At 62.0% G+C, this 111,036-nt stretch carries 106 protein-coding genes and 1 pseudogene (2 of these 107 cut by a window edge); 63 read left to right on the top strand and 44 right to left on the bottom strand.

The annotated features are described in order from the left end of the window. From Q8L50_RS09610 to Q8L50_RS09630, 5 genes and pseudogenes are all read right to left on the bottom strand, one after another. Positions 1-1,107, bottom strand: a 1,107-nt coding sequence (locus tag Q8L50_RS09610) for an ABC transporter substrate-binding protein (RefSeq protein WP_305348447.1), incomplete at its 3' end; no start/stop codon positions are given. A 74-nt stretch (positions 1,108-1,181) separates the two neighbouring features. After that, positions 1,182-2,258: a branched-chain amino acid ABC transporter permease gene (locus Q8L50_RS09615; RefSeq protein ID WP_305348448.1), complete on the bottom strand. Its 1,077-nt coding sequence runs from the start codon at positions 2,256-2,258 to the stop codon at positions 1,182-1,184. A 155-nt stretch (positions 2,259-2,413) separates the two neighbouring features. Then, a pseudogene (locus Q8L50_RS09620) lies at positions 2,414-3,342 on the bottom strand (branched-chain amino acid ABC transporter permease). Positions 3,343-3,460: 118 nt separating this feature from the next. Then, positions 3,461-4,243 carry an ABC transporter ATP-binding protein gene (locus Q8L50_RS09625; protein ID WP_305348449.1) on the bottom strand — a complete coding sequence of 261 codons (783 nt, stop codon included), beginning with the start codon at positions 4,241-4,243 and terminating at the stop codon, positions 3,461-3,463. Further along, positions 4,240-6,186, bottom strand: a complete 1,947-nt coding sequence (locus Q8L50_RS09630) for a long-chain fatty acid--CoA ligase (RefSeq protein ID WP_305348450.1) — start codon at positions 6,184-6,186, stop codon at positions 4,240-4,242. Before Q8L50_RS09630 ends, Q8L50_RS09625 begins: the two co-directional genes overlap by 4 nt. Positions 6,187-6,348: 162 nt before the next feature. Here Q8L50_RS09630 and Q8L50_RS09635 point away from each other — a divergent pair, with 162 nt between their 5' ends. The 8 genes from Q8L50_RS09635 (at position 6,349) to htpG (ending at position 14,403) form a co-directional block, all read left to right on the top strand. Continuing rightward, the gene (locus tag Q8L50_RS09635; RefSeq protein ID WP_305348451.1) at positions 6,349-7,071 is read left to right on the top strand and encodes a Crp/Fnr family transcriptional regulator; all 723 of its coding nucleotides are present in this window, start codon (positions 6,349-6,351) and stop codon (positions 7,069-7,071) included. Positions 7,072-7,125: 54 nt separating this feature from the next. Continuing rightward, positions 7,126-7,986 (top strand): pseudouridine synthase, encoded by an 861-nt coding sequence (locus Q8L50_RS09640; RefSeq protein ID WP_305348452.1) that lies wholly within the window; start codon positions 7,126-7,128, stop codon positions 7,984-7,986. A gap of 130 nt (positions 7,987-8,116) precedes the next feature. Further along, positions 8,117-9,448, top strand: a complete 1,332-nt coding sequence (locus tag Q8L50_RS09645; protein ID WP_305348453.1) for a triacylglycerol lipase — start codon at positions 8,117-8,119, stop codon at positions 9,446-9,448. A 55-nt stretch (positions 9,449-9,503) separates the two neighbouring features. Continuing rightward, a complete protein-coding gene (locus Q8L50_RS09650; protein ID WP_305348454.1) occupies positions 9,504-9,914 on the top strand; it encodes a hypothetical protein in 411 nt (136 codons plus the stop codon). After that, positions 9,914-10,609: a response regulator transcription factor gene (locus Q8L50_RS09655; protein ID WP_305348455.1), complete on the top strand. Its 696-nt coding sequence runs from the start codon at positions 9,914-9,916 to the stop codon at positions 10,607-10,609. Before Q8L50_RS09650 ends, Q8L50_RS09655 begins: the two co-directional genes overlap by 1 nt. Positions 10,610-10,614: 5 nt before the next feature. After that, entirely contained in the window at positions 10,615-11,955 is a 1,341-nt protein-coding gene (locus tag Q8L50_RS09660; protein WP_305348456.1) for an ATP-binding protein, read from the top strand. 143 nt (positions 11,956-12,098) lie between these two features. Further along, positions 12,099-12,395 (top strand): DUF4148 domain-containing protein, encoded by a 297-nt coding sequence (locus tag Q8L50_RS09665; protein ID WP_305348457.1) that lies wholly within the window; start codon positions 12,099-12,101, stop codon positions 12,393-12,395. A gap of 121 nt (positions 12,396-12,516) precedes the next feature. Then, entirely contained in the window at positions 12,517-14,403 is a 1,887-nt protein-coding gene (gene htpG / locus Q8L50_RS09670) for a molecular chaperone HtpG (RefSeq protein WP_305348458.1), read from the top strand. Between the two features lie 90 nt (positions 14,404-14,493). Here the strand turns inward: htpG and Q8L50_RS09675 are convergent, their stop codons facing one another. Next, on the bottom strand, positions 14,494-15,462 hold the full coding sequence (locus Q8L50_RS09675) for a tripartite tricarboxylate transporter substrate binding protein (protein WP_305348459.1): 969 nt from the start codon (positions 15,460-15,462) through the stop codon (positions 14,494-14,496). A 183-nt stretch (positions 15,463-15,645) separates the two neighbouring features. Between Q8L50_RS09675 and Q8L50_RS09680 the strand changes: the two genes are divergently transcribed. Continuing rightward, complete coding sequence (locus Q8L50_RS09680; protein WP_305348460.1) at positions 15,646-16,524, top strand: fumarylacetoacetate hydrolase family protein; 879 nt, start codon at positions 15,646-15,648, stop codon at positions 16,522-16,524. Between the two features lie 19 nt (positions 16,525-16,543). Here Q8L50_RS09680 and Q8L50_RS09685 read toward each other — a convergent pair whose 3' ends face one another. Then, positions 16,544-17,389 carry a PA4780 family RIO1-like protein kinase gene (locus Q8L50_RS09685; RefSeq protein ID WP_305348461.1) on the bottom strand — a complete coding sequence of 282 codons (846 nt, stop codon included), beginning with the start codon at positions 17,387-17,389 and terminating at the stop codon, positions 16,544-16,546. Between the two features lie 294 nt (positions 17,390-17,683). Between Q8L50_RS09685 and Q8L50_RS09690 the strand changes: the two genes are divergently transcribed. Both Q8L50_RS09690 and Q8L50_RS09695 read left to right on the top strand, forming a co-directional pair. After that, positions 17,684-18,301 carry a hemolysin III family protein gene (locus Q8L50_RS09690; RefSeq protein WP_305348462.1) on the top strand — a complete coding sequence of 206 codons (618 nt, stop codon included), beginning with the start codon at positions 17,684-17,686 and terminating at the stop codon, positions 18,299-18,301. 191 nt (positions 18,302-18,492) lie between these two features. Continuing rightward, complete coding sequence (locus Q8L50_RS09695) at positions 18,493-19,788, top strand: acyl-CoA dehydrogenase family protein (protein WP_305348463.1); 1,296 nt, start codon at positions 18,493-18,495, stop codon at positions 19,786-19,788. 16 nt (positions 19,789-19,804) lie between these two features. Here the strand turns inward: Q8L50_RS09695 and Q8L50_RS09700 are convergent, their stop codons facing one another. The 5 genes from Q8L50_RS09700 to Q8L50_RS09720 all read right to left on the bottom strand — a co-directional run bounded on the left by Q8L50_RS09700 (position 19,805) and on the right by Q8L50_RS09720 (position 24,614). Continuing rightward, positions 19,805-21,175 carry an MATE family efflux transporter gene (locus Q8L50_RS09700; RefSeq protein WP_305348464.1) on the bottom strand — a complete coding sequence of 457 codons (1,371 nt, stop codon included), beginning with the start codon at positions 21,173-21,175 and terminating at the stop codon, positions 19,805-19,807. Between the two features lie 26 nt (positions 21,176-21,201). Beyond that, complete coding sequence (locus tag Q8L50_RS09705) at positions 21,202-22,251, bottom strand: serine/threonine protein kinase (RefSeq protein ID WP_305348465.1); 1,050 nt, start codon at positions 22,249-22,251, stop codon at positions 21,202-21,204. 237 nt (positions 22,252-22,488) lie between these two features. Beyond that, the gene (locus Q8L50_RS09710) at positions 22,489-23,580 is read right to left on the bottom strand and encodes a DUF2855 family protein (RefSeq protein WP_305348466.1); all 1,092 of its coding nucleotides are present in this window, start codon (positions 23,578-23,580) and stop codon (positions 22,489-22,491) included. A 103-nt stretch (positions 23,581-23,683) separates the two neighbouring features. Next, the gene (locus Q8L50_RS09715) at positions 23,684-24,103 is read right to left on the bottom strand and encodes an organic hydroperoxide resistance protein (RefSeq protein ID WP_305348467.1); all 420 of its coding nucleotides are present in this window, start codon (positions 24,101-24,103) and stop codon (positions 23,684-23,686) included. Positions 24,104-24,173: 70 nt separating this feature from the next. Next, positions 24,174-24,614 carry a MarR family winged helix-turn-helix transcriptional regulator gene (locus tag Q8L50_RS09720; RefSeq protein WP_305348468.1) on the bottom strand — a complete coding sequence of 147 codons (441 nt, stop codon included), beginning with the start codon at positions 24,612-24,614 and terminating at the stop codon, positions 24,174-24,176. Positions 24,615-24,718: 104 nt separating this feature from the next. On the opposite strand from Q8L50_RS09720, the gene Q8L50_RS09725 reads away from it, so the two are divergent. Both Q8L50_RS09725 and Q8L50_RS09730 read left to right on the top strand, forming a co-directional pair. Continuing rightward, a complete protein-coding gene (locus Q8L50_RS09725; protein WP_305348469.1) occupies positions 24,719-25,675 on the top strand; it encodes an SAM-dependent methyltransferase in 957 nt (318 codons plus the stop codon). Between the two features lie 149 nt (positions 25,676-25,824). Further along, the gene (locus Q8L50_RS09730; RefSeq protein ID WP_305348470.1) at positions 25,825-26,562 is read left to right on the top strand and encodes a hemerythrin domain-containing protein; all 738 of its coding nucleotides are present in this window, start codon (positions 25,825-25,827) and stop codon (positions 26,560-26,562) included. Positions 26,563-26,596: 34 nt separating this feature from the next. Here the strand turns inward: Q8L50_RS09730 and Q8L50_RS09735 are convergent, their stop codons facing one another. The 5 genes from Q8L50_RS09735 to Q8L50_RS09755 are packed head-to-tail and all read right to left on the bottom strand — an operon-like array spanning position 26,597 to position 31,158. Beyond that, positions 26,597-27,949 (bottom strand): GAF domain-containing protein, encoded by a 1,353-nt coding sequence (locus Q8L50_RS09735; RefSeq protein WP_305348471.1) that lies wholly within the window; start codon positions 27,947-27,949, stop codon positions 26,597-26,599. A gap of 3 nt (positions 27,950-27,952) precedes the next feature. After that, positions 27,953-28,495: a hypothetical protein gene (locus Q8L50_RS09740; RefSeq protein WP_305348472.1), complete on the bottom strand. Its 543-nt coding sequence runs from the start codon at positions 28,493-28,495 to the stop codon at positions 27,953-27,955. Between the two features lie 40 nt (positions 28,496-28,535). Further along, a complete protein-coding gene (locus tag Q8L50_RS09745) occupies positions 28,536-29,336 on the bottom strand; it encodes an ABC transporter permease (protein WP_305348473.1) in 801 nt (266 codons plus the stop codon). Next, on the bottom strand, positions 29,333-30,286 hold the full coding sequence (locus Q8L50_RS09750; RefSeq protein WP_305348474.1) for an ATP-binding cassette domain-containing protein: 954 nt from the start codon (positions 30,284-30,286) through the stop codon (positions 29,333-29,335). The genes Q8L50_RS09745 and Q8L50_RS09750 overlap by 4 nt, the downstream gene beginning before the upstream one ends. Before the next feature lie 53 nt (positions 30,287-30,339). Continuing rightward, complete coding sequence (locus tag Q8L50_RS09755; RefSeq protein WP_305348475.1) at positions 30,340-31,158, bottom strand: siderophore-interacting protein; 819 nt, start codon at positions 31,156-31,158, stop codon at positions 30,340-30,342. Between the two features lie 222 nt (positions 31,159-31,380). On the opposite strand from Q8L50_RS09755, the gene purT reads away from it, so the two are divergent. Then, a complete protein-coding gene (purT, locus tag Q8L50_RS09760) occupies positions 31,381-32,613 on the top strand; it encodes a formate-dependent phosphoribosylglycinamide formyltransferase (protein WP_305348476.1) in 1,233 nt (410 codons plus the stop codon). Positions 32,614-32,617: 4 nt separating this feature from the next. After that, the gene (locus Q8L50_RS09765) at positions 32,618-33,721 is read left to right on the top strand and encodes a mechanosensitive ion channel family protein (protein ID WP_305348477.1); all 1,104 of its coding nucleotides are present in this window, start codon (positions 32,618-32,620) and stop codon (positions 33,719-33,721) included. Between the two features lie 120 nt (positions 33,722-33,841). Here the strand turns inward: Q8L50_RS09765 and Q8L50_RS09770 are convergent, their stop codons facing one another. Further along, complete coding sequence (locus Q8L50_RS09770; protein ID WP_305348478.1) at positions 33,842-35,341, bottom strand: AMP nucleosidase; 1,500 nt, start codon at positions 35,339-35,341, stop codon at positions 33,842-33,844. Between the two features lie 105 nt (positions 35,342-35,446). Between Q8L50_RS09770 and phnC the strand changes: the two genes are divergently transcribed. The 4 genes from phnC (at position 35,447) to Q8L50_RS09790 (ending at position 38,697) form a co-directional block, all read left to right on the top strand. Beyond that, complete coding sequence (gene phnC / locus Q8L50_RS09775) at positions 35,447-36,304, top strand: phosphonate ABC transporter ATP-binding protein (RefSeq protein ID WP_305348479.1); 858 nt, start codon at positions 35,447-35,449, stop codon at positions 36,302-36,304. A 43-nt stretch (positions 36,305-36,347) separates the two neighbouring features. Next, positions 36,348-37,313, top strand: coding sequence for a phosphonate ABC transporter substrate-binding protein (gene phnD, locus Q8L50_RS09780; RefSeq protein WP_305348480.1), 966 nt, complete (start codon positions 36,348-36,350; stop codon positions 37,311-37,313). Positions 37,314-37,432: 119 nt separating this feature from the next. Continuing rightward, positions 37,433-38,131: a phosphonate ABC transporter, permease protein PhnE gene (gene phnE / locus Q8L50_RS09785; RefSeq protein WP_370869778.1), complete on the top strand. Its 699-nt coding sequence runs from the start codon at positions 37,433-37,435 to the stop codon at positions 38,129-38,131. A 2-nt stretch (positions 38,132-38,133) separates the two neighbouring features. Then, positions 38,134-38,697, top strand: coding sequence for a phosphonate degradation HD-domain oxygenase (locus Q8L50_RS09790; protein ID WP_305348481.1), 564 nt, complete (start codon positions 38,134-38,136; stop codon positions 38,695-38,697). Here Q8L50_RS09790 and phnN read toward each other — a convergent pair. The 3 genes from phnN to phnF are packed head-to-tail and all read right to left on the bottom strand — an operon-like array spanning position 38,687 to position 40,682. Then, positions 38,687-39,220 (bottom strand): phosphonate metabolism protein/1,5-bisphosphokinase (PRPP-forming) PhnN, encoded by a 534-nt coding sequence (gene phnN, locus Q8L50_RS09795; protein WP_305348482.1) that lies wholly within the window; start codon positions 39,218-39,220, stop codon positions 38,687-38,689. The two genes, Q8L50_RS09790 and phnN, sit on opposite strands and share 11 nt — an antisense overlap. After that, complete coding sequence (locus tag Q8L50_RS09800) at positions 39,217-39,912, bottom strand: DUF1045 domain-containing protein (protein ID WP_305348483.1); 696 nt, start codon at positions 39,910-39,912, stop codon at positions 39,217-39,219. Before Q8L50_RS09800 ends, phnN begins: the two co-directional genes overlap by 4 nt. Then, positions 39,909-40,682: a phosphonate metabolism transcriptional regulator PhnF gene (gene phnF, locus Q8L50_RS09805; RefSeq protein ID WP_305348484.1), complete on the bottom strand. Its 774-nt coding sequence runs from the start codon at positions 40,680-40,682 to the stop codon at positions 39,909-39,911. The genes Q8L50_RS09800 and phnF overlap by 4 nt, the downstream gene beginning before the upstream one ends. A gap of 96 nt (positions 40,683-40,778) precedes the next feature. Here phnF and phnG point away from each other — a divergent pair, with 96 nt between their 5' ends. The 8 genes from phnG to Q8L50_RS09845 all read left to right on the top strand — a co-directional run bounded on the left by phnG (position 40,779) and on the right by Q8L50_RS09845 (position 46,993). After that, the gene (phnG, locus tag Q8L50_RS09810) at positions 40,779-41,243 is read left to right on the top strand and encodes a phosphonate C-P lyase system protein PhnG (protein ID WP_305348485.1); all 465 of its coding nucleotides are present in this window, start codon (positions 40,779-40,781) and stop codon (positions 41,241-41,243) included. Beyond that, positions 41,240-41,839 carry a phosphonate C-P lyase system protein PhnH gene (gene phnH, locus Q8L50_RS09815; protein WP_305348486.1) on the top strand — a complete coding sequence of 200 codons (600 nt, stop codon included), beginning with the start codon at positions 41,240-41,242 and terminating at the stop codon, positions 41,837-41,839. Before phnG ends, phnH begins: the two co-directional genes overlap by 4 nt. 1 nt (position 41,840) lies before the next feature. Continuing rightward, a complete protein-coding gene (locus Q8L50_RS09820) occupies positions 41,841-43,010 on the top strand; it encodes a carbon-phosphorus lyase complex subunit PhnI (RefSeq protein WP_305348487.1) in 1,170 nt (389 codons plus the stop codon). After that, complete coding sequence (locus Q8L50_RS09825) at positions 43,010-43,930, top strand: alpha-D-ribose 1-methylphosphonate 5-phosphate C-P-lyase PhnJ (protein ID WP_305348488.1); 921 nt, start codon at positions 43,010-43,012, stop codon at positions 43,928-43,930. The genes Q8L50_RS09820 and Q8L50_RS09825 overlap by 1 nt, the downstream gene beginning before the upstream one ends. Before the next feature lie 44 nt (positions 43,931-43,974). After that, positions 43,975-44,739: a phosphonate C-P lyase system protein PhnK gene (gene phnK / locus Q8L50_RS09830; RefSeq protein WP_370869779.1), complete on the top strand. Its 765-nt coding sequence runs from the start codon at positions 43,975-43,977 to the stop codon at positions 44,737-44,739. 17 nt (positions 44,740-44,756) lie between these two features. Beyond that, positions 44,757-45,455 carry a phosphonate C-P lyase system protein PhnL gene (phnL, locus tag Q8L50_RS09835; protein WP_305348490.1) on the top strand — a complete coding sequence of 233 codons (699 nt, stop codon included), beginning with the start codon at positions 44,757-44,759 and terminating at the stop codon, positions 45,453-45,455. A 21-nt stretch (positions 45,456-45,476) separates the two neighbouring features. Further along, entirely contained in the window at positions 45,477-46,616 is a 1,140-nt protein-coding gene (locus tag Q8L50_RS09840; protein ID WP_305348491.1) for an alpha-D-ribose 1-methylphosphonate 5-triphosphate diphosphatase, read from the top strand. Positions 46,617-46,759: 143 nt separating this feature from the next. Further along, positions 46,760-46,993 carry a hypothetical protein gene (locus tag Q8L50_RS09845; protein ID WP_305348492.1) on the top strand — a complete coding sequence of 78 codons (234 nt, stop codon included), beginning with the start codon at positions 46,760-46,762 and terminating at the stop codon, positions 46,991-46,993. Here Q8L50_RS09845 and gorA read toward each other — a convergent pair. Next, positions 46,985-48,367, bottom strand: a complete 1,383-nt coding sequence (gene gorA, locus Q8L50_RS09850) for a glutathione-disulfide reductase (protein WP_305348493.1) — start codon at positions 48,365-48,367, stop codon at positions 46,985-46,987. The genes Q8L50_RS09845 and gorA overlap by 9 nt on opposite strands. A gap of 182 nt (positions 48,368-48,549) precedes the next feature. After that, positions 48,550-49,440 (bottom strand): LysR family transcriptional regulator, encoded by an 891-nt coding sequence (locus tag Q8L50_RS09855; protein ID WP_305348494.1) that lies wholly within the window; start codon positions 49,438-49,440, stop codon positions 48,550-48,552. Between the two features lie 127 nt (positions 49,441-49,567). On the opposite strand from Q8L50_RS09855, the gene Q8L50_RS09860 reads away from it, so the two are divergent. Then, a complete protein-coding gene (locus Q8L50_RS09860) occupies positions 49,568-50,236 on the top strand; it encodes a glutathione S-transferase family protein (protein ID WP_305348495.1) in 669 nt (222 codons plus the stop codon). Next, positions 50,233-51,189, top strand: coding sequence for a pyridoxamine 5'-phosphate oxidase family protein (locus Q8L50_RS09865; RefSeq protein WP_305348496.1), 957 nt, complete (start codon positions 50,233-50,235; stop codon positions 51,187-51,189). Before Q8L50_RS09860 ends, Q8L50_RS09865 begins: the two co-directional genes overlap by 4 nt. On the opposite strand, the gene Q8L50_RS09870 is transcribed toward Q8L50_RS09865, so the two are convergent. Further along, positions 51,186-52,019 carry a phosphatase PAP2 family protein gene (locus Q8L50_RS09870; protein WP_305348497.1) on the bottom strand — a complete coding sequence of 278 codons (834 nt, stop codon included), beginning with the start codon at positions 52,017-52,019 and terminating at the stop codon, positions 51,186-51,188. The genes Q8L50_RS09865 and Q8L50_RS09870 overlap by 4 nt on opposite strands. A 115-nt stretch (positions 52,020-52,134) precedes the next feature. On the opposite strand from Q8L50_RS09870, the gene dbpA reads away from it, so the two are divergent. The 3 genes from dbpA to Q8L50_RS09885 all read left to right on the top strand — a co-directional run bounded on the left by dbpA (position 52,135) and on the right by Q8L50_RS09885 (position 55,560). Beyond that, positions 52,135-53,604, top strand: a complete 1,470-nt coding sequence (gene dbpA, locus Q8L50_RS09875; protein WP_305348498.1) for an ATP-dependent RNA helicase DbpA — start codon at positions 52,135-52,137, stop codon at positions 53,602-53,604. Further along, positions 53,594-54,331: an SDR family NAD(P)-dependent oxidoreductase gene (locus tag Q8L50_RS09880; RefSeq protein ID WP_305348499.1), complete on the top strand. Its 738-nt coding sequence runs from the start codon at positions 53,594-53,596 to the stop codon at positions 54,329-54,331. Before dbpA ends, Q8L50_RS09880 begins: the two co-directional genes overlap by 11 nt. A 356-nt stretch (positions 54,332-54,687) precedes the next feature. After that, on the top strand, positions 54,688-55,560 hold the full coding sequence (locus Q8L50_RS09885; RefSeq protein WP_305348500.1) for a transglutaminase family protein: 873 nt from the start codon (positions 54,688-54,690) through the stop codon (positions 55,558-55,560). A 17-nt stretch (positions 55,561-55,577) separates the two neighbouring features. Here Q8L50_RS09885 and Q8L50_RS09890 read toward each other — a convergent pair whose 3' ends face one another. From Q8L50_RS09890 to Q8L50_RS09915, 6 genes are all read right to left on the bottom strand, one after another. Further along, on the bottom strand, positions 55,578-56,540 hold the full coding sequence (locus Q8L50_RS09890) for a branched-chain amino acid ABC transporter permease (protein ID WP_305348582.1): 963 nt from the start codon (positions 56,538-56,540) through the stop codon (positions 55,578-55,580). A gap of 41 nt (positions 56,541-56,581) precedes the next feature. Beyond that, positions 56,582-57,466, bottom strand: a complete 885-nt coding sequence (locus Q8L50_RS09895; protein WP_305348501.1) for a branched-chain amino acid ABC transporter permease — start codon at positions 57,464-57,466, stop codon at positions 56,582-56,584. 76 nt (positions 57,467-57,542) lie between these two features. Further along, the gene (locus tag Q8L50_RS09900) at positions 57,543-58,736 is read right to left on the bottom strand and encodes an ABC transporter substrate-binding protein (protein WP_305348502.1); all 1,194 of its coding nucleotides are present in this window, start codon (positions 58,734-58,736) and stop codon (positions 57,543-57,545) included. A gap of 63 nt (positions 58,737-58,799) precedes the next feature. Beyond that, positions 58,800-59,504 carry an ABC transporter ATP-binding protein gene (locus tag Q8L50_RS09905; RefSeq protein ID WP_305348503.1) on the bottom strand — a complete coding sequence of 235 codons (705 nt, stop codon included), beginning with the start codon at positions 59,502-59,504 and terminating at the stop codon, positions 58,800-58,802. Next, a complete protein-coding gene (locus Q8L50_RS09910) occupies positions 59,504-60,277 on the bottom strand; it encodes an ABC transporter ATP-binding protein (RefSeq protein ID WP_305348504.1) in 774 nt (257 codons plus the stop codon). Before Q8L50_RS09910 ends, Q8L50_RS09905 begins: the two co-directional genes overlap by 1 nt. 209 nt (positions 60,278-60,486) lie before the next feature. Beyond that, positions 60,487-61,251: an SDR family oxidoreductase gene (locus Q8L50_RS09915; RefSeq protein ID WP_305348505.1), complete on the bottom strand. Its 765-nt coding sequence runs from the start codon at positions 61,249-61,251 to the stop codon at positions 60,487-60,489. A gap of 302 nt (positions 61,252-61,553) precedes the next feature. Between Q8L50_RS09915 and Q8L50_RS09920 the strand changes: the two genes are divergently transcribed. Continuing rightward, positions 61,554-61,799, top strand: coding sequence for a DUF6139 family protein (locus Q8L50_RS09920; protein WP_305348506.1), 246 nt, complete (start codon positions 61,554-61,556; stop codon positions 61,797-61,799). Here Q8L50_RS09920 and Q8L50_RS09925 read toward each other — a convergent pair. Next, entirely contained in the window at positions 61,796-63,028 is a 1,233-nt protein-coding gene (locus tag Q8L50_RS09925) for a DEAD/DEAH box helicase (RefSeq protein WP_305348507.1), read from the bottom strand. The two genes, Q8L50_RS09920 and Q8L50_RS09925, sit on opposite strands and share 4 nt — an antisense overlap. A gap of 157 nt (positions 63,029-63,185) precedes the next feature. Between Q8L50_RS09925 and Q8L50_RS09930 the strand changes: the two genes are divergently transcribed. Both Q8L50_RS09930 and Q8L50_RS09935 read left to right on the top strand, forming a co-directional pair. Beyond that, the gene (locus Q8L50_RS09930; RefSeq protein WP_305348508.1) at positions 63,186-63,533 is read left to right on the top strand and encodes a DUF6172 family protein; all 348 of its coding nucleotides are present in this window, start codon (positions 63,186-63,188) and stop codon (positions 63,531-63,533) included. 169 nt (positions 63,534-63,702) lie between these two features. Next, positions 63,703-64,233, top strand: coding sequence for a DUF1236 domain-containing protein (locus Q8L50_RS09935; protein WP_305348509.1), 531 nt, complete (start codon positions 63,703-63,705; stop codon positions 64,231-64,233). 117 nt (positions 64,234-64,350) lie between these two features. Here the strand turns inward: Q8L50_RS09935 and Q8L50_RS09940 are convergent, their stop codons facing one another. Genes Q8L50_RS09940 through Q8L50_RS09955 form a run of 4 tightly spaced genes read right to left on the bottom strand, consistent with a single transcriptional unit; the run spans position 64,351 to position 67,681 of the window. Then, positions 64,351-64,965 carry a 3'-5' exonuclease gene (locus Q8L50_RS09940; protein ID WP_305348510.1) on the bottom strand — a complete coding sequence of 205 codons (615 nt, stop codon included), beginning with the start codon at positions 64,963-64,965 and terminating at the stop codon, positions 64,351-64,353. Positions 64,966-64,986: 21 nt separating this feature from the next. Next, a complete protein-coding gene (locus tag Q8L50_RS09945) occupies positions 64,987-66,183 on the bottom strand; it encodes an amidohydrolase family protein (protein WP_305348511.1) in 1,197 nt (398 codons plus the stop codon). A 13-nt stretch (positions 66,184-66,196) separates the two neighbouring features. After that, positions 66,197-66,886 (bottom strand): TetR/AcrR family transcriptional regulator, encoded by a 690-nt coding sequence (locus tag Q8L50_RS09950; RefSeq protein WP_305348512.1) that lies wholly within the window; start codon positions 66,884-66,886, stop codon positions 66,197-66,199. A gap of 21 nt (positions 66,887-66,907) precedes the next feature. Beyond that, a complete protein-coding gene (locus tag Q8L50_RS09955; RefSeq protein ID WP_305348513.1) occupies positions 66,908-67,681 on the bottom strand; it encodes a ferredoxin--NADP reductase in 774 nt (257 codons plus the stop codon). Positions 67,682-67,874: 193 nt separating this feature from the next. Here Q8L50_RS09955 and Q8L50_RS09960 point away from each other — a divergent pair, with 193 nt between their 5' ends. The 11 genes from Q8L50_RS09960 to Q8L50_RS10010 all read left to right on the top strand — a co-directional run bounded on the left by Q8L50_RS09960 (position 67,875) and on the right by Q8L50_RS10010 (position 81,467). Further along, the gene (locus tag Q8L50_RS09960) at positions 67,875-69,497 is read left to right on the top strand and encodes a 6-hydroxynicotinate reductase (RefSeq protein WP_305348514.1); all 1,623 of its coding nucleotides are present in this window, start codon (positions 67,875-67,877) and stop codon (positions 69,495-69,497) included. A gap of 10 nt (positions 69,498-69,507) precedes the next feature. After that, positions 69,508-70,416, top strand: coding sequence for a UPF0280 family protein (locus Q8L50_RS09965; RefSeq protein ID WP_305348515.1), 909 nt, complete (start codon positions 69,508-69,510; stop codon positions 70,414-70,416). A 22-nt stretch (positions 70,417-70,438) separates the two neighbouring features. Then, a complete protein-coding gene (locus tag Q8L50_RS09970) occupies positions 70,439-71,080 on the top strand; it encodes an amino acid synthesis family protein (protein ID WP_305348516.1) in 642 nt (213 codons plus the stop codon). Positions 71,081-71,117: 37 nt separating this feature from the next. Next, positions 71,118-71,702, top strand: a complete 585-nt coding sequence (locus Q8L50_RS09975) for an amino acid synthesis family protein (RefSeq protein ID WP_305348517.1) — start codon at positions 71,118-71,120, stop codon at positions 71,700-71,702. A 48-nt stretch (positions 71,703-71,750) separates the two neighbouring features. Further along, positions 71,751-72,962, top strand: a complete 1,212-nt coding sequence (locus Q8L50_RS09980; RefSeq protein WP_370869777.1) for an ABC transporter substrate-binding protein — start codon at positions 71,751-71,753, stop codon at positions 72,960-72,962. An 89-nt stretch (positions 72,963-73,051) separates the two neighbouring features. Further along, positions 73,052-74,950, top strand: coding sequence for an ABC transporter permease (locus Q8L50_RS09985; protein WP_305348518.1), 1,899 nt, complete (start codon positions 73,052-73,054; stop codon positions 74,948-74,950). Next, the gene (locus Q8L50_RS09990; protein ID WP_305348519.1) at positions 74,947-75,729 is read left to right on the top strand and encodes an ABC transporter ATP-binding protein; all 783 of its coding nucleotides are present in this window, start codon (positions 74,947-74,949) and stop codon (positions 75,727-75,729) included. The genes Q8L50_RS09985 and Q8L50_RS09990 overlap by 4 nt, the downstream gene beginning before the upstream one ends. Further along, positions 75,726-76,463, top strand: coding sequence for an ABC transporter ATP-binding protein (locus tag Q8L50_RS09995; protein ID WP_305348520.1), 738 nt, complete (start codon positions 75,726-75,728; stop codon positions 76,461-76,463). The genes Q8L50_RS09990 and Q8L50_RS09995 overlap by 4 nt, the downstream gene beginning before the upstream one ends. A 95-nt stretch (positions 76,464-76,558) precedes the next feature. Next, a complete protein-coding gene (gene pncA / locus Q8L50_RS10000; RefSeq protein WP_305348521.1) occupies positions 76,559-77,284 on the top strand; it encodes a bifunctional nicotinamidase/pyrazinamidase in 726 nt (241 codons plus the stop codon). 26 nt (positions 77,285-77,310) lie between these two features. After that, positions 77,311-77,808, top strand: coding sequence for a (2Fe-2S)-binding protein (locus Q8L50_RS10005; protein ID WP_305348522.1), 498 nt, complete (start codon positions 77,311-77,313; stop codon positions 77,806-77,808). After that, a complete protein-coding gene (locus Q8L50_RS10010; protein ID WP_305348523.1) occupies positions 77,805-81,467 on the top strand; it encodes a molybdopterin cofactor-binding domain-containing protein in 3,663 nt (1,220 codons plus the stop codon). Before Q8L50_RS10005 ends, Q8L50_RS10010 begins: the two co-directional genes overlap by 4 nt. Positions 81,468-81,485: 18 nt before the next feature. Here the strand turns inward: Q8L50_RS10010 and Q8L50_RS10015 are convergent, their stop codons facing one another. Then, positions 81,486-82,676 (bottom strand): acyl-CoA dehydrogenase, encoded by a 1,191-nt coding sequence (locus Q8L50_RS10015; RefSeq protein WP_305348524.1) that lies wholly within the window; start codon positions 82,674-82,676, stop codon positions 81,486-81,488. A gap of 166 nt (positions 82,677-82,842) precedes the next feature. On the opposite strand from Q8L50_RS10015, the gene Q8L50_RS10020 reads away from it, so the two are divergent. The 3 genes from Q8L50_RS10020 to Q8L50_RS10030 all read left to right on the top strand — a co-directional run bounded on the left by Q8L50_RS10020 (position 82,843) and on the right by Q8L50_RS10030 (position 85,222). Then, positions 82,843-83,754, top strand: a complete 912-nt coding sequence (locus Q8L50_RS10020) for a LysR substrate-binding domain-containing protein (RefSeq protein WP_305348525.1) — start codon at positions 82,843-82,845, stop codon at positions 83,752-83,754. Positions 83,755-83,903: 149 nt separating this feature from the next. Further along, positions 83,904-84,965, top strand: coding sequence for a DUF6352 family protein (locus Q8L50_RS10025; protein ID WP_305348526.1), 1,062 nt, complete (start codon positions 83,904-83,906; stop codon positions 84,963-84,965). A gap of 92 nt (positions 84,966-85,057) precedes the next feature. After that, positions 85,058-85,222 (top strand): hypothetical protein, encoded by a 165-nt coding sequence (locus Q8L50_RS10030; protein ID WP_305348527.1) that lies wholly within the window; start codon positions 85,058-85,060, stop codon positions 85,220-85,222. Between the two features lie 182 nt (positions 85,223-85,404). Here Q8L50_RS10030 and icmF read toward each other — a convergent pair whose 3' ends face one another. The 5 genes from icmF to Q8L50_RS10055 form a co-directional block, all read right to left on the bottom strand. Beyond that, entirely contained in the window at positions 85,405-88,698 is a 3,294-nt protein-coding gene (gene icmF, locus Q8L50_RS10035) for a fused isobutyryl-CoA mutase/GTPase IcmF (RefSeq protein WP_305348528.1), read from the bottom strand. Positions 88,699-88,718: 20 nt separating this feature from the next. Beyond that, positions 88,719-89,561, bottom strand: coding sequence for a PPK2 family polyphosphate kinase (locus Q8L50_RS10040; protein ID WP_305348529.1), 843 nt, complete (start codon positions 89,559-89,561; stop codon positions 88,719-88,721). 115 nt (positions 89,562-89,676) lie between these two features. Further along, positions 89,677-91,650 carry a TRAP transporter large permease subunit gene (locus Q8L50_RS10045; protein WP_305348530.1) on the bottom strand — a complete coding sequence of 658 codons (1,974 nt, stop codon included), beginning with the start codon at positions 91,648-91,650 and terminating at the stop codon, positions 89,677-89,679. Continuing rightward, the gene (locus Q8L50_RS10050) at positions 91,647-92,267 is read right to left on the bottom strand and encodes a TRAP transporter small permease subunit (protein WP_305348531.1); all 621 of its coding nucleotides are present in this window, start codon (positions 92,265-92,267) and stop codon (positions 91,647-91,649) included. Before Q8L50_RS10050 ends, Q8L50_RS10045 begins: the two co-directional genes overlap by 4 nt. Positions 92,268-92,349: 82 nt before the next feature. Continuing rightward, positions 92,350-93,471, bottom strand: a complete 1,122-nt coding sequence (locus Q8L50_RS10055; RefSeq protein WP_305348532.1) for a TRAP transporter substrate-binding protein — start codon at positions 93,469-93,471, stop codon at positions 92,350-92,352. A gap of 279 nt (positions 93,472-93,750) precedes the next feature. Here Q8L50_RS10055 and Q8L50_RS10060 point away from each other — a divergent pair, with 279 nt between their 5' ends. From Q8L50_RS10060 to cqsA, 3 genes are all read left to right on the top strand, one after another. Then, positions 93,751-94,230: a rhodanese-like domain-containing protein gene (locus Q8L50_RS10060; protein WP_305348533.1), complete on the top strand. Its 480-nt coding sequence runs from the start codon at positions 93,751-93,753 to the stop codon at positions 94,228-94,230. 160 nt (positions 94,231-94,390) lie between these two features. After that, positions 94,391-95,707: an acetylornithine deacetylase/succinyl-diaminopimelate desuccinylase family protein gene (locus Q8L50_RS10065; protein ID WP_305348534.1), complete on the top strand. Its 1,317-nt coding sequence runs from the start codon at positions 94,391-94,393 to the stop codon at positions 95,705-95,707. Between the two features lie 121 nt (positions 95,708-95,828). Then, positions 95,829-97,094 carry an alpha-hydroxyketone-type quorum-sensing autoinducer synthase gene (cqsA, locus tag Q8L50_RS10070; RefSeq protein WP_305348535.1) on the top strand — a complete coding sequence of 422 codons (1,266 nt, stop codon included), beginning with the start codon at positions 95,829-95,831 and terminating at the stop codon, positions 97,092-97,094. Here the strand turns inward: cqsA and Q8L50_RS10075 are convergent. Next, entirely contained in the window at positions 97,091-98,065 is a 975-nt protein-coding gene (locus Q8L50_RS10075) for a response regulator (RefSeq protein WP_305348536.1), read from the bottom strand. The genes cqsA and Q8L50_RS10075 overlap by 4 nt on opposite strands. 18 nt (positions 98,066-98,083) lie before the next feature. Then, positions 98,084-99,421 carry a sensor histidine kinase KdpD gene (locus Q8L50_RS10080; RefSeq protein WP_305348537.1) on the bottom strand — a complete coding sequence of 446 codons (1,338 nt, stop codon included), beginning with the start codon at positions 99,419-99,421 and terminating at the stop codon, positions 98,084-98,086. Positions 99,422-99,799: 378 nt separating this feature from the next. Between Q8L50_RS10080 and Q8L50_RS10085 the strand changes: the two genes are divergently transcribed. The 8 genes from Q8L50_RS10085 to Q8L50_RS10120 all read left to right on the top strand — a co-directional run bounded on the left by Q8L50_RS10085 (position 99,800) and on the right by Q8L50_RS10120 (position 109,778). Further along, the gene (locus Q8L50_RS10085) at positions 99,800-100,486 is read left to right on the top strand and encodes a helix-turn-helix transcriptional regulator (protein WP_305348538.1); all 687 of its coding nucleotides are present in this window, start codon (positions 99,800-99,802) and stop codon (positions 100,484-100,486) included. Between the two features lie 138 nt (positions 100,487-100,624). Beyond that, the gene (locus tag Q8L50_RS10090; protein ID WP_305348539.1) at positions 100,625-102,208 is read left to right on the top strand and encodes an ABC transporter substrate-binding protein; all 1,584 of its coding nucleotides are present in this window, start codon (positions 100,625-100,627) and stop codon (positions 102,206-102,208) included. 188 nt (positions 102,209-102,396) lie between these two features. Next, positions 102,397-103,350, top strand: a complete 954-nt coding sequence (locus Q8L50_RS10095; protein ID WP_305348540.1) for an ABC transporter permease — start codon at positions 102,397-102,399, stop codon at positions 103,348-103,350. Further along, the gene (locus Q8L50_RS10100; RefSeq protein WP_305348541.1) at positions 103,350-104,237 is read left to right on the top strand and encodes an ABC transporter permease; all 888 of its coding nucleotides are present in this window, start codon (positions 103,350-103,352) and stop codon (positions 104,235-104,237) included. The genes Q8L50_RS10095 and Q8L50_RS10100 overlap by 1 nt, the downstream gene beginning before the upstream one ends. Beyond that, positions 104,234-105,880, top strand: coding sequence for an ABC transporter ATP-binding protein (locus tag Q8L50_RS10105; protein ID WP_305348542.1), 1,647 nt, complete (start codon positions 104,234-104,236; stop codon positions 105,878-105,880). Before Q8L50_RS10100 ends, Q8L50_RS10105 begins: the two co-directional genes overlap by 4 nt. A 38-nt stretch (positions 105,881-105,918) precedes the next feature. Further along, positions 105,919-107,478 carry a M81 family metallopeptidase gene (locus tag Q8L50_RS10110; protein ID WP_305348543.1) on the top strand — a complete coding sequence of 520 codons (1,560 nt, stop codon included), beginning with the start codon at positions 105,919-105,921 and terminating at the stop codon, positions 107,476-107,478. Between the two features lie 12 nt (positions 107,479-107,490). After that, positions 107,491-108,936 (top strand): amidase, encoded by a 1,446-nt coding sequence (locus tag Q8L50_RS10115; RefSeq protein WP_305348544.1) that lies wholly within the window; start codon positions 107,491-107,493, stop codon positions 108,934-108,936. 68 nt (positions 108,937-109,004) lie between these two features. Further along, positions 109,005-109,778, top strand: coding sequence for a type III pantothenate kinase (locus Q8L50_RS10120; RefSeq protein ID WP_305348545.1), 774 nt, complete (start codon positions 109,005-109,007; stop codon positions 109,776-109,778). Here Q8L50_RS10120 and Q8L50_RS10125 read toward each other — a convergent pair. Next, entirely contained in the window at positions 109,775-110,131 is a 357-nt protein-coding gene (locus Q8L50_RS10125) for a hypothetical protein (protein WP_305348546.1), read from the bottom strand. The two genes, Q8L50_RS10120 and Q8L50_RS10125, sit on opposite strands and share 4 nt — an antisense overlap. Before the next feature lie 172 nt (positions 110,132-110,303). On the opposite strand from Q8L50_RS10125, the gene Q8L50_RS10130 reads away from it, so the two are divergent. Further along, positions 110,304-110,606 (top strand): YqjD family protein, encoded by a 303-nt coding sequence (locus Q8L50_RS10130; RefSeq protein WP_305348547.1) that lies wholly within the window; start codon positions 110,304-110,306, stop codon positions 110,604-110,606. An 8-nt stretch (positions 110,607-110,614) separates the two neighbouring features. Beyond that, positions 110,615-111,036, top strand: the 5' portion of a protein-coding gene (locus Q8L50_RS10135) for a phage holin family protein (RefSeq protein WP_305348548.1). The gene runs 4 nt beyond the window's last position; the window shows 422 of its 426 coding nt (coding positions 1-422); the start codon lies at positions 110,615-110,617; its stop codon lies beyond the right edge, outside the window. After that, positions 111,033-111,036, top strand: partial view of a hypothetical protein gene (locus tag Q8L50_RS10140; RefSeq protein ID WP_305348549.1) — the 5' end (the start) only. The gene runs 365 nt beyond the window's last position; the window shows 4 of its 369 coding nt (coding positions 1-4); it begins with the start codon at positions 111,033-111,035; its stop codon lies off the right edge, out of view. The genes Q8L50_RS10135 and Q8L50_RS10140 overlap by 8 nt, the downstream gene beginning before the upstream one ends.

The raw sequence follows: 111,036 nt of genomic DNA on the forward strand, positions 1-111,036 counted from the left end.
GCCCTTGAAGCCGAGTGCGTCCAGCTTGGCCTGGGTCAGGTTCAGGTTTTCATAACCCCAGCGGGCCTGCTCGCCGGTGACAACCTTGCCCTTGCCAAAGCGCTCTTGCGCTGCACGCACACCTTCGGTGGCCAGCAGGGCGCCCAGCACGCCGCGCATGTACAGCACGCTGCCCACTTCGTCCTTGGGACCGGTTCCCTGGCCTTTGGCATGCACTTTTTCCAGGATGTCCTTGACAACGGCCGACTGCGGCTCGGCGCCATGCTGCATCATCACGGCACTGTAGCCCTTGGCACCCTGACCGATGTCTTTCAGATCAGGCTCTGCGCCAGACCACCAGGTGCCGAACATTTTTTCACGCGGATAACCGACGGCCTGGGCTTCCTTGATGGCGGTGGGTGTCATCACGCCCCAGGTTTGCAGAATCACGTAGTCAGGCTGATCCCTTCGCACCTGCAGCCAGGTGGCTTTTTGTTCCACACCGGGCGCGGCAATCGGCAACAGTTGAAGCGTAAAGCCGTATTGCGCAGCGCGCTCCTGCAGGATGGGCAGCAGTTCCTTGCCGAACGGGCTGTCGTGGTAACCCACACCGATTTTTTTGCCCTTGAGTTTGTCCATGCCACCGGCCTGTTTGCCGATGTGCTGGAGCACCGTGTCGCCGGCAACCCAGTAGTGACCAATCAGCGGAAAGTTCCATTTGAAAATGCCGCCGTCAGCAGAGTCGCTGCGGCCATAGCCGGAGGTGATCATCGGAATCTTGTCGGCGGGAACTTTTTCGGTCAAAGCAAAGGTAATGCCTGTTGACAGTGGCTGGAACACTGTGGCGCCGCCATGCTTGCCCTTTAGCCGTTCGTAACACTCCACGCCGCGGTCCGTGGCGTAGGCGGTTTCGCATTCTTCAATCAGCGTTTTTACGCCATTGATGCCGCCGCGTGCATTGACCAGCTTCATGTAGTCGTTGTGTCCGTTGGCCCATGGCGTGGCGTTGGGAGCCACCGGGCCAGTGCGCCCCGTCAGGACCGGGAAAAACTGCTCCTTGGCTTGGGCAAATGCCCCAGTGCCAAGTGTGGCCAGCACGCTGGCCAGAACGAGGTTGCGAACTTTCATGCCTGTCTCCTTGAATTTGGCATCAGAAATGCCGTGGGTTAACGAACGAAAAAACCAAGCGCTGAGTGCGGTTGTCAATGCGGGAAAGGCCACAAGCGCATCTTTTGTTTGCCTACGCTCCACAGTTTGGCCAGACCGTGGGGTTCCACAATCAGGAACCAGATGATGAGTGCGCCGAAAATCATGATCTCTGCGTGCGCGACCGCAGCGGTTGAGATATCGATTCCCACCAGATTGCCCAGAGCAGGCAAAAACTGGTTCAGAAAAATCGGCAAAACAACAATAAAGGCCGCGCCAAAAAAGCTGCCCATGATCGAGCCCATGCCGCCAATGATGACCATGAACAGAAGCTGAAACGAGCGGTCGATCGAAAACGCCGCCGGCTCCCACGAGCCCAGATGCACAAAACCCCACAGGCCACCGGCCACGCCCACAATGAATGAGCTGACTGCAAAGGCACTGAGCTTGGCATACATCGGTCTGATTCCGATCACCGCTGCGGCAACGTCCATGTCGCGGATCGCCATCCATTCGCGGCCGACAGCGCCACGCACCAGGTTCTTGGCCATGAGCCCAAAGACAATCAGAAAGCCCAGGCAAAAGAGGTACTTGCTGGCAGGAGAGGTGATGGGCCAGCCCATCAGACTCAGATCAGACACCGCGACTGAGCCCGACGAGCTGTTGTTGGTAAACCAGCTGACACGCAGGAAAGCCCAGTCGCAGAAAAACTGTGCCGCCAGCGTGGTCACCGCCAGATACAAGCCCTTCACGCGCAGGCTGGGCACCCCGAAAAACAGGCCCAGCAAGGTGGCGAAGAAGCCCCCGAGCAGCAGGGCAGCAATCAGCGGCATGCCATCGATACGTACATAACAGTTGTAAGCCGCATAGGCACCCACCGCCATGAAAGCGCCGGAACCCAGGGATATCTGGCCGCAGTAGCCCACCAGAATATTGACCCCAAGCGCAGCCAGAGAGAGGATGACAAAAGGAATAAAAATGGCCCGCAGCAGGTACTCGTCGGCGAGGAGAGGGACGCCGACAACCGCGATGACAAAGAGAGCGAGGATTGCCCAGCGGTCCTGCCCGATCGGAAAGATCTGGCTGTCTGCGCGATAGCTGGTTTTGAACTGGCCGTTTTCTCTGTAGAACATTTATTTTTTCTCGTAGAGGGTGAGTTCAGAATCGGTCAATGATTTTTTAGCTTCGACATCGCTACGCTTAACTTTGCTTCGCAAAGTTAGTCTGCGCTGAAAGATCATCCCTGTCCTTTCGGACAGAGAATCAACCAGTTGATTCTTCGCGTATTTCATACGCGGTCGATGATCTTTTCACCAAACAAACCCTGGGGGCGGAACATCAAAAAGACCAGCGCCAGCACATAGGCGAACCAGATTTCGATGCCGCCACCGACGTAAGGGCCGAGGAAAACCTCTGACAGTTTTTCGCCCACCCCGATGATCAGTCCCCCGATGATGGCGCCGGGCACGGAGGTGAGACCTCCGAGAATCACTACCGGCAGTGCGCGCAGGGCCACGGTCGTCAGCGAGAACTGAACACCGAGCTTGCTGCCCCAGATCATGCCAGCCACCAGCGCCACCACACCGGCCACGCACCAGACAATGACCCAGATACGGTTCAGCGGTATGCCAATGCTCTGCGCCGCCTGTGGTCATCGGCCACCGCGCGCAAGGCACGGCCGGTAGAGGTCTTCTGGAAAAAAATACTGAGCAGCGTGACAAGCACAGCGGCGATCAGGGCAGCGTAGAGGTCTTCCTTGTTGATCAGCAGGCCGCCTTCAAACACCGAGTTGAAGGCAAAAACGGGCTCTTTGGGCATCCCGATGTCAATCTTGTAGATCGCGCTGCCAAACAGTGTTTGCCCCATGCCATCCAGAAAGTAGCCGATCCCCAGCGTGGCCATGAGCAAGGTGGTGCCTTCCTGGTTGACCAGATGCCGCAGTACCAGCCGCTCAATCAGCCAGGCGACGGCAAACATGACGACGACAGCGATCCCAAATGCAATCAGGTTGGCTGCAATTTTGTTTTCAACACCGGTCCATTGTGGAATCCATTCTGCGAAACGTGCCATGGTCAGCGCTGCAAACAACACCATCGCGCCTTGCGCAAAATTGAAAACGCCCGATGCTTTGAAAATCAGCACAAAGCCCAACGCCACCAGCGAATACAACATTCCGGCCATCAGGCCACCCAGAAGAGTCTCTAAAAAGAATGCCATCAATTGCTCCAATTTCCAGCGGCCGCCGCAGAACCGGCTTCGCCGGGCTGCAGGCGGCGTCCCCTGCAAGGGGAGAGGCGGCTACGCGGAGCGAGTCCGCAACAGGGGTGTGCCATATTCAGTGACTCGTTCCGAGGTAAGCCTTGATCACGTCCGGGTTGTTGCGGACTTCGTCCGGTGTGCCATCGCCGATTTTTTTGCCGTAGTCCAGCACCACGACGCGGTCCGAGATGTCCATCACCACTCCCATGTCGTGTTCGATCAGGACAACGGTGGTGCCAAACTCGTCGTTGACGTCGAGCACGAAGCGGCACATATCCTGTTTTTCCTCGACGTTCATGCCGGCCATCGGCTCGTCGAGCAGCAAGACCTGCGGTTCCATCGCCAGGGCGCGGCCAAGGTCCACCCGTTTTTGCAGTCCGTAGGGAAGCTGGCCCACCGCTGTTTTGCGGTAAGCCTGGATCTCCAGAAAATCGATGATCTTCTCCACCGCCTCGCGGTGCTGGAATTCTTCCTTCTGCGCTGGCCCTATGCGCAGCGCCTGAAGAAGCAGGTTGCTTTTGATCTTCAGATTGCGGCCCGACATGATGTTGTCGAGAACGCTCATGCCCTTGAACAAGGCCAGATTCTGGAAGGTGCGTGCAACCCCCATGACAGCCACCTGGTGGCTGTTCATGTGCTTGAAGGTCTGGCCGCGAAAGGTGATGCTGCCCTGCTGCGGCTGATAGACCCCGTTGATGCAATTGAGCATGGAGCTTTTGCCGGCGCCATTGGGGCCGATGATGGCGCGGATCTCGTGCTCCTTCACATTGAAGGATATGTCGGCCAGGGCCTTGACGCCGCCGAAACTCAGGCTGATGTTGTGTACGTCGAGGATGACGTCGCCGATCTTCTTGTTCATGCTGCTGCCTTCACCGGTGCAAAAGTCTGCGTGTCGGTTATCTTCAGCGTGGCGCTCACGCTGCCGCTGCGTCCGTCTTCAAACTTCACCACGGTTTCAATAAACTGTTCGGCTTTGCCGCTGTACAGCGCATCGACCAGCGGCTGGTATTTGTCGGCGATAAAGCCACGGCGCACCTTGTTGGTTCGGGTCAGCTCGCCGTCATCGGCGTCCAGTTCTTTGTGCAACACCAGGAAACGGCTGATCTGCGAGCCTGCCAGCAGCGTATCGACACTCAGGTCTGCATTGACTTTCTCCACGCACTCCTTGATGAGCTGGTAGACCTCGGGTTTTTGCGCCAGATCGGTGTACCCCGCATACGGCAGGTTGCGCCGCTCGGCCCAGTTGCCGACCGCATCAAAGTCGATGTTGAGCATGACGCAAACTTTTTCGCGCCCATCGCCATAGGCCACCACTTCCTTGATGTGCGGGAAGAACTTGAGTTTGTTTTCAACATATTTGGGCGCAAACATCGCGCCATCGTTGGTGCCACCCTTGATGCGCCCGACATCCTTGACGCGGTCGATGATCTTCAAATGGCCACTGGCGTCCAGAAAACCGGCGTCGCTGGTGTGGTACCAGCCGTCAGCGGTCAAGACTTCTGCGGTAGCCGCTGGATTCTTGTAGTAGGCCTTCAGTAGCCCGGCCGATTTGACGAGTATTTCGCCGTTGTCGGCTACCTTGATCTGCACACCCTTGATGGGCACCCCCACGGTATCGGCGCGGGCCTGGTTGTCGGGCTGCAGGCATACAAACACGGCGGTTTCGGTCGAGCCGTAAAGCTGCTTGAGGTTGACGCCAATCGAGCGGTAAAAGGTAAACAGGTCAGGGCCGATGGCTTCGCCAGCCGTGTAGGCCACACGCACGCGCGAAAATCCCAGGTTGTTGCGCAGCGGCCCATACACCAGCAGTTTGCCCAGCGCATAAAGCAGCCGGTCGCCCGCTGCCACCTGGCGGCCATCGATCAGGTCAGAGCCCACCCGTTGGGCGAGGCGCATGAAGAAGTGAAACATGTTGCGCTTGATCGCGCCCGCGTCTTCCATGCGGATCATCACGCTGGTCAGCAGGCCTTCAAACACACGCGGCGGTGCAAAGTAGTAGGTCGGGCCGACTTCCTTCAGGTCAATCGTGACGGTGCTGGCGTTTTCGGGGCAGTTCACCACATAGCCGCAGCACAGCCACTGCGCATAACTGAAGATGTTCTGGCCAATCCAGGCGGGCGGCAGGTAAGCCAGTACTTCCTCGTCGGCAGTCAGCTTGTCAAATTCAGCACCTGCCTGCGCGCGGTCCAGCAGGGTGTTGTGGGTGTGCACAACGCCTTTGGGGTTGCCGGTGGTGCCCGAGGTGAAAAACATGGCTGCCACATCGTCGGGTTGCGCCTTGTCGACCTCGGCCTTGAAAAACCCTGGCTGCTGGGCCGCGAAAGCCTGACCCTCTGCAATCAACGCATCCAGCGCGACCAGTCCCGGCTCCTGGTAGTTGCGCAGTCCACGCGGGTCGTCAAAAACAATGTGGGCCAGCTGCGGGCATTGCTCGCGAATTTCCAGCAGCTTGTCGACCTGCTCCTGGTCTTCGACCATCGCGAAGCGAACTTCGGCATTGGTGATGGGAAACACGCACTCGGCGCCCACGGCGTCCTGGTACAGGGGTACGGCAATCGCGCCCAGCGACTGGGCCGCCAGCATGGTGGCATACAGGCGTGGCCGGTTGGCGCCAATCACGACCATGTGTTCGCCGCGCTGCAAACCAGCCAGGTGCAGGCCGCAGGCGATGTGTTCCACCACCACCGCCAGCGCGCCCCAGCTGTGCGCTTGCCAGATGCCGTATTCCTTCTCGCGCATGGCCGGAGCGTTGGGGCGCTCGGCGGCGTGGCCAAGCAGCAAGCGGGGGAAAGTGGTCAACATTCGGTCTCTTGTCTCCATCGTGGGCCAGTGCTTGCAAGGTGCGGACACTGACTGGGATATGAAGTGGATCGTAGGCTTGCATTTGACGCTAGGTTGTCGTTTCGACGACAATTTAGGGGACACCCCTCCCCGGACTTTCCCGCATCTGCATGTTCATTTTTCATGGCCCCGACCCTCGACTCTCCCCTGCACAAGCGCCGCCGCGCACCCGATGCCGATGAACTGGCCGGCATTCCCTGGCTGGCTTTGCTGCTGCCTGCGGAGCGCGCGCAGGCGGAGGCGGGGCTGATTGTGGGCGACGCGCTGCCCGGCGACTACGTCTGCCGAATCGGCAGGCCAGTGACTTACTGGTTTGGTGTGGTGCAGGGGCTGCTCAAGATGAGCAGCGACAACGCCCAGGGCATGAGCATGACCTTTACCGGGGTACCGCCCGGCGGGTGGTTTGGCGAAGGGACTGCGCTCAAGCGCGAGCCCTACCGCTACAACATCCAGGCGCTGCGCAAAAGTGTGGTGGCCGGGCTGCCGGTGGATACCTTCCACTGGCTGCTGGATCACTCGATAGGTTTCAACCGTTTTGTGATGAACCAGCTCAATGAGCGGCTGGGCCAGTTTATTGCCGCGCGTGAGATTGACCGCATGACCAACCCGGATGTTCGTGTGGCGCGCAGCCTGGCGGCATTGTTCAACCCGGTGCTCTACCCGGGCGTCGGTGAGATCCTGCGTATCACCCAGCAAGAGCTTGCCTACCTGGTCGGCCTGTCGCGACAACGTGTCAACGAGGCGCTGGCCAGCCTGCAGGCGCAGGAGACCATCCGGATTGAGTATGGCGGCCTGCGTGTACTTGACCTGAGTGCGTTGCGCTCCAGTATTTTTCACGAGAAATAGGCCCCCAGCCCTTATCCTCTGTGCGTAGCCAGCTATAAAATTAATAGTAAATTCATGTCCCAACACCCCCCCGTCAAACCGCCCCAAAGCCCCGCCGCCACCACAACGAGTGGCGCCAGGCGTATCCGCGCTGCCGACCCCGGCACCCCGCCTTCCAGCGGCAGCACCATTCGCCTGAACAAGCGCATGGCCGAACTCGGTCTGTGCTCGCGCCGCGAGGCCGATGACTGGATCGCGCGCGGCTGGGTCCGCGTCGACGGCGCGCCCGCCGTCATGGGCCAGCCGGTGGCGGTCAACGCGCGCATCGAGGTGGCGCGCGAAGCAGAGCAACACCAGCGCCAGCAGGTGACGATTCTGATCAACAAGCCGGTCGGTTATGTCAGCGGGCAGGCTGAAGACGGCCATGAGCCGGCGGTGGTGCTGGTACAGCCGCAAAACCGCTGGCGCGAGTGCAACAGCCGCATGCGCTGGGGCCACGAGCAGTTGCGCGGGTTGGCACCAGCCGGGCGGCTGGACATCGATTCGATCGGTTTGCTGGTACTGACGCAGGATGGCCGCGTGGCGCGTCAGTTGATCGGCGAGGACTCGGACATCGAAAAGGAATACCTGGTCCGTGTCAGTTACGGCGCCGAGACGGTCAATGTGCAGGCCGCGTTTCCGCCGGACCAGTTGGCCCTGCTGTGCCATGGCCTGAGCCTGGATGGCGAGCCTCTGAGGCCAGCAAGGGTCGAATGGCAAAACCCGGAGCAACTGCGTTTTGTCTTGAAGGAAGGCAAAAAACGCCAGATTCGCCGCATGTGCGAGCAGGTCGGCCTGTTTGTCACCGGCCTCAAGCGGGTGCGCATCGGCATGGTCAACCTGGGCCATCTGCCGGTGGGCCAGTGGCGCTACCTTGCGCCGCACGAGCGCTTTTAAATCCGAATCTGCTCCTGATTCAGGAGCTGCTGGCGCACGTATCCATTGGGCTGCGGCCTGTTTTTAAGGTGCATCTGGCCTGATCAACCCTGTGCTGGACGCTCCCACCGCAGACCGCGACAATGGCGGCATGAGTTCACCCCCACCGCGCTGGCCCGGTTTTCCTCCGCTGTCGGATTTACGCAGCCACCTGCACCCGTCTGACCTGCAGGGCCTGGCGCAACTGGCTACGCGCGGCACGCTGGGCATCACTGGCCTGGCCGAAAAAGTGCAGGGCAATGTGTACAAAACCGTGGCGGCTCCGTTTGGCGCCGCCGGGCGGGCCTTTGTGGACAGGGCGGCAGGCGCATCGGGAGTCAAAAAGAACGGTATCACCGGCCTGGTGTACGGCAGCGTCAAGGGCATCACGCGACTGGCTGGCGGCGCGGTGGACAGCGTGTTTTCGCAGGTGGCGTCGCGTACCCCGGTCCCGGCTTCATCGCCCCAGCGCGAAGCCATGCTGGCGGTGCTGGGCGGCGTGCTGGGCGACCAGTTGCAAGACAGCAGCAACCCGCTGGCCATCACCATGAGCCTGCGGCATCAGGGCCAAAGCCTGCCGCTGGACAAAGCCGCACTGGCACAGCACCTGCCGCAGGCGACCGGCAAAATTCTGGTGCTGGTGCACGGCCTGTGCATGAACGACCTGCAGTGGCGCGGGGACGAAGCGTCGCCGGAGAGTGGCCACGACTACGCCGACCGGCTGGCGCGCGAGTTGGGGTACACCCCGGTTTACCTGCACTACAACACCGGCCTGCGCACATCGGTCAATGGCGGGCAGTTTGCGGCGCTGTTGGAGAGTCTGCTCAAGGCCTGGCCGGTACAGCCAGAGATGCTGAGCCTGCTGACCCACAGCATGGGCGGGCTGGTGGCCCGTGCGGCCTGCCACAGCGCGGCTGCGGGTGGCCAACAATGGCTGGGCCACCTCAAGCACCTGATTTTTCTGGGTACACCGCACCATGGGGCACCGCTTGAAAAGGTCGGCAACTGGGTTGATACCGTGCTGGGCAGCAACCCCATGACCAGGCCCTTTGCCAAAATTGGTCAGATCCGCAGCGCCGGCATCACTGATTTGCGTTACGGCCATGTGTTGCCGGAGCACGGGCAGGGTGGCGACCGCTTCGAGGCCGGGCCCGATACACGCCCGCTGCTGGCGCTGCCAGCGGGTGTGGCCTGTTTTGCGCTGGCGGCCACCCTGGCCGCAGCTTCGACCGATCTGTCCGGGCCGGCGCAGCTCAATGGCAAGCTGGCACAGACACTGGGCGACGGACTGGTGCCCCTGTCCAGCGCGCTGGGCCAACATGCCGAAGCGGGGCGTACCCTTGACTTTGCGCCAGATGCGCAGTGGATTGCCTTTGAAACCGGGCACATCGCGTTGCTGCACAGCCCGGCGGTTTATGCGCAAATCCGGCGTTGGCTCGCCTGATCGGTTCCCCCTTGCTAATTCAAGGCTAATTCAGCAGGCGGAAGATACAGCTTTGTTGCATCCCCTTACATACACCATGGACACCTTGCCTGAACGGGTCGCCCGCACCCTTCTGTTGGCCGTCGGACTGCTGTCGCTGATGACGCTCTGGGACACCACGCCTGCGGGCGGCGCCGCGCTGGTGCCGCTGCTGCATCAGCAGTTTCTCAGTGCCTTGATCGCCGCTGCACTGGTCAGTGCAGTGTTTGCGCGCGCCATCCGCCTGCCGGTGCTGGCGGCGGCTTTGCTCAGCAAGCTGGGGTTTGTTGCCATCTCGTTGCTGGCGCCGGGTTTTGCTGCCACGCCGCTGCTGGTCCTGGACCTGATCGGTATCGCGGCGCTGCTGTCTGCCGGCGTTCTGCTGCTACGTGCTGAGCGCCAGCAGGCACGTTGGGACGGACCGATGCGTACGCGCCTGGAGGCCTGATGCGGGTCCTGCTGGTCGAAGACGATGACATGATTGGCGCCAGCCTGAAGCAGGCGCTTGAGAGCAAGGGCTGGTCGGTGGACTGGGTGCGCGACGGTTTGCTGGCGCAAAGCGCGCTGGCCGATGGCGCGTATGCCTGTGTGTTGCTGGACCTGGGTTTGCCGAAACGCGACGGTGTCGAGGTGTTGCGCCAGGCGCGTGCACGCGGCGATGCCACACCGGTGCTGGTGCTCACCGCACGCGACGGGCTGGACGACCGCATCGCCGGCCTGGACCTGGGGGCTGACGACTACCTGCTCAAGCCCTATGAGTTTCGCGAGCTGCTGGCACGCATGCGCGCCGTCATACGGCGCCGCGATGGCAGCGCGCACTCGCTGATAGGTAACGCCATGGTGCAGCTGGACCTGACCACCCGCGAGGTGCTGGTCAACGGCGAGCAGTCGGCGCTGTCGGCGCGCGAGTATGCGCTGCTGCACGCGCTGCTGGAGCGGCCCGGCGCCATCCTGTCGCGCGACCAGCTTGAAAACCGCATTTATGGATGGGGCGAAGAAGTCATGAGCAACGCGGTGGATGTGTTGATTCACGGCATGCGCAAGAAGCTCGGGGCCGACACCATCCGCAACGTGCGTGGGCTCGGCTGGCGCATTGCGGCGGCCACCCCGGCTGTGGTCGAAAACATCGGTGGGCAAGTCTGATGCACATGTTTTCTGCCGGACCCATGTGTTCGCTGCGCCGCACGCTGCTGTGCTGGCTGATACCGCTTTTCCTGCTGGTGGGACTGGCCTCCGCGTGCGTCTCCTACTGGAGCTACAACAACATGGTCGGTACCTTCATGGACGAGCAGATGCAGCAGCTTGCAGACTCGGTCGTCATGCAGGAGGGCAATGTCGCTCCTGTGGTGCGGTCGCGCGAGAATGTTCATGAATGGGGGACTTATGTCATTCAGGTGTATGGCCCCAGCGGTAGCTTGCAGGGCAGCTCCTGGCCACAGCTGAGCGCCGGGCTACTGGCAGAAGCGGGGTTTCATGACCTGCAGGCTGATGGCAAACGCTGGCGTGTTTATGCCACGCCGCCGGGTGGGCCTTTCGGCCATCGGGTACAGGTGTTTCAGAGCGGCGAGTTTCGCAGCCACCTGGCGGTTGGGCGCGCGGGCGCGGCAATTGCGCCAGTGCTCATTTTGTTGCCGCTCGCCATCCTGATCCTCTGGGGCGTTGCTGCGGCGGTCTCGCGCGAGGTTCAGGCGATTGGGCGCAAGGCGGCGATGCAGGACGAGCACACCATCACTGAATTGCCGCTCACGCGTGTTCCCCACGAGATTGCGCCACTGGTGGTGTCTTTTAATAGCTTGCTGACGCGTTTACGCGACGCCTTTGCCACGCAGCGGCGTTTTGTGCAAGACGCGGCGCATGAGCTGCGCACACCCATCACTGCGGTGGCCCTGCAGCTGGAGAACGTGCGTTGCGATATGCCGCCCGGCGCCTGCCAGCAGAGTTTTGCGCAACTGGAGGCGGGTGTCAGCCGGGCGCAGCGCCTGGTGGACCAGTTGCTCAAGCTGTCGCGCCAGGAAGCAAAAATTCAGGAAGTGCCGGTTGCCATGGATGTACATGCCCAGCTGCATGAAAGCATCAGCGGATTGATCTCGCTGGCGGACCAGCGCGGCATTGACCTCGGTCTGGTGGCGGCGCCCGCAGCGCCCACCATGCTCACGCTGCGCTGCGTGGGTGCAGACCTGCGCAGTGTGCTGGACAACCTGATTGAAAACGCCTTGCGCTACACCCCCGAAGGCGGTGTGGTGGATGTGCGCCTTTCCGCTGAGGCTGGCCAGCCCGTGGTGGAGATCATGGACACCGGCCCCGGCATTCCGCCAGACCAGCTGGACCGCGTCTTTGACCGGTTCTTTCGGGTCCCTGGCAGTGATGTGCGTGGCAGCGGCCTGGGCCTGGCCATTGCGCAGGCTGCGGCGCAGCGTTGCGGCTTGCGCGTGACACTGCGCAACCGCGAAGACCGCAGCGGCCTGATTGCCCGCGTTGCGTTGGTTTGAAGCTTGCTCATTGCCAGCTAAGACTTCCCTCATGATCGCCTAATTGGCGCCACCTACAGTGAGATCACGGTTGATGTTGAAGCTCGAAAGAGCAGGACCCAACCGAACAACCGGTTCAACCACTCACTTAAAAGGTCATCATCATGAACAAGTCTTACGCACTCATCGCCATCGCTACTTTTGCCGCCATTGCCTCCACCGGTGTGCGCGCGGAAAGCCCAGCGCCGTCATCGCAATTTGCAATCCAGATCGAAGGCAACCGCACCCGCGCGGAAGTCGCCAGCGAAGCTGTGGCAGCGGTCAAAAACTACAACCATATCCCTTCGGGATCGAAAGTGATCGCTCCCCTGAAGTCGGATGTGACCACCGCCATCGTGCGCGCCCAGGCGGCACAGGCTCTGCGTCTGGGTCAGATCCCAAGCGGCGAACTCAGCCTGTAATCTCCGGCGGCCTTGGGCCGCTGCCATGAAGACGCGATAATCCGGTCTTGAAATGTACGACGACGCCCCTAACTCCAGGGGCGTCTGTCTTTTTCCACTCCCTTTTTCAAGAATCCGGATCATGAGCAAGCAAACCCTTTCCTTCCAGGCAGAAGTCGCCCAGCTGTTGAACCTTGTCACCCACTCGCTGTATTCCAACCCCGATATTTTTCTGCGCGAGCTGGTCTCCAATGCATCAGACGCCTGCGACAAACTGCGCTTTGAAGCGCTGAACAAGGCCGACCTGTATGAAGACGCACCCAACCTTGAGGTAAGGGTGAGCTTCGACAAGGCCGCCAAAACGCTGACCATCAGCGACACCGGCATTGGACTGTCGCAGCAGGAAGCCGTGGACAACCTCGGCACGATTGCCAAAAGCGGCACGCGCGACTTTGTAGCCAAGCTGTCGGGCGACCAGAAAAACGACGCGCAGTTGATTGGCCAGTTTGGTGTCGGCTTTTATTCAGGCTTTATCGTCGCTGACAAAATCACGGTGGAAAGCCGCCGCGCCGGGTTGCCCGCCACAGAGGGTGTGCGCTGGACCAGCGCCGGTACCGGCGAGTTCGAGGTCGAGTCGATGGACCGCGCCCAGCGTGGCTCCAGCGTCATCCTGCACCTCAAGGACGATGCTGCCGAGTACCTCAACACCTGGAAGCTCAAAAGCATCATCAGCAAATATTCTGACCACATTTCTCTGCCGATTCTGATGAAAAAGGAAGAGTGGAAGGAAGGCGAAAACGACCAGCCCGGCGAGATGGTGACCAGCGACGACTGGGAAACCGTGAACCAGGCAGCCGCCCTGTGGACCCGGGCCAAGAAAGACATCACGCAAGAGCAGTACGACGAGTTTTACAAGCAGATCAGCTACGACAGCCAGCCCCCGCTGGCCAGCACACACAACCGCGTGGAAGGGTCCACCGAGTACACGCAATTGCTGTTCATTCCGGCCAAGGCGCCCATGGACTTGTTCAACCGCGACAAGGCGGCGGGTATCAAGCTCTACGTCAAGCGCGTCTTCATCATGGACGACGCGCAGGCGCTGCTGCCGACCTACCTGCGTTTTGTCAAAGGGGTGGTGGACTCATCCGACCTGCCGCTCAATGTCTCGCGCGAGTTGCTGCAGGAGAGCCGCGCCGTCAAGGCCATTCGCGAAGGCTGCACCAAACGCGTCTTGTCCATGATCGAGGACATGGCCGCCAACGAGCCGGAAAAGTTTGCGGCCTTTTATGCCGAGTTCGGCGCGGTGCTCAAGGAAGGCCTGGGCGAAGACTTTGCCAACCGCGACCGGCTGGCCAAGCTGCTGCGGTTTGCCAGCTCGACCACCGACACCACCAGCGTGGGTTTTGCCGACTACAAGGCACGCATGAAAGAAGGCCAGGACGCGATTTATTACATCACCGCCGACACCCAGGCCGCTGGCAAAAACAGCCCGCAGCTAGAGATCTTCCGCAAGAAGGGCATTGAAGTTCTGCTCATGACCGACCGCGTCGACGAATGGGCGCTGAACTATCTGCACGAGTTCGACGGAACACCGCTGCAGTCGGTAGCCAAAGGCGCGGTGGATCTGGGCAAGCTGCAGGATGACGACGAAAAGAAGGCTGCGGAAGAGGCGCAGACCCAGTTCAAACCCATGCTGGACAGGCTCAAGGAGGCACTCAAGGACAAGGCCGCCGACGTACGCGCGACAACGCGCCTGGTCGATTCACCGGCTTGCCTGGTGGTGCAGGACGGCGACATGTCCACCCAGCTGGCGCGCATGCTCAAGCAGGCCGGCCAGGCCGCGCCTGAGGTCAAGCCGATTCTGGAGATCAATGCCCAGCACGCGCTGGTGAAAAAGCTCGAAGGCAGCGAACATTTCGACGACCTCGCCCACATCCTGTTCGACCAGGCTTTGCTGGCCGAGGGCGGTTTGCCGGATGATCCGGCTGCTTATGTGCGGCGCGTCAATGCGCTGCTTGAAAAAACCTGAGTCGGCTCAGGCTGTCACTGGCTCAAAGCCGCCGGCGCTGCGAAGCCCGGCGGCTTTTTGACTGGTGAGCAGCGCTGCGCGGAGCCAGGTTTATTCAACTTTGCCAATACGCTTGACCACCTCGGCCATGCGCCTGGCATCGGCCTGCACATATTTTTCAAAGTCCGGCGAGTCCTGGTACAACACCGGGCTGCCGGCGTTCAGGATCACCTCTTTGACCTTGCTGTCCTGCGCCGCAGCCTTGGCGGCAGCGCGCAGGCGCTGCGCAATCGGCTCTGGCGTGTCCTTCGGGATAAACAGGCCAGACCACTGCGCGTATTCGGCGTTGTAGCCTGCGTCTTTCAGGCTGGGCGCATCCGGCAGGGCGCCCAGCGGACTGTTGCCCCAATGAGCCAGAACCCGCAGCTTGCCCGCCTTGACGTGCTGCAGCACCGTGGCTGGGCCGGAAGATACCGCGTCAATTTGGCCGCCAAGCAGCGCCACCACGGCAGGGCCAGCGCCGGTAAACGGTACATGGGTCATTTTGATACCGGCGTTTTGCGACAGGATTTCCATCGGCACATGCATGGTGCCGTAGTTACCGGACGAACCGTAGTTGATCGCGCCGGGGCGCTTTTTGGCGTCTTCCACAAAATCTTTTGCAGTCTTCCATGGTGAATCAGCGCGCACGGCCAGTACCGTCGGGTCGGCGGTGAAGCGCGCGATGGCGCGCAGGTCGTTGTGCGCAAACATCGGCTGGCGGGCCAGCACCACGTCGGCTTCGGGGATCACGGTCAGTGATGACAGGGCCAGAAGCACCGTGTAGCCGTCAGGCTTTGACTTGGCCGCCATGCCCATGCCAATGCCGCCGCCAGCTCCGGCCTTGTTTTCAATCACGACCGGCTGGCCCAACTCGCGCGCCATCGCCTCGGCCACGGGGCGCGCCACCAGATCGGCCAGCCCGCCGGGAGGAAAGGGCACGATCATGGTGATGGAACGGGTGGGCCATGCATTTTGTGCGGCCACCCAGGTGGTGCCGGAAATAAGCATGGCTGCAAGCCATAGGGATCTGCGTTTCATGGTTGTCTCCGGAGTGTTGGCGGTGGTCTTCAAACAGAATATCGTCTGGTTTTATGGTTTGCATGCTAACATTTGCAGCGAAGCAAGGGCCTATCGAAATCCCTAGGAATGAGGCCCAGCCCCTTTCCGAGAACCTGGGCCGGCACCATTGCGTGCGCTCAAAAATAAAGAGAGACAAGTGTCATGAAAATAGTTGCATTCCGCCAAAATGGCCAGTCGTGCGCGGGTCTTGTATCGGCCGATCTTCAGCAAGTCCAGCCCTTTGATTTGCCGCAGGCGCAGGCTGAACTGGGCGCCTTGCCGCTGATTGAAATGTATGCGCGCGGCGAGCCCTTGCCAGCGCTGCAGGCAGCGGTTTCACTCAGCGACGTGCAGATCACTGCACCTCTGCCGCGGCCGCGGCGTAATATTTTCTGTGTCGGGAAAAACTATTTTGCACATGCCAAAGAGTTTGCTGGCAGCGGTTTTGACAGCAGTGCCAAATCGGGTGGCGACATACCGGCCGACCCGATCATTTTCACCAAGGTGCCGGAGTCGGTGGTGGGACCGGGCGCGGCGATAACAATGCCTGCGGCCCGCGTCTCCAGCGCGATTGATTACGAGGCTGAACTGGCGGTCATCATCGGGCGTGGTGGCAAAGGCATAGCCGCCGCAGACGCCATGGCCCATGTCTGGGGCTACACCATCGTCAATGACATCACGGCACGCGACTGGCAAAGCCGCCACCAGCAGTGGCACATGGGCAAATCGTTTGATACTTTTTGCCCGATGGGGCCGTGGCTGGTCAGCGCCGACGAGCTGGACGGAACCAAGACAAACGTGCGCTGTTATGTCAACGGTGAAGAGCGCCAGAACGCCTCAACCGCCGACCTGATTTTTGACATTCCCAAATTGATAGAGACCCTGTCGGCCGGCATCACCCTGTATCCGGGTGATGTGATTGCCACCGGCACGCCGGTGGGTGTCGGCATTGGCTTCAAGCCGCCCAGATACCTGCGCGCAGGTGATGTGGTGCGGGTTGAAATCGACGGCATTGGCAGCCTGGAAAACCCGGTGCGCTGAGCCGCAAGGCCAGAGCCTCTTACAGAGACTGCATACGCACGCGGCGCGCGGCTTCTTCAGCCCGCGCGTCACTGATCTCGCCCATCACCGCGCCCAGGTCCACCGGCCCGCGCTTGTGCGCAAACTGACCGGTCAGCACGTGATCGGGCCGCAGCACACCGCGCTGGTACAGGTCCCAGATTTCGTGGCCGTAGTCACTTTTCAGCAGGTCTGGTGCAAAGCGGCCAAAGAAGCCGCGCAGGTTGGCCACATCACGCAGCAACATGCGGCTGGCGTGGTTGTTGCCCGCTGCATCCACCGCCTGCGGCAGGTCGATGATGACCGGGCCGTCTTCGGCCAGCAACACATTGAATTCGGAAAGGTCCCCGTGCACCACACCGGCGCAAAGCATGCGCACCACCTCGCCCAGCAAGGTGGCGTGGTGGGCACGTGCGTCTTCGGGTGTGAATTCCACATCGTTCAGGCGGGGCGCTGCGTCGCCACTGGCATCGGTGACCAGTTCCATCAGCAGCACGCCGTCGCAGAAGTTGTGCGGCTTGGGCACACGCACGCCGGCAGCGGCGAGGCGGTACAAGGCATCGACCTCTGCGCTTTGCCAGGCCGCCTCTGCCGCCTCCCGGCCAAAACGGGTCCCCTTGGCCATGGCACGCGCCTGGCGCGTGTTTTTGACCTTGCGGTTTTCGGTGTAGTCCACCGCCTGCCGGAAGCTTCGCTGGTCGGCCTCTTTGTAGATCTTGGCGCAACGTGTCTCGTCCCCGCAGCGCACTACGTACACCATGGCTTCCTTGCCGCTCATCAACTGCCGCACCACGGTGTCGATCAGGCCTTCTTCGATCAGGGATAACAGGCGCTTGGGTGGTTTCATGCCCCCATTTTGCGCCTGACGGGCGAAGCGGCGGTTGTCAGCCGGCTTGTCTGGGCGGCCTCGCGTTCAGACCAACTGTTGACGGAGATCAGCGGTCATGGCCTTCGTTCGGCGTAAAGTCGCGCGATGTGATGGCTCCCCTCCGGGGGGCTGCCTGACTTGCGGGTGCATGACTTCCTCTCTTTACTTCCCTGACGTGTCGCAGACGCCGACGGCCGCACCCGACTTTGTCGGAAACTGGCGTGGCTGGCCTGGCCTGGGCCAGGTGGCATCCGCACTGGCGGACTGACGACGATGTACCACGGCGAACGGTTCAACAGCATCAGCCATCTCGTCGGCGCGGGGCTGGCGCTGGCGGGTTCGTCTGCATTGATTGTGTCCGCGGGTTTCGCCGGTGACCCCTGGAAAATTGTGAGCTTCAGCATCTACGGCGCCATGCTCGTGGCGCTGTACGTCTTTTCGACGCTCTATCACAGCGTACGCGGCCGAGCCAAAAACGTACTGCGCAAATTTGACCATTGTTCGATCTACCTGTTGATCGCGGGCAGCTATACGCCTTTCGCGCTGGTGTCGCTGCGTGGTGCCTGGGGCTGGTTGCTGCTGGGTGTGGTGTGGAGCCTGGCCTTGCTGGGTATCGTGCAGGAAATCTGGCTGGCCAAAGGCGCACGCGTGCTGTCCATGGTCATTTATGTGCTGATGGGCTGGCTGGCGCTGGTGGCAGTGGTGCCCTTGTGGACTGCCCTGACGCCAGCAGGTTTTGCCTGGCTGGCCGCAGGCGGCGCCTGTTACACCCTGGGCATTGGTTTTTACGCCACCGACCACAAGCTGCGCCACGGTCACGGCTTGTGGCACCTGTTTGTGCTGGGTGGCAGCATTTGCCACTTCATCACCGTGCTGCTCTACGTGGCCTGAATTGCTGGATCGCCGGGAAACGACTGCCCTCATTCCCCTCCTGTACTTGCACTGGTCCTCGGGGCCTTGATGGGACGTTTGCCGGCCTGCCCCGATAGGGGGTCCGGTGCCCGACGTGCGCTGGATGCCGCTGCAGTTTCGCCGTGTCGCCTGCGTTCTGACAGCACCCCGCCTCACTCGCACAATGCCTCATGGACTTCCATCACTCTCCCAAGGCGCAGGCCCTGTGCCAGCAACTCGAAGCCTTCATGCAGCAGTATCTGCTGCCTTACAACGCCGCCTGGCATCACTCGGTGCAGCAGGGCGTGTATCCGCCGCCCTTCCTCGAAGACCTCAAGGCCCTGGCGCGCGAAGAAGGTCTGTGGAACCTGTTCCTGCCCGGCCTGCGCGCGGACGAACCCGGCACCTGCCTGGGCAACCTCGACTACGCGCCGCTGGCAGAAATCATGGGCCGCCTGCCCTGGGTGGCGGAAGTATTCAACTGCAGCGCACCCGACACCGGCAATATGGAACTTCTGAATCGTTTTGCCACGCCCCGGCAGCACGCGCAGTGGCTGCTGCCGCTGATGGAAGGGCGTATACGCTCGGCTTTCGCGATGTCCGAGCCCGACGTGGCCTCGTCCGACCCCACCAACCTGCAGACCACGGTGCGGCGCGAAGGCGGGCAACTGGTGCTCAACGGCCGCAAATGGTTCATCACCGGGGCCGCGCATCCGCACTGCCGCCTGCTGATCGTGATGTGCCGCAACGACGAAGCGCAAGGCGAGGGCGAGCCGACCGGAGCGCACCACCGGCACAGCATGGTACTGGTACCCATGGACACCCCCGGCGTGCAGGTAGTGCGCAATATTGCGGTGCTGCACCACCACGCAGCCGAAGGGCATTGCGAGATCCTGCTGCGCGATGTGCGTGTGCCGGACGACCATGTGCTGGGCGGCTGGGGCGAAGGTTTTGCCATGGCCCAAGCGCGCCTCGGGCCGGGGCGGGTGCACCATTGCATGCGCAGCATCGGTCAGTGTGAGCTGGCACTGGCGCTGGCCAGCGAGCGCACACTCGAGCGCCAGGCCTTCGGCAAATACCTGTCGGACTTTTCCAATGTGCAGGAGTGGATTGCCGAGTCGCGCCTCGAGATCGACCAGGCGCGCCTTCTGGTGCTGCAGGCCGCCTGGGCGCTCGACCAGGGCACGGCCGAACCGGCGCAATTACGTGCGCAGGTGGCTGGCATCAAGGTGGTGGTGGCCCGCCTGCAGACGCGCGTGGTCGACCGCGCCATGCAGATTTTTGGTGCCATGGGCCTGTCGCCCGACACCCCGCTGGCCTATTTCTGGAGCTGGGGCCGCGCCCTGCAACTGATGGATGGACCCGACGAGGTACACCTGCGCACCGTGGCGCGGCACGAGTTGGCGCGGGCGCGCGCACGCAGGGGGGCGACAGCCGCCTACTTCACCACGCCCGAACAATTGCAGGCATCCCCGCGCATCCGCTGATGCTTGCAGCGCGAGCTCATACCATTTTGCGGATTGGCTTTTTCTTCCACACGCCATAAAAGTAGCTGGCCTGCAGCAGCAGCGCCACCGCGTAGGTGGCCGGGTAACTCATCCAGATGCCGCGCAGCCCGAAAGTCTGGCTGAAGGCCCAGCCCAGCGGAAACAGCAGCAAGCCCAGGCAGCTCAGGGAGATGAGGGTAGGCACGAGCACGGTCCCGCTGGCGCGCATGACCGACGTGAAGACGCTGGCCAGGCCGAAGATCAGGCTCGCCCACACCGTGATGTGCAGCAAACCTGCTGCCAGCTCGATCACGGCCGGAGCGGTGATGAACAGGCTGATGATGGGTCGCGCAGCCACCAGTACCGCCACGGCCAGACCGCCGGTGATAACGATGTTCATGCCCAGTCCGACGCGGGTGACGGCATCGACCTGCTGCAATTTCCCGGCGCCTATGGCCTGGGCCGCCAACACTGATGCGGCAATCGCGATGGAAATCGCAGGGAACTGCGCATAGGCCATGACCTGGCTGACGGCGCCCCAGGCCGCAGTGGCATGGGAGCCGTAGCCATTGACCAGACGCAGCAGCGCGAGGTCCGCGACAGATCCGGTGATGAAGAACAGGCCGGTGGGAAAACCCAGGCGAATGACGGGTTTGAGGAACTGGGGCTTCAGGCGCAGGTGCCGCCAGAAAGACCGGTCGGGCGCGAGTGCGCGCTCGCGCCGCCTCAAAAACCGGGCCAGCCAGAGCAGGGCCATGGCAGAAGACAGCAGCGTGGCCCAGGCACCCCCGGTAACCCCCAGCGCCGGCAGGCCGAGCCAGCCCTGTATCAAGGCCGGCGTCAGCACGAGAACAATGCTTGACGAAACCACCAGCGACAGCAGGGGCGTGACGGTGTCCCCTACCCCTCGCAACACCGCCGCAGCCAGCATGGAGACAAACAGCAGCGGCAGGGCGGCCATCATGACGGTGGCATAGGCCACGGCTTGCGCCAGCACATCCGCTGGTGTGCCCAGCAGACGCATGATGGGCTCGGCCAGCACCATGCCCAACAGGCCGACCACCACGCCGAGGAAAAATCCCGCAGCCAGCACGGCGCCAGCAATGGCCCTGACCTTCTCGGTCTCTTTGGCGCCCCAGGCCTGGCCGATGAGAACGGATGCCCCGGCGCCCAGGCCGATGACAAAGGAAATGAACAACATCAGCAAGGGGAAAAAACTTGCTACCGCCGCCAGCGCGCCCACGCCCAGCATCTGCCCGACATAGATGTTGTTGAGCGTGCCCGACAAGGCCTGCAGCATGTTGGTCAGCACGAGTGGCCCGAGGAAGACCGCAAAGGTCTTCCAGAGTGAGCGAACCGGCGCAGGTTCTGTTGTGGTCGCTGTCATCAACCTTGCCTGCCCCCGGTCCCGAATCAAGCGACCAGCGGCGCTGCCTGCATGGCTTCGGTCTGTTCTTCCAGCATGTCTACCTGGCCCTTCCAGTAGTCGCTGGAGCCGAACCACGGAAAGTTGATCGGAAAAATCGGGTCATGCCAGCGCTGGGCCAGCCAGGCGCTGTAGTGCACCAGGCGCAGGGTGCGCAGCGGCTCTATCAGGGCCAGCTCGCTCCGCGGAAACTCCCGAAATTCTTCATACCCGTCCACCAGCGCGCCCAGTTGTTGCAGGCATTGCGCACGCTCGCCAGACAGCAGCATCCACAGGTCCTGCACGGCGGGCCCACTGCGCGCGTCGTCCAGATCGACAAAATGCGGGCCTGCGCCTTCCAGTCCTTCGGGGGTCCACAAGATATTGCCGGGGTGGCAGTCGCCGTGCAGACGCAGGCTGCGGATTTCGCCCACACTTTCAAACACGGCCTGTGCCACGTTCATGGCTTCTTCAAAAGCCTTGAGCCAGCGCGATTCCATGTCCAGCGGCAGGTAGTTGCCGGCCAGCAGCACCTTTCGGCTGGCGTGGCCAAAGGTTTCCAGGTCCAGGGCGGGCCGGTGCTGAAAAGGCGCGCGGCTGCCGACGGTGTGGATACGCGCGAGGAAGCGGCCAATCCACTCGAGCACGCTGAAGTCCTCCAGCTCGGGCCTGCGCCCGCCCCGGCGCGGCGACACACTGAAGCTGAAGCCGTCAAAGTGGTGCAGGGTCTGGCCCTTGATGACCAGGGCGCCCACCACCGGTATTTCGGCTTCCATCAGCTCGGCGGCAAAGGCGTGTTCTTCGACAATCTGCAGGTCGCTCCAGCGGCCGGGCCGGTAAAACTTGACCACCACCATGTCGCCTGCCGCAGCACCGGTACCGGTGGGTGCCTCCAGATGCACCTGGTAGACGCGGTTTTCGTAGCTGGACAGGGCGGTCAGCCGGCCATCACCGAGCAGGCCGACGCTGGCCAGCGCATCGAGCACCACATCGGGCGTGAGCTTTTCGTAGGCGTGGCGCGCCTTGTGGGGCATGGCGCCTGTGGGTTGATCGGTCATGCCGCCATTGTCGTGCTTCCTGCCGGGGCCGCAGCTTTATGTATCAAATGTGCCTCTGGCCCTTATCGGCTGTGCGTAAGCAGCTATATAAAACATAGCAAATACGGTTGACGATGAAACGCCAGGTTTGGCCATGTCAGCTCCGCAATGCCGTTCGGGCTGAGCTTGTCGAAGCCTGCTTTCCTTGTCACAGCCCTTGGCCAAGCTCACGGCGAACGGTGGATGAAGCGTCAGCGCTCAAAGGCTCAGGATGTGCCCGGTACGCGGGTCGCCTTTGCCGGCCAGCACCTCCTGGTAAATCGCAGCGACCGCTTCGGCGCCCGTGTGCTGCTGCGTGAGCAGCCAGGGCGCAGGGTCTTGCGTGACCCGCTGGCTGAAGGCTTGCCAGGCCTGCACCAGGCGCTGGCCGAGTCCTGCGGGGCCCCAGTCGGCGCTGCGCTTCTTGATCTGCGCCGGCGCAAAAAACAAGGTGGCGCGCGGGCCGGGCAAGTCTTTGGCGCCGCCAAGCTCGCTCACATGGGTGCCACCAATCGAGCAACTGTATGCCAGGTTGGCAAAGCGGCTGTGGATGGCGTGGCGCAGCTTGGCGTTGCCGGCAAAGTCCACATAAATGCAGGCCCGGTCTGCGGCGATCTGATCGAGCTGGTCATAGGTCAGCACGCGGCTGTAGCAGCCCAGGCTTTCGCAGAAGGCGACATTGCCCGGCGAAGTCAGGCCAATCACTTCAAGGTCGGGGCGCTGCGCCAGCTGAAAGGCCGTGCCATAAGCAGTCTTGCTCGACGCGCTGGACAGCAACAGGGCCCCGTCAGAGGCGCCAAAGAAGTCGTTGTCGGCCAGAAAGTCGTCGATCAGGAAGGAGGTGACAAACAGCGGCCGCAGCAGCGCCTGGACGGCTTCGCTGGACGCTGTGTAGAAGGGGTCGGTGTTGCAGCGCAGGTAGTTGTTGTAAACCGGGTGCAGCTCGCTGCGGTGCGGCGCGCCGTCGCTAAAACCGTTGGTACTCAGCCGCACCGGGGTCAACACGGCCTCCGAGCCCATCGGGAAATAACCGTAGAGGCGCTCGCCCACCGCCACACCCGGCTGCAGCGACTGCACGACGCTGCCAAAGCCCCAGACCGGAATGGTGCCCCAGCCTTCTTCCCCGGTCGGGAAAAACTGCCAGTAGTTCATCGCATCGCCAAAAGCGGCGTAGGTGATGTTGTTGGAGGTCAGCGCAAAGGATTCAACACGCACGCGAATCTGGCCGTCGGCCAGTGGTGTGGCTTCGGCGGTTTGCAGGCGGGTGCTGGACAGCTGGTCCTTGCGGACAAGAAATGTGGAGGTGGTCATGCCCGCAACTTAAGCGAAAAAGCCCGCCGGCTCAAGACCGGCGGGCCGCTTTGGCGACAGGGCTTGTGCAAGCCCTGCAACACAGACTTCAGGGTCGGGTCGATCAGACCAGGGTGATGGTCACGTCGATGTTGCCGCGTGTGGCGTTCGAGTACGGGCAGACCTGATGGGCCGTGTCGATCAGGTCTTGCGCTGCGGCACGGTCCATGCCCGGAAGGCTGATGTCCAGGCGCACTGCGATACCGTAACCAGCCGGAATTTTGCCGAGATCCACACTGGCGTCAATGCTGACATCGTCTGGCAAGGTGATTTTTTTCATGCCGGCCACCGCCTTCATCGCGCCAATAAAACAGGCGGAGTAACCGGCGGCAAACAGCTGCTCAGGGTTGGTGCCGGTGCCGGCGGTGCCGGGCGAGCTCAGCGTCACGTCCAGGCGCCCGTCGTTGGTTTTGGATTTGCCGTCACGGCCGCCTGTGGTGTGGGCTTTGGCGGTGTAGAGAACTTTTTCGAGTTGCGTGGTCATGGGTTTCCTCTGGAGAAATACTTCGAAATTGAAGCGGGGTTGAAAAGTTTGAAAAGTCAGGAAGGAGAGATCAGGCCAGCAGCCGCCCGCGCAGGGCTTGCACCTGCTGCGTCAGCGTGATCAGCTCGGGGATGGAGCACTGGCTGGCGCTCAAAATGCAGCCCGGTATTTTTGCGACCTGGGCCTTGAGCTTGCGGCCGGCTGGTGTCAGGGTGATATGAACCCGGCGTTCGTCGGCGACATCGCGCAGGCGCGACACCAGACCAGATGATTCCAGCCGTTTGAGCAAAGGGGTCAGCGTGCCAGAGTCCAGGTACAGGCGTTCGCCAAGCTCCGACACCGTCAAGCCGTCTTTTTCCCATAGCACCAGCATGGCCAGGTACTGCGGATAGGTCAGCCCCAACTCGTCCAGCAGCGGCTTGTAGAGCCTGGTCATGGCCAGCGAGGTGGAGTACAGCGCAAAACAAAGCTGGTTGTCCAGTTGCAGCATGGCGTCGGTTTTGTTTGGCATGGCGTAATTGTAGCTCACAATTAAATTGTGTGCAATTTAATTAATGAACGGAGTGGGGCGACCGTGTGGCTGCCGCCGGTTGCGGCCTACTAAACTGGGGGGCCATGCCACACCCCAGCACCCCACACGGCAAACCTGCCCGCCAGGCACCGCCCGCCAAAGCCACCCAGGTGATTGAAGAGCTGCGGCCCGGGCAGTCGCTGGAGCTGCTCAAGGAACTGCACATCCTGACCCGCGAGGGCAAACTCAACCAGGACACGCGGCGCAAGCTCAAGCAGGTGTATCACCTGTACCAGTTCATTGCGCCGCTGCTGGAGGACGTGGCGGATCGGGCGCAGGGCTTCACGCTGGCCGATCACGGCGCCGGCAAGTCCTACCTCGGTTTTATTCTTTACGACCTGTTTTTTAACGTGGCCCATGCGGGGCAAAAAACCAGCGGCCACATCTACGGCATTGAAACCCGCGCCGAGCTGGTGGACAAGTCCCGCGCGCTGGCACAAAAGCTGGGCTTTGCGCAGATGAGTTTTCTCAACCTGTCGGTGCAACAAGCCACCACAGCGGCCGAACTGCCGGCCCGCATCGACATTGTCACCGCGCTGCATGCCTGCGACACCGCCACCGATGATGCGATTGCTTTTGGTCTTGCCAAACAGGCGCGCCACATGGTGCTGGTGCCGTGCTGCCAGGCCGAGGTGGCTGGTGTGCTGCGCAAAAACAAGGCGCTGAGCCTGAGCCGAAGTCCACTGGCCGAACTCTGGCGCCACCCCTTGCACACGCGTGAGTTTGGCAGCCAGATCACCAATGTGTTGCGTTGTCTGCAACTGGAAGCGCATGGCTACGACGTCACCGTGACAGAGCTGGTCGGGTGGGAGCATTCGATGAAAAACGAACTCATCATCGCCAGCCGACCGCAGTCGCCAAACCCCGCCAAGACCCGTCAGGCGCAGGCGCGACTGCAGGAGGTGCTGGCCGAGCTGAACCTGGGGGACTTGCTGGCGCGGTTTGCAGCGCCGCTTGTGGCCGTAGATCCGGGGGCGACGGGCCAGCTTGTTCCAGATTAAGGTCTTTTTAAGGTCTGCGTAAGCTATTTTTAGCGGTGCAGTCCGATGGTTTTTTCTAGACTTCCGGTACGGTTCTCTGACACTTTCGGCGCATCCAGCGCCCTGTCGATGACCTGTCCACAGGCCAGGCCTGAGAAAGAAAAAACATCATGAATATTGATCTACGTGAAGTCACCCAGATTGCAGCTGTCGAGCAGATGCGGCGCCTGGACATGTACTCGGGTATCCACAAGGCCTTGCGTGCGCTGATGGCTGATACTTTGCTGGCCGTAGGCCGCATGGATCCGGATGATGCGCTGGAGGTGGCCCAGGTCAGCCAGCGCGTGCATGAACTTCTGGACGGGTGCCTTTCACACCTTCACCATGAAAACACGTTTGTCCACGCTGCCATCGAGGCCAGGGCGCCTGGCGCCAGCGAGCAGATTGGACACCAACACGGTGACCATGAGCAAGGCATTGGCAAGCTGCGTACGCAGGTGTCCGCGCTGCTCAGCGCCAGCGCTGCCAGGCGCGCAGGTGAGGCGCTGGAGCTGTATCGGGCGCTGGCGCTCTTCATCGCCGAGAACTTCCAGCACATGCACACTGAGGAAACCGCGCACAACGCCGTGTTGTGGTCCCGCTATACCGACGCGGAGCTGGCAGACATTCACGGGGCTTTGGTCGCTTCGATTCCACCAGCCGAGATGATGTCCACCCTGCGCTGGCTGGTACCTTTCATGAATCCGGCGGAGCGCAGCGCCTTGCTGGCAGACATGCAGGCCCACGCGCCCGCCCCTGCTTTTGCGGCGGCGATGGAAGTGGTGCGTCCGCATCTGTCGGATGCAGAGTGGGGCAAGTTGACGCGCAGCCTGGGATTGGTGGCTGTTCCTGGCCTGGCGCGGGCCTGAGCCAAAGCCTTGCGGGCGGGCGCGCAGGCACGGGTCATGCAGGCATGTCGTGCAGCAGCAGCGGACGCTGTACCAGCAGCCGCAGGCGTCCACGCCCGGTTTTTTCGAGGCGGATGTCGGGCCCATGCTCGGCCAGTCGGCGTTGCAGCAAAAGCAGGCGCGCTTCCAGGTTGTCAGTCACGTCCGGCAGCCCCAAGGCGGGATCAAGCCGCAACTCGCGGTTTGAAAACTCTGTCCGACCGTGCTGCACGAAGTCGCTGACGAGCTTCCAGAAGATCGCGCCAGCCACGCCCTTGATCAAATAGGAATCGTTGCAGAACACGCTGCGATTGGTCCGGAAATGCCGCAGATGCAGTGGCGCGCCTTCAGGAGGTCCCGGTCGGGTGGTCGCCGCCGGTGTGTGGCTTGTTTCGACCGTTTCCGGGCTGCTCTGCAGCAGGTCAATCGCCGCACCCAGGTGACCTGCAAGCGTAACGAGCACGTCTTCATCTTCAAAACTGAAGGCCTGGTCGCTGGGACTCTCCGCAAACAGCACACCCAGCAGACGTCCCGCCGACACAATGGGTACCGCCACCTGGCTGTGTGGCGCGGCCAGACCTGGGTAGGGAATATCCGTGTTCAGCACCAGACCTGGCGTCTCGGCCTGCAGGCTGCTGCGAATGGCGCAGCTGTATAGATAGGCGCTGGTCATGTGCATGATGCGTACCGGAGTGCGTTCGCGAGCCGCCACCCCAATGACACCATCGCCGATCTCAATCTCCGACCCCACCCCGGAAACGGAGTAACCGCAACTGGCTACGGTAAACAGCCGCTGGCAGGCTTCGTCCAGCATCAATACCATGGCATGGCGGATGCCCAGAAAATCGTTCAGTGTCGCCAGCGTCGAGTTCAGCGCGTCATCCAGCCCGGTACAGCGAGCAAGGCTTTCACTGCCGCGGCGCAGCGCGGTCAGCAGCCCGGCACGCGCGGGTGGTGAAGGCAGCGCGTCGCCGGCGACACTCTCAATTTGCTGAACCTCGTAAATATCCGAACCGCGTAAAACGAATACCTCGCTCATGCCACTGTGCGAGGCAATGCCGGCCAGCTGGGCTTTCATGCCCTCAAATACAGCGCCGGCGGTTTCGGTACGCAGATAGCGGATGTGCATGCGAAAAAATGCGGCGGTGGCCGGATGCAGGACCAGCACGGTGGCGTGGGGGTTGGCCAGAATGTTCTGCCGCGTCTTGTTGAAGAACTGGAAAGACAGGGCAACGTGCCGCTCGTCGACATAAAACACCTGCGAAATGTAGGCCACATTGGGCGTGCCGTCTGCAGCGCAGGTGGCCATCACGGACGGTATGGCACCCTCCAGGCAGGCGCGAATTTCGGACAGCGAAGTGGCGCCCATGGCTCAGCCCCCTGGAGACTGCTCTTGCGCGAGGTTCGGCGCGGCTTGCAGAAGCGGTGCGCCTGCCCGCGGTCCGGGTGTCTGATCGAATGCCTCTGCCGGTTCGAAGCTGATCGCGACCACGTCGTCGAGGTGATGCGACAGCATGGCCTGGACCAGGACTGCATCAAACCCGACCTGCGCAATTTCCCGTTCCATGGAGGTCAGATAACGCGCCAGCACGGTTGCGTCTTCTGGTACGGCATTGCGGATGCGCGCGTTGCGGGCCTTGAGTTGCAACGTGCGATGCGAGGTCGGTTCGGAGAAAACCACAGCCAGGCGCGACGTGCTTGCAATGTCCTGAAGCAGGGTACGCGATTGCCGGCGTGACAGGTAAACCGTGACCGAACTGCCGTCTGGCGTGATCGAGCTGCCAACGGCGCGCATGATGCTGGGCCGCATGGCCAGGCTACAGGCACTGACGATCACGGACACGCCCTTGTCGATCAGGGCGATCAGATCGGCTGACAGCAGCGCTGGCGTCGGGTTGGCGGTCAGGTCGCTCATGCGGCAACAGTATAAAAGTGTCGTGGTAGGGGTGGTGGGTCTAAGTGCGAAAGCGCTTTCGCGTCAGGGCCAGCGCCACCCAGAACCCGGCCACGGTGTAGCCCAGCAGCACCAGGCCGTGCCGCCAGGGGGCAGACGGCCACTGGTCCATGAACAGCGGCCGGATGATCTCCACCGCATTGGTCAGCGGCAGCCAGTCGGAGATGATGCGCACCAGGTCCGGCAGCTGCTCGCGCGGAAAGAAGATGCCGCTGAGAAACATCATCGGGGTCAGCACCAGCGTGAAGTAGTAGGTGAAGAAGTCGTAGCCCTTGGCCAGCGCGTTGAAAATCAGCGCGATGCACGAAAACATCATGCCCACCAGCAGCAAGATGGGCCAGGCCAGCAGCAGCTTGGGGCTGTGGCTGATGCCCAGGGCCAGCATCACGCCCAATATCGCGGTGACGGTGAACAGCGCCTTGAAAGCGGCCCACAACATTTCAGCCAGCAGCACGCTGTCCAGGCTGACCGGGGCGTTCATGATGCCGTCCCAGGTTTTTTGGACATGCATGCGCGAGAAGGCCGAGTACAGCGCCTCAAAACTCGCCGCGTTCATGGCGCTCATGCAGATAGATCCGCTGGCCAGAAAGAGGATGTAAGGCACGGGGGTGCCGCCCACGGTGATCTGACCCACCAGCGCGCCCATGCCATAACCAAAAGCCACCAGCCACATCAGCGGCTCGGCAATGTTGCCCACCAGGCTGGGGATGGCGAGCTTGCGCCAGACCAGCAGGTTGCGCATGAACACCGGCCACCAGCGTAGCGACAAATCGGGTACCCGCCAGATCGACTGATTCATCATGCGTCCTCCCTGATCTGCCGGCCGGTCAGTTTGAGAAACAGGTCTTCCAGGTTGGCTGGCCGGTGCAGGGTGCGCAGGCTGACATGGTCTGCCAGGCGGTCCAGCAAGGGGCGTGCGTCCTGGGTATAGAAAAACACGGTTTCTCCGCTGACTTCCACCCTCCCCGCTAGCGCGCGCAGGTCGGCATGGCCCGGGGATTGCGCCAGCGCCAGCGCGCCGTTGCCATAGACCTCGACCACGTCGGGCTCCAGGTGTTGCGCGATCAGCGCGCGCGGCTTGCCTTCGGCGATTTTTTTGCCGTGGTCCAACACCAGCAGGCGGGAACACAGGCGTTCGGCCTCGTCCATGAAATGAGTTGTCAGCAAGATGGATTTACCCTGTTGCAGCAGCAATTGCAGGCGTTCCCACATCAGGTGGCGTGCTTGCGGGTCGAGTCCGGTGGTCGGTTCGTCCAGCAGCAGCAAACGGGGGTCGTTGACCAGCGCGCGGGCCAGGCTCAGGCGCCGCTTCATGCCGCCCGACAGCTCACCGGGCTTGCTGGCCGCCTTGTGGGTCAACGAGGCAAACTCCAGCAGGCCGGGGACACGCGCACGAACCTGCGCCGCGGTCATGCCGAAGTAGCGGCCATAAACCTGCAGGTTTTCAGCGCAGCTGAAGTCCGGGTCCAGGGTGTCGAACTGGCTCACCACGCCAAGGCGGGCCTTGATGGCCAAGGCATCCTGGGGCATGCGCAAGGCGGGTCCGGTGCCGCTGAGGGCGTAATGGATGTCACCCGCGTCCGGCGCGGTCAAGCCCAGGCACATACGAAGCGTGGTGGTTTTGCCGGCACCGTTCGGTCCAATCACGCCCAGGCATTCGCCGGGAGCGATCTCGAAGGACAGGTCATTCACCACCACGGCGCTGCCATAGTGTTTGGTCAGGCCCCGGATCTGTAGAAGGCAATCGCTCATGCGGCTATTGTTGCCCATCTGCCTACATGCCGATGGGCGCTCGGGACAGGAGCTCAGCCGTCGTCGCCGTAGTCGTGATCCGGATGGTTGATCACGTCGAGTTTCCAGTAGCCCCGACCCACAATCTGGCTGCGGTTTACGCCCAGCACTTCCACCAGCTGCAGGCGAAGACGGCGCATGGCTGCTGCTTCGCAGGCCAGGTAAATGCGCGTATCAGGCCCCACCGGCGCCAGCGCGTGCAAGGCGGCAGCCAGGGGCTGGCCTGCGAGCCGGTGGTCTGTGCCGCGTACCAGCCAGCTGACGTCAAGCTGGGCGGCGCTGTGTAGCGGACGCTCCTCGGCAGCGCTGATCACTTCCAGCAACACCTGGGCGCGGGCGGATGCAGGCAGGGCGGCCAGAATGGTTTCGACCGCCGGCAGCGCGCTGTCGTCGGCCAGCAGCAGGTGATGGCTAGAGCCGGCGTCTGGTGCATAACCGGGACCGGGACCCATCAGATACAGCACCTGGCCGACGCGCGCCTGGGTGGCCCAGGTCGAAGCCGGGCCTTCGCCGTGCAGCACAAAATCAACATCGACCTCCAGCGCCTCGGGGCGCACGGCCAGAGGCGTGTAGGTGCGCATGGACACCGCGCGCGGACCGTCGGGCAAGGGCCGCGTTGGCTCGGTTTGCCCGGGTTCGGGGAAGATCAGCTTGATGTAGCTGGCCGGCCCCACGGGCGGAAAACCTTCCAGCTCCGCGCCGGTGAGGGTGATGCGCCGCATCGCGGGGCTCAGTATTTCAACGCGGCTGACTTCCACCCGGCGCGGTGGGCGGCGTTTGCGCGCAGGCGCTTCCGGGCTGGAGGCGGCTGAAGGGGAGGAGGTATTTTCCAAAAAAACTTTCCGGATTGTCATTGCGTTAATGAGAACCATTTTCATCTGAATTGATGGGCTTTGGGTAGATAGGGTTAAATGGATGTAGAAGGGTGATGCAAAGCGGCAGTTCTTTCCCGTGAAGTAAAGTCTCAGTGACGCGGCCGGTGATCCGGTTTGCTGGCGTCGACAGCCGGCTCCCTCCAATTCTCAACTCCCAACTCCCTCATCTCTGCACAAGCCATGACCACCTTCGGTACACCCCTGTCTTCCCATGCCACCAAAGTGATGCTGCTCGGCTCCGGCGAGCTTGGCAAAGAAGTTCTGATTGCGCTGCAGCGCCTGGGCGTGGAAACCACCGCCACCGACCGCTACGACAACGCACCGGGGCAGCAGGTGGCACACCATGCGCGCACCATCACCATGAGTGACCCGGCCCAGCTCAAGGCGCTGATCGAGCAAGACAGGCCGCATCTGGTGGTGCCGGAAATCGAGGCAATTGCCACATCCATGCTGGAAGAGCTTGAAGCCGCCGGTGTGGTGCGTGTGGTGCCCACGGCACGCGCCGCGCGCCTGACCATGGACCGCGAAGGCATTCGCCGCCTGGCCGCTGAAACCCTGGGCTTGCCGACCAGTCCCTATGTGTTTTGCGATTCGCTGGCCGAGCTACAGGCGGCGATTGACTCGAAGATCGGCTACCCCTGTGTGATCAAACCCGTGATGAGTTCTTCCGGCAAGGGCCAGAGCAAGATCACGGGCCCGGCTGACGTGAAAAACGCCTGGGACCACGCGATGGCCGGTGGCCGCGTCAGCCACGGCCGCGTCATCGTCGAAGGATTCATCGATTTTGACTACGAAATCACGCAGCTGACGGTACGCGCCATCGGGGCCAGTGGGCAGATTGAAACCCATTTTTGCGAACCCATCGGGCATGTGCAGGTCAGCGGCGATTATGTGGAAAGCTGGCAACCCCAGCCCATGGCTACGGCCGCGCTGCAAAAAAGCCGCGACATCTGCCAGGCGGTCACCGATAACCTGGGTATCGGCCATGACGGCATGCCCGGTGGCCTGGGCCTGTTCGGGGTGGAACTGTTTGTCAAGGGCGACGAGGTCTGGTTCAGCGAGGTCAGCCCGCGTCCGCATGACACCGGCATGGTGACGATGTGTACGCAGTGGCAAAACGAATTTGAGCTGCATGCGCGGGCCATCCTGGGCTTGCCAGTCAATACCGCGCTGAAAAGCCCGGGTGCCAGTGCCGTGATTTATGGCGGGCTGGACGCGCAGGGCCTTGTGTTTGACGGTGTCGCCGACGCACTGCGCGTGCCCAACACCGACATCCGCCTGTTCGGCAAGCCAGAGAGTTTTGTCAAACGCCGCATGGGTGTGGCGCTGGCGTTTGATGACGATGTGGCTATCGCGCGCGGCAATGCCAAGCGGGCGGCGTCGCTGGTCAAGCCCCGGCTGCCTGGGGCCTGAAGCGATGAAATATCCACAGTTGCCTTATTTGCTGAACTGGGCCGACGATTCGTCCTTGCGTCTGTTGCTGGTGGCGGCGATTGCTGTGGCACTGGCCTTGCTGCTGCACGCCCTCGGCGCAGCGCTGCTGCGGCGCATGACCCGTTCGATGCCGGTTGCAGCCTGTGTGGTGTTACATGCCCGGGCCCCAAGCCAGTTGTTGTTGCCCCTCATTGCGCTGCAGGCGGTGTGGCAGGGCGCGCCAGACGACCTGGCGCTGATCGGCGGTGTGCGCCACGCCAACGGCCTGCTGTTGCTGGCGGTACTCACCTGGCTGGGCATACGTGCCGTGCGCGGATTGGCCCAGGGCTTCACGGCCCTTCACCCGCTCGACGTGAAAGACAACCTGCACGCACGCAGCATCCATACCCAGACCCGTGTGTTGTCCCGCAGTGCCATGTTTGTCATGCTGCTGGCCGGTGTGGCCTTGATGCTCATGACCTTTCCGGGTGCGCGCCAGTTTGGCGCCAGCCTGCTGGCCTCGGCCGGGGTGGTGGGGCTGGTAGTGGGTATTGCTGCGCGGCCGATTTTCAGCAACTTGATTGCCGGGCTGCAGATTGCGCTGGCGCAGCCGATCCGGCTCGACGACGTGCTGATTGTGCAGGGGGAATGGGGCCGGGTCGAGGAGATCACCGGGACCTATGTGGTACTGAAAATCTGGGACGAACGCCGCCTCATCATCCCTTTGCAATGGTTTATCGAGAACCCTTTTCAGAACTGGACGCGCAAAAGTGCAGAAATCATCGGCACGGTGCTTATCTGGGTGGACTACCGCATGCCGCTGGAGCCGCTGCGTCAGGCGGCGCAGAAGGCGTGTGAGGCAGCACCCGAGTGGGACAAGCGCCTGTGCCTGCTACAGGTGGTGGAAGCTGGCGAGCGCAGCATGCAGTTGCGCGTGCTGGTGACATCGGGCAATGCCAGCCTGAGCTGGGACCTGCGCTGCAAGGTGCGCGAGGCGCTGGTGGATTTCATGCAGCGCGAGTATCCGCAGTATTTGCCTTTGACACGGGCCGAGCTCAGTGGGCCTGCCCACCCGGGACTGCCACCGGCCCAGGGGCCTGTTAACTAAAAATGCTGGATTGCCGCGCAAAATATGCGTAAGCAGCTCTTAAAATCAGAGCAAATAAAGACCTCAGGAAGACGTAACCGGGTCGGTGTCTGTAGCCCGCGGCGGCGGGGCGGGCTGCCGTTACTGAAATGCCACTTCTGAAAAACTGCGCAGCTTGCGGCTGTGCAACTGCGTGAGCCCTTGTTCGCGCAGCAACTCAATGGCACGCATGCCGATGCGCAAATGCTGATCCACCCGTTCGCGGTAAAAGTGATTCGCCATGCCGGGCAGCTTGATCTCGCCGTGCAGCGGCTTGTCGCTGACACACAGCAGGGTGCCGTAGGGCACGCGAAATCGAAAGCCGTTGGCAGCGATGGTGGCGCTTTCCATATCCAGCGCAACAGCCCGGCTCTGGCTGAAGCGGCGCTGCGGCTGATTGCCGGGCAGCAGTTCCCAGTTGCGGTTGTCGGTAGAAGCCACGGTGCCGGTACGCATGATGCGCTTGAGCTCGGGCCCCTGCAGGTGGGTGACATCTTCAACCGCCTGCTCCAGCGCCTTCTGGATTTCGGCTAGCGCCGGTATCGGCACCCACAGCGGCAGCTCTTCGTCCAGCACATGGTCCTCGCGCACATAACCATGCGCCAGCACATAGTCGCCGAGCTGCTGGCTGTTGCGCAGGCCGGCGCAGTGGCCCAGCATGATCCAGGCGTGCGGGCGCAACACGGCAATGTGGTCGGTGATGTTTTTGGCATTGGCCGGGCCCACGCCTATGTTGACCATGCTGATGCCGCTGCGGTCGGCCCGCATCAGGTGGTAGGCCGGCATTTGCGGCAGGCGCGGCGGCGCCATGCCCAGCTCGTCACCCGGCTGAGGTGCCAGCCCTTTGCGGCGCGTGACCACATTACCGGGTTCTATGAAGGCGACGTAGTCACTGGCCGGGTCGGCCATGGTTGCATGCCCCAGGCGCACAAACTCGTCAATATAGAACTGATAGTTGGTGAAGAGCACAAAGTTCTGAAACCCCTCAGGCGAGGTACCGGTGTAGTGACGCAGGCGTTGCAATGAATAGTCCACCCGGGCGGCGGTAAACAGCGACAGCGGTTGTGGCTCACCGGGCCTGGGCTCATAGGTCCCGTTGGCAATGCCGTCGTCCATGGCCGCCAGATCGGGCAGGTCAAACACGTCCCGCATCAGCATGCGCCTGTCCTGGCTCAGGTTGCCTTCAATGTGGTCGTGCTCGGCAAACGAAAAATGTACCGGGATCGGTTGTGTGCTGGTACCCACTTCCAGCTCAACCGAATGGTTTTGCAGCAGCAGCCGGAACTGCTCCAGGTAGTAGTTGTCGTACAGGTCGGGCCGGGTCAAGGTGGTTTCAAAGCGCCCGGGCCCCGCCACAAAACCATAACTGAGCTGGGCGATATCGGGTGTCTCCAGAATCGCCCGGGCGACGGTTTCGGTTTGCACCCGGACAAAGGGGTAACAGGCGCGCACATGGCCGGGCAGGGTTTCGCCGGCCACATAACGTTGCATCGCACTGCGCAGGTGCGCAATTTGCTGGTCATAAATCAGCCTGACCTGCGCCAGCGCGGCGACAGGGTCGGTGTAGCGGGTGGGGGCGATAAAAGCGGGCAAGTAGGGCATGGGCTTATTGTGCCCCTCGCCGCCAAAGCCGAAAAACATCGGCCCTTGACACGAAACCGACACATTGCCGCCCTAGATTCAACTCCGACCCACATTGGAGAGACCATGGACGCAGCCATCCGAATCAATATGCTGAGCAAGACTTTTGGCAATGGCCGCAAGGCCTTGCAACAGATCGACCTGACGATTGCGCCAGGCGAAATGGTGGCCTTGATAGGCGCTTCCGGCTCAGGAAAATCGACCCTGTTGCGGCACATGGCCGGCTTGATGGCAGCTGACGCATCGGATGAAGGTTCTATCGTGATTCACGGTCGGACGGTACAGCGTCAGGGAAAGATTGCCTCCAACATCCGCTCGGTGCGCTCCGGCATCGGGTTCGTCTTCCAGCAGTTCAACCTGGTGGGCCGCCTGCCGGTCATCATCAATGTGCTGGCCGGTACCCTGCATGCGGTGCCGATGTGGCGCAGCCTGCTGCGCTGGTTCACAGCCGAGGAAAAAGCCCGGGGCATAGAGGCGCTGCGCCGTGTCGGTATTGCCGAGTGTTTTGCCCAGCGGGCGTCCACCCTGTCGGGCGGCCAGCAACAGCGTGCAGCGATTGCGCGTGCGATGGTGCAGGGCGCAAAAGTCGTGCTGGCCGATGAACCTATTGCCTCGCTGGACCCCGAGTCATCGCGCAAGGTGATGGACATCCTGGCGCGGGTGAACCGCGAAGACGGCTGCACTGTGGTGGTGTCGCTGCACCAGGTCAATGTGGCCATGAAGTACTGCGCCCGCACGGTGGCATTGCACCAGGGCCGGGTGGTGTACGACGGCCCATCGGTCGGATTGACGCCGGCCGTGCTGCGCGATCTGTACGGCGCCGAAGCCGACGACATCCTGTCTTTGGGCGACCACATCTCCAGTCTGGAAGACAAGGTCAAGCCGGTGCCCCACCTGGCCTGGCCGACGCCTATGGCGGCCTGATCTTTAGCGCTTTTTTTTTTCAACCCACTCAAGGAATTTCACCATGCTCAAAAAGCTGATTGTCGGACTGGCTGCCACCGCACTTGTTGCCCTGTCGTCGGCTCATGCCCAGGACCTGAAGGAAATCAATTTCGGCATCATTTCGACCGAATCGTCACAAAACCTCAAAACCGACTGGGCGCCATTGCTGGAAGACATGGCGAAAAAGACAGGCTACAAGGTCAACGCTTTCTTTGCGCCTGACTACGCCGGCATCATTGAAGGCATGCGATTTGGCAAGGTACACCTGGCCTGGTACGGCAACAAGTCGGCCATGGAAGCGGTAGACCGCGCGGGCGGCGAAGTGTTCGCCCAGATGGTCAATGCGGACGGAACGCAAGGCTATTACTCGCACCTGATCGTCCACAAGGACAGCCCTTACAAAACGCTGGACGACGTTCTGAAGAACGCCAAGACCCTGTCGTTCGGCAATGGCGATCCCAACTCCACCTCCGGCTTCCTGGTGCCGAGCTACTATGTTTTTGCGCAGAACAAGATTGATGCCAAAACAGCTTTCAGGGTGTCCCGTGGCGCCAACCATGAAAGCAATGCCCTGGCCGTCGCCAACAAGCAGGTGGACGTGGCTACCAACAACAGTGAAAACCTCGACAAGATCAAGGACCGCCTGCCTGAGAAATTCAATGACATCCGCATTGTCTGGACTTCCCCGCTGATTCCTCTCGATCCGCTCGTGCTCCGCAAGGACCTGCCCGAGGCTGCCAAGCAGAAGCTCAAGACCTTTTTCTATACCTACGGCCAGGGTGGCCAGCAGGAAAAAGATGTGTTGATGAAGATCTCCAAGCTGTCCGCTTTCAAGCCTTCCACCAACGCCCAACTGATCCCCATCCGTCAGCTGGAGCTATTCAAGGAGCGCAACAAGTTCGAAGCCGACGCTGCCCTGCCCGCTGGCGAGAAGCAGGCCAAGGTGGCCGAGATCGACCGCAAGCTCGCAGAGCTGTCCAAAAACTGAGCTGAACCGTGAACTCGCCCACTCCCTTGTCCCTGCAAGCGCCGCCTGTGCTGCCGCAGGTTCCCAAAGCCAGCCTGCTGGGGTTGATCGCATGGGGTGTGCTGATCGGGCTGCTGGCCATGTCCTGGCAGGGCGCCGACATGCGTCCGCTTGATCTGCTGCGTGATTCGGGCAACATGGCCGAATACGCGGCGAGTTTTTTTCCGCCCAACTTCAAGGAGTGGCGCAACTACCTGACGGAGATGATCATCACGGTGCAAATTGCGCTGTGGGGAACTGCACTGGCAGTGGTCTGCGCTGTCCCGCTGGCGCTGCTGTCGTCGGCCAACATCGCACCGCTCTGGGTTCGCCAGCCGGTGCGCCGGTTGATGGACGCAGCCCGCGCCATCAACGAGATGGTGTTTGCGATGCTGTTTATCGTCGCGGTCGGGCTGGGCCCGTTCGCTGGCGTGCTGGCCTTGTGGATTCACACCACCGGCATTCTGGCCAAGCTGTTTTCCGAAGCGGTGGAGTCCATCGATCCGCAGCCGGTGGAAGGCATACGCGCCACCGGTGCCAATGCGCTGGAAGAAATCCTGTATGGTGTCATTCCGCAGGTCTTGCCACTGTGGATCTCTTACACCCTGTACCGTTTTGAGTCCAATGTGCGCTCGGCCTCGGTGGTGGGCATGGTGGGCGCAGGCGGCATCGGTGTGGTGCTGTGGGAAATCATTCGCGGCTTTCAGTACGCCGAAACCTGTGCGGTCATGATCATCATCGTGGTGACAGTCAGTGTGATTGATGTGATCTCGGCGCGTATCCGCAAGGCGCTGGTCTAGTTGTGGCGCTGACCGTAGACGACATCATCGGCTTGCTCCAGGTGCAGGGCGCGGCGCAGTACGGCCGCGAGGCAGTCAGCCAGCATCAACATGCACTGCAATGTGCGCACCTGGCCGAGCGCGCGGGCGCAGCGCCCGAACTGGTGGCCGCAGCGCTGCTGCATGACCTGGGGCATCTGCTGGCCATACGCGCCCCTGTGGCCGCTTCGCCCTCGGGTACCGATGACCTGCACCAGTACGTGGCCCTTCCCTTTTTGCGTGGTGTGTTTCCCGATGCGGTGCTTGAGCCCATCCGTATGCATGTGGATGCCAAGCGTTACCTCTGCTGCGTGGATGCCGGCTATTGGGCAAGCCTCTCGCCCGCCTCGCAGCGCAGCCTGGTTTTGCAGGGCGGGCCTTTTTCGGCTGAAGAGGCAGCGGCGTTTTTGATGCATCCTTTTGCCCTTGACGCAGTGGCTCTCAGGCGCTGGGACGATAGCGCCAAAAACCCGGCTGCCACGCCACCCGATCTGGCGCATTACGGCGCTGTGCTTGAAGCTGCCCGATCTGGCGCTATCACTTGCTGAGGTAGTCCGCCAGGCAGCGCCCGGCGTCCGTCAGCGCGCCATCATTGACGATGACCATGTCTGCCTGCAGGCCAGAGAAAGAACCGTTGCGCGCCAGTCTGTCGGCAACCGCGCTGCTGCTGTCGCGTCCGCGTTGAATGAGCCGGCTTGCCACTTGCTGCGGATTGGCCGTGACCTCAACCACCCGAAGACCGGGCGCTGGCGCCAGGCCGAGCACATGCTCGCGTGAGCCATTGACCACCACCCGACAACCGGCGAGCACATCGCGCTCATAGCGGCGCGCAATCCCGTAGGAATAGCCGTGTGCCTGCCAGTGCCAGCTCAGGCCCCCGCTTGCCAGCAGATCCAGAAAAACGGCTTCGCTCACCGCATCATGGTCGGAGCCGGCTTGCGCCGCGCGCGTGACCATGCGGCGCGCAAAAACGATGTCCGGTCTGGAAGACAGGAGTTGGCGTGCAGCCTCTAAGACGCTGTCTTTGCCGGCCCCGGAAGGGCCGCAAACAAAGACCCAGGCTCCGCTCATGTCCGCAGACGCACATCCAGCGTGCGTACAAACGGAGCCCCGGGGTTTCTTTCCACAAACAGGCAGAGCCGGTCCAGCGTCAAGGGCGATGCCTGGTTCAGACGGGTGATCGCTGGCGTGACCGCCTCCAGCACACGCTGCGCCAGTGGCGGGTTGGTGGGGCCGGTCAATGTCAGGTGCAGGCGAAACCGTTCCATGACGTGCGGGTAGCCGTAGCGGCGCAGCAATTCGGTCTCGCGCGGGTCCAGGGTGGCCGGCTGGCGCCTGGCCAGGTCTGCCGCCGTCAGCGGAGCGCGCAGATCGTCCAGCCCGCTCACGCAGCTTGCTGCCAGTGCCTGCAGGCCGTCCGGCACCGTGTCCGGCACCAGCGCCATGAAGTTGCCCAGGCTGGCAACACGCAGCGTGCCAAGCTGCACCGGGGCAAGTGTCTGGGCCAGTCTGCCAAGACGGGCGACCAGTGTGGACTCGTCGTTTCCGCTAGAGAGGTGAAAGGGTGCTTTCAACGTGGCGTGAAAGCCGTAACGCCGCGGTTCTGCGGTGATGGTGGCCAGCTCCATCGGGCCTATGCCTTCCAGCGATGGCTGTGGCAGTGCGCAGTTGTCGTGTTCGTCGCGGCCCAGCCAGTTTGCGCCAAAAGCCCACCAGGGCGAGTGCCGGTCCGGCGCGAAGTAGATGGCGTAACGGGCGCTCATGCGGGCCCTCCGGCGTCGTGACTGGCGTTGACCACCAGCTGAATGCGGTCACCACAAAAGACGGTTTCCCCGTATTTGATGGGCTCACCCGCCATGTCCACATCAAGGCATTCCACACACAGCACAGGCCGCGTGGCCGGCTGCTTCAAAAGCCGCGCGGTTTCGTCTGAAGGCATCTGGGTGGTGATGCGGCTTTCTGCGCGCACATAATCTTCCACACCAAAATGCCGCAGGATGTCGGTGGTGCAGGTGCCGCCATGCAGCATCGCCAGCAGCCCGTCAAAGCGTGCGGCCGGGTAGTAGGCCGTCGCCAGTCCTACCGGCTGGTCGTTGGCTTCATCGAGCATCTCCACCATCAGCACGCTGGCACCCCGGTCCAGCCGCAGCTCATGGGCTGCGCGCTCGGGCGCCGGCATGGCACGCGCGGTGAGCAGCTGCTTGCTGGGCAGCAGGCCCTGGCGCTGCAGGTTTTCAGTGAAACGGGTGCGACGCGACAACACGTAGTCCAGCAACTCGTGCTGCACAAAGGTGCCGCGCCCGGGCTCGATCCGCACCAGGCCATCGACCTGCAGTGCGGCAACCGCCTGTCGCAGGGTGTGGCGGTTCACGCCAAAACGCGCCGACAGTTCGTTTTCACTCGGCAGGCGCCCGGTCGTGTTGAAGGCTCGGTCGCGTATTTCAGTGCTCAGGGTGTCAGCAATCTGCTTCCACACAGCCACACCGCTGCGCCGTCCCGGCGCACTGGAAAGAGGGCGTTCGCTTGTCATCATTTGGTCATGTTGTCCGGTTGAACTAGGGGCTTGTTGCAGCTCTTGTGGCTGTTTGTGGTGACAACGCCAACTCTAGTGACTGATTTAGACATCTGTATGACAAAAGAGACCTTCACCCCCGATACGGCCACTCGCAGACGGTGGCTGGCTGTGCTCGCGCGCGCCAGCCGGCCGGAGCTGGAGGCTGCCTGCCTGCTGCTCGGTGATTTGCCGGCACCCGACCCTGTGCGCCCGGCGGAGCCAGGCATGGTCATGCTGCGCGGGCGTATTGGCGGAACCGGCGATGTATTCAACCTCGGTGAGGCCAGCGTGACGCGCTGTGCGCTGCGCATGGGCACAGGTGCGCTGGGTGTGGGTTATACCCTTGGGCGGGATCGCCGCAAGGCCGAGCTGATTGCGATTATTGATGCCTTGCTGCAGGACCCGGTGCGTCACGCCGACATCGTGCGTGAGCTGGTCGAGCCGCTGTCCCGGCAGCAGGCAGTACAGCGCGACGACACCAGCCGCGCGGCAGCCGCATCCAAAGTTGAATTTTTTACCTTTGTCCGGGGTGAAGCATGACGCCACACCAGCATCTTTGCGCCGGTTTTGCAGACCCGGTGCATGACGGACAGGCGGCTTTTCGCAGTGCACTCGATGCGCTGGCGCGACCAGGCCGGCGTTTTGCCGTGGGCCAGCCTGTCGCGGGCCTGGCACTTGGCCCGGCCATGGCCCACCTGTTGCTCGCGCTGACCGATGACGACACACCGGTCTGGTGGCAGCATTCTGATGCCGCAACGTCTGGCTGGTTGCGCTTTCATACCGGCGCTCCCCTTGCGCCTGCACCTGAGGAGGCGGCATTTGCTGTGCTCACCGCTCCTGGCGCCATGCCTGCGATCGATGCTTTTGCCGCTGGTTCGGTGGCATCGCCTGAGCGTTCGGCGACCTTGCTGCTGGAGGTGGCCTCGTTCGACAACGGGCCGGCCGTAGAGTGGCGCGGCCCCGGCATCCAGGAAAAGCAGACCGTGCGTGTGGACGGATTGCCGGACAACTTCTGGGCGCAGTGGCAAGCCAATCACGCGGCGTTTCCTCAAGGTGTGGACATTCTTTTTACCTGCGGCGGTGAAGCGCTGGGCTTGCCGCGCACAACGCGGGTGCGCCGCGTGGAGGGCATTTGACATGTATGTGGCTGTAAAAGGCGGCACCGCCGCCATCGAAAACTCCTGGCAGCTGCTGGCGGCGCAGCGCCGCGGAGATACGGCGCTGCCGGAATTGTCGGTCGCGCAGATCCAGTCACAGCTCTCGCTCGCAGTGGATCGGGTGATGACAGAGGGTTCGCTTTACGATCCTGAACTCGCTGCGCTGGCAATCAAGCAGGCCAGCGGTGATCTGATCGAGGCGATTTTTCTGCTGCGTGCTTACCGCACCACCTTGCCCCGATTTGGCTACAGCCAGCCGCTGGACACAGCGCGCATGCAACTGTCACGCCGCGTATCGGCCACTTTCAAGGAGGTGCCGGGCGGCCAGGTGCTGGGTGCCACCTACGACTACACGCAGCGCCTGCTGGATTTCGCGCTGCTGGCCGAGGGTGGCAGCGATGCGCCGCAACCCGCAGCACCTGTTGCGGCACAGCCCCTGCCAGACAGCATGCCGCGTATCCATGAGTTGATGGCGCGCGAGGGTTTGATGGAAACGCCGCAAGCCCTGGCCGAGGGTGAACCCGGCGACATCACGCGTGAGCCTCTGATGTTCCCCGCAGACCGGCCCGTGCGTCTCCAGGCGCTGGCCCGTGGCGACGAGGGCTGGTTGCTGGCTTTGGGTTACTCCACGCAGCGTGGTTATGCCAACACACATCCGTTCGCCGGTGAAATCCGGCGCGGCACGGTGTCGGTGGACATCGTGGCGGATGAACTGGGCTTTGAGATTGACATCGGCGAGGTGGAGCTCACCGAGTGCCAGATGATCAACCAGTTTGCCGGCAATCGGGAGGTGCCGCCGCAGTTTACCCAGGGCTACGGGCTGGCTTTTGGCGGCGCCGAGCGCAAAAGCATGGCGATGGCGCTGGTGGATCGCGCGCTGCGTGCGCGCGAGCTCGGTGAGGTGGCGGTGGCGCCGGCGCAGGACGAAGAATTTGTTCTGTCGCATGCCGACAGTCTGGAGGCCTCGGGTTTTGTCCAGCATTTGAAGCTGCCGCATTATGTGGACTTCCAGTCCGAACTGGAGCTGGTGCGCAAGTTGCGTGCCGCCCATGCACAGGAATTGGAGATCGGGCAGGCGGGGCAGCCCGGGAAAAACAGCAGCGCCGACGCCGCCCAATCCGCTGCGGCGGTGATACAAAAGGCCGCTTGATGGACGCCAATTACAACTTCGGTTTCCTCGACGAGCGAACCAAAAAAATGATACGCCGCGCCATGCTCAAGGCCGTGGCCATACCCGGCTACCAGGTTCCGTTTGGCTCGCGTGAGATGCCGTTTGCCTATGGCTGGGGGACTGGCGGTGTGCAGGTGACCGCCAGCATCATAGGCCGCAAGGATGTGCTCAAGGTGATTGACCAGGGCGCCGACGACACCACCAACGCGGTGAATATCCGGCGCTTCTTTGCGCGCACCACGGGTGTCCAGACCACCGAAAGAACGGCAGAAGCAAGCATCATCCAGACCCGCCATCGCATTCCCGAAGCGGCCTTGACTGAAGCACAGACCCTTGTGTACCAGGTGCCCATGCCGGAACCCCTGTTCCGGCTGGAGCCGCGCCGAGCAGAGACCATCACCATGCACGCACTGGCCGAATACGGCCTGATGAATGTCAAACTCTACGAGGATATTGCGCAACTGGGAGCGATCTCCAAGACCTACGATTACCCGGTACTGGTCAATGAGCGCTACCTGACATCGCCCTCACCGATACCGAAATTCGACAATCCGAAAATGCACATGAACCCGGCCTTGCAGCTCTTTGGTGCCGGGCGCGAGAAACGCATTTACGCAATACCGCCTTACACCGCGGTGCGCAGCCTTGATTTTGAGGACCACCCGTTTGAGGTGCAGCGCTGGGAGCACGCCTGCGCCCTGTGCGGGGCCCACAACAGCTTCCTCGATGAAATGATTGTGGATGACGCAGGCAGCCGGCTGTTTGTCTGTTCAGACAGTGACTTTTGCAGTGAGCGCAGGGAAGCTGGACACGTCGGTACCCAGCAAGCGGTCCACATGCCCAATACGCTTGTACCGACGCCAGCCAAGGCCACCGCTGTAGCGAAAGGCGCGGCATGAAAGACGATCTGTTGCTGTCGGTGCGGGGTGTTGGCAAACAGTTCATGCAGGGCAACCGGCTGCGCTGGGCCTGTCGCGATGTGAGTTTTGACCTCTATCCTGGCGAGGTGCTCGCCGTGGTGGGCGAGTCGGGTTCCGGCAAATCGACGCTGCTGCGCTTGCTGGCCGCCCGCTTGGGCTGCGACGCGGGCTCGGTCATGTACGACGTGCGGGGCGAAGCCGGCGAGGTACAGGGTGCGGACGGTCTGGTCGATCTGGCCCGGCTCTCGCAGGCCCGTTTGCGCTGGCTGGCACGCACCGACTGGGGTTTTGTCGAGCAGCATGCGCGCGATGGCCTGCGCATGAATGTCTCTGGCGGCGCCAACATCGGCGAGCGCCGGATGGCGCTGGGCGCACGCCACTACGGCAAGCTACGCAGCGAGGCGCTGGGCTGGATGGAGCGGGTAGAGTTGGATACCGACCGCATTGACGACCTGCCGGGCAGCTACTCGGGCGGCATGCAGCAACGCCTGCAAATTGCACGCAACCTGGTGACACACCCGCGCCTGGTCTTCATGGACGAACCCACCACTGGTCTGGATGTATCGGTCCAGGCGCGTTTGCTGGACCTGGTACGCGAGCTGGTGGACCAGCTGCATCTGGCGGCGGTGATTGTCACGCACGACCTGGCGGTGGCGCGGCTGCTGGCGCACCGCATGCTCGTCATGAAAGACGGCTATGTGGTCGAACAGGGCCTGACCGATCGCGTGCTGGACGATCCGCAACACCCTTACACCCAGTTGCTGGTGTCGTCTGTCCTCACTCCTTGACCGCTACCACCCATGCCATGACCGCAGTTCTTGAAACCACCGAGCTTTCCAAAACCTTCACCCTGCATGCGCGCGGTGGCCTGGCGTTGCCGGTGTTCTCCGGCATCAGCCTTAGCCTGCTTCCGGGCGAATGCCTGGCCCTCACCGGGCACTCTGGCAGCGGCAAAAGCTCATTGTTGCGCTGCCTGTACGGCAACTACAGCGCCAGCAGCGGCGATGTACGCATCCGCCATGACGACCAGTGGGTCAGCCTTTCGGCTGCAGCTCCACGCGAAGTACTCGAAGTGCGGCGTCGGACCCTCGGTTATGTGTCGCAGTTTTTGCGCGTGATTCCCCGGGTATCGACGCTGGACATAGTGGCCGAGCCGCTGCGTCGCCTCGGTATGGCAGCCGACGAGGCACGCAGCCAGGCCGCACATTGGCTGGCGCGCCTGAACCTGCACGAGCGGCTGTGGCACCTGCCACCAGCCACTTTTTCCGGCGGCGAGCAGCAACGCGTGAACATCGCGCATGGCCTGATTGCAGGGCATCCGGTGTTGCTACTTGATGAGCCCACGGCTTCGCTGGATGCCGACAACCGGCGCGTGGTGGTGGAGCTGATTCATGTGGCACGGGCGCGCGGTGCGGCCGTGATCGGTATTTTTCATGATGATGAAGTGCGCGCAGCAGTCGCCAGCCGGTGTCTGGATGTGGAAGATTACCGACAATCAAACTGAACAGGAAAGCAGGAAAGACGCATGAAGCAGAAGATCATCAGGAACGCCAGAATTGTCACGGCCACCGAAGAGTTCACCGGCTGTATGGTGCTGGAAGGCGGCTTGATCCGCTCTATAGAGCGTGGCGACACGTCTGTGACCGGTGCCGAGGACTGGGCCGGAGACTGGCTGCTGCCCGGCCTGGTCGAGCTGCACACCGACAACCTTGAAAAACACCTGGTGCCGCGCCCCGGCGTGTTGTGGAATGCGCACTCTGCCACGGTCATGCACGATGCATTGTGCGCCGCAGCGGGCATCATCACCGTGCTGGACTCTGTGGTGATTGGCGACATGGACCAGGGCGGCACGCGCAGCCAGACCCAGCACGTGTCGATTGAAGCCTTGCACGAATGCCGTGCTGAAGGCTTGCTGCGGGTAGAGCACCTCCTGCACCTGCGCTGTGAGGTGTCGGCGCCCGATATTGTGGACGTATTTGAGAGTTATGCCGATGACTCGCTGCTGGAGCTGGTCAGCGTGATGGACCATACCCCGGGCCAGCGGCAGTGGCGCGACCTCAGCAAATACCGGCGGTATGCAGAGCGTTACGGCAGCTTCAACGATGCCGAGTATCTGGCAATGGTGCACGAGCGCAAGACGCAACAGGAACAATTCGCCATTCCGAATCGCGCTGCCGTGATTGCCGGCAGCCTCGCACGCGATCTGCCGGTGGCCAGCCACGACGATACCGAGATTGAACACGTAGCGCAGGCTGGCGCGGAAGGCATCGCCATCTCCGAGTTTCCGACCACGGTGGCTGCAGCCCGGTCGGCGCGGGCTGCGGGCATGGCCATCGTCATGGGTGGTCCCAATCTGGTCAAAGGCGGCTCACATTCGGGCAATGTCGCGGCGGCTGAACTGGCGCAGCTCGACCTGCTGGATATTTTTTCGTCGGACTACGTGCCCGCCAGCTTGTTGCAGTCGGCATTTCTGTTGCGCGACACGGTAGGCTGGAGCCTGCCCAAGGCGGTGAAAACAGTGACGCGCAACCCGGCTCTTGCAATTGGTCTGACAGACCGGGGTGAGCTTGCGCCCGGCCTGCGTGCCGATTTGATCCGGGTGCGGATGAGCGGCGACATGCCGATTGTCAGAGCCGCCTGGCACAAGGGGGAGCGGGCGTTTTAGGGCGTGGTCCCGCCGTGCCGCATGGCGTCAGTCGCTTTCCTACACAGCTTCACGCCGCCCGCTGACTTTGCAGAATTTGCGCCTTCTCCTAAAGTGCAGCCATCCCGTCAAGGTCTGTACCCGGCGTTTACCAAGGAGCTGTCATGCGAACCCAATCCACAAGTACCAACCCTTTTGCATTGATGATGGCCCCCGCGCAGGTGCTGGCGGCGATGGAGAAATCCGACGGGCTCAGAAGGCTGCAGCACCAGGTATTTCATCCGCTGGACACGCGCGTGAGGCCGCAAACCGATGCGGAGCTGGCTGCGTTTGACGCCGCCATAGAACGCGCCAACCTGGTATTACCGCTTGAGGCGGACGACAGCTTGTCAGTCTGAAGCGAAGGGGGTCACCGGCTCACGCATGGTGACAAATTCTTCCGCCAGGGTCGGGTGTATGCCGATGGTGCTGTCAAAAACCGCCTTGGTGGCGCCTGCTTTCATGGCGACTGCAAAACCCTGCACCACCTCGCCCGCGTCTGGCCCCACCATGTGCAGGCCAACGACGCGGTCTGTGGCGTCTTCGACCAGCAGTTTCATCAGGGTGCGTTCGGTGCTGCCGCTCAAGGTGTGCCGAAGTGGCTTGAAGTCCGTGCGGAAAACCGTGACTTTGCCAAACACTTTGCGAGCCTCCTCCTCGGAGTACCCCACAGTGCCGATGTTCGGGTGGGTGAACACTGCGGTGGGCACAAAGTCATAACTCATGCTGCGCCGCTTTTTACCTGCAGCCGGTCCCAGCAGGTGGTCCACCAGCACCATCGCTTCACCCAGGGCGACTGGCGTCAGTTGCAGGCGTGCCGTCACGTCGCCCAGTGCATAGACCGACGGCAAAGAGCTCTGGTAGTGGCTGTTGACTTCGATTGCACCCTTGTGGCTCAGTTTGACGCCGGCCGCTTCCAGGCCCAGGCCATTGGTGTTGGGCACGCGGCCTGTGGCGTACAACACCGCATCCACCGTCACCTGCCCAGCTCCGGCTTGAAGCGTGACCTGCAGGCCCGCTGCGGTTTTGCTGATGGCTTCTACCTCAGCGCCCAGGCGCAGGCGGACGCCGGTTTTTTCCATCTCGGTGGCAATGAAGCTGCGCACGTCGTGGTCAAAGCCCGTCAGTAACTTCTCGCCCCGATGGACCTGGGTCACCTCGGCGCCCAGTCCGTTGAAGATCGAGGCGAACTCGCAGGCGATATACCCGCCGCCCACTACCAGCAGGCGCTTGGGAAATGGCTCAAGATCAAACATCTGGTCCGATGTCACGATGTACTCGCGGCCCTCCAGCGCCGGTACCGTGGGTGTGCCGCCGGTGCTGACGAGGATGTTTTTGGCGCTGAAGGTCTGTTCTTCCACCTTCACGTTGTGGCCATCAATCAGCGTGGCCCAGCCGGTGATGATGGTGACGCCAGCGTTGGCCAGCAACTGGTTGTAGATGCCGTTGAGCCGGGTGATCTCACGCGCGCGGTTGGCCCTGAGCACGTCCCAGTTGAACACCGGCGCCGTGCCTGACCAGCCGAAGCCGTGCGACTCTTCAAAGGATTCCGCGTAGTGCGCCGCGTAGCTGTAAAGTTTTTTCGGGATGCAACCGACATTGACACAGGTGCCCCCCATGGCGGCCACCTCGGCGATGGCCACACGCGCGCCGCGCTGCGCCGCCATGCGTGCGGCACGTACGCCACCGCTGCCGCCGCCTATGACAAACAGGTCAAAGTCAAAAGTTTTCATGGATGGATGGTAATGCGTGTACCCCTTGAGCGTGTCTGCAGCGCATTGAACCTGCAATCGGTGGGGAATTTGCTACAAAAATAATAGCTGCTTGCGCATATAGGGTAGGGGCTGAGTGCTGTTTTTCTTGTCAGGTTGACGCCATGCTTGCAAACGGTGGCCGCGTTGGGCGCCCTGCGTGCTCAGTCCCGGAATTCGCGGAGCTCGTGTTTGATCCAGTCAATAAACACCCGGGTGCGGACCGGTAGCAAGCGGGCGTGCGGGTAGACCACGCTGATGGGCCGGGGGGGCGGTTCAAACGTTTCCAGCACAGTGCGTAACTGCTTGTCTTTGAGATAAGGCGCCACCTGGTAAGAGAAAAAGCTGCCCAGGCCGACCCCCGCTGCGCAGGCGGCCACGGCCGGCGCATTCTGGTTGAAGTCGAGGTTACCGCTGACACTGAGCCGCAAAGGCCGGCCGCCGTCGTTGAAGGGGCCCCAGGTAGGCGCATGGTCGGTGACCCGCACGCAGTTGGCCTTGAGCAGGTCTTTGGGGTGGCGCGGCGTTCCGTGGCGGCGCAGCCAGGCGGGGCTGGCCACCACAACACGCCGAATCTGTCCCACCGGCTGGGCTACCAGGGTGGAGTCGTCCAGCGCACCTATGCGTATGCCCACGTCAATGCCTTCTTCGAGCAGATTGACCACGCGATCTGCCAGCACCATGCTGCAGCGCATCTTGTCGTATTGCTGCACAAAACGTGTGACGGCCGGGGCCACATGCATTTGCCCGAACAAAATGGGCGCAGTGATGGTCAGCTGGCCGGCCGGTTCGGCGGCGCCGGCTGAGAGCGCGGCTTCTGCGTCGTCGAGTGCCGCAAGAATCTGGCGGCAGCTTTCCAGGTGCCGCCTGCCTTCTTCGGTCAGCGAGATGCGCCGGGTGGTGCGGTTGAACAGGCGCACGCCCAAGGCCTGCTCCAGAGCGGCCAGGGTGCGCACCATCGCCGGCAGCGAGGTTTCCATGGCACGTGCCGCAGCAGTCAGGCTGCCTTCTTCTGCAATCCGGATAAAGGCCTGCATGGCCCTGAGTTTGTCCATGCCCGCATGCTAAAGCCCGAATGGGAATTAGTCCATTGGATGGATTAGTTAATTCCGTTTTAAGCCATTTATTCATTCATATGGAGTAAACACAATGGCGGCTGCTTAACCACTTTTGAAGGCTTTCATGACTGCAAGCACCGCTACAACAGCAACCCACCCGGCATGGCCAGCGCAGCCGATCAGGCTTTACCGTGTCGCCATATCGGGCCATTCGCACCGGGTTGAGCTGTTTTTATCTTTGCTGGGACTGCCGTTTGAGCGGGTGGAAATTGATCTTGCTGCCAAGGGCCACAAGAGCCCGCAGTTCCTGGCGATGAATGCATTTGGTCAGGTACCCGTGATTCAGGATGGGGACGTCACGCTGGCCGACTCGAACGCGATTCTGGTGTACCTCAATGCGCGTTATGCCGCTGATGCCGAGCAGTGGCTGCCCCGCGAGGCGCTGGCGGCTGCACGGGTTCAGCGCTGGTTGTCGGTGGCGGCGGGCCCGCTGGCTTTCGGGCCTGCTGCCGCCCGCGTGATCCAGCTTTTCGGGCGGCCCGAAAGCGCGGAGGCGGTTGAGCGGGCGCACGCGCTGTTCGGTGTGATGGAGCAGCAGCTCGGTCAGACGCGTTTTCTGGCTGGTGAAACTGCCACCCTGGCCGACATTGCCAACTACAGCTATGTGGCGCGTGCCCCTGAGGGCAAAGTCTCGTTGCAGGCGTATCCGGAGCTTCGCGCCTGGCTGACCCGCATCGAGGCGCTGCCGCGTTTTGTGCCCATGGTCAAAACACCTGTGGGGCTGGCCCCATGACTGAGCCGACCTTTCATCAGGGGGAGCGGGCTGTGCAGCAGCGCGTTGGCGTGCAAGAGCGGATGGCGCAGGTCGGCCCGCGCGTGATCCGCGATTTCATGCCGGACCAGCACCGCGCGTTTTTTGCGCAGCTTCCCTTTGTGATCGTCGGCACGGTGGACGGGGCCGGCCAGCCCTGGGCTTCGGTGCTGGCCCAGCCGATCGGGTTTATCGAGTCGCCGGATCCGTGGCATCTGCTGCTGCACGCACAGCCGCTGCGGGGCGACCCGCTGGAAGGCACGCTGGCCGATGGCGTACCCATAGGCCTGTTGGGCATTGAGCCGCACACACGGCGGCGTAACCGCATGAATGGGGTGGTGCAGGGCCTGACGCCTACCGGATTTGAGGTGGCCGTGAGCCAGAGTTTTGGCAACTGCCCCAAATACATCCAGGCACGCGAGCCGGTGTATGTGGGTGGTCATCACCCGCTCAAGGGCCAGGTTTTTGACTCGGCTGGGCTTGATGACGCCGCGCGGCGCATGGTCGAGGCAGCAGACACGGTGTTTATCGCCAGCGCCTTCGCCGGTGACAGCGCGCAGGCCGGACAGGCAGGCGGTGTGGATGTATCGCACCGTGGCGGCAAGCCCGGTTTTGTGCGGGTGGACGCCAACAGTGTGCTGACCATGCCTGACTTTTTGGGTAATTTTTTCTTCAACACCCTCGGCAATATCGCGCTTAATCCCCGTGCTGGCCTGCTGTTCATTGACTTTGCCAATGGCGACCTGCTCTATCTGGCGGTGACGGCGGAGATCATCTGGGACGGGCCCGAGCTGCAAGCATTCGAAGGGGCGCAGCGCCTGCTGCGTTTGAGGGTGCAGACGGCCAGACGGCTACAGGCCGCGCTGCCCCTGCGCTGGGGTGCTGGCCAGCTGTCGCCCGCGCTGGTGCACACCGGTTCGTGGGCGCAGGCTTAGCCTGGCCGCTTGAAGCTCAGGCGGTAGCGAATCAGCTCCAGCGTAGCTATACACACGGCGAGCCAGGCGGTTCCAGAGGCAAAGCCCGCCAGGACGTCGCTGACAAAATGAACCTGCAGGAAAACGCGGCTGCTGCCCACCGTGAAAGCCAGCACCGTGGCCAGCAACACGGCCACCAGGCGCACGCTGGCTGGCCAGTGTGGTGGCAACAGGCGCACCAACAAATAGGCCAGCATGCCGTAGGCCACGACTGAGCTGGAGGCGTGGCCACTGGGGAAGCTCCAGCCATCTGCAAACACCAGCGACTGGTCGTGAGCTGGGCGGCTGCGTGCAAAGATGGCCTTGAGCGCAGGGTTGAGCAGCGCATTGCCGACAATCGCCATTACCCATCCTGCGGCCAGCCAGGGTTGACGCTGTACCAGCAAAATCAGGGCGACCAGCAGGCACAGCACCGCCAGTGTCACCGGATCACCTAGATGCGTGAGCGCTGCAAACACGCGCAACACGCTTTTCGAGCTGCTGTCGCGTAGGGCATCTGAGAAAAGCAGGTCCAGCCGGCCCAGTTGCGGGCCTTCCCCCAGCATTTCCGCGACTTCGGCAAACAGCGCAGCCGCGCTGGCGATGATGCCAAAGCCCAGGGCCAGATAAGCAGCCAGGTAAACCAGCGGCGGCCAGCGGCTTTCTTCGCGACGCAAGCCGTAGCGCTGAGCCAGCTGCCAGAGTACGGCCACACCCACCAGCACCAGCAGCAGCGCGGCGCCAAACGCCAGCAGGGCATGGGTGCCCAGCGCCTGGACCGACGCCGTGACGGCAGGCGAGTCAGGAGTCATGGCGGGCGGTCGGCCAAGGGTGCGGGTGGTTTCGCATGCCCGCCAGCTTATAGGGTTTGGACGGGATAAGCGGCCCCAAAATACGCTGAAAGGTCCCGGTCACGATAATCGGTGTATGACCCAAGCTACTTTCCCTTCTCCGGCAGCTGCTGCCGCGACCTCCGGTGCGGGAGACGTTGGCAACGATTTCAGCACCCTTTCCCTCAATCCTGCCACCCTGGCCAACCTGACTTTGCTGGGCTACACCCGCATGACACCGATCCAGGCCGCCAGCCTGCCGGTGGCGCTGCTGGGCAAGGACCTGATCGCCCAGGCCAAAACCGGCAGCGGCAAAACCGCCGCCTTTGCGCTGGCCCTGCTGGCCAACCTTAATGCGCGGCGTTTTGCGGTGCAGGCCATGGTGCTGTGCCCCACGCGTGAACTGGCCGATCAGGTGGCCACGGAAATCCGCCGCCTCGCGCGGGCGGAAGAAAACGTCAAGGTGGTGGTGCTGTGCGGCGGCGTGCCTCTGCGCAACCAGACCGCCAGCCTGGAAAATGGTGCGCACATCGTGGTCGGCACGCCGGGCCGCATCATGGACCATCTGGCGCGCGGCAACCTGACGCTGGAAGCCATGAACACCCTGGTGCTCGACGAGGCCGACCGCATGCTGGACATGGGTTTTTTCGACGACATCGTCACCGTTGCCAAACAGTGCCCGAAAGAGCGCCAGACCCTGTTGTTTTCGGCGACCTATCCCGAGGGCATCGCGAAGCTGAGCCAGCAGTTCATGAAGACACCGCACACCATCCGGGTAGAGGCGCAGCATGAAAAAACCAAGATCCAGCAGCGCTGGTACCAGGTGCCCGACAGCGACCACGACGAGGCCCGCCTGGGCGCGGTGGCGCAGGTCTTGCGCCATTTCCGTCCCGCCAGCACGCTGGCCTTTTGCAACACCAAGTCGCAGTGCCGCTCGCTCGTGGCCTATCTGAAAGCGCAGGGCTTCAGTGCGCTGGCGCTGTTTGGTGAACTGGAGCAGCGCGAGCGCGACCAGGTGCTGGTGCAGTTTGCCAACCGCAGCTGTTCGGTGCTGGTAGCCACCGATGTGGCGGCGCGCGGCCTGGACATCGCGCAACTGGCGATGGTGATCAACGTTGACGTGACGCCGGACGCCGAGGTGCACATCCACCGCATTGGCCGCACCGGCCGCGCCGACGAAGAAGGTTGGGCCATCAGCCTGGCCAGCATGGACGAGATGGGATACGTCGGCAAAATCGAGGTGTTGCAGAAAGCCGAATCGGAGTGGCACAAGCTCGGCGAACTGACTTCTGCCAGCAACGAGCCCCTGCTGCCACCCATGGTCACCTTGCAGATCGTCGGCGGCCGCAAGGAAAAAATCCGCGCCGGTGACGTGCTGGGGGCGCTCACCGGTGATGCCGGCAACATTCCGCCGTTCACGCGCGAACAGGTCGGCAAGATCAACGTCAACGAGTTTTCCACCTATGTCGCTGTGGACCGAGCGCTGGCCAGCCAGGCGCAACAAAAGCTCGCCAATGGCGGTGTCAAGGGCAAAAGCGTGAAGGTGCGCTTCATGGATGAAGCCTGAAGGCGCCCTTGCAGCGCAGGCGTCGCGCGCCGGCCTGGCGGTGGTAGTCGGTGCCGGCGGCGGCCTGGGCGCTGCCCTGCGGGCGCAGTTGCAGGCAGACGTTTCTTATGCGCGCGTGCTGGCGCTGGGGCGCAACAGCGAGCTCCATATCGACTACGCCGATGAGGCCAGCATCTCCGCAGCAGCACACGAGGTTGCGGGCATCTGCGCCGAGTCCGGTCTGGAACTGAGGCTGTTGCTGGTTGCCAGCGGATTTCTGCACGGCGAGGCAGGCCAACCCGAGCGCAGCTGGACCCATCTGGACATGGCCTACCTGCAGCATGTTTTTCTGGTGAATACGCTGGGGCCGGCGTTGTTGATCAAACATTTGTTTCCGCTTCTGCCCAAGCGCGGGCCATGCGTGGCCACCTTTGTCTCGGCCCGGGTTGGCAGCATTGCCGACAATGCGCTGGGCGGCTGGTACGGCTACCGCGCATCCAAGGCGGCACTGAACCAGCTCGTCAAAACCGCATCGATTGAGCTGACGCGCCGCAACCCGGACAGCGTCTGTGTGGCGCTGCACCCTGGCACGGTGGACACGGCATTGAGCCAGCCTTTCGCCAAAACCGGGCTCAAGGTACGCCCGCCGGAACAAGCTGCCACCGAGCTGCTGGGTGTGCTTGCGGGCCTGAAGCCGACAGATACCGGGGCGCTGATGGACTACCAGGGGCAGACCGTGCCTTTTTGACAGATCGTGAGATGAAAAAGGCCTCCAGCCCTTATTGGTAAAGCGTAAGCAGCTATTAAAATAATAGCAAATTGATTTACCCAGTGCGCGCGTCTGTAGGCGGACAAGCCCGCTGCTGGTCGGACAGGACGCCTTTGGCTGTGGGCCTGCGACGCCTGTGTGGTGCCAGTTTGTCCCGACTTGCCAGAAAGTGCGCCGGCGCAAGCCACAATGACAGAGAGTTGCTTTGGCGCGCGTCTGAGTGCGCAAGGCTATCTACCGGCGCCCGTGCCGCTCGCCGCAAAGCGCGAGCTCCTCTGCAACCCGCCTGCACGCCACGCGCGTGCAAAAGGCACCACCGTTTCAGGAACGCCAACATGGTCAGGCTTAAATTTTCAATCGAACTGGCTTACCAGGTCGCCGACGCGGGTTGTGATTTTCTTTTCAACATTCACGCCGCTCAAACACCCCAGCAAAACGTGCTGGGCGAAACCCTGGGCATCAGCCAGATCCTGCAGTCCGACCTGTATACCGACCCGGTCAGCCACAACCGCTACCTGAAATTCAGGGCAGCGCCCGGCCCGCTGACGGTCAGTTATGGCGCTACGGTGGATGTGCACCACCACCAGGCGCCGCCCGATAACCTGCAGGAAATTGGTGTGCTGCAATTGCCTGGACAGGTACTGCCCTATCTGTACCCCAGCCGATATTGCCAGTCAGACCGACTGCACCGGTTGGCGGTCAAGGAGTTTGGGTCCTTGCGCCAGGGCTACAGCCGGGTGCAGGCGATCCGGGACTGGGTCAACCAGCGCGTCACTTTCACCTCCAACAGCTCGACCGGCTACACGACGGCGGTAGACACGCTGATCGACGAGGCGGGTGTCTGCCGCGACTTTGCGCACCTCATGATTGCGCTGTGTCGAGCGGTCAACATTCCGGCGCGTTTTGTCAGTGGTATTGATTACGGCGCCGATCCAGCCCTGGGCCCGACCGACTTCCACGCCTATGTGGAGGTGTATGTGGGCCACCGCTGGTACCTTTTCGATCCTTCGGGCACCGCGATCCCCATGGGGTTTGTGCGTTTTGCCACCGGGCGCGATGCAGCTGACTGCGCGTTTGCCACCCTGTTCGGCGGGGTCAGCGCTTCAGCGCCGCTGATCAGTATTGAGGCCCTGCCCGACGACCAGGGCAAGCTGGTACTGCCGCGACACCTCAGTGATGCCTTGTCCAGCGCGGGCGCCGACGACTAGGAGCTGCGTGCCCGGTTTCAGGCGTCCTGGCCGGTGGCAGCGCGCCGGCGCCGCTCCAGATATGCCTGAAGCTCGCCGACCACGCCCTTGCGGAAGGTCAGCACACACATCACAAAAATCACGCCAATGATCACGGTGACCCAGGAGCCGACCTTGTCGGCCAGCAGGTTTTGCAGCGAGATCACAATGCCCGCGCCAAACACCGGGCCGAAGAATGTGCCGACGCCGCCCAGCAGGGACATCAAAATCACCTCACCGGACATGGACCAGTGCACATCGGACAGCGTGGCAAAACCCATCACCAGCGTCTTCAGCGAACCGGCCAGGCCGGCCAGTGCTGCCGACAGTGCAAAAGCCAGCAGCTTGTAGCGGTCCACCTGGTAACCGAGAGAGATGGCACGGGGTTCGTTTTCGCGGATCATCTTGAGCACCTGGCCAAACGGCGAGTGAACAATGCGCGAGATCACCAGAAAGCAGGCCACAAATACCGCGACCACGAGGTAATACATGGTGGTGTCTGACTCCAGCGAGATCAGCCCGAACAACGCACCGCGCGGCACACCCTGCAGGCCGTCTTCACCGCCCGTAAAGGATGCCTGCAGGCAGACAAAATAAACCATCTGCGCAATCGCCAGCGTGATCATGGCGAAATAAATGCCCTGACGCCGGATGGCCACCGCGCCCACCACCAGACCGATGAGGCCGGAAGCCACCACACCGGCGGCAATGCCCAGCTCGGGCGTCCAGCCCTGCGACTTGATGAACCAGCCGGTGACGTAGGCAGCCGAGCCAAAAAAAGCGGCGTGGCCGAAAGACAGCAGGCCGGTGAAGCCGAGCAGCAGGTTGAACGCGCAGGCAAATATTGCGAAGCACAGCAGCTTCATCACAAACACCGGGTACAGGCCCAGCATGGGTGCGACCAGCGCCAGAATCAAAAGCGCAATGTAGGTGATGCGGGTGAGCTTGGCGGCGCGGGTCATCAGCTTGTCGTAGGCGGTGGGTTGGAGGGTGGTGGTCATGGTCATGCTTCCTTGCCGAACAGGCCGGCGGGCCGGATCATCAGCACGATGACCATGATGACAAACACCACAATGCTCGAAGCTTCGGGATAGAACACGCGGGTCAGCCCTTCGACAATTCCCAGACCCAGGCCGGTGAGGATAGAGCCCATGATGGAGCCCATGCCGCCAATGACGACCACTGCAAACACCACAATGATCAGGTTCGAGCCCATCAGCGGATTGACCTGGATGATGGGTGCAGCCAGCACGCCGGCCAGCGCCGCCAGTGCAGCGCCGGCACCATAGGTCAGCATGACCATCAGCGGAACGTTGATGCCGAAGGCCTGCACCAGGGCGGCGTTTTCAGTGCCGGCACGCAGGTAGGCGCCCAGCCTTGTTTTTTCGATCAGGAACCAGGTGCCCAGGCAGACCACCAGCGATACCAGCACCACCCAGGCGCGGTAATTGGGCAGGACCATGAAGCCCAGGTTGGTGGCGCCTGACAGCAGTTCAGGCACCGGGTAGGACTGGCCGGATACCCCGTAGAGTTCGCGGAAAATGCCTTCGAGAATCAGTGACAGGCCAAAGGTCAGCAGCAAGCCGTACAGGTGATCGAGTTTGTACAGGTGCTTGAGAAAAACCCGCTCTATCACCACGCCTATGGCACCGACCGTCAGCGGCGCCAGCACCAGCGCCATCCAGTAATTGATGCCGAGCTTGTCGAGCATGATCCAGGCGGCAAATGCGCCCAGCATGTAAAGGGCGCCGTGCGCAAAATTCACAATGCCCAGCAGGCCAAAAATGACAGCCAGCCCGAGGCTGAGCATGGCGTAAAACGCGCCATTGACCAGGCCCAGCAGCAGCTGGCCCAGAAAAGCCTGGTGGGGAATACCGAAAATTTCCATGGAGGCCGTTCAGTTCATCTAAAAAAAGCGGCCGGCTGATTGGCCTGCCGCTTTGTCTTCCAGTTTTATGATCAGCTTACTTTTTCAGCAGCGCGCATTTGGATTCGGCTACCGTGGTGAAAGCCTGCTCGCCTGGAACCTTGGCGATCATCTTGTAATAGTCCCAGGGTGTCGTGGAGTCCTTGGCTGCCTTGACTTCAAACAGGTACATGTCGTGGATCATGCGGCCATCGGCGCGAATCTGGCCCTTGTTGTAGAAATCGTCAATCTTCATGCTTTTGAGCGTGGCCATGACTTTGTCGGCATCTGTCGTGCCTGCGATCTGTACGGCCTTGAGGTAGCTCGTCGCGGCTGAATAGTCGGCGGCCTGCAGGCTGGACGGCATGCGTTTGTATTTTTCAAAGAAACGCTTGGCAAACTTGCGCGATGCGTCGTCCTGGTTCCAGTACCAGCTGTCGGCCAGTTGCAGGCCCTGCGTGTTGGCCAGGCCCAGGCTGTGCACGTCGTTGATGAACACCAGCAGCCCAGCCACTTTCATGGTCTTGTTGATGCCGAATTCCTTGGCGGCTTTCATTGCGTTGGTGAAGTCACCACCGGCGTTGGCCAGGCCCAGAATTTGTGCCTTGGAACTTTGAGCCTGCAGCAGGAAGGACGAAAAGTCGGAGGCGTTCAGCGGATGCCGCACCGCGCCAGCCACGGTACCGCCATTGGCTTTGACCACGGTGGACGCGTCGCCTTCAAGCGAGTAACCGAAGGCGTAGTCAGCCGTCAGGAAGAACCAGTTCTTGTTGCCGGCCTTGACCAGGGCGGAACCGGCCACCTTGGCCAGTGCCACGGTGTCGTAGGCGTAATGCACGGTGTAGGGTGAGCAGTCTTCATTGGTCAGGCGGGCCGAGCCGGCACCAATCACGATGAAGGGGCGCTTCTTCTCGGACGCGACTTTGGACATGGCCAGCGCGGTGCCCGAGCTGGTGCCGCCCATCAGCATGGACAGGCCATCCTTGTCTATCCATTCGCGTGCCTTGGAGCTGGCCACGTCCGCCTTGTTCTGGTGGTCAGCGGTCAGCACTTCGATCGGACGGTTCAGCACCTTGCCGCCAAAATCCTGTGCCGCCCATTTGATCATTTCACCGCCGGCCGGGCCGTCGATGTCGGCATAGAGGCTGGACATGTCGGTGATGAAGCCGATTTTCACGGGGCCGGTGTTCTGGGCAGACACTGCGGCGGAAAAGCCGATGGCCAGTGCGGCGACTAGGGTTTTGAGTTTCATGGGGTCTCCTGGTTGGTTGGGATCGAAAAGCGAAAACGGTGGTGGATGCAGTCGGGCGCGGGCTTACACGCCCAGGTATTCCTGCAGCATGCCCATGTTCTGGGCCAGCTCACTTTGGGCAAACTGCTTCACGATGGTGCCGTGCTCCATCACGTAAAAACGGTCAGCCAGCGGCGCTGCAAAGCGGAAGTTCTGCTCCACCAGCACGATGGTGTAACCCTTGGCCTTGAGCGTGAGGATCATCTCGGCCAGCTTTTGCACAATCACCGGTGCCAGGCCTTCGGAAATTTCGTCGAGCAACAGCAGGCGTGCGCCCGTGCGCAAAATACGTGCAACGGCGAGCATCTGCTGCTCGCCGCCTGAGAGCCGTGTGCCGGGGCTGGAGGCACGCTCTTTCAGATTCGGAAACATGGCGTAGATCTCGTCCAGGCTCATGCCGCCCGGCGCAATGGTGGGCGGCAGCATCAGGTTTTCTTCGGCCGTCAGGCTGGCAAAAATTCCGCGTTCCTCGGGGCAATAACCGACGCCCAGGTGTGCCACCTTGTGCGGCGCGAGCTTGATGGTTTCCTCCCCCTGGATGCGGATAGAGCCTTTGCGCGCGCCGGTCAGGCCCACAATCGCGCGCATGGTGGTGGTGCGGCCGGCGCCGTTGCGTCCCAGCAGGGTCACCACTTCGCCTTCATGCACCGTCAGGTTGACGCCATGCAGGATGTGCGACTCCCCATACCAGGCGTGCAGGTCTTCTATTTTCAGGAGCTCCTTTGACATCAGTGGGCCCCTTGCAATTCGGTATTGGCGGTGCCCATGTAGGCCTCGATCACCAGTGGATTGCTGGAGACCTCCGCGTAGGGGCCGTCGGCAATGATGGCCCCGCGCTGCAGCACGGTGATGCGGTCCGCTATCGACGCGACCACACTCATGTTGTGTTCCACCATCAGGATGGTGCGGCCTATGGAAACCTTCTTGATGAGCTGGGTCACGCGTGCCACGTCTTCGTGGCCCATCCCTTGCGTGGGTTCGTCCAGCAGCATGAGTTCCGGCTCAAGTGCCAGCGTGGTGGCCAGCTCCAGCGCGCGTTTGCGGCCATAGGGCAGATTGACCGTCAGCTCGTCGGCAAAGTCCTGCAGATCGACCTGCGCGAGCAAGCGGCGGGCCTCGTCATGCAGGTGAAACAGCGTGCTTTCGGCTTTCCAGAAGTGAAAAGAGGTGCCCAGATTGCGTTGCAGTGCCGCGCGCACGTTCTCAAGCACCGTCATGTGCGGAAACACCGCAGAGATCTGGAATGACCGGACAATGCCGCGGCGCGCGGTTTGAGCAGGCTTTTCGGTGGTGATGTCGATGCCGTTGAACAGGATGGTTCCTGCGGTGGGGTGCAGGAACTTTGTCAACAGGTTGAAGAAGGTGGTTTTGCCTGCGCCATTGGGCCCGATCAGCGCATGGATGTGGCCGCGCTGGACTTTGAGGTCCACCTGGTTGACGGCGACAAAGCCCTTGAACTCCTTGGTCAAGCCCTGCGTTTCAAGAATGAACTCCGCTGACAAATTGCTCTCCGGCTGACAGACATGAAGGTGGCAGGCAGACAAGCCCGCCACAGAGAGTTGGATGCTAACGACTTGCTTGGTAGCGGGTGAGCGGGTTAGGACTTAGGTAGTTTTACTTGCTGCCCCGAGAGGGGCGGCGTCAGAGTTTTGTCAGAAAAAGTAAAGGGCCCGTTCTCCCGGGTTTGCCGCTTGAAAAGTTGCTTGCGCGTTCAGCGCGCATGCGTCACGCCGCCGTCGACCACCAGTGTGGAGCCCACCACGTAGTCGCCTGCACGCGAGGCCAGGTAAATCGCCGCACCGGCCATGTCGTCGTCCTGCCCCACGCGCCCGGCGGGAATTCGCGCAGCAACCGCGTCACCATGGTCGCGTGCGTCCTTGTTCATGTCCGAGGCAAAGGCGCCGGGGGCAATGGCGCTGACCACGATGTTGTCTTCGATCAGGCGCAGCGCCATGCGCCTTGTCAGCTGTATCAGGCCGGCCTTGCTGGCTGCGTAAGAGTAGGTCTCCATCGGGTTGACGGAGATGCCGTCGATGGACGCGATGTTGATGACCTTGGCGGGCCGCTGCGCTGCCGACTTGCGCAGCAGGGGCGCCAATGCCTGCGTCAGGAAGAACGGTGTTTTGAGGTTCAGGTCCATCACCTTGTCCCAGCCACTTTCGGGAAACTCGTCAAACGGCGCGCCCCAGGCTGCGCCAGCGTTGTTGACCAGAATATCCAGCTGGGGTTCGTGGCGGGCGTAAGCCGCGACCAGCGCGGCAACACCCTCCGCGGTGGACACGTCGGCAGGCAGCGAGACGCAGTGCCCCAGACTGGAGAGTTCTCTGGCGGTCTGGTCGCAGGCGGCGGCCTTGCGCGCCGAGATGTAAACGCGAGCGCCGTGCGCCAGAAAACCGGCGGCAATCATGCGGCCAATACCGCGTGAGCCGCCTGTGATCAGCGCGCTGCGGCCCTGGAGAGAGAAAAGATCGTTCATCAATGGCTCCTGTGGATGGGTGTGCGGTAGGAAAGCTGGTTGCGGCGCAGCATACTTCGTATCGCGGCGTGGATGCGTCACCTGCGTGTCTGCCGGAATTGCATTGCGGGTTTTCGAAGGTTTATGCAAAAAATGCCTCCAGCCCTTGTCTGGCATGCGTGAATAGCTATCAAAAACGCAGCAAAGCTTGACGCAGCGGAAAGCGCCGACAGGGTTTTTCGGGCAAACGCGGGTTTCTCCTACAGCGCAGCTGTGTGGCGACGATAAGGTGGAAGCTCAGCAAACCGAGCGAAGGAGCAACCATGCGACTGGATATTTACCGCCGGGCCGAATCAGGCCATCGTTATTCCTACCTGGCCGTGCCCGAGGGGCGGCTCATTCCGGAAGAGGCGACCAACACCGATTGGGAGTCCGAGGCGCGGGGTATCGAAGGCGGTGCACAGGCCGAGCAGCTTGGCAAATACGCCATTGCCCGGCTTGAAGAGCAGATCAGCGAAAAGGGTTATGCGATGACCAGCGTGAGCGCCAGGGTGGCAGCGCCAGACTAAAGACCGCTTGCCGCTGCGCGCAGCTTGTCTTTTTTGCTGGGCCGCTTGCCCTTGATGCCGCCGGTCGACGGTGCTTCTGCCGGGGCCACCCGCAGCGGTTCAAACCCGGCGACCTGCTCGCGCGGCAGCTGGAGTTGCTGGTGTTTTTCAATCAGACGCCAGTGCGCCTCGGTGTCCGCACTGACAAAACTCAAAGCCAGCCCGCTCTCGCCGGCGCGGCCAGTGCGCCCTATGCGGTGCACATAGTCCTGCACCGAGCGCGGCAAATCGTAGTTCAACACCACCGGCAACTGCGCGATGTCGATCCCGCGCGAGGCCACATCGGTGGCGATCACCACCTTGAGCCGGGAGGCCTTGAAGTCGGCCAGCACCTGAGTGCGTTTGCCCTGGCTCAACTCGCCGTGGAAAGGTTCGGCGTTGATGCGGGCCTTGCGCAATTTGTCGGCCACCATTTCTGCCGCATGTTTGGTGGCCACAAACACCAGTACCCGGCGCCAGCCGTTTTGCCCAATCAGATGGCGCAGCAACTGGGTGCGGCGGCCCGGGTCCACCGCGATCGCGCGCTGCATGATGTCGGGTTCACCCTCGGGTTCGGCCGGTGCATCGATGTGCACCGGTTCGCGCAACAGGCCTTGTGCCAGTGCCTGCACGGCCGGCGGAAAGGTTGCCGAGAAAAACAGGGTTTGCCGCTGCGCCGGCAGCAGCGCCAGGATGCGGCTCAGTTCCTCGGCAAAGCCCAGGTCCAGCAGGCGGTCGGCCTCGTCAAGCACCAGTGCCGCGACGCCTGACAGCACCACCGCGTTGTGGTCGGCCAGGTCCAGCAGCCGGCCCGGCGTGGCCACCACGATATCGGCGCCGCCGCGCAGATGCATCATCTGCGAGTTGATGGACACGCCGCCGAACACCACAGCGATCTTCAGCGCCTGCGGCAGGTGCTGGCCCAGGCTGCGGATTTCCTCGCCGACCTGCGCCGCCAGCTCACGCGTCGGCACCAGCACCAGCAGGCGCACACGGCGTGGCTTCTCGCTGGGTGCCTGCTGCAGCAACTGCAACAGCGGCAGCGCAAAGGCAGCGGTTTTGCCCGAACCGGTCTGCGCCGAGGCCAGCACATCGCGGCCCTGCAGCACGGCCGGAATGGAGGCTGCCTGGATCGCCGTGGGGCTGAGGTAATCCCTGGCGCTGACGGCGCGCAGCAGGGCGGGGGACAAGCCCAGGGAAGTAAATGGCATGAACAAGGGCTTTGTGAAGTGCAGGGGCCGGAGCGCGCCCGGCAAACGCCCAGTTTAAGCCCGTCAGGCCAGCCGCGCTGCAGGGCAAGCCGCATAATCGACAGATGGCGAACCGGCTCTTTTCAGGGGACCGGCACCTACTGACTTCAAGGCACCCGTGAAAAAGACATTCAAGCTGAACATCGAAGGCAAAAACCGCGACCGCGTGCTCGACGCGATCAAGCACGACATCCGCAAATACGTCAAACGCCAGCGCCGCGTGCCCTTGCCCGAGGGTGTGGATTTCTGGGATTTCGACTGCCGCTTCGGCGCCAGCGAGGAGGCGGCAACGGTGGTGCACTTCGCAACCATGATTCCGCTGGTGGATGCCGCCGCAAAAGACGGCGCCGATGCTTTTTACCTTGAGTTGCTTGCCAAAGAGGGACGGCGCACCCAGCGTCCGCGTTCCCTGGATGCGCAGGCCGACGGCGAAGCAAGGACGCAGGACACCGTACCCGGCGAGTGAACCTGCAATGGCTCAGCTTTAACAGGAGAGGATGTTCCGTGGGTCGGCACCATGTGCGAGCCGCCCAGGTTGATGACCTACTTCCACAGGGTGAAAAATCCTACGCCCCAGTGCAAAAAAAAGTGTCAAGCTGATTCACAAGCCAACTTCGGCCTAAAGGAAACACGCCATGACTTATTTTTCATCGAAAACCCGCATCGTGACATTGGCCATCGCCACCCTTTTACTTGCAGGGCCTGCATTGTCAAAGGGCAAGGATGATGATGACAACCGTGGAAAAGGCAACGGCAAGCACTCCCAGAAGGCGGAAGAAAAACAGGAAAAGCGTGAGTCCAAGGAGCAGGATAAGGCCGCCAAGCGGGAGCGCAAGGAAATTCAACCCGGCACCTACTTCAACGATCAGCAGCGGACGGTTGTGCGCCAGTACTACGTGCAGAATTACTCCAACGGCAAAAAATGTCCTCCCGGCTTGGCCAAGAAGAACAATGGCTGCATGCCTCCGGGCCAAACGCGTAAGTGGGCCGTGGGCCAACCGATTCCACGAGGCGTCACGGTCTATTCGGTGCCTCAACCCGTCATTGTGCAGCTTCCGCCAGCACCGTATGGCTACCGCTATGCCCGCATTGGCGGCGATATCGTATTGGTGCAGCAACAGAACAACCTGATTGTGGACATCATTCAGGGTCTGCTCGGCGGCTGATACCGGTTGATGGCCCGGCGAGTCGTGGTCTGCGTGAGCAGGCCAGGCTCGATGAGTGAAACTGCCTGGCTGTGATTTTCAGAAGAAGCAGTTTCCAGCGGCATACAGCCCCAACGGTCAGGGTTCGCATGCCTGGCCCGGTGGCAAGCCCAGCGCGTCAAAGACCAGCAGTGCGGCCCAGGCGTCGTTGGCTGCATAAATCAGCTGACTTTCGCTCAGTTGCCGGTTGGCCCAGTTGGAGGTGGTGGCTTTTCTGGACTTCAGGAAGCGCCGCTTGAAGAGTAGCGCCACCGCACCGCGTACGCCAAGCTCCTTGACATAGCCTTGTTTTCTGAACACCACGTTCAGGTCCAGCACCTTGCGCGGCTCCACCCCCAGGGTGCGTCGAATCTGGGTGTGGTCGCCCGCCAGGCCAAAGCCGACCTTCATGACGGTTTCTGATTCCAGCAAGGCCGAGACCACTTCCCGGCAGCGCGCATCAAACAGCTGGAACACCCAGGCCTTGCGCAGCGTTGACAGTTGCACCACGTGCGGGCCTTCGGAAACCTGGTCGCGGAAAAAAGTCGGTTTGGACTCGGTGTCAAAACCCAGCACAAGGCTGGTCGACAGTTCGGCCCACGCCTGGTCGGCCTGATGCGCGGTGGACACCAGCACGATATCGCGCAGCTCCAGGCGGTCCAGGGGCGCAAGTGCCGAGAGTTCTTCCTTGGTGGGTGAAAGAATGTGAGGCATGTTCAGCGCCCGCGTGTGGCATCAGGCATGGGATAACACGCTCGGGATTGTCGTGGCGGGGGGCGTGTTGCGGCTGCGACCGCAGCGCACCAGCCCATCAATCATGACCATGCCGACGCCGGGAATGTCACCCCGCTGCACGCTGTCCAGCAGGTCGCGTCCGGCCGTGTGCTGGGCCCTGTCCATGAAGACAAAATCGGCATCACGCCCGACTTCGACCAGCCCGCAGTTGAGCTTGCGGATGCGTGCGGTGTTGCCGGTGGCAAAACAAAAGGCCAGCTCCGCCGGAATATTGCCCAGGCTCGATAGCAGCGAGATCAGGCGCAACATGCCCAGCGGCTGCACGCCCGATCCGGCCGGTCCGTCGGTACCCAGGATCACGCGGTGCGGGCATTTGAGCTGCAGGGCAGCCTGAGCCGCGGCAATCGCGACTTTTTCATTGCCGTTGTGGACAATCTCGATCGCGCGCGAGGATTTTTCGCAGAGTTCGCAGACGTGGTTTTCGGACAAGGACGTGTGCCCACCGTTGATGTGGCCAATCACATCGGCATCGGCTTCCAGAACGACATCCTTGTCGATCAGGCCGGAGCCGGGGATCGACGGGCCACCGGTGTGGATCGTGCTCTGGATGCCGTACTTGCGCGCCCAGGCCACCATCTCTTTTGCTTCGTAACCGGCCTTGACTGAGCCCAGGCCCACCTCGCCGAGCAGGCCGACGCCGGCTTCGGCCAGTTCCTTGAAGTCCTGCTCCACCATGCCCTTTTCAATGATGGGTGCGCCCGCCAGCACCTTGACACCACCGGGCCTGAAATTGTCAAACGCGCGCTGCGCGGTGATGGCCAGTGCTTTCAGGCCAACAATGTCTTTGGGACGTCCGGGTAGATGCACCTCACCGGCCGAAATCATGGTGGTGACGCCGCCGTGCATGGTCGAATCGATCCAGCCGATCTGGTTTTGCCGTGGCGTCCAGTCGCCAAAAACCGGGTGCACATGGCTGTCGATCAGCCCGGGTGCGACACAGGTCTGGTGCGCGTCGATCACGGTTTGTGCATGGGCCATATCGCAGTCTTTGGCCTTGCCAACAGCTACAATCAGGCCGTCGTTCACCACAATGGTGTCTGCATCCAGGATCGGCCTGTCGATATCTCCCGACAGCAGCAAGCCGATGTTGGTAATGACCACTTTGCCTGATTTTGCGCTTGCTGCCACTTCTGCCATGGGAGTCTTTCTGCTAGGGGTTGCGCAACACGGTGCGCAGCACAGTGCTGATGATGAAGTCCTGCCAATGCGCCAGTGCTTCGGGTGCCTGCAGATCTTCGCCCAGGAAGGCCGACAGCGTGTGGCGGTTGGAGATGTAGAAATAGCCGGTTGCTGCAATCAGCAGGTAGACGTTGCGGGCAGAGACATCGGCGCGGAACACCTCTTTGGCCACCCCGCTTTCCAGCAGTTGCCGGATGATGGCAATCGCCGGCGAGGAGTATTCCCTGGCGCGCGCCGACTTGGCAATGTGTTTGCCCCGGTGCAGGTTTTCGGTGTTCAGGAGGGTGATGAACTCAGGATTCTTGCTGTAATAGCTCACCACAAACCGGATGACATCCTCGAGCGATTCCACGGGCCTTTCGATGTCAAGGTCAAGAGCAAGTTCGGCATCATTCATGCGCCGGTACATGTCTTCCAGCACCTCGATGAACAGGCCTTCCTTGCTGCCGAAGTAGTAATAAATCATCCGGTCATAAGACTTGGCCGAGCGCGATATTTTTTCCACACTGCCGCCGTCATAGCCGTAACGCGCAAACACCTTGGTGGCTGCGCGCAGGATGTTGTCGCGCGTAGCTTGTGCTGCCTGCTCGCGCACGCCTGGGCGCTTGGCCGCAGCGAGCCGTACAGCCGGAGAGCGTGAAGCCGGTGTTTTGGTGGTCATGCAAGAGCCGGGTAGCCCCGCTTATTGCTCGGCGAAGGCACGTTCAATCACAAAGTCGCCGGGCTTGGAAGTATTGCCCTCCATGAAGCCGCGCTTTTCCAGCATGTGTTTGAGATCCTTGAGCATGCCCGGGCTGCCGCAAATCATCACGCGGTCGCTGGCCGGGTCGAGCGCTGGCAGCTTCAGATCCTCAAACATCTTGCCGGTTTCCATCAGGTCTGTGACACGCCCCATGTTGCGGTAACTTTCGCGCGTCACCGTGGGGTAATACAGCAGCTGCCTGGAGATCAATTCGCCTAAAAACTCGTGCTGCGGCAGGTGCTCCACCACGAGGTCGTGGTAAGCCAGCTCGTCGGCCTGGCGCACGCCGTGCACCAGCACGATCTGCTCGAAGCGCTCATAGGTCTCGGGGTCGCGGATGATGCTCATGAACGGCGCCAGGCCGGTTCCGGTGGACAGCAGGTACAGTCGTTTGCCGGGCAGCAGGTAGTCAATCACCAGCGTGCCGGTTGGTTTGCGCCCGACGATGATCTTGTCGCCGACCTTCATGTGTTGCAGGCGCGAGGTCAGGGGGCCGTCGGCCACCTTGATGCTGAGGAACTCCAGGTGTTCCTCGTGATTCGGGCTGACGATGCTGTAGGCGCGAAGCAGGGGTTTGTCATTGACGCGCAGGCCGATCATGGTGAAGTGGCCGTTGCTGAAACGCAGCGATGTGTCCCGCGTGGTTGTGAAGGTGAACAGCTTGTTGGTCCAGTGGTGCACGGACAGGACTGTCTCTTCGTTGAAAGCGCTCATGGTGGTGTTCGGTGGTGAGGGTCTGTGGATTTCTGAAAATAAATTGTACGCTGCATGCAAATCCTATTGCGTCAAAAATTCACATGCGCTACAGTAATTTTAAATGTAGCGAACGCAACATATTGATTAAGTATGCACTACATGGGTGCCAGTGCACCAGAATGAACAGCTTGACCCCACAACACGCGCAAAAATGACGGAACATACCAAGACTGACGGCTTGCCAGGCATGGAGTCGCCCGCGTTTGCGCAGGTGCTGGAAAAAGCCCGGCCGCGCAATGAGCGCATGACCAGCGAAAAGATCGAGTGCAACGCCTGCCCCGTGCTTTGCCAGATTTCTGATGGCCGAAGTGGCGCCTGTGACCGTTACGCCAATCACGGCGGCACCCTGGTGCGGGTCGATCCGGTGCTTTTGCTGCGCCGGACCCTGCTCGATGACGAGCCGCGGGTGCTGCCTTTTGCCGGACGCGCGGCAGCCGCGGTGGCTGATGCCGAGGGAGCGCCGCCGGCCCAGGCTGTCTGGAATGGCGATTTGCTGCTGGCCAATGAGGTGTTTGTCACCGGCGTCGGTTCCTCCACCACCTACCCCGACTACAAACCCGCTCCCTTCATCGTGTCGTCGCAGGTAGAGGGTGTCGATATGGTCACCGTCGTCACCGAGGGCATATTCAGCTACTGCAGCCTCAAGGTAAAAATAGACACCGACCGCTTCCTCGGGTCCGAGCAGGCCAACGTCCGTTGCAAGGGCGAGGTGGTGGGCCATGTGACGACAGCAGAGTATGGCTCGCAGATGCTGTCGCTGGGCGGCGTGCACCACCTCACCGGTGGCAGCAAAAAAGAGGGCCGCGTGACCATGGACATGATGCAGTCGCTGGGCAACAAGCAGGCGGTGGAGTTCACGATTGACGGCGGCTCGCAGATCGTGATCCAGGCGGGCCGGGCGCCGATTGTCAATGGGGTGGAAGAGCGGCGCATGCGGGTCGGCTGCGGCTCGGCCACCATCGGCATTTTTGCCAAACAGTTTTTTGGCCTGCTCGATGAGGTGGTGGTGGTGGACGACCACATCACCGGGGTGCTGACGGAGCACCAAGCCGGCCGCTGCCTGGACATGCGCGCGTCGGGCATCAGGATGCGCGGGCGCAAATCGACCCCGGGCCGGTATTTTCAGGTGGCCAATCCCGGCACCGGTTGGGGTGGCACCGACATCGCTGATCCCTTGTCCATCATCGAAAGCTGGGATCCGGCTGTGGCCTGGCCCGGCCTGCGGCTGCTGATGACGTCGACCACGGGGGAACACGCGAGCTGGTATGTGCTCAATGACGACCTTCATCCTGTCGAGCAGGACATGCCGGCAGCGGTGGCTCTCATCGTTGCGCGTATCGGTGAGAACTGCGAGCCTTCGCTGTCTACGGTGCTGTTTCTAGGCGGGGCCGGCGGCAGCCTGCGTGCCGGGGTCACCGAAAACCCGGTGTTGCTGACGCGGGCCATCAAGGCTGCGCTGGTCAATGTGACTTGTGGTGGCGCACCAGCCTATGTCTGGCCCGGTGGTGGCATCACGGTGATGGCTGACGTCATGCGTATGCCGGACAACAGTTTTGGCACCGTGCCCACACCGGCCATCGTTGCACCGATTGAATTCAGCATGAAGCTGGACGACTACCGCGCGCTCGGCGGGCACATGGACCATGTGCGTACGCTGGCTGAAGCTCTGCGCCTGGGTGCCTGGCACAACGAAGGCGCGCCCTCCGCGCTGGCCTGGGCTGCACTGCCCGCGGCCAATCCATGGCCGCTGGGGCGACCGCCCCTGCTTGGTTGATGTTTCAGACATGAGCGCCCACCGTACCCAACTGGCCGATGGCCGATGGCATTTTCAGCATGGGCCTATGGACATCGTTCTTGGCGCAAGCGGCAGCCCTGCGGTTGTGGCGCGTGCGCACGAGGACGCATGGACACGTTTCAGTGTCATTCTCGATGAGTTGGTGCAGGAGCTGGCGCTGCTTCGCCGACCGGTGCAGGGCCCTTGCCCCTTGCGCGGACCGATTGCCCGGCGCATGTGGCAAGCCTGCCAGCCGTATCAAAGCGCTTTCATCACGCCGATGGCGGCGGTGGCCGGATCGGTCGCACAGGAGTTGATTGCCAGTTATGACCATGAGGGGCTGACCCGGGCCTGGATCAATAACGGCGGTGACATTGCTTTGCACCTGGCGCCCGGTGAATCGGCGCGGATCGGCTTGTATGCCGATATCGCTCGGCTGGACGGGCATGAGCTGCGCGGGGGTATTCGGACGGACGGGCAGTTTAAAGTCTCCAGCTGGCTGCCGGTGCGCGGTGTCGCTACCAGCGGCTGGCGCGGTCGCAGCTTTTCCATGGGTATCGCCGACAGTGTGACGGTTTTGGCGCGCACCGCCTCCGAGGCCGACGCAGCCGCCACCGTGATTGCCAATGCGGTGGATGTGCCAGACGCGCGTATCCTGCGGCGCCCCGCTTGTGAGCTCAAGGACGACAGCGATCTGGGGAGCTTGCCGGTCACGGTGGATGTTCCGGCGCTGGATGCGGCGCAGGTGCGGCGGGCCCTGCAGGCAGGTTTGTTGCGTGCCCAGGCTCTGCGCGCGGCCGGCCTGATCTGGTCTGCGGTGCTGGTTTGTCAAAATCAGGTGATCAGCACCGATACTTCAGGCTTTACAGCGCTGGCCCCGCAGCCTGTCAGCAGGCAGCATGGTTCGGTATTTGCTTGATCACAGGGATGGACCTAAGGCGATGATTGAAATACGACGCATCTTCACGCACGTTGAGCAGATACTGCACGAATTCGGCCCGGTGCCGCCCGTGCCGCTGCTGCGCGGCGCGATTGGCGTCGTCGTGACCAACCCTTTCGCTGGGCGTTACGAGCCGGACATCCTGCCGATGATGGTTGCGCTGGACCCGGTGGGGCTGGACATGGCGCAGAAGCTGCGTGCTGCAATGGACGTTCGCGCTGAGCGTATCGAGGGTTATGGCAAGGGCGCCATTGTGGGTGCGGCAGGGGAGCTCGAACACGGTGCGCTCTGGCATGTGCCTGGCGGCTACGCCATGCGCGAACTGCTGGGCTGGAAGGGTGATCCCAAGGCCTATGCCAAAGGGCAGGGCGAGGAAAAAACCGGGCAGCCCGGGAATGCCTTGTCCATCGTGCCCTCGACCAAGAAGGTAGGCGCACCCGGCACGGCGCTGGATGTACCGCTGACCCATGTCAATGCCGTTTATGTGCGCAGCCACTTTGATGCCATTGAAGTGCGGGTCCCCGGCGCGCCGCTGGCAGATGAAATTGTGTTTATCCTTGCCATGAGCACCGGCCCGCGCATTCATGCGCGTGTGGCCGGTCTGGCGGCAAGTGCCATCAGCAAATGGGACGGTTTGCGCTGAGCAGCGCCGCCACGACCATCCACCCAGGGACCATGACATGACAGCCAGTATCCGAAAAATCATTGTGCAGGTCGATGAGACCCGCATCGAGATGGGTAAAACGATTGATCCACCCACGCGCCGGGCGCTGGCCATGGCGGTGATTCACAATCCTTTTGCCGGCTCGTACACCGAAAATCTCGACGAGTTGATCGCTATTGGCGAGGAGCTCGGTGGCCTGCTGGGCAACAAATGTGTGCAGGCCCTGGGTATTTCGCCCGGCCAGGCGCACAGTTATGGCAAGGCCGCGATAGTCGGAGAGGCCGGCGAGATCGAACATGCGGCTGCCATCCTGCACCCCAAGCTCGGTGCACCCTTGCGGCAAGCGGTCGAAAAAGGAGCGGCGCTGGTGCCCTCCAGCAAAAAACGGGGCGGGCTCGGTACCGCCATCGATGTACCGCTGGGGCACAAGGACGCCGCTTTTGTGCGCAGCCATTTTGATGCGATGGAGGCGCGGGTGGCCGATGCGCCACGCGCCAACGAAATAGTGGTGGCTGTCGTGGTGACAGACAGCGGCCGACCTCTCCCGCGCGTGGGCGGCTTGCAGATCCACGACATCAAAGGCGAGGATGGGCTCCGGTAAGCCGGGCACATCACCAATCAATCCGATCCACGACAAGCAGGAGTTTTTATGAAAATGCAATACAAGATGCTGGGTGCCGCAGCCGTTCTGGCCCTGGTGCCGCTGAGTGCTGTTCATGCGCAAGGTGTCATCAAGATAGGCGAGATCAACAGCTACAAGGCCCAGCCCGCCTTTCTGGAACCCTACAAAAAGGGCATGGAACTGGCGGTGGAAGAAATCAACGCGGCGGGCGGTGTCAACGGCAAGAAGCTCGAGCTGATTGTTCGAGACGACAACGCCAACCCCGGCGAGGCGGTACGCGCTGCTGAAGAGCTGGTGTCGCGCGAGAAGGTTGATGTGCTGACCGGCTCGTTTCTATCGCACATTGGCCTGGCATTGACAGACTTTGCCAAGCAGAAGAAATTTTTCTTCCTGGCCGCCGAACCCCTGACCGACAAAATCGTCTGGCAAAACGGCAACCGTTACACCTTCCGCCTGCGCGCCTCGACTTACATGCAGGTGGCCATGCTGGTGCCTGAGGCCGCTGCGATGAAGAAGAAACGCTGGGCCGTGGTGTACCCCAACTACGAGTACGGTCAGTCTGCTGCAGCCAGTTTCAAGACCCTGCTGAAAGCGGCGCAACCTGACGTTGAATTTGTCGCGGAGCAGGCGCCGCCGCTGGGCCGGGTTGATTCGGGCAGCGTGGTGCAAGCCCTGGCCGATGCCAAGCCGGATGCTATCTTCAACGTGTTGTTTGGCGCCGATCTTTCAAAGTTTGTGCGCGAAGGCAATACCCGCGGATTGTTCCAGGGCCGTGAAGTGGTCAGCATGCTGACCGGAGAGCCGGAGTACCTCGATCCGCTGAAAGAAGAAACGCCGAACGGCTGGCTGGTCACCGGTTACCCCTGGTACGGCATCCAGACGCCTGAACACAAGGCCTTCTTTCTGGCTTATCACGGCAAGTACAAGGACTATCCGCGCCTTGGCTCGGTCGTCGGGTACAGCGCCATCAAATCTCTGGCCGAAGGCATGAAAAAAGCCAAATCCACCGATACCGAAAAAATGATTGCTGCTTTCCGTGGTCTGAAGGTCAGCACGCCGTTTGGCCCCGTGGTCTATCGCACCCAGGACCAGCAATCGACCATGGGCGCGTTTGTAGGACGCACAAAAAATGAGGGCGGCAAAGGCGTGATGGTGGACTACCGGTATGCCGATGGCACCAAATTCCAGCCAACCGATGCAGAAGTGAAAAAGCTGCGACCGGCCGATGCGAACAATTGAGCCTGAGGGTCTGGCCTGAGGCCTGCTTCGAAACGCACTGACAAGCGCACCGACATGCGCACTTTCAATCAGAACAGGTCCATGCCAGCATGAATTTTTCAGGCTTTGTTGTACAGCTGCTCAATGGCCTGGCGGGCGCTTCGTCGCTTTTCCTTGTGGCGGCGGGTTTGTCGCTGATATTTGGCGTGACCCGCATCGTCAATTTTGCGCACGGCTCGTTTTTTATGGTTGGCATTTACGTGGCGTACTCGCTCGTGGCCAATCTGGGGGGCAGCATTGGGTTCTGGCCCTCGCTGTTGCTGGCTGCTGTGGCGGTCGGGGTGCTGGGTGCTCTGGTTGAAGTACTGCTTTTGCGCCGCATCTACCGGGCGCCCGAGCTGTTCCAGTTGTTGGCCACTTTTGCCCTTGGCTTGGTCATCAAGGACGCGGTCTTGTGGTACTGGGGGCCCGAGGAGTTGCTGGGCCCCAGAGCGCCCGGTTTGAGCGGTTCGGTTTCCATCCTCGGCAGGCAGTTTCCCAGCTACGACCTTTTTCTGATCGTTGCTGGGCCAGTGGTCCTGGGCTTGCTCTGGCTGCTGCTGACCAAAACCCGCTGGGGCACGCTGGTCCGAGCCGCCACGCAGGACCGCGAAATGGTCAGCGCGCTGGGCGTCAATCAGGCCTGGCTGTTCACCGCGGTGTTTGCGCTGGGCGCCTTGCTGGCGGGCCTGGGCGGGGCCTTGCAACTGCCGCGCGAGCCCGCCAACCTGGAGATGGACCTGAACATCATTGGTGCCGCGTTTGTGGTGGTGGTGGTGGGCGGCATGGGCTCCATTCCGGGCGCTTACGTGGCGGCACTGCTGATTGCTGAACTCAAGGCGATCTGTATCTGGCTGGGCCTGGTCGAAATCGCCGGCATCAGCATTTCTTTTTCAAAACTCACCCTGGTGGTGGAGTTTCTGGTCATGGCCGTGGTGCTGGTGGCGCGGCCCTGGGGCCTGTTCGGCAGGCCCCAGGCGCCCAGCCGGCATGCGGGCCTTGCAGAGCAGCCGCTGCGCCGCCCGGACCGGCTTTACAACTATGCGCTGGTGGGGCTGCTCGCCGTGCTGGCTCTGGTGCCCACCCTGGCCGCCCAATCGCCCTACGTCACTGTCCTGCTGATTGACCTGCTGGTGGCGGTGCTGTTTGCGGCCAGTCTGCACTTCATCATGGGGCCGGCCGGCATGCACTCCTTCGGGCATGCGGCCTACTTTGGCCTGGGGGCTTACGGCGCCGCGCTGCTGGTGCGTGGGCTGAACCTGCCGATGGAGGTGGCACTGGTGGTGGCGCCGGCATTGGCCGCGCTGGGCGCCTTTGTTTACGGCTGGTTCTGCGTGCGTCTGTCGGGGGTGTACCTGGCGATGCTGACGCTGGCTTTTGCACAGATCACCTGGGCCATCTGTTACCAGTGGGATACGTTCACCGGTGGCAGCAACGGCCTCACCGGTGTCTGGCCGTCCGAATGGCTGGCCGACAGAAAAATGTACTACTACCTGACCTTGAGCCTGGTGGCAGGGGCTGTGCTGCTGATGCACCGCATGCTCTATTCGCCTTTTGGGTATGCCATGCGGGCGGCGCGGGATTCGGTGCTCCGGTCTGACGCCATCGGTATCAACGTCAAGCGCCTGCAGTGGGTGGCTTTTGTGCTGGCCGGTACTTTTGCCGGGCTCGCTGGTGCGCTGTATGCCTTTTCCAAAGGCAGCATCTCCCCTGAAAGCCTGCATGTGGGCAAATCCATCGATGGTCTGGTGATGGTATTGCTGGGCGGGGTGCAGACGCTGGTCGGGCCGGTCGTCGGGGCTGTCACCTTCACCTGGCTGCATGACACGGTGGCCCGCAACACCGACTACTGGCGCGCCATGCTGGGGGCCATCATCCTGATTCTGGTGTTGCTGTTTCCGCAGGGCATTGCAGGTTTTATCAAGCAAGTGCTGACGCGACTGCGTGGTGAAAAAGAGGGGCAGTCATGAGCTTGCTCAAAGTAAGTGGCCTGGGAAAATCGTTTGGCGGTGTCAAGGCGGTAGACGGCATCAGTTTTGAGCTGGCCGCCGGAGAACTGCTGGCCCTGATCGGGCCCAACGGGGCCGGCAAGTCCACCACCTTCAATATGGTCAATGGCCAGATGCGCGCCGATGCGGGTTCCATCCAGCTCGATGGCCAGGAACTGATTGGGCTGGCGCCGCGGGACATCTGGCGGCTCGGTGTCAGCCGCACCTTCCAGATTGCCGAGACATTTTCATCCCTGACGGTGGTGGAAAACGTCCAGATGGCGCTGCTGTCGTCTGACCGAAAACTGTTTGCAATGTGGCGCCGCGCCGCCGAACACAAGCGCGAGGAGGCATTGGTGCTGCTCGACCAGGTCAGCATGAAAGCGCAGGCCGACCGCCCTTGCAGCGTGCTGGCCTATGGCGACGTCAAACGTGTGGAACTCGCCATGGCCATGGCGAACAATCCCAAGCTGCTGTTGATGGACGAACCCACCGCGGGCATGGCACCCAAAGAGCGCAACGACCTGATGGCGCTGACCAAACAACTGGTCATCGACCGGGGCATGGCGGTGCTGTTTACCGAGCACAGCATGGATGTGGTGTTTGCCTATGCCGACCGCATGATTGTGCTGGCGCGCGGGCGCCTGATTGCCGAGGGCAAACCGCTGGAGATCCGCGACCATCCCAAAGTACAGGAAGTTTATTTCGGCAGTGGCAAGACCTTCGAGAAGAAAACCCTGGAAAAGGATGCTGCGTCATGACGGATGGCAACGACATTTTGCTCGAAGCCAAAGGCCTGTGCGCCTGGTATGGTGCGGCCCAGATTTTGTACGACGTGGGTCTGGAGGTGCGGCGCGGCGAGGTGGTGGCCTTGATGGGGCGCAACGGCGCCGGCAAATCCACCACGCTCAAATCGCTGATCGGCATGCTGGACAGGCGACGCGGCAGCGTAGTGTTTATGGGCGCCGATATTTCAAAAAGTGAGACGCACCAGATCACCCGCAGCGGACTTGGCTTCGTGCCTGAAGACCGGCGCATCTTCACCGATCTGACGGTCACTGAAAATCTCGAAGTGGGGCGCCAGCCGCCACGCTTCTGGCCAGACCGCAGTGCAGCGCCGGTATGGACGCCGGAGCGCCTGTTCAAGCTTTTCCCCAACCTGGGCGAAATGCCGGACCGCCTGGGCGGTCGCATGAGCGGTGGCGAGCAGCAGATGCTGACGGTTGCACGCTCGCTGATGGGCAACCCCTACCTGGTGCTGCTCGACGAACCCTCTGAAGGTGTCGCGCCGGTGATTGTTGAGCAGATGGCGCAGATGATTCTGGAGCTCAAATCCCAGGGCGTCAGCATATTGCTGTCCGAGCAGAACATGCATTTTGCCGAGCTGGTGTCTGACCGCGCGTATGTGCTCGAAAAAGGCCAGATCCGTTACGAGGGTGCGATGGCTGAACTGTCGGCCAATGAAGAGGTGCGGCGCACCTATCTCAGTGTCTAGCACCTGCTCGCGCTTGCCTGCATGGTGTGAACCGATACTGGTCCCGTTGTTCCGTTGTTGTTAGTCATTCAACCTGTTGCAAAGGATATTTCGTCATGTACCCAACCCATCGCAGAATCCTGTTGAAGGCGCTTTCCGGCGCAAGTCTTGTTGCCGCCGCCGGCCTGGCGGGACGCGCGGCATTTGCTGCAGGCATCAAGCCCGACGGCAAAAGCGCGCTGATTGTTGTGGATGTGCAGAACTGTTTTGTGACTGGCGGTACCCTGCCGGTCAAGGGGGGTGAAGAGGTCGTCCCCGTGATCAATCAACTGGCTGCTGCTTTTGAAAACATCGTGATCACCCAGGACTGGCACACCAAGGGCCATGCGTCTTTTGCCAGCGCCCATGCCGGCAAAAAACCTTTTGAGGTCAAGAAGCTGGCCTATGGCAACCAGGTGTTGTGGCCCGACCACTGCGTGCAGGGCACCGACGACGCCGCGCTGCACAAAGACCTGAAATTACCCACGGCGCAAGTGATTGTGCGCAAGGGCTATCACCAGGAGGTGGACAGTTATTCCGCCTTTACCGAGGCCGACGGCAAAACACCCACCGGGCTGGGTGGCTACCTCAAGCAGCGCGGCATCAAACGTGTCTTTGTCACCGGGCTGGCGACCGACTTCTGCGTGGCATGGACTGCGATGGATGCGCGCAAAGCGGGCTTTGAGGTGTATGTGATCGAAGATGCCACCCGCGCGATTGACCTGAACGGGTCCCTGGCCGCCGCCTGGAAGCAGATGACGGCCAAAGGCGTCAAACGCATCCAGTCCAAAGACCTGGCTTGACCGGCGACTGAATTTCCCTTCGACCCATGCAGCCGCAGCGTGTGACGTTTCAGGTCAACGGGCTCGCGCACACGCTGGCGGTTTCCCCGCAGGCCTCCCTGCTGACCGTGCTGCGCAACGACCTGGAGCTGAACAGCCCCAAATACGGTTGCGGTCTGGGCGAATGCGGCGCCTGCACCGTACTGGTCGATGGGGTGGCCGCACGAGCCTGTGTGATCCCCGCTGGCGGTGTCGCCGGGCGGACCATCACGACGCTGGAAGGTCTGGGTTCGTTAACCGCCCTGCACCCGGTACAGCAGGCGTTTGTTGAAGAGCAGGCGGCGCAGTGCGGCTACTGCCTGAGTGGCATGGTCATGATGACGGTGGCGCTGTTGGCGCGCAAGCCCGACCCGTCGGATGAAGAAATCCGCGCGGAGTTGTCCGGCAATTTGTGCCGCTGCGGCACGCATCTGGAAATTCTCAAGGCTGTCAAGCGCGCGGCTCAACTGGGTTTGCAAGCTGCGCAAAAAGCGGGCGCGCCATGAGTCGCCGCGCCGACACCCCTTTGACGCGCGCTGATTTTCATGCAGCCACAGGCGTGTTGCTGGTCACGCGCGAGCCGCCCCCTGCTGCGCCCCCAGCGCAGGGCCAGCCAGCGCTGGTGAATGCCAACCCGCTGGAGGGTGTGGAAATTTTGCTGGCTGTCTGGGACGACGGCAGCGTCACCGCGCTCAACGGCCATGTGGACCTGGGGACCGGCATTCGCACGGCGCTGGCCCAGATCGTGGCTGAGGAGCTGGATGTCGCGCTGGACAGCGTCAACATGGTGCTTGGCGACACGACCCGTGCGCCTAACCAGGGTGCGACCATTGCCAGTGCGTCGATACAGATTCACGCAGTGCCCTTGCGGCTCGCAGCTGCCCAGGCGCGGGCCTGGCTGCTGGCGCGGGCAGCGGCGCTGTTGCAGGTGGCCCCGGCCTTGCTGAAGGTGCGTGATGGCCGCGTGTCGGTGCTTGGCAACGCGGAGCGCTCGGTGGCTTATGCCGACATGCTGGCGCAGCAACATGTGGAACTCCCGCTGGCGCTGGACTCGCCGCTGAAGTCTCCCGAGGACTACCGCATTGTCGGCACCAGCGCGGCGCGCGTCGATATTCCGGCCAAGGTCACCGGCGGGCGGACTTTTGTGCACGACATGCGTGTGCCTGGCATGCTGCACGGCCGCGTCGTGCGCCCACCTTATGCCGGTGCCGACCACGGCGACTTCATTGGCAACACACTCGAATCCGTGGACGAATCCTCAATTGCGCACATCCCGGGCATACGGGCGGTGGTGGTCATCCGTGACTTCATCGGCATCGTCGCAGAGCGTGAAGAACATGCCGACCAGGCGCTGCGCGAGCTGCGTGTCCAGTGGAAACCATGGCCGGGCCTGACGGATATGGGCAACCTTGAAAAGGCCATTCGCGCCAACCCGGCCACGCAGCGCACGCTCATCGATGAAGGTGATGTGGACGCCGCCCTGGCAGGCGCCGCGCAGCGCATGCCGCGCAACTATGTGTGGCCCTACCAGATGCACGGCGCCATCGGCCCCTCGTGTGCGCTGGCCGATTCTCGCGAAGGACATCTGACGGTATGGGCGGGCAGCCAGAACCCGCATGTGTTGCGCGCCGACCTGTCGCGCCTCATGGGGCTGCCCGACATGCAGATCGACGTGATCCGCATGGAGGCGGCCGGTTGTTACGGCCGCAACTGCGCAGACGATGTGGCGGCCGATGCGGCCCTGCTGTCGCGGGCGGTGGGCGCGCCAGTGCGGGTGCAGCTGACGCGCGAGCAGGAGCACGCCTGGGAACCCAAAGGCGCGGCGCAGCTGATGCAGGTCAACGGCGGACTCAATGCGGATGGCTCCGTGGCTGCCTATGATTTTCAGACCTCTTACCCGTCCAATGGTGCGCCAACGCTGGCCCTGCTGCTGACACGCACGATTGAGCCCACCGCGCAGGCTTACGAGATGGGTGACCGCACGGCGCGACCGCCCTACGACTACCGCAACCTGCGTGTTTCGGTCAACGACATGGCGCCCATGCTGCGCGCCTCGTGGCTGCGTGGTGTATCGGCCCTTCCCAACTCGTTTGCGCATGAGTCCTATATCGACGAATTGGCCACAGCGGCGGGGGTGGACCCGGTCGAATTCCGCCTGCGTTACCTGCACGAGCCCCGCGCCGCAGAGCTGCTGCGCGCCACAGCCGACAGGGCCGGCTGGCAAGTGCATACCCAGCCACAGCAACAGGTCGGGGTGTCCGAGTCAACCGACATCGTGCACGGCCAGGGCGTGGCCTATGCGCGTTATGTGCACAGCAAGTGGCCGGGTTACGGTGCGGCCTGGGCCGCCTGGGTCGCCGATGTCGAGGTGAACCGCAAAACCGGCGAGGTGCAGGTCAGGCGTGTGGTGGTTGGGCATGACGCGGGCACCCTGATCAACCCCGCCGGTGTGCAGCACCAGATCCACGGCAATGTGGTGCAGACCACCAGCCGGGCGCTGACCGAGCAGGTCAGTCTGAACCCGAAAACGAACACCGTGGCCAGCCTGGAGTGGGGCAGTTACCCCATCCTGAGTTTCAGGGATGTGCCGGTGATTGAGGTGGTGACCATGGCCCGGCCCGGTGAGCCACCGCTGGGCGCTGGCGAATCAGCCTCGGTGCCCGGTACGGCAGCGATTGCCAATGCGATTTTTGACGCGACTGGTGTGCGTTTTCGCCAGCCGCCTTTTACGCCCGAGGTGGTGCGGGCTGCGCTGGAAGACAATGGCAAAAATGGCCCTCAGCCCTTTGCTGATGGGCGTAGACAGCTATCAATACAGGAGCAGACTGCGCCGCGGTTGCCCGCCACAGCGATCTGGCCGCGCACGCTGGGCGCCTGGTCCCGGGCGGCTGCACTGGTCGTCGGTGTGTTTGGCCTGGCAGCAGCGCTCCTCGGTTGGCGCTCTGCGATTGCACCGGTGGTATCCGGTGGCGCAACAATCTACACCGCCGCCACCATTGAGCGTGGCCGGCAACTGGCGGCCCTCGGTGATTGTGTGGTGTGCCATACCGCGCCAGGCGGCCAGCCGAATGCTGGCGGGCGCGCGATGGAGACACCGTTTGGCAAGGTCATCAGCACCAACATCACGCCCGATGCGCAAACCGGCATCGGCCTGTGGTCTTTCAGCGCCTTTCAGCGGGCCATGCGGGAAGGCATCTCACGGGATGGCCAGCACCTGTACCCGGCCTTTCCCTACACAGCCTTTGCCAAAACCACCGACGAAGACCTGACCGCCTTGTATGCGTATCTGATGGCGCAGCCTGCGGTGCGGTCTCAGGCACCGGCCACGCAGCTGGCTTTTCCTTTCAACATCCGCCCGCTGATGGCGGTCTGGAATGCGCTGTTTCATGAACCTGCTGCGTATCAATCCAGCCCGACGCAGACAGCCGCGTGGAACCGCGGCGCCTATCTGGTCAACGGCCTGGGCCATTGCGGCGCCTGCCACACACCGCGCAATGCGCTGGGCGCCGAGCGCGGCGGCCCCGCCTATTTGAGCGGTGCCGTGATTGATGGCTGGGAGGCACCCGCGCTGACCGCGCTCTCGCGTGCGCCCGTGCCGTGGACGCGCGATGAGTTGTACCGCTACCTGCGTCAGGGCTACAGCCTGCAGCACGGCGCTGCGGCCGGGCCGATGGCGCCAGTGGTGAAAGAGCTGGCGGCACTGCCCGACGACGACATCCGTGCCATGGCCACTTACCTGGCATCGTTTAACCAGCCAGTCACGCAGGCCGCCAGTGAGCAGGCGGCGAAACAGGTGGTTCAAACCGCGCAGAAACTTTCAGCAGGGCAGCCTGGGCCCGGGCAGCGACTGTTCAGCGGCGCCTGTGCGTCTTGCCACCACGACGGTGACGGGCCCACGCTGCTGGGTATCAACGTGCCCTTGGGCCTCAACAGCAAGCTGCACAGCGAGCGGGCAGACAACCTGATTCGTGTGGTGCTGGACGGCATACGCGCACCCGCCACGCGCGAGATCGGTTTCATGCCAGCCTTCCGCCACAGCCTGGACGACGCGCAGATTGAATCCTTGGTGGTTTACATGCGCAGCCGGTATGCGCCCGGCCAGCCAGCGTGGCAAGGGCTGCCGCAAACCATCTCGCGGCTGCGCGGGCTGGCGGCCGAACCCTGACGCCTCAGAAGCAAGCTCTCAAGAGAATGCGGCGATGCCGGTGATCGCCCGGCCCAGAATCAGGGCGTGCACATCGTGGGTACCTTCATAGGTGTTGACCACTTCGAGGTTGACCAGATGCCGCGCCACACCAAACTCGTCGCTGATGCCGTTGCCGCCCAACATGTCGCGCGCCATGCGAGCAATGTCCAGCGCCTTGCCGCAGGAGTTGCGCTTCATGATGGAGGTGACCTCCACTGCAGCCGTGCCTTCGTCTTTCATGCGGCCCAGGCGGAGGCAACCCTGCAAGCCAAGCGCAATTTCTGTTTCCATGTCGGCGAGTTTTTTCTGGATCAGCTGGTTGGCGGCCAGCGGCCGGCCAAACTGCTTGCGGTCCAGCGTGTATTGACGTGCCTTGTGAAAGCAGTCTTCGGCCGCACCGAGCGCGCCCCAGGCAATGCCGTAACGTGCCGAGTTCAGGCAGGTGAAAGGGCCCTTGAGGCCGCGCACCTCGGGGAAGGCGCTCTCCTCGGGGCAAAACACCTCGTCCATGACAATTTCGCCGGTGATGGAGGCGCGCAGGCCAACCTTGCTATGAATCGCCGGGGCGCTCAGGCCCTTGCTGCCCTTGTCCAGCACGAAGCCGCGGATGGAGCCCTCATCGTCCTTGGCCCAGACCACAAACACGTCGGCGATCGGGCTGTTGGTGATCCACATCTTGCTGCCGGTCAGGGCGTAACCGCCAGGCACTTTTTTGGCGCGTGTGACCATGCTGCCGGGGTCAGAGCCGTGGTTGGGCTCGGTCAGGCCAAAGCAGCCTATCCACTCACCCGTGGCCAGCTTGGGCAGGTATTTCTGTTTGGTGGCCTCGTTGCCAAACTCGTTGATAGGCACCATCACCAGCGAGGACTGCACACTCATCATGGAGCGGTAGCCGGAGTCGACCCGCTCGACCTCGCGCGCGGCCAGGCCATAACAGACGTAGTTCAGGCCGGCGCCGCCATAGGCCTCGGGGATGGTGCTGCCGAGCAGGCCCAGCGCGCCCATCTCGCGAAAAATCGCGGTGTCGGTTTTTTCGTGGCGAAAGGCTTCGAGCACGCGCGGCGCCAGTTGCTCTTGCGAGTAGGCGTGGGCGGCGTCGCGCACCATGCGTTCGTCGTCGCTGAGCTGCTGGTCCAGCAGCAAGGGGTCGGCCCAGTGGAAGCTGGCTTTTTTATGGGAAGTGCTCATGTCGGTCTCCGGTAGGGGGTGAATGCGCTGTGTGTGCGAAAATCGCAACTCAGGCATGGGGTGAATCAAGGGTATGCCAGAGCATACGACGAGCCGCGTGTCTGCGGCAAGCCATTATTTGGAACAGAACTGTGCCGAAACAGAACTCCGAGAGGCCGTATTGACCATGCGACGCAGTATTCCTTCTACCACCGCGCTGGCGCTGTTTGAGGCGGCTGCGCGGCACCAGAGTTTTACCCAGGCCGCGCAGGAGCATTCGGTCACACAAAGTGCGGTGTGCCGGCAGATAGCGGGTCTGGAGGATTTTCTGCAGGTCAAGCTGTTCAGGCGCAGCAAACGCGGCGTGCTTCTGACTGAAGCGGGCGCCAACTACGCCCGCAGTGTGCGCGCCCGGCTCGACGACGTCGAGCGCGACACACTGGCCCTGATGGCCAGGGGCGGCGCGGGCGGTGCGCTGGAGCTCGGTGTGGTGCCGACCTTTGCCGCCAAATGGCTGCTTCCCCGGCTGGATGATTTTTATCGCCGCTACCCCGGCATATCGGTTCATCTGTCGTCGCGCACCCGGCCGTTTTTGTTTGCAGACACGGCGCTGGACGCCGCGATTTGTGCCGGCGAGGCTGGCTGGCCGGGCACAGACTCCTGCTTTTTGATGGACGAACCGCTGGTAGCGGTCGGTAGCCCGGCGCTGGTAAAAACCAGGCGTACGCTGAAAGCCGCTGACCTGGTGCAGCTGCCTTTGCTGCAGATGAGCACCCGCCCCTACGCGTGGCGACAGTGGTTTGAATCGCTGGGCTTGAGCGTTGCCAACGACCTGGCAGGCGCCCGCATGGAGCTGTTTTCCATGACCACGGAAGCGGCCATCCACGGCCAGGGGCTGGCGCTTATCCCGCGCTTCCTGATTGAAGAAGAGCTGCAGCAGGGCCGGTTGGTGCCACTGATCGAACACCCCTTCATCAGCGACCGGCGTTATTACTTCATCTATCCGGAGCAGAAGTCCGACAACTCGGTGCTGGCGCTGTTTCGCGGCTGGCTGGAGGAAGAAGCAAGCCGTTACCGCAGTCAGTCGCCCGGCGCCTGACAGATCGAGTCATCGGTGCCGCAGGGCCCAACCAGGCATCAAGGCAAAGTTTTGGACCAAATCGGCCTCCAACTCTTATCGGGTATGCGTAAGCAGCTCCTGAATAGATAGCAAATTGTTCAACCCAGCAATGTGAGACGATTGCCCCCATGCAAGATTTCTGGCCTTCCAGCGGCTTTAAGCAGCTTCAACGCAACCCACGCGGCTGGCTACAGCCCACCGACGATTACCTGCGCCTTTTCCTGCAGCGCCCCGAGCTGGCGCTACTGCCTGAGTCCTGCGCGGCCGAGCAGGCCTTGCACGCCGCCCTGATCGCCACGCCGATGCGGCCCGTGCCCGAGGCCGAGCTACGGGCGTTACAGGACGCGGACGCACGCGACAGTTACAGCCTGTTTCTGCGCTTTCGCGATGGCCTGCTGGACGCCGGCACGCTGGAGGCGTATTACCTAAGCCTGTTCCGGAGCGGCAGCATCGACATCCCGCCGCTGTTCATTGACCTGCTGGCCCAGGCCATAGTGCGCAACGTGCTTGACGAGGCCACCGATGTTTATGAAGTGCGCGCCGCCGAGATGTTGTTCCGCCCGCAGCGCATCTCGACCCAGGACGGGCAGGTGCTGGCCGGCGACCGGGACCGGCTGGACATGCTCAACGACACCGGCGGCCTCGGCGACTTCGGGCGTTTTCTGGCAGAGGCAAAAGCCCCGCTACGCAGCATAGACATGCAGGTACTGACCGACGGCAACGCGCCCGATTACTGGCAGGCCAGTGAGCGCCACAATTTCCTGCTGGATCTGACGCACGAAATCAACAACGACCTGAGCCACGGCCTGGTGTTCACCATGACACGGGCGCGCTCGGGCCTGACAGCGCTGGCCCGGGTGCTGGAGAAGTGGGTGCAGCACTTCCTGGGCGTGGCGGTCACCATCCGGCCTCTGCAGAAAATTGACGACACCGCCTGGCGCTGGCATGTGGGGCTGGATGCGGAGGCCACGGCCCTGCTCAATGACCTGTACGAAGGCCGGCCGGTCGAGCCCGAGCGCACGGCGCGCCTGCTGAGCCTGTTCCGGCTGGATTTTTCCAACCCGCAGGAGATGCGCACCGATGTCGCAGGCAAACCGGTGTACCTGGGCCTGATGATGAACGCCGGGCAAGTGCTCAAGCTCAAGCCCCAAAACCTGCTGCTGAACCTGCCTTTGCCTGGCTCGATGTAGGGCTGCGAGGTCGGGCGCTACGAGCCCCGGGCGGGCGCTGCGCGCTGTGGCTTAAAATGACGGGTTGTGCCAATTTAATCCGGAGTTTTTCCATGCCCAAGAAAATCAGAGTCGAAGCCGACATTTGCGCCCCAAAACCAGTGCCAGCCGCAGGCATGACCCGTACCGCCGGCCGTGGCCAGAAGATCAGCCTCGAGCGCGGTAGCTGGACCCGCAGCAAAAAGAACCCCGGCAAGCGCCCGCACAAAGGCGGTTGATTGGCCGCTGACCAGGGCCCGGTTCTGCCGGGGACTGGTTTTTACCCTGTCGGGTTCGGATCACCTGTTGAGGTGATCAAAATTGGCGCTTAGCCCTTATGGGACAAGCGCAAGAAGCTATCAATAGAATAGCAAATTGCGCAAGCGATGGGCCCTTCACTGGCCCGCGATCCGGCCCCCACTCACATATTGCGCCGGTACTGCCCGCCGACTTCAAACAGCGCGTGGGTGATCTGCCCCAGTGAGCAGACGCGCACCGCGTCCATCAGCACTTCAAACACGTTGGCGTTGGCAATCACCGCCTGCTGCAGGCGTTTGAGCATGGCGGGTGACGCTGCGGCATGCAGGGCATGGAAGGCCTCCAGACGCTGCAGCTGGCTCTGCTTTTCCTCGTCGGTGGAGCGTGCCAGTTCAAGCTTGTCCTGAACCGCGTCGCCGTCCGGGTTGCGGAAGGTATTGACGCCGATGATGGGCAGCTCGCCCGTGTGTTTGAGCATTTCGTAATGCATGGACTCGTCCTGGATGCGGCCGCGCTGGTAGCCGGTTTCCATGGCACCCAACACGCCGCCGCGCTCGGCAATGCGCTCGAACTCGCTCAGGACTGCTTCTTCCAGCAGCTCGGTCAGCTCTTCAATGATGAAGGCGCCCTGTGAGGGGTTTTCGTTTTTTGCCAGGCCCCACTCGCGGTTGATGATGAGCTGGATCGCCATCGCGCGGCGCACCGACTCTTCGGTCGGCGTGGTGATGGCCTCGTCGAACGCATTGGTGTGCAGCGAGTTGCAGTTGTCGTAAATCGCAATCAGCGCCTGCAGTGTGGTGCGGATGTCGTTGAACTGGATCTCTTGCGCATGCAGGCTGCGGCCCGAGGTCTGGATGTGGTACTTCAGCTTCTGGCTGCGTTCGTTGGCGCCGTATTTTTCTTTCATGGCCACGGCCCAGATGCGGCGCGCGACGCGGCCCATCACGGTGTATTCCGGGTCCATGCCGTTGCTGAAGAAAAAACTCAAATTCGGTGCGAAGTCGTCGATGTGCATGCCACGCGCCAGGTAGGCCTCAACAAAGGTGAAGCCGTTCGACAGCGTGAATGCCAGCTGGCTGATCGGGTTGGCCCCAGCTTCGGCAATGTGGTAACCGCTGATGGAGACGCTGTAGAAGTTGCGCACCCGGTTGTGCACAAAATACTGGGCGATGTCACCCATGACTTTCAGGCTGAACTCGGTCGAGAAGATGCAGGTGTTCTGGCCCTGGTCTTCTTTCAAAATGTCGGCCTGCACCGTGCCGCGCACGTTTTCCTGAACCCATTCGCGGATTTTTTCGACCTCTGTGGCCGTCGGTTCGCGCTGGTTGTCGGTCCTGAATTTTTCCAGATTCTGGTCGATGGCGGTGTTCATGAACATCGCCAGAATGGTCGGTGCCGGGCCGTTGATGGTCATGCTGACAGAGGTGCTGGGGCTGCACAGGTCAAACCCGTCGTACAGCACCTTCATGTCGTCGAGCGTGGCAATCGACACGCCACTGTTGCCCACCTTGCCGTAGATGTCGGGCCGCAGGTCGGGGTCATTGCCATACAGCGTGACCGAATCAAAAGCCGTACTCAGGCGCTTGGCGGCCATGCCCTGGCTCAGCAGCTTGAAGCGTGTATTGGTGCGAAACGCGTCGCCTTCGCCGGCAAACATGCGGGTTGGGTCTTCCCCTTCGCGCTTGAAGGCAAAGGTGCCGGCAGTGTAGGGGTAGCTGCCCGGCACGTTGTCCAGCATCAGCCATTTGAGGATTTCACCGTGGTCTTCGTACTGCGGCAGCGCGACCTTGCGGATAGGTGTGCCCGAGAGTGACTTGGTGACCAGCGCGGTGCGGATTTCCTTGTCCCGGATTTTCACCACGTATTCTTCACCGGCGTAGGCCTGCTGCATGTCGGGCCACTGGCCCAGCAGTTGGCGCGCATCGCCGTCCATGCGGGCCTTGCGCTTGCCTGCCAGATCCAGCGCGGCTTCGGCCGCCGGGGCGCGCTCCGGCTTGTCCACCTTGAGCATGGCGGCGGCGGCCTGGAGTTGCTGCACCTCGCGCGCCAGCTGGGCCTGGGCGTGGGCTCGTTTTTTGTAGCCGCGCACCGTGTCGCTGATTTCGGCCAGGTAACGGGTGCGGGCGGCAGGCACCACCGGTGTCTGGTTCGTGCTGTGGCGCACATCGACCGTGGGGAGCGTGCCTTCGGATAGCGCCAGTCCCAGCGCTGCCAGGCGCGGTTTCAGCGCCTGATACAGCGCGGTCACCCCGTCGTCGTTAAAACGTGCGGCCATGGTGCCAAACACCGGCATCTTGCCGGGCGCGGTGCTCCAGGCCTCCTTGTTGCGCTGCACCTGTTTGGCCACATCGCGCAATGCGTCCAGCGAGCCCTTGCGGTCAAACTTGTTGATCGCGACAAACTCGGCAAAGTCCAGCATGTCGATTTTCTCTAACTGACTGGCGGCGCCAAACTCTGGTGTCATCACATACATGGGCACATCCACATGCGGCACGATGGCGGCGTCCCCCTGGCCTATGCCCGAGGTCTCGACCACGATCAGGTCAAAGCCCGCGACCTTGCAGGCGGCGATCACCTCGGGCAGCGCCTTGCTGATTTCGCTGCCGAATTCGCGTGTGGCGAGTGAACGCATGAAAACACGTTGACCCCGTGACCAGGGACTGATGGCGTTCATGCGAATCCTGTCGCCGAGCAGGGCGCCGCCGCTCTTGCGGCGTGAGGGGTCAATGCTGATGACGGCCACGCGGAGCTGGTCGTTCTGGTCCAGCCGCAGGCGGCGTATCAGCTCGTCGGTGAGCGACGACTTGCCGGCGCCGCCGGTGCCGGTGATACCCAGAACCGGTATCTTTTTGATAGCGGCTTGCGCACGCAGTGCCTCGACCAACACCGGACTGGCTTTACCATTTTCGAGGGCAGTCATGAGCTGCGCCAAGGCGCGCCAGGCCATCTCGCCATGGCCTTCGATGGCGTGAATGTCTTTGGGCGCAAAGCCGGTCAGGTCCTTGTCGCAACGCATGACCATCTCGCCAATCATGCCGCCCAGTCCCATCTTCTGGCCATCCTCGGGGCTGTAGATGCGGGCCACACCGTAGGCATGCAGCTCACGGATTTCGGGCGGCACAATCACGCCGCCGCCGCCGCCAAACACCTGGATGTGTTCGCCACCCCGGCTTTTCAGCAGATCGACCATGTACTTGAAATACTCGACATGCCCGCCCTGGTAGGAGCTGATGGCAATGCCCTGCGCGTCTTCCTGCAGGGCCGCCGTCACAACTTCATCAACGCTGCGGTTGTGGCCCAGGTGAATCACCTCGGCGCCCATGCCCTGCAAAATGCGCCGCATGATGTTGATGGCCGCATCGTGCCCGTCAAACAGGCTGGCGGCGGTGACAAAACGCACTTTGTGTGTGGGGCGGTAGCTGGCAAGGGCCTTGTAGTCGGCGGACAGGTCGGTCATGGCGGTCTTTCTCGGTTTTTTCAGACGATCACGAGGCCCTTGAGCCCGGGGTCGCTGGGGGGGTAACGCAGTTTGAGCTTTGTCAGGGTGTCGCGCACCACGGTGGCAATCATCAGATTACGGTGTGTCTTGGAATTGGCGGGCACGATGGTCCAGGGGGCGCAGGGCGTACTGGTGGCGCGCAGCAAGTCCTCATACGCCTTCTGGTAGTCGGCCCATTGTTTGCGGACAGTCAGGTCGCCCATGCTGAACTTCCAGTGTTTGGTGGGGTCATCGACGCGTTCCTGCAGGCGTTCGCGCTGCTCGTCAAAACCGATGTGCAGCATGAACTTCAGGATCACTGTGCCGGTGTCGCTGAGCAGGCGTTCGAAGTCATTGATGTGCTGGTAGCGCTGCCGGGTTTGCTCGGGCGTGATCCACTGGTTGACCACCGGAACCAGCACATCTTCGTAGTGGCTGCGGTTGAAAACCATGGTCTCACCAGCGCCTGGCATGACTTTGTGGATGCGCCAGAGGTAGTCGTGGGCGCGTTCTTCCTCGCTGGGGGCTTTCCAGCCCAGGGTGTGTACGCCAAGCGGGCTGGTGCGGCTGAACACACTGCGCACCGTGCCGTCTTTGCCCGACGTGTCGGTGCCTTGCAGCAGCACCAGCAGTTTGAAGCGCCGGTCGGCGTAAAACATGTCCTGTAACGTGTCGAGTTCCAGTGCCAGCGCGTCTACCGCCGCCTTGTCGCTGTCCTTGTCGCCAGACGACCAGGGTTTGGCGGCGGGATCCAGCCGGGCCAGGGAAAACCTGGAAGCGCTTTTCCCCAAAGGGGGTTGCCAGTCGGCAAGCACCGGGTCGGAGGAACTCTTTTTCGCCATGTTTTCTCCTGCAGGCTACAGACCGCTGATTGACGTTTACGTAAACGTCAATCTTACCGGGTTTCCGTAAAAAAGGGCGCTTGCGCGCCCTTTTTCAGGATGGGCCGGAGTCGACCTATTTGTACAGCAGTTGCGGCAACCACAGCCCAATGGCTGGAAACTGGTAGAGCAACACAATCGCCAGAATCTGAATGCCCATAAAAGGCAGCATGCCCAGGAAAATCTGGTTCAAGGTGACATGTTTCGGTGCCACGCCTTTCAGGTAGAAGGCGGCCATGGCCACCGGTGGGCTCAGGAAAGCCGTTTGCAAATTCAGCGCCACCAGCAGGCCGAAAAACAGCGGGTCGACCCCGAAGTTGTCGAGCAGCGGGATGAAGATGGGCATGAAGATCACGATGATTTCGGTCCATTCCAGCGGCCAGCCCAGGATGAAAATAATCGCCTGGCTCAACACCAGAAACTGGGTCTTGCTCAGGTTCATGCTGAGCACCCAGGTCTCCACCAGTTCCTGGCCGCCCAGCAGTGCAAAGGCCGCCGAGAAAATGGCCGAACCAACGAACAGCCAGCACACCATGGCGGAGGTCTTGGCAGTCAGAAAAACCGACTCCTGAAGCACCGAGAGTGTCAGGCGTTTGTAGGCGATGGCCAGAACAAATCCACCCAACGCACCCATGGCTGCTGCTTCCGTCGGTGTAGCCAGCCCCATCACGATGGACCCGAGCACCGAAATAATGAGAATCATCAGCGGGAAAAACGAGGTCAGGAGCATCTTGAAGATTTCCAGCCGCGCAAAACTCAGGAAAAGATAGAAGAGGGTGACCAGCGCGCCGAGAATGGCAAAACAGACCCACCACCAGGTGGGCGCGTCGCGTGTAGTCGCGCCAGTGGGTGTCTTGTCGGTGCTGGCTTTAGCAGTGGCAGCGGCGGGAGGTTCGGCCACACTGGCTGCCACCGGCGCGGCCGGCGCTTCTGCGCCTGGAGGCTCCTTGACATCGCCTGACGGAGGTTCTTGCAGGCCGCCCTCGGCCACCGGCTCTTTCAGGGCATTTTCCTGGGGTGGTTCCTGCAGGCCGCCGGCATAAGCCGCCGGGGTGGCTGAAGCGCTGGACGCGCCAATCTGCTGGATGTCATACACCGCTTCGGCTTCGACCGTCGTGACCGCCCGGTAGCTCGTGACGAGCACCAGCAGAAAGAGCAGGCCCGGCACGACCACAATCGTCAACTGCCGCAGGATATGACCCAGTGGCACGTCGACATTGCGCTTTCCCTTCAGTGCGCTGAAGAGTCCCGTCAGCGCGTATTTGTCCGTGCCAGTGGTCAGTTGCTGCGTCAATGGGGGCAGGGTCACCGCGCGGTCTGCGGCCGACAGCGGAGGCGCCCACTGCGGCTTGAGTTTGGCGACCAGAATCACGTACAGTATGTACAGGCCGGTCAGCATCAAGCCCGGAAAGAATGCACCGGCGTAAAGCTGCACGACCGACACACCGGCGGTGGCGCCGTACACGATCAGCAGCACGGAAGGTGGAATCAGGATACCCAGGCAGCCGCCCGCCGTGATGGAGCCTGCAGCAAGCGGCACGCTATAACCGGCGCGCAGCATGGCTGGCAGTGCCAGCAGGCCCATCAGCGTGACCACAGCTCCCACGATACCGGTGGCTGTCGCAAAGATCGCGCAAGTCACCAGCGTGGCCACAGCCAGCGAACCGGGAACCCTGGCCAACGCCAGGTGCAGACTCTTGAAGAGCTTTTCGATCAGGTTGGCCCGTTCGACCAGGTAGCCCATGAAGACGAACAGCGGTATCGCGATCAACACGTCGCTGGACATGGTCTTGAAGGCGGCCTGGACCATCATGTCCAGCGTTTTTGTGCTGTTCCTGTCATAGGCCAGCCAGGTGAAGATCATGCCCATGCCCATCAGCGTGAAAGCCGTCGGAAAACCCAGCATGATGGCCGTCACCACCAGGCCCAACATCAGCAGGCCCAAGTGCCCGTTGGTGACTTTCTCAACGCTCAGAAGCAGTGCAGCGAGGCCAATGACCACCAGCGCCATGAAGGACAGGCCGAACCAGAGTTCCTTGCGGATCTTCATTTTTGGTTCCCCTTCAGGGCCAGGTCGCGCTCCAGCGCGGCCATGTCTTCGTCTTTCACGTGCACCATCTCCTTGAGTTTTTCCACGTCTACTTCCTCCACATCGCCCTCGCGCGCCGGCCAGGCGCCGGTCTGTATGCACTGGATACAGCGGATGATTTCCACGATGCCCTGTAGCAGCAGCACAAAACCCGACACCGGGATGACGAACTTGAAGGGGTACACCGGAATCGGGTCGGCGTTGAAGGTCTGCTCGCGGATCGCCAGCGATTCATTGGCGTAGGTCCAACCGGCCCATGTCAGGGCAATCACGCCCGGCAGGAAGAAGATGATGTAAAGCGTCAGATCCACAATCGCCTGCGTGCGTGGCTGGAGGAAGCCATACAGCACGTCACCGCGCACATGGCCGTTCTTGCTCAAGGTGTAGGCGCCGGCCATCATGAACAACAGGCCATAGAGCATGATTTGTGCATCCAGTACCCAGGCATGGGGCCGGTTGAGCACATAGCGGCTGAACACTTCCCAGCTGATCAGCAGGGTCAACAGGACCACGCTCCAGGCGCAGGTCTTGCCGATCCAGGTGGAAAAGCGGTCCACCGCCAGTAAAAACGATTGCATTGCAACTCCTTGCGCCGCCCAGCGGTCCCAGAAAAAAACAAAAAGGGCACCCTCAGGTGCCCCTCTGAGGCCGTGGCCCAGCTCAGGCTTTTTTGCCCTTGCCAAAGTAATGGTTATAGGCCATCTTGAAGTCCACGGTGTAGTCGTTGTGCCACTGGCCCGCGCGTGCGGCAAAGGCTTTTTGCGAGTCGAGCACCTTCTGGAACAGTGCGTTCTCTCCGCCCTTCTTGACCATGATCTTGTCCCAGGACGCAAGCTGGGCGCGCAGGATCGCGTCGGGCGTCTTGTAGAACTTGACACCAGCCTTTTTGAGCTCGATGTAGTCTTGTGAGTTGCGCTCGATGGCCTTCCAGCTCATATCAGCGCTGGCAGCCTGAACGGCGTAGTCGATGATGGACTTGAGTTCGGCAGGCAGGGCGTTGAGCTTGCCTTTGTTGAACAGAATCTCGAACTGCTCGCCGCTCTGGTGGAAGCTCTGCAGCATGCAGTTCTTGACCACGTCGGGGAAGCCCAGCAACCTGTCCGAAGAAGCGTTGTTGAACTCGGCGCCATCGATCAGGCCACGGTCCAGCGCCGGCACGATTTCGCCACCGGGCAGCGGGTTCACGGCCGCGCCCATGTCGGTATACATGTCAACGGCCAGACCCACGGTACGGAACTTGATGCCCTTGATGTCTTCGACCTTGGAAATGGGTTTCTTGAACCAGCCGAACGGCTGGGTCGGCATGGGGCCATACAGGTAGGACACCACGTCCATGTTGATCGATTTGTAGATCTCTTCCAGCAGGGCCTTGCCGCCGCCATAGTTGTGCCAGGCCAGCAGCATGTTGGGGTCCATGCCAAAGGACGGACCGGAACCCCACAGCGCAAGCGCTGAATTCTTGCCGTAGTGGTAAGCCACCACGCCGTGGCCGCCGTCGAGCGTGCCCTTGTTGACGGCTTCAAGCAGCTGGAAAGCAGGAACAACAGCGCCCGCAGGCAGCACTTCGATCTTGAGCTTGCCGCTGGCCATGTCATTTACTTTTTTGGCGAAGTCGCTGGCGTACTCATGGAAAATGTCTTTGGATGGCCAAGTGCTTTGAAAGCGCAAGGAGGTGGTGGTCTGCGCGGTGGCCAGCATCGGTGCCGACATCGCGCCGGCACCGGCTGCGACGGCGGCGCCTTTGAGCAGGCTGCGGCGGCGAGGGGTTTTGAGATCGGTCATGACTTGTCTCCAGTTGTGAAAAAACGTTAGCAAGCTATCTTTCGCTATTGAGGCCGGGTTCGAAAGAGGGTTTTTACCGAGGGCTTGGCTGCGATTGCCTCTAATTGGGGTGAAAGTGTTTATCAGGGGGTGCATGCCCGGCAGGCTGCCAGTCTCTCGGCACCTCGGGATCGGCCCCCTGTAGTGGGTGAAAGAAATGTTGCGTTCCCAAGCCCTGATCTGGCAGCCTTCCGGGGCGCAGGTGTTACGGTTGTTCTCCATCCGACAGGAGTTTTTTGCATGAACAGTCCTTCCCTGCCAGCTTCCATCACCATTTCCGCCGCGTCAGGCGCAGGCGCCGAAAACAGTCCCGAGCAAGTTCAACCAGCCCAGGGTTATGCAGGTGATGTATCGCCGCAGCTGGCGTACCTGTGGTGGCAATCAGGGCAGGCCGTGCTGGTAGACGTACGCAGTGACGCAGAGCGTGAATGGGTCGGCTTTGTACCCGGCGCTGCCGCAGTCGCCTGGAAGCAGTGGCCGGGCATGGCCATGAACCCCGGGTTTGATGCGGCACTGCACGCCGCAGTCCCACCAGGCATGAAAGCTGTGCTCCTGTGCCGTAGCGGCGTGCGCTCCATCGCCGCTGCCAAAAGAGCCACGGAGCTCGGGCTGGAGGCCTACAACATTCTGGAAGGGTTTGAGGGAAATCCCGACGCGGATGGCCATCGCGGCAACGTGGGCGGCTGGCGCAAGCTGGGGCTGCCCTGGAAGCAGACTTAGAGCCCCCACGCTTGTCGCTTCGCGTACTGCGCTGCCCCCCGAGGGGGCGCTGCGCCTGCGGCCCGGCGAAGCCGGTTCCGCGGCCCCGGCTGGTAGAAGATATCCGCCTCGCATAGAAGCGCCATGGGACAGCCGGCTCCGGTTCACATAAACTGGCTTCATGAACAACGAAAGTCTGCTCCAGCGCATTGAATCCAAACGCGCCGAGCTGGTGGCGCTGACGCAGGCGCTGGTGCGCATACCCACCGTCAATCCGCCAGGTGATGCCTACGAGGCCTGCGCACACCTGCTGGGCGAGCGCTTGAAAAAACGCGGCTTTGCCGTTGAGTACATTCGCGCGGAAGGTGCGCCCGGTGACCGTAACTCGCATCCGCGCGTCAACGTCGTCGCGCGTTACGAAGGAAAATCCGCTGGTGAATGTGTGCACTTCAACAGCCACATTGACGTGGTTGAAGCCGGCCCCGGCTGGACCACCGACCCTTTCGGCGCCGAAGTGAAAAACGGCCGGATCTACGGCCGCGGCACCTGCGACATGAAAGGCGGTCTGGCGTCCAGCGTGATTGCCTGCGAGGCCATTCTGGAGGAGGGGCTGGATTTTCCGGGTGCGCTGGAAATATCCGGTACGGTTGATGAAGAGTCGGGCGGTTTCGCCGGTGTGGGGTATCTGGCCGAGCGCGGCTACTTCAGCCGGCCACGTGTCCACCACGTCATCATTCCCGAACCGCTGGGCGTGGACCGCATTTGCCTGGGCCATCGCGGCGTGTGGTGGGGAGAGGTCGAGACCCTGGGGCGGATTGCCCACGGCTCCATGCCTTTCCTCGGCGACAGCGCGATCAACCACATGGGCGCGTTCATCCATTTACTGGAAACGCAGCTGCAGCCGCGCCTGTCAACGCGCCACACCGCTGAGCCCGTGGAGCCGCCTGGTGCGCGCGTCAGTACCCTCAATATCAACAGCATTCATGGCGGCCAGGTCGAGCAGATTTTTTCGCTGGACGCGTTGAGTCGGCCGACGGGGGATCTGCCCGCGCCCGTGGTGTCGCATTCCTGCCGCGCGGTGCTGGACCGCCGCTTTATTGCAGAGGAAAACCTGGCAGCGGTCAAAGCTGAAATTGTGGCGATGCTCGAAGAGCTCAAGCGCAGTCGGCCCGGCTTTGACTACGGTATCCGGGACATCATGAGTTTTGTGCCCACCGCGACTCCGAAGGATGCGCCGGTGGTATTGGCCACCGCTCGCGCCATTGCCAGAGTGTTGGGGCGCGAAGCGAGCTACATCTCCAGCCCCGGCACTTACGATCAGAAACACATTGTGCGTACCGGCAAACTTGACGCCTGCATAGCCTATGGCCCCGGGATTCTGGATCTGGCGCACCAGCCGGATGAATATGTGGGCATTCAGGAACTGGTGGACAGCGCCAAAATCATGGCACTTGCGGCCTTAAGTCTTACCCCAGGAAGCGCGGCTGTCCGGGCTTGAGCCCCAACTTCAGTAAAACCGTCTTTTTAGAGCCGACCCCCCTGTCAATATTGACAGGGGGGTCGGCTTAAATTTTTGGAAAATCAATTTCAATGGTGTTACTTTTTAACAAGGCCACACCATGCAAACTTCTTTTCTGGATCAACCCGTCGCTCAGTTGGTCCCATTGCCCGTGGTCGAACCCGGGCTTTCCCTGCAACTTCAAAGGCGAATTGCCCGCGAATTCACCCCGCGGTGGGAGCAGCAATGGGGCGGAAAATTTGTTCTTCATGGACGTGTTGTCGGCTCCGAGGCTGTCCGGCTCGATGGCAATGACTATCTCGCTGTCACCGGGCATCAGGACATCGTCGAAGCGCAGATCGCCGCCTTGCGCCAGAACAATGAGGCGGTGGTGCAGTCGGGCGTTTTCCTGCTTGGAGACCATCCCGCCCACGCGTTTGAAAGCGCGGTGGCGCAATGGATTGGCAAGGAAGACGGCTACCTGTGCCAGTCCGGCTACGCCGCCAACATGGGCCTGCTGCAAATCATCGCCGACGAACAGACACCGGTGTACCTTGACGGTCTGGCTCACATGTCGCTTTGGGAGGGCGCACGCGCTGCCAAAGCCCCCGCCTATGCTTTTCGCCACAACGATCCTGAGCATCTGGAGCGGCAGCTCCAGACGCATGGGCCGGGCGTGGTGGTGGTCGATTCGGTCTACAGCACGACCGGAGCGCTGTGCCCCCTGCGCGAAATACTCGATGTGGTCGAGCGCTACAACAGCATGATTGTTGTCGACGAGTCCCATTCCCTGGGGACTCACGGCCCGAAGGGCGCCGGCCTGTGCGCGGAGCTGGGCGTGACGCAGCGTGTGCACTTCATCACTGCCAGTCTGGCCAAGGCTTTTGCGGGTCGGGCCGGCTTTTTCAGCGCACCGGCCAGCATGCGTTACTACACCCTGATATCTAGCTTCCCCAATATTTTCAGCTCATCCCTCTTGCCTCACGAAATTGCGGGGCTGGCTGCTACCCTCGGCGTCATTCAGCGCAGCGACGAGGCCCGGTCCAAACTGCATGCCAATACACGGCGCTTGCGTGAAAGTCTGGCAGATGCCGGTTTTCCGATTCATCAGGGCACCGAGCAGATCATCGCCCTGGAGGCCGGGCAGGAGTCGGCGGCCATGGTGTTGCGCGATGAGCTCGAGTCGCGCAATGTGGTGGGCTCGATATTCTGTGCGCCGGCTACCAGCCGGAATCGCGCGATGGTGCGGCTGACGCTCAATTCAGCGTTGACTGAGTCAGAACTGGGCCATGTCGAGCGCGTGGCACGCGAAGTGGCAGCTTGCGTCAAGCCCTGGGAGTGGCCGATCGCCAAACGCGCCCGGGCTGTAGACAAGTCCAGCCACTAGTCCTGAACCGAACGCGGCCCCTGTGCCTTGAGCCACCCGTCGTAGCTTGCAAAGGAGTGATGTGAGCCAGGGCTCACGGGAAACAAGGCGGCGAGAACGGAGCCATCCTGCCCGATGGAAAACGCAGGATCGAGCCGAGGCTTGTCCGACTGCCCAAGGGCCTGTTGCAGCTCCAGGTCAATCAGGCAGCGGCCGGCGCGGATGTCAGCGGCCTTGGCGGCATCCACCCCCTGGGATTGGGCAAGTTCTGCCAGGTCAGCCAGGCCGGCGGCGGTTTCGAGCTGAAGCCAGCTCACCGCGCCACCGGCGCTCATCCCCAGCACCCCGAACGGCTGACCAATCACGACGTGTTCCACCCAATGGGTGAGGGCCAGGCTGGCGAGCTGACGGGCCACTGAAGGCACCTGCAGCAGGGCATGTTGCGGTTGCGTCAAGGACGCCCGCCATGTCAGGGAGTGCTTGATCTGCGGCTGATCCAGCATGCGCTGAACCACGGCGATCAAGTGCTGGGAAATGTCGGGCGTTTGTTTGGCAATGAACTGATCGATCAGCCCGCGGTTGAATGCGCTCACAGCGACATGCTCATCGGCCTGCCCAGTCAGCAACACACGGCCGCCCGGCCAGTCCGTCAGTTCGCCGAGCGCCTGCAGGCCGTCCATGCCCGGCATCGCGTAGTCGAAGACGCAGACCTGGGTCAATGCAAAACGGTCGGTGTGGGCCGCCCAGTAGTCCAGTATTTGCGGAATAAGCGCTCGTCCGCCACGCCATTTGTCAATCATCTCCTGCTGGACCCAGAGGTCGGCCTCCCATTGAGGAGGCTCCTGTTGGAGCTGGTTGATGCAGTTTTGCGGGCGCAGAAAAAATCTGGCGTGCCAATGACGCGGCAAAACCAGTGCCAGCATTTCAAGATAGGCAGGATCGTCGTCCAGGAAAACGACTGCGCCGGGGCGACGAAAGAGAGGAAAACTCATGACAGGCTCATTGCGGGTTCAGGCCAGAATCGGCAATTCAATGATGAACATGGCACCCCGACCCGGCTCGGACTTGACCCGAATGGTCCCGTGCGCACTGTGCACCACCTGGCGGCAAAAGGCCAGTCCCAGGCCGTGTCCGGTGCCGCGGTCTGTGGAGAAAAAGGGTTCAAAAATCTGCGCCTGCAACTCATGGGCGATGCCTGCTCCCTGATCCGTGATGACGATACGGCCCCAACCGCCCAGCACACCAACATCAATGCGCAAGTCGCCAGGGTGCGGGGCAGAGCTGCTTGCGGCGAGCGTATGAAACGCGTTTTTCATCAGGTTGTTGATGACTTGTGCAAACAGACGGTAGGACGACTGGAAGACAAAGTCCTTGCGCAAGACAAGCTCCACACTGTCTTTTTCCTTCGAATTCCGATAGGGGTAGTCCTTGACCACATTGCGCAGCAGGGCCGATGCGGTGACGTTCTCCCGGTGGGTCGGCAGACGTTGCAGTCCGGCATTGACGATCTGTGTGTCGATGTGCTGGTTCATGCTGCGAACCATGCTGTGCAGTCGTATGACCAGCTGCTCCAGTCGCTGCTGCCCGCCAGGCTCGTGAACGGACTGGCTTTCGTTGCGCACGGCGTCGCCGATGAGAGACATGGTGGCCAGCGGTGTGCGCAATTCGTGGGCCATGATGCCCATGGTGGTGAGCGTGTGGGTGAGCTGCTCACGCCTGAGGTTCGCCGACGACAGGCCCAGCAGTATGCCCATGCTGACACAAAAAGCCAGCACCATCATGTCGGTGAGCTGCGCTGTGACCGACATGGGCGGCGCAATCGGACCCCACAGTACAAAGGCCCCGTGCGCGAGCAACGCCGCCACCGCCAGGCCGACAGTGGCGATACGCCAGTCGGTGACGAAGTAGTAAATAAGGATCATGGCGGCCATGCTGGACAACCAGGCCGAACCCCCACCATTGCAGAGGTACATGTAGCTGAACAAAAACGGCAACTCGAACCAGATGACGCCGGTAAACACCTGCCCCGCCAGCCGGCTCGACGGCTCGCCGCTGATGCGCGAATAGATCAGAAGCAGTCCCAAGGAACCGGTGAACAGACGCAGGCCCAGGTTTTCGTAGGGCTGGGGAAGCCAGACCGCCCAGACAAACCAGAAAAGCGGATGGCCGACCAGCGTGAAGAGTCCCAGGCCCTTGACCCTGAGCGGCGTCGGATGCAGGACCGGCAGCAGGGGCGCGGTGATGATTTCTTCCTTCAACCAGCGCAGCGTCCGGTTCCATGAGGACCCACGGGACGCCGGGATTTTGCTGCGGCTGGAAGCATCGGCGGTGATGGGGCTGGAGGACACGATGTGTTGTGGGGTCCGAAGAATGGATGGTCGGTCAATTGTCTTTGTTTTTGCCCGAATGCGGCTGATTCATATACCTGTCAATTTTCGCGTCGTGCATGCAGAGTCAGGGAGGGGCACATCCGGGGCTTGCGTTGGTTTTCGGTCTCTCGACCCTCGCCTGGGCGAGCGAGGGTGCGGCAATCGGCTTGACGGGTGCAAAATGCAAGCCTGTTTGCCAGCAGCAACGGTTCCCCACGGGACTTCACGATGCGGGGATGCTGCATCCCGGTGGGAGACCGCGCCTGATTGCTCGCTGTGTCCGGCATTTTCGAAAGTCATGAATAAATTCTTGAACAAATCGCAAAAGATTGTTACCCGGTCAGCGGGCAGTCGACCATGAGGTCTCCTGTCAACTTTGACAGTGTTGCACTCGACAGCATGCTGGGCGACTGGATTTCAGCCCTTCAGGAGTTTTCAGTGGAGGCAGTGGTGGTGCTGGGCCCTGAACCGTTTGGAGACCGTTCCGAGCGCATCGTGGCGGCGGTCCATCCGCCCCGCTTGCTGGAAGCGGCGGTGGCGTTGGCCCAGAGCGGGGATTTTGGTGCACCGTGGCGCGAGTCGGATGCGCCGCTGGTGGCCTGGCAGCATATTGCCAAGTCGGGGCATGGCGCGACCGGCATCCAGGCCGACGGCAGCCGATGGCGTGTGCTCTGGATGGCTCATGGCTTTCAGAGTGTGGTCCGGGTGGAGTTTCCCTTGCCCTCGGGCCGCGCTTTTGAATGTTTCATGTTCAGCCCGCGCCAGTTTCACGACCGCGCAGAAGCTGCCGCGCTGGTCTGGTCAGCACTCAATATCTGGCCCTTGTTCAAGAGGACCATGGCCGAAGCCGCTACTCCCCTGAGCCCGCGCGAACGCGAGTGCCTGTTGCTCGCATTTGAAGGGCTGACCGCGCGCCAGACTTCGGAGCGTTTGCAGTGTGCAGAACGTACCGTGAACTATCACCTGGCCAATGCCATGGCCAAACTCAGGGTGGACAACAAGATGTCGGCAATTCAGCGTGCCTGCTGGATGGGGGTCATCTGAGAAAAGCTGCGAATCGTCCGCCAGTTTTCTGCTGCATTTGGGGTGGCTTGAATATTGCGTCGTAACTGTGGTTACATTACAAAGCAGTTGTCTGGTTTCTGCCTGCCTTCATAACTCTTGTGTCAAGGAAATTTAGTCATGAAAAATCGCTCTCTTTCTGTGCTGACCGGCGCGCTTGTACTCGTTTTGGGGCTGGCGCTGCCGCACGCGGTCCTGGCCCAGGGCAAGACGCTCAAGGTGGTTCCGCATGCCAATATCACCATCCTGGATCCGGTCTGGACCACCGCGTTTGTGACGCGCAACCACGGCTACATGATTTACGACACGCTGTTTGGCACAGATCTGGACGGCAAGGTCAAGCCGCAGATGGTCGACACCTTCACCGCGTCCAAAGACAACAAGGTCTGGACCTTCACGCTGCGTGACGGGCTGGAGTTTCACGACGGAAAAGCTGTGACCAGCGAGGACGTGGTGGCTTCGCTCAAGCGCTGGGCCAGCCGGGACAGCTTCGGCGGCGTCATGGCCAAAAGCCTGGACAGCTACGAAACGCCCAATGCGAAGACCTTTGTTCTCAAATTCAAGCAACCCTTTGGTGTGATGCTCGAGGCGCTGGGCAAGCCTTCGTCGAACGTGCCCTTTATCATGCCGGCCCGCATTGCGGCTACTCCCGGTAGCGAACAGATCAAGGAAAACATCGGCTCGGGTCCGTACAAGTTCGTGGCTGCCGAGTACAAGCCGGGTGAAAAACTGGTTTACGTCAAAAATGACAAATACAAACCCCGCAGTGAAGTACCCAACGGCACCACTGGCGGAAAAAATGTGTACCTGGACCGGGTCGAGTGGATCATCATCCGCGACCCCCAAACCCAGTTCAATGCGCTGATTGCCGGCGAGGTGGACATCATCGAGCAGCCGGCTTTTGAGCAGTACGCCTCGCTGAAAGCGGCCAAGGACGTGCAGATAGTCGATGCCCAGCCCGCTGGCCTGCAGTACATCTTCCGCTTCAACCACCTGCACGCCCCTTTTGACAATGTGAAGATCCGGCAGGCCGCCATGGTGGCCATGGGCCAGGAAGCATTTCTGAAAACGCAGGTCGGCGCGCCCGGCATGTACAAGTACTGCAAGAGCATTTTTCCCTGCGGAACGCCTTACGCCAGCGACAACACCGGTATTTACACCGGCATGGCCAATCCGGCCAAGGCCAAACAGATGCTGGCCGATGCAGGTTACAAGGGTGAGCCGATTGTGCTGATGCGGCCGACCGACCTGGCATCGATTGCCAAGCTGCCGCTGGTGGCCAAGCAGCAGCTCGAAGCCGGCGGCTTCAAAGTGGATATGCAGCAGTCCGACTGGGCCACACTGCTGGCCCGCCGCGCTAAAAAGGATGCACCGGACAAAGGCGGATGGAACGCCTTCATGACGGCCTGGACCGCAGGCGACATCCAGAATCCGCTGACCATGGCCATGCTCAATGCCACCGGCGACAAGGGCTGGTTTGGCTGGCAGGACGACAAGGTCATTGAAGAGCTCAAGGTCAAGTTTGCCCAGGCCAGTACCGAGGCCGAGAAGAAAAAACTTGCCGAACAACTGCAGTTGCGTGCGATTGAAACGGCGTCGCATGTGCATCTGGGGCAGTACAACAACCCGGCGGCGTTGCGCAGCAACATATCCGGCCTGGTGCCCGGCGGTGCGCAGGTGTACTGGAACATCAAAAAGAACTAGTGAGAACTGGTGCCCCCACACTTGTCGCTCGAAACCGATCGCCCTGAGCCTGTCGAAGGGTGTCCCCCAGCGGGGCGCTGCGCCTGCGGCCCGGCAAAGCCGGTTCCGCGGCCCCTGCTGGTGGGTAGAGGTGTTTTCGCGTTTCGCTTGAAACCGGCGCGGCCAGGTCCGTCGCCCGAAATATTTGCATGTTGAGATTCCTGTTGCAACGCCTGCTGGCCACCATTCCGGTGCTGCTGGTGGTGGCCGTGGTGGTGTTTCTGATCCTGCGCTTGACTCCAGGCGATCCGGCGGCCGTGATTGCCGGTAACAACTCGACCAACGAAGACATCGAAAAAATCCGTGAAACGCTGGGCCTGAGCAAACCGCTGCTGGTCCAGTTCTGGATCTGGTTCAGTGGCGTGTTGCAGGGGGATCTGGGCTATTCGTTTTACCTCAACAAACCGGTGACCGAACTGATCACCCAGCGGCTGGAGCCCACCCTGAGCCTGGCGGTTGGCACCTTGCTGCTGGCCGTGCTGGTGGCGGTGCCGCTGGGAACCATTGCGGCCTGGCGCATGGGCGGCTGGCTGGACCGGCTGCTGTCGGGCTTTTCGGTGGCCGGTTTTTCGATTCCCGTATTTGTCACTGGCTACCTGCTGATCTACGTTTTTGCGGTGCAGCTTGACTGGTTTCCGGTGCAGGGCTACCGGCGCTTGCTGGGCGCTGACGGGCAGGGTGTTTGGGCTTGGGCGCGTCAACTGGTCTTGCCCTGGATCACGCTGGCCATGATTTATGTGGCACTGATCGCCCGTGTGACGCGTGCCAGCGTGTCCGAGGCGCTGACCGAAGACTACATTCGCACCGCCCGCGCCAAGGGCCTGGGCGAGTCGGCGGTGCTCATGCGCCACGCGCTGGCCAATGCGGCAGTACCCATCGTGACGGTGATTGGCATTGGTATCGCGCTGCTGATTGGTGGTGTGGTCGTGACCGAGACGGTGTATTCGATTCCAGGCCTCGGTTCGCTCACGGTAGATGCCGTGCTGAACCGCGACTTTCCGGTGATTCAGGGGTTGGTGCTGTTTTTCAGCCTGCTGTACGTGGGGGTGAATCTGCTGGTGGATGTGAGTTACCTGTTCCTGGACCCCAGGATCCGTTACTGATGCCTGTCTGGCAACTGATCTCACAACGGCTCTGGCGCAACAGTGCTTTCCGCTTTGGCGTGCTCGTGCTCGGCGTGCTGCTGCTGCTGGCTGCGCTGGCGCCGATGCTCGGCACGGTGGATCCGGCCGCCATGGACTCGGCCAACATCAATACCGCTTCTGGCGTGCGCGGGCAGTTTACGCAACTGGATGGCAGTGTGGTCGCCCACACTTTCTGGATGGGAGCCGACAACTTTGGTCGTGATATTTTCAGCCGGGTGTTGTATGGCACGCGTACCTCCTTGCTGGTGGCCGCTTTCACCGCGGCGGTGGCGATCAGTGTCGGCGCCTTGCTTGGCATGTTGGCAGGTTACTTTCGCATTGTCGATGCGGTGCTGATGCGTTTCATGGATGGGTTGATGGCCATTCCGGCCATCCTGCTGGCGATTGCGCTGGTCGCAGCCCTGGGCGCGCAACTCTGGACGGTGGTGGTGGCCATTGCCATCCCGGAGATTCCACGTGTCACACGACTGGTACGGGCCATGGTGCTGACTCTGCGCGAGGAACCGTTTGTGGAGGCTGCACGCGCACTGGCCACACCCACGCCGGTGATTTTGTGGCGGCACATCTTGCCCAACGCGATGGCGCCGCTCATTGTGCAGGGCACCTTTGTCGCCGCGTCGGCCGTGTTGACCGAAGCCATCCTGAGTTTCCTCGGACTGGGCTTGCCTGCCGATATCCCCACCTGGGGCAACATCATGGCCGAGGGCAGGGTGCAGTTCACCCAGTACCCGGGCAACGTGCTGTTCCCGGCGCTGTTTCTGGTGCCGACGGTGCTGGCCATCAATCTGCTCGGTGACGGCTTGCGTGATGTGCTGGACCCGAAATTTTCCAGGCGCAGCGCATGACCGACAAGCTTGCGTCGGTGCTGCAGATCGACAATTTGCATGTGGCCCTGCCGCCGGGCAGCGACCGGGCCTATGCGGTCGAAGACGTCAGCCTGCGCATTTACCCCGGCCAAACCCTGTGTGTGGTGGGTGAGTCCGGTTCCGGCAAATCGGTGATGGCAACCGCCGTGATGGGTTTGCTGGCGCGTGAGCTGCAGGCCGGTCCGGGTGGCATTGTGCTGCAGGGCGAATCCTTGCTGGACGCTTCGCCGCAGCGCCTGCGCGCGTTGCGCGGTCAGGCCATGGGCATGGTGTTCCAGGAGCCGATGACGGCGCTGAACCCGGTGATGAGCTGCGGTGACCAGATCGACGAGCTGCTCAGGCAGCACACCGACTGGGGCGCCAGCCGGCGCAACGAGGCCGTGCTGGACATCCTGCAACGCGTCAAGCTGCCAGAGCCCGAACGCATGCGGCGCAGCTACCCGCATCAGCTCTCGGGCGGGCAGCGCCAGCGCATCGTGATTGCCATGGCCGTCATCCTGCAACCGGCCTTGCTGATCTGCGACGAACCGACCACGGCGCTGGATGTCACCACACAAAAGGAAATACTCAGGCTGATCGAAGAGCTGCAGGCCGACCTCTCCGGCGGTCACCGCTGTGCGGTGTTATTTATCACCCACGACATGGGTGTGGTGGCCGAAATTGCCGACGAGGTGCTGGTCATGCACCAAGGCAAGGCGGTTGAATATGGCACGCGGGACGCCGTCTTGAGAACGCCGCAGGCCGATTACACCAAAATGCTTCTCGCGGCCGTGCCCAGCATGACGCCGCCGCCGGCACGGCCTGCGCCTCAGGGCGCGCCCCTGCTGCGTGGCCAGGACGTCAGCAAGACTTACAGTGCCCGCGACTGGCTGGGCCGCAGCCGACTCACACACGCCCTGCAAGCGGTGTCGGTGGCTGTGTCTGCCGGCGAAACCGTGGGCATTGTCGGAGAGTCCGGATCGGGTAAATCGACACTGGCCCGTTGCCTGATCCGCCTGATTGATCCGACGGGCGGCCAGGTGTTGTGGAGCCAGCCCGGGCAGGGCCCTGACAGCGCCCTGATCGACGTGGCCGGTTTCAGCGAAGGCCAGCTGCGGCCCTTGCGCAGCCAGGTGCAGGTTGTCTTTCAGGACCCGAACCGATCGCTCAATCCGCGTCGCAAGGTCGGTGATTCGATTGTTGAAGGCGCTATTAATTTCGGAGCTACTCGCGCAGAAGCCCTGGCGCTCGCAGTCAGTTTGATGGAGAAGGTCCGGTTGCCGGTCGAAGGGCTGCAGCGTTACCCCAGCCAGTTCTCCGGCGGGCAGCGCCAGCGTATCGCAATTGCCCGGGCGCTGGCCTGCCGGCCGCGCGTGCTGGTGGCCGACGAAGCCGTCAGCGCGCTCGATGTGAGTGTGCAGGCGCAGATCCTGGGCCTGCTGCGCGAGATCCAGGCCGAGCTCGGCTTGGGCCTGATCTTCATCACCCACGACCTGCGCGTGGCTGCCCAGCTTTGCGACCGCGTGCTGGTCATGCACCAGGGCCGTGTGGTGGAAGAAGCCGCAACCGTGCGGCTGTACGCCCATCAGCAGCACGACTACACGCGCAAACTTTTTGCCGCTGCTCCGGCAGAAATTGGCTGAGCCTTCGCACCGGTACCTGCTGAAATAGAACGCCTGCCATGAATATCCTGATCGCTGGTTACCAGCACGAAACCAACACCTTTGCACCTTCATTGGCAGACTGGCCGGCGTTTTGCCGTGGCGACTCGTTTCCGGCCTACCAGCGCGGTGCCGCCATGCAGCAGGCCCTGGCGCCGGTCAACCTGCCGATGGGTGGTTTCATTCAGGCGGCGCAGCAACGCGGCTGGAACCTGATCCCATCGCTCTGGGCCGGCGCTATTCCATCGAGTTATGTCACCAGCGAAGCCTTTGAGCGGATTGCCGGCGAAGTTTGCGACGATGTGCGGCAGGCACTGCGGACCGGGCTGGATGCGGTGTACCTTGATTTGCACGGAGCAGCGGTTGCCCAGCAGGTAGACGACAGTGAGGGCGAGCTGATCGCGCGCATTCGCGCGCTGGTGGGCGATGCCATCCCTGTCGTGGCGAGTCTGGACTTGCATGCCAACGTCACGCACCGCATGTTGCAGCTGGCCGATGCGCTGGTGGCCTACCGCACCTACCCGCACATCGACATGGCCGCAACCGGCGCGTTGGCGGCGCAACTGCTGGCGCGGCGCATGGCGCGCGGCAAAAAAGAGCCGCTGCACTTTGTGCGTTTTCCGTATCTGATTCCCCTGAATGCGCAAAGTACCTGGATGCAGCCGGCCGGGCGCATTTACGACGAGTTGGCAGCACTGGACCAGCAGCATGCCGCAGTGCTGAGTTTCTGCATGGGATTTCCGGCAGCCGATTTTGACGAATGTGCGCCCATGGTCTGGGGCTATGGCGAGCAGGCGCGGCAGGCGGTGGACGCGCTCTACGCCAGCGCCTCGCCGCCCGAGCAATGGCGCCCCGTGGTGCTGGATGCGGCCCAGGCGGTGGCGCGCGCGCTTGAGCTGGCGCAGCGGTCCGACCGGCCGGTTGTAATTGCCGACACCCAGGACAACCCAGGCGCGGGTGGCGACAGCAACACCACCGGCCTGCTGCACGAGCTGCTGCGCCAGGGTGTTGGCAAGCGCTTTCCGGGCCAGGTGGCGCTGGGGCTCATGTTTGACCCCGCTGCCGCCCAGCAAGCCAAAATATTCAAACAAAATCAGCCTCCAGCCCATGCCAGTCCTGCGCAAGGAGCTACTGATTTGATAGCAAATTCAGTTCGCCTGTCGCTGGGCAAGGCGGTGCCCACCTTCACCGGGCAGCTCAGCGATCCGGCGCTGGAGGCCGATTTCATCGTGCGTGCCGTCAGCGACGGTGTTTGCACCCTGACCGGGCCGATGATGACCGGCCTGCGGGTGCAGCTTGGCACCTCGGTTTGTCTGGAGACGGAAGGGGTCTTGATCGCGGTGACCAGCGGCAAAAAGCAAATGCTGGACCGTGAGCTGTTCCGCATGGTGGGCATAAATCCTGAGGCCATGAAGATCATCGTCGTCAAAAGCTCCAACCACTTCCGCGCCGATTTCACACCGTTGGTGGCCACGCCTGCCACCGATGTGATTGTGGCCAAAGCCGCCGGCCCGATGGCTGCAGACCCTGCCGATCTGACCTGGAAAAATTTACCTGCGTCTACCCGGCGCAAGCCCTGACAGGAGTTACTGATGAGCAAGCCCGCATCTTCTACCGACCTCGCTGACTGCACCGCCACCGAACTGCTGCGGCTTTATCAGGACGGGAAGGCTTCGCCGGTCGAGGCCACACGTGCCGTGCTGGCGCGTATCGACGCGCTCAACCCGCAGATCAATGCTTTCTGTCTGGTCGCGCACGAGTCCGCCATGCAGAGCGCCCAGGACAGCGAGGCGCGCTGGCAGCTTTTCCGGCGGGGCGGCGCACCCTGCGGTGAGCTTGATGGTGTGCCGGTGTCGATCAAGGACCTGATCCTCACGCGTGGCATGCCCACCCTGCGCGGCAGCCATACCGTGGATGCCGACCAGCCCTGGGACGTGGATGCGCCTGTCACTGCGCGGCTGCGTGAAGCCGGTGCGGTCCTTCTCGGAAAAACCAATACGCCCGAGTTCGGCTGCAAGGGCGAAACCAATTCACCCCGTACCGGCATCACACGCAACCCCTGGGACCTGAGTAAAACCCCGGGCGGGTCTTCCGGCGGCGCAGCAGCGGCGGTAGCTGCTGGCTTGGGGCCGCTGGCCATAGGTACCGATGGCGCCGGGTCGGTGCGTATCCCGGCGGCGTTTTGCGGTAACTTTGGCCTCAAGCCCAGCTTTGGCCGCGTGCCGGCTTACCCGCTGTCGCCGTTTGGCTCGGTCGCCCATCTGGGCCCGCACAGCCGCTGCGTGCGGGATGCCGCGCTGTTGATGAATGTGATAAAAAAGCCCGACGCGCGGGACTGGACCTCGCTACCGCCGGACAGCAGCGACTACCTGCAGGGTCTGGAGGATGGCATTCGCGGCCTGCGCATTGCCTGGTCGCCGACACTGGGTTATGCGCAGCAGGTCGATGCCGAAGTCGCCAGCTCTGTGGCCCGGGCGGTAGCGCTGCTGGCGGAACTCGGTGCCCATGTCGAGCAGGTCGATCCCGGCATCGAAGACCCGCTGGACATCACGACCGGCCTGTGGTTTGCCGGTGCCTGGACGGTCTGGAACACCTTGACGCCGGCGCAGCAGGCTCTGACCGATCCAGACTTCCGGGCTGAGGCGCTGCTGGGTGAAAAGATCAGCCTGCTCGATATCCAGCGCCTGCATCTCAGGCGCGGTGCGCTGGGCAGCCACATGCGCCAGTTCATGCAGGGTTTTGACCTGATGGTGACACCTAGCGTGGCGATACCGGCCTTCGAGGCCAGGCCGGCCGGGCATACCCCCATGAGCGAGGCCGCGATGCTGGGCTGGACACCGTTTTCCTACCCCTTCAACCTGACCCAGCAGCCCGCCAGCACCGTGCCCTGCGGGCTGACGACCGCCGGACTGCCAATAGGCCTGCAGTTTGTCGGGCCCATGTTTGGCGATGCGCTGGTGCTGCGCGCTTCGCGCGCTTACGAAGCGGCGCGTTCTGTGGCTGTTGATTTCAGGACACCGGTGGTCCCTGCACCTTGAGCGCTTACTGGAAAACCTCTAGGCCGCAGGTCCGGGGCGGCGCTATAAGCTGTTCATAATCGGGCTGCATGACATTTCTAGCACTTGATGTGGGCAACACGCGCCTGAAGTGGGCCCAGTACGCGGCTCCCGTGGCAGGCGCGCCGGTATTGGCCCAAGGCGCGGTGTTTCTTGAGAACATCGACAAGCTGGCCGACGAAGAATGGCGCAACCTGCCCGCACCATCGCGCATCCTCGGTTGTATCGTGGCCGGTGACGCGGTCAAACGCCGTGTCGAGGAGCAGATGGAGCTCTGGGAGGTAGCGCCCCGGTGGGTGGTCTCCAGCGCCCTGGAAGCCGGTGTGAGCAATGGTTATGACCATCCGGCACGGCTGGGCGCCGACCGCTGGGTGGCGATGATAGGCGCGCGGCACCGCCTGCTGGCGCGCGGCGCACAAAAACCCTGCGTGGTGGTGATGGTGGGCACCGCTGTCACCGTCGAGGCGATTGACGCCTCGGGCAGGTTTCTGGGCGGCATCATCCTGCCGGGCCACGGCATCATGCTGCGTGCACTCGAGTCCGGCACCGCAGGCCTGCATGTGCCGACGGGCGAGGTCAGGGACTTTCCCACCAACACCAGCGACGCACTCACCAGTGGCGGCACCTTTGCGATTGCGGGTGCCGTGCAGCGCATGGTGGAAAACACCACGCGGCACTGCGGCGAAAAGCCGGAATGCATCATGACCGGCGGCGCTGGCTGGAAGATGGCGCCCAGCATGTCCGTCGAAGTCGAACTGGTAGAGGGCCTGATCTTCGACGGCCTGCTGGAGATCGCTGCGCGGCGGTTTCCCCTGAAGTCCTAACTGCGCTGTTGTAGTTTTTCAATGCGTTCGCTGGTGCGCGACAGCAGGTACCACCACTCGCCGTCATCGTCGCGGTAGGTGCGTACCGCACCCGCACGCACCAGGATCTTGCGCAGCTCGTCGTCTTCAAAACCACCCAGGTGCTTTTTCAGCACGTCGAAAGACCGGTCGGTAAAACTCTTGTGACTCAGGAAATGGCGAGCGGTTTCTTCGGCCATGAACTCGGTTTTGTACTGCTGCTGCAGCGCCTGGATCTGGTGCTTGAACTGCTGCCGGTTCACGGCAAAGGTCACCAGCCCGCCCACCAGGGTGCCGAGCAGGGTGAACATGGGGGTCAGGACTTGGGCTTCCATGGCGGTTTCTCTTTATCGGGTCGGTGGGCCGGAGGACTGCGCATTATTGCGGTGAATCAAGGGACAGGCGAATTTTTTCCCGCTTGTGGCCTGCGGCTTTTCCGCTTGGCATAAACTGGAACCGGGTTTGCGTCGCGCCCGATTTTTTACCACCCGCACCTGGGAGCATGCCATGGAAAACACCAGCAAAGACAAACTGATCACCGACATGAAAGTGGTCCTCGCCGACGTGGAAGACCTGCTCAGGGCGGCAAGCACCGCCACCGGCGAAACCGCCGCTGCGCTGCGCGAGAAAGCGGCAGCCAGGCTCAAGCTGGCCGGCGAAAAACTGACCGGCCTGCAGGAAGCCGCCTTGCTCAAGGGCAAGGAGGCGGCCAAGGTGACGGACGCGTATGTACACGCGCATCCCTGGAAAGCAGTAGGGATTGCCGCTGCCGCCGGTGTCCTGATCGGCTTGTTGCTGAACCGCCGCTAAGTCGCGCCATGGCGGAAAACACCGGCCAGCCGCCGCGCCTGTTCGCGTCGCTGCGCCAGCTGGCCCGGACTGCGCTGGCCATGGCGCACACACGCCTGGCTTTGGCCGGTGTCGAGCTCGAAGAGGAGTTGCAGCGGCTGATCGGCCTGTTGCTGAACCTGCTGGGCCTGCTGGTGTTCGGTCTGGCCGGCATCCTGATCTTCACCCTCATGCTGGTGCTGGCCGCCGATGTATCGCAGCGTGTGGCCGTGCTGGCCTTTTTTGCGGCGCTGTACCTGGGCCTGGGCGGCTGGTTCTGGTGGCGCATACGCCGCGTGCTGGCAACACGCCCGCCCTTTCTGCAGGCAACACTTGCCGAAATGGCGCAGGACCGCGACACGCTGCAGGCCGCATCGGCAAGCAGCGCGCAGCAAGTCAAGGACGGCCATGA

It is taken from the genome of Polaromonas sp. (genome assembly GCF_030680935.1).
In the GTDB taxonomy this organism is placed as follows: Bacteria; Pseudomonadota; Gammaproteobacteria; order Burkholderiales; family Burkholderiaceae_C; genus Polaromonas.

Excerpts from the sequence above, each read along its gene's own strand:
- Q8L50_RS09615 (WP_305348448.1), bottom strand. The coding sequence starts at position 2,258 with ATGTTCTACAGAGAAAACGGCCAGTTCAAAACCAGCTATCGCGCAGAC.
- Q8L50_RS09625 (WP_305348449.1), bottom strand. The coding sequence starts at position 4,243 with ATGAACAAGAAGATCGGCGACGTCATCCTCGACGTACACAACATCAGC.
- Q8L50_RS09630 (WP_305348450.1), bottom strand. The coding sequence starts at position 6,186 with ATGTTGACCACTTTCCCCCGCTTGCTGCTTGGCCACGCCGCCGAGCGC.
- Q8L50_RS09635 (WP_305348451.1), top strand. The coding sequence starts at position 6,349 with ATGGCCCCGACCCTCGACTCTCCCCTGCACAAGCGCCGCCGCGCACCC.
- Q8L50_RS09640 (WP_305348452.1), top strand. The coding sequence starts at position 7,126 with ATGTCCCAACACCCCCCCGTCAAACCGCCCCAAAGCCCCGCCGCCACC.
- Q8L50_RS09645 (WP_305348453.1), top strand. The coding sequence starts at position 8,117 with ATGAGTTCACCCCCACCGCGCTGGCCCGGTTTTCCTCCGCTGTCGGAT.
- Q8L50_RS09655 (WP_305348455.1), top strand. The coding sequence starts at position 9,914 with ATGCGGGTCCTGCTGGTCGAAGACGATGACATGATTGGCGCCAGCCTG.
- Q8L50_RS09660 (WP_305348456.1), top strand. The coding sequence starts at position 10,615 with ATGTTTTCTGCCGGACCCATGTGTTCGCTGCGCCGCACGCTGCTGTGC.
- Q8L50_RS09665 (WP_305348457.1), top strand. The coding sequence starts at position 12,099 with ATGAACAAGTCTTACGCACTCATCGCCATCGCTACTTTTGCCGCCATT.
- htpG (WP_305348458.1), top strand. The coding sequence starts at position 12,517 with ATGAGCAAGCAAACCCTTTCCTTCCAGGCAGAAGTCGCCCAGCTGTTG.
- Q8L50_RS09675 (WP_305348459.1), bottom strand. The coding sequence starts at position 15,462 with ATGAAACGCAGATCCCTATGGCTTGCAGCCATGCTTATTTCCGGCACC.
- Q8L50_RS09680 (WP_305348460.1), top strand. The coding sequence starts at position 15,646 with ATGAAAATAGTTGCATTCCGCCAAAATGGCCAGTCGTGCGCGGGTCTT.
- Q8L50_RS09685 (WP_305348461.1), bottom strand. The coding sequence starts at position 17,389 with ATGAAACCACCCAAGCGCCTGTTATCCCTGATCGAAGAAGGCCTGATC.
- Q8L50_RS09690 (WP_305348462.1), top strand. The coding sequence starts at position 17,684 with ATGTACCACGGCGAACGGTTCAACAGCATCAGCCATCTCGTCGGCGCG.
- Q8L50_RS09695 (WP_305348463.1), top strand. The coding sequence starts at position 18,493 with ATGGACTTCCATCACTCTCCCAAGGCGCAGGCCCTGTGCCAGCAACTC.
- Q8L50_RS09700 (WP_305348464.1), bottom strand. The coding sequence starts at position 21,175 with ATGACAGCGACCACAACAGAACCTGCGCCGGTTCGCTCACTCTGGAAG.
- Q8L50_RS09705 (WP_305348465.1), bottom strand. The coding sequence starts at position 22,251 with ATGACCGATCAACCCACAGGCGCCATGCCCCACAAGGCGCGCCACGCC.
- Q8L50_RS09710 (WP_305348466.1), bottom strand. The coding sequence starts at position 23,580 with ATGACCACCTCCACATTTCTTGTCCGCAAGGACCAGCTGTCCAGCACC.
- Q8L50_RS09715 (WP_305348467.1), bottom strand. The coding sequence starts at position 24,103 with ATGACCACGCAACTCGAAAAAGTTCTCTACACCGCCAAAGCCCACACC.
- Q8L50_RS09720 (WP_305348468.1), bottom strand. The coding sequence starts at position 24,614 with ATGCCAAACAAAACCGACGCCATGCTGCAACTGGACAACCAGCTTTGT.
- Q8L50_RS09725 (WP_305348469.1), top strand. The coding sequence starts at position 24,719 with ATGCCACACCCCAGCACCCCACACGGCAAACCTGCCCGCCAGGCACCG.
- Q8L50_RS09730 (WP_305348470.1), top strand. The coding sequence starts at position 25,825 with ATGAATATTGATCTACGTGAAGTCACCCAGATTGCAGCTGTCGAGCAG.
- Q8L50_RS09735 (WP_305348471.1), bottom strand. The coding sequence starts at position 27,949 with ATGGGCGCCACTTCGCTGTCCGAAATTCGCGCCTGCCTGGAGGGTGCC.
- Q8L50_RS09740 (WP_305348472.1), bottom strand. The coding sequence starts at position 28,495 with ATGAGCGACCTGACCGCCAACCCGACGCCAGCGCTGCTGTCAGCCGAT.
- Q8L50_RS09745 (WP_305348473.1), bottom strand. The coding sequence starts at position 29,336 with ATGATGAATCAGTCGATCTGGCGGGTACCCGATTTGTCGCTACGCTGG.
- Q8L50_RS09750 (WP_305348474.1), bottom strand. The coding sequence starts at position 30,286 with ATGAGCGATTGCCTTCTACAGATCCGGGGCCTGACCAAACACTATGGC.
- purT (WP_305348476.1), top strand. The coding sequence starts at position 31,381 with ATGACCACCTTCGGTACACCCCTGTCTTCCCATGCCACCAAAGTGATG.
- Q8L50_RS09765 (WP_305348477.1), top strand. The coding sequence starts at position 32,618 with ATGAAATATCCACAGTTGCCTTATTTGCTGAACTGGGCCGACGATTCG.
- Q8L50_RS09770 (WP_305348478.1), bottom strand. The coding sequence starts at position 35,341 with ATGCCCTACTTGCCCGCTTTTATCGCCCCCACCCGCTACACCGACCCT.
- phnC (WP_305348479.1), top strand. The coding sequence starts at position 35,447 with ATGGACGCAGCCATCCGAATCAATATGCTGAGCAAGACTTTTGGCAAT.
- phnD (WP_305348480.1), top strand. The coding sequence starts at position 36,348 with ATGCTCAAAAAGCTGATTGTCGGACTGGCTGCCACCGCACTTGTTGCC.
- phnE (WP_370869778.1), top strand. The coding sequence starts at position 37,433 with ATGTCCTGGCAGGGCGCCGACATGCGTCCGCTTGATCTGCTGCGTGAT.
- phnN (WP_305348482.1), bottom strand. The coding sequence starts at position 39,220 with ATGAGCGGAGCCTGGGTCTTTGTTTGCGGCCCTTCCGGGGCCGGCAAA.
- Q8L50_RS09800 (WP_305348483.1), bottom strand. The coding sequence starts at position 39,912 with ATGAGCGCCCGTTACGCCATCTACTTCGCGCCGGACCGGCACTCGCCC.
- phnF (WP_305348484.1), bottom strand. The coding sequence starts at position 40,682 with ATGATGACAAGCGAACGCCCTCTTTCCAGTGCGCCGGGACGGCGCAGC.
- phnG (WP_305348485.1), top strand. The coding sequence starts at position 40,779 with ATGACAAAAGAGACCTTCACCCCCGATACGGCCACTCGCAGACGGTGG.
- phnH (WP_305348486.1), top strand. The coding sequence starts at position 41,240 with ATGACGCCACACCAGCATCTTTGCGCCGGTTTTGCAGACCCGGTGCAT.
- Q8L50_RS09820 (WP_305348487.1), top strand. The coding sequence starts at position 41,841 with ATGTATGTGGCTGTAAAAGGCGGCACCGCCGCCATCGAAAACTCCTGG.
- Q8L50_RS09825 (WP_305348488.1), top strand. The coding sequence starts at position 43,010 with ATGGACGCCAATTACAACTTCGGTTTCCTCGACGAGCGAACCAAAAAA.
- phnK (WP_370869779.1), top strand. The coding sequence starts at position 43,975 with ATGCAGGGCAACCGGCTGCGCTGGGCCTGTCGCGATGTGAGTTTTGAC.
- phnL (WP_305348490.1), top strand. The coding sequence starts at position 44,757 with ATGACCGCAGTTCTTGAAACCACCGAGCTTTCCAAAACCTTCACCCTG.
- Q8L50_RS09840 (WP_305348491.1), top strand. The coding sequence starts at position 45,477 with ATGAAGCAGAAGATCATCAGGAACGCCAGAATTGTCACGGCCACCGAA.
- Q8L50_RS09845 (WP_305348492.1), top strand. The coding sequence starts at position 46,760 with ATGCGAACCCAATCCACAAGTACCAACCCTTTTGCATTGATGATGGCC.
- gorA (WP_305348493.1), bottom strand. The coding sequence starts at position 48,367 with ATGAAAACTTTTGACTTTGACCTGTTTGTCATAGGCGGCGGCAGCGGT.
- Q8L50_RS09855 (WP_305348494.1), bottom strand. The coding sequence starts at position 49,440 with ATGGACAAACTCAGGGCCATGCAGGCCTTTATCCGGATTGCAGAAGAA.
- Q8L50_RS09860 (WP_305348495.1), top strand. The coding sequence starts at position 49,568 with ATGACTGCAAGCACCGCTACAACAGCAACCCACCCGGCATGGCCAGCG.
- Q8L50_RS09865 (WP_305348496.1), top strand. The coding sequence starts at position 50,233 with ATGACTGAGCCGACCTTTCATCAGGGGGAGCGGGCTGTGCAGCAGCGC.
- Q8L50_RS09870 (WP_305348497.1), bottom strand. The coding sequence starts at position 52,019 with ATGACTCCTGACTCGCCTGCCGTCACGGCGTCGGTCCAGGCGCTGGGC.
- dbpA (WP_305348498.1), top strand. The coding sequence starts at position 52,135 with ATGACCCAAGCTACTTTCCCTTCTCCGGCAGCTGCTGCCGCGACCTCC.
- Q8L50_RS09880 (WP_305348499.1), top strand. The coding sequence starts at position 53,594 with ATGAAGCCTGAAGGCGCCCTTGCAGCGCAGGCGTCGCGCGCCGGCCTG.
- Q8L50_RS09885 (WP_305348500.1), top strand. The coding sequence starts at position 54,688 with ATGGTCAGGCTTAAATTTTCAATCGAACTGGCTTACCAGGTCGCCGAC.
- Q8L50_RS09890 (WP_305348582.1), bottom strand. The coding sequence starts at position 56,540 with ATGACCCGCGCCGCCAAGCTCACCCGCATCACCTACATTGCGCTTTTG.
- Q8L50_RS09895 (WP_305348501.1), bottom strand. The coding sequence starts at position 57,466 with ATGGAAATTTTCGGTATTCCCCACCAGGCTTTTCTGGGCCAGCTGCTG.
- Q8L50_RS09900 (WP_305348502.1), bottom strand. The coding sequence starts at position 58,736 with ATGAAACTCAAAACCCTAGTCGCCGCACTGGCCATCGGCTTTTCCGCC.
- Q8L50_RS09905 (WP_305348503.1), bottom strand. The coding sequence starts at position 59,504 with ATGTCAAAGGAGCTCCTGAAAATAGAAGACCTGCACGCCTGGTATGGG.
- Q8L50_RS09915 (WP_305348505.1), bottom strand. The coding sequence starts at position 61,251 with ATGAACGATCTTTTCTCTCTCCAGGGCCGCAGCGCGCTGATCACAGGC.
- Q8L50_RS09920 (WP_305348506.1), top strand. The coding sequence starts at position 61,554 with ATGCGACTGGATATTTACCGCCGGGCCGAATCAGGCCATCGTTATTCC.
- Q8L50_RS09925 (WP_305348507.1), bottom strand. The coding sequence starts at position 63,028 with ATGCCATTTACTTCCCTGGGCTTGTCCCCCGCCCTGCTGCGCGCCGTC.
- Q8L50_RS09935 (WP_305348509.1), top strand. The coding sequence starts at position 63,703 with ATGACTTATTTTTCATCGAAAACCCGCATCGTGACATTGGCCATCGCC.
- Q8L50_RS09940 (WP_305348510.1), bottom strand. The coding sequence starts at position 64,965 with ATGCCTCACATTCTTTCACCCACCAAGGAAGAACTCTCGGCACTTGCG.
- Q8L50_RS09945 (WP_305348511.1), bottom strand. The coding sequence starts at position 66,183 with ATGGCAGAAGTGGCAGCAAGCGCAAAATCAGGCAAAGTGGTCATTACC.
- Q8L50_RS09950 (WP_305348512.1), bottom strand. The coding sequence starts at position 66,886 with ATGACCACCAAAACACCGGCTTCACGCTCTCCGGCTGTACGGCTCGCT.
- Q8L50_RS09955 (WP_305348513.1), bottom strand. The coding sequence starts at position 67,681 with ATGAGCGCTTTCAACGAAGAGACAGTCCTGTCCGTGCACCACTGGACC.
- Q8L50_RS09960 (WP_305348514.1), top strand. The coding sequence starts at position 67,875 with ATGACGGAACATACCAAGACTGACGGCTTGCCAGGCATGGAGTCGCCC.
- Q8L50_RS09965 (WP_305348515.1), top strand. The coding sequence starts at position 69,508 with ATGAGCGCCCACCGTACCCAACTGGCCGATGGCCGATGGCATTTTCAG.
- Q8L50_RS09970 (WP_305348516.1), top strand. The coding sequence starts at position 70,439 with ATGATTGAAATACGACGCATCTTCACGCACGTTGAGCAGATACTGCAC.
- Q8L50_RS09975 (WP_305348517.1), top strand. The coding sequence starts at position 71,118 with ATGACAGCCAGTATCCGAAAAATCATTGTGCAGGTCGATGAGACCCGC.
- Q8L50_RS09980 (WP_370869777.1), top strand. The coding sequence starts at position 71,751 with ATGAAAATGCAATACAAGATGCTGGGTGCCGCAGCCGTTCTGGCCCTG.
- Q8L50_RS09985 (WP_305348518.1), top strand. The coding sequence starts at position 73,052 with ATGAATTTTTCAGGCTTTGTTGTACAGCTGCTCAATGGCCTGGCGGGC.
- Q8L50_RS09990 (WP_305348519.1), top strand. The coding sequence starts at position 74,947 with ATGAGCTTGCTCAAAGTAAGTGGCCTGGGAAAATCGTTTGGCGGTGTC.
- Q8L50_RS09995 (WP_305348520.1), top strand. The coding sequence starts at position 75,726 with ATGACGGATGGCAACGACATTTTGCTCGAAGCCAAAGGCCTGTGCGCC.
- pncA (WP_305348521.1), top strand. The coding sequence starts at position 76,559 with ATGTACCCAACCCATCGCAGAATCCTGTTGAAGGCGCTTTCCGGCGCA.
- Q8L50_RS10005 (WP_305348522.1), top strand. The coding sequence starts at position 77,311 with ATGCAGCCGCAGCGTGTGACGTTTCAGGTCAACGGGCTCGCGCACACG.
- Q8L50_RS10010 (WP_305348523.1), top strand. The coding sequence starts at position 77,805 with ATGAGTCGCCGCGCCGACACCCCTTTGACGCGCGCTGATTTTCATGCA.
- Q8L50_RS10015 (WP_305348524.1), bottom strand. The coding sequence starts at position 82,676 with ATGAGCACTTCCCATAAAAAAGCCAGCTTCCACTGGGCCGACCCCTTG.
- Q8L50_RS10020 (WP_305348525.1), top strand. The coding sequence starts at position 82,843 with ATGCGACGCAGTATTCCTTCTACCACCGCGCTGGCGCTGTTTGAGGCG.
- Q8L50_RS10025 (WP_305348526.1), top strand. The coding sequence starts at position 83,904 with ATGCAAGATTTCTGGCCTTCCAGCGGCTTTAAGCAGCTTCAACGCAAC.
- Q8L50_RS10030 (WP_305348527.1), top strand. The coding sequence starts at position 85,058 with ATGCCCAAGAAAATCAGAGTCGAAGCCGACATTTGCGCCCCAAAACCA.
- icmF (WP_305348528.1), bottom strand. The coding sequence starts at position 88,698 with ATGACCGACCTGTCCGCCGACTACAAGGCCCTTGCCAGCTACCGCCCC.
- Q8L50_RS10040 (WP_305348529.1), bottom strand. The coding sequence starts at position 89,561 with ATGGCGAAAAAGAGTTCCTCCGACCCGGTGCTTGCCGACTGGCAACCC.
- Q8L50_RS10045 (WP_305348530.1), bottom strand. The coding sequence starts at position 91,650 with ATGAAGATCCGCAAGGAACTCTGGTTCGGCCTGTCCTTCATGGCGCTG.
- Q8L50_RS10050 (WP_305348531.1), bottom strand. The coding sequence starts at position 92,267 with ATGCAATCGTTTTTACTGGCGGTGGACCGCTTTTCCACCTGGATCGGC.
- Q8L50_RS10055 (WP_305348532.1), bottom strand. The coding sequence starts at position 93,471 with ATGACCGATCTCAAAACCCCTCGCCGCCGCAGCCTGCTCAAAGGCGCC.
- Q8L50_RS10060 (WP_305348533.1), top strand. The coding sequence starts at position 93,751 with ATGAACAGTCCTTCCCTGCCAGCTTCCATCACCATTTCCGCCGCGTCA.
- Q8L50_RS10065 (WP_305348534.1), top strand. The coding sequence starts at position 94,391 with ATGAACAACGAAAGTCTGCTCCAGCGCATTGAATCCAAACGCGCCGAG.
- cqsA (WP_305348535.1), top strand. The coding sequence starts at position 95,829 with ATGCAAACTTCTTTTCTGGATCAACCCGTCGCTCAGTTGGTCCCATTG.
- Q8L50_RS10075 (WP_305348536.1), bottom strand. The coding sequence starts at position 98,065 with ATGAGTTTTCCTCTCTTTCGTCGCCCCGGCGCAGTCGTTTTCCTGGAC.
- Q8L50_RS10085 (WP_305348538.1), top strand. The coding sequence starts at position 99,800 with ATGAGGTCTCCTGTCAACTTTGACAGTGTTGCACTCGACAGCATGCTG.
- Q8L50_RS10090 (WP_305348539.1), top strand. The coding sequence starts at position 100,625 with ATGAAAAATCGCTCTCTTTCTGTGCTGACCGGCGCGCTTGTACTCGTT.
- Q8L50_RS10095 (WP_305348540.1), top strand. The coding sequence starts at position 102,397 with ATGTTGAGATTCCTGTTGCAACGCCTGCTGGCCACCATTCCGGTGCTG.
- Q8L50_RS10100 (WP_305348541.1), top strand. The coding sequence starts at position 103,350 with ATGCCTGTCTGGCAACTGATCTCACAACGGCTCTGGCGCAACAGTGCT.
- Q8L50_RS10105 (WP_305348542.1), top strand. The coding sequence starts at position 104,234 with ATGACCGACAAGCTTGCGTCGGTGCTGCAGATCGACAATTTGCATGTG.
- Q8L50_RS10110 (WP_305348543.1), top strand. The coding sequence starts at position 105,919 with ATGAATATCCTGATCGCTGGTTACCAGCACGAAACCAACACCTTTGCA.
- Q8L50_RS10115 (WP_305348544.1), top strand. The coding sequence starts at position 107,491 with ATGAGCAAGCCCGCATCTTCTACCGACCTCGCTGACTGCACCGCCACC.
- Q8L50_RS10120 (WP_305348545.1), top strand. The coding sequence starts at position 109,005 with ATGACATTTCTAGCACTTGATGTGGGCAACACGCGCCTGAAGTGGGCC.
- Q8L50_RS10125 (WP_305348546.1), bottom strand. The coding sequence starts at position 110,131 with ATGGAAGCCCAAGTCCTGACCCCCATGTTCACCCTGCTCGGCACCCTG.
- Q8L50_RS10130 (WP_305348547.1), top strand. The coding sequence starts at position 110,304 with ATGGAAAACACCAGCAAAGACAAACTGATCACCGACATGAAAGTGGTC.